Source organism: Aeromonas sp. OTU364 (assembly GCF_038440395.1).
Lineage (GTDB): Bacteria > Pseudomonadota > Gammaproteobacteria > Enterobacterales > Aeromonadaceae > Aeromonas.
Map to the genome: position 1 here is coordinate 1 of NZ_JASATR010000011.1, position 113,906 is coordinate 113,906.

Genomic DNA, 113,906 nt, shown 5'->3' on the forward strand with positions numbered 1-113,906 from the left:
CCCCCACACAATCTATGGCCGCGCCCCCCCCCCCCCCCCCCCCCCCCCCCACCAGGAGCTGGTGGGGCTGATCGAGCGGCTGCAACACAGGCTCCACGCTCCTGCCGACATAGGGCAGGAGCGGGTGAGGCTCTCCGCCAGCATAGGGGTCGCCCTCTACCCGGATCATGGCCTGACTCCAGACAGCCTCATCAGTGCGGCGGACAATGCCATGCATGAGGCCAAGCGCCGGGGCCGCAACGGCCATCTGTTCTACTCCCCCGAGATGATGACGCAGATGAGGGAGCGGATGGCCCTGGAGCAGGGGCTGATCAAGGCCATGGAGCAGCAGCAGTTCCGCCTGCTGTACCAACCCATGACGGATCTGGCCAGTGACAGCCTCAGCGGCCTCGAGGCCCTGGTACGCTGGCAGCACCCGAGCGAGGGCATTATCTCTCCCGCCCGCTTCATTCCGGTGGCCGAGGAGTGCGGCCTGATAGAGCAGTTGGGGGAATGGGTGATGCGCACCGCCTGCCAGCAGGGACAGCGGTGGCTGGCGGAGGGGTTCGCCGTGCCCAGGCTGTCCGTCAATGTGTCGGTAAGGGAGATGCGCTCCCCCAACTACGTGGACAGGGTCACCGCCATCCTGGCGCAGACCGGCTTCCCGGCAGAGCGGCTGGAGATCGAGGTCACCGAGAGCATCATCCAGAGCGTGGATCAGAGCCTGCGCCTCTTTACCCGCCTCAAGGCGCTGGGAGTGCAGATCGCCATCGACGACTTCGGCACCGGCTTCTCCTCTCTGAGCCTGCTCAAAAGCCTGCCCATAGACCGCATCAAGATAGACAGGGCCTTCGTGCAGGCGCTGCCCGACGACAGGCACAGCCGGGAGCTGTGCCGCACCATAGTCAGCCTGGCAGACAGCCTCGGCATGGCGGTCACGGCGGAAGGCATAGAGACCCAGCCCCAGCGCCAGTTCCTGCAATCCCTGCGATGCGAGGAGGGCCAGGGCTACCTGTTCAGCCACCCCCTGTCCGAACCCCACATGACCTCCATGCTCGCCACAGGGCATTGAAGATCCCGGACAGCCCAATGACAGAAGGGAGCCTCAGGCTCCCTTCTTCGCGATCCCTCGGCCATGTCGACCGGCCCCTCTCGTCGCTATCCAAAAGTCTAATTGCCCTCCCGTGCCAAAGGTATAAGTTGTTACTCAATCATTACAAAAATGTATTCACAGGAGTGAGAGATGAGCGAGAGCAAGGTCTATCCGGTCAAGGCCCACATAGGTAGCGACGCCCTGCTGGACAAGGAAGGTTATGAAGCCATGTACCTGGCGTCGGTGCAGAACCCGGACGCCTTCTGGGGGGAGCAGGGCAAGATTCTCGACTGGATGACGCCCTACACCCGTGTCAAGAACACCTCCTACGATCCGGGCCACGTCTCCATCAAGTGGTACGAGGATGGCCTGCTCAACGTGTCGGCCAACTGCCTGGATCGCCACCTGGCCCAACGCGGCGACAAGGTCGCCATCATCTGGGAAGGGGACAACCCGGCCGAGGATCGCAAGCTCACCTATCGCGAGCTCCACACCGAGGTGTGCAAGTTTGCCAACGTGCTCAAAGCCCAGGGGGTCAAGCGCGGTGACATGGTCTGCCTCTACATGCCCATGGTGCCTGAGGCGGCCATCGCCATGCTCGCCTGTACCCGCATCGGCGCCGTGCACAGCATCGTCTTCGGCGGCTTCTCGCCGGAGGCGCTCTCGGGCCGCATCATCGACTCGGGCTCCTCCATCGTCATCACAGCCGACGAGGGCCTGCGCGGTGGCCGCCCCATCCCCCTCAAGAAGAACGTGGACGAGGCGCTCACCCACCCGGATACCAAGGTCAGCAAGGTGATCGTCCTCAAGCGCACCGGCGGCAAGGTCGCCTGGCATGACCACAGGGATATCTGGTGGCACGACGCCGTCGCCGCTGCCAGCCCGGATTGCCCGCCCGAAGCCATGGGCGCCGAGGATCCCCTTTTCGTGCTCTACACCTCGGGCTCCACCGGCAAGCCCAAGGGAGTGCTGCACACCACGGGCGGCTACCTGGTCTATGCCGCCCTCACCTTCAAGTACGTGTTCGACTATCACGAGGAGGACATCTACTGGTGTACCGCCGACGTGGGCTGGGTCACCGGCCACTCCTATCTCGTCTACGGGCCGCTCGCCAACGGCGCCACTACGCTCATGTTCGAAGGGGTGCCGAACTACCCGGCCACCAACCGCATGAGCCAGGTGGTGGACAAGCACCAGGTCAGCATCCTCTATACCGCACCCACCGCCATCCGCGCCCTGATGGCCAAGGGCAAGGAGGCCATCGAAGGCACCTCCCGCCAGAGCCTGCGCATCATGGGATCTGTGGGGGAACCCATCAACCCGGAAGCCTGGGAGTGGTACTACCGCACCATAGGGGACGAGCGCTGCCCCATAGTCGACACCTGGTGGCAGACCGAGACCGGCGGCATCCTGATAAGCCCCCTGCCCGGCGTCACCGCCCTCAAGCCCGGTTCCGCCACCCGTCCCTTCTTCGGGGTGCAGCCGGCCCTGGTGGATAACCTGGGCGAGCCGCTGGAGGGCGCCACCGAGGGCAACCTGGTGATCACCGACTCCTGGCCTGGCCAGATGCGCACCGTGTTTGGCGATCACGAGCGCTTCGAGCAGACCTACTTCTCCACTTTCCCGGGCCGCTACTTCACCGGCGACGGTGCCCGTCGCGACGAGGATGGCTACTACTGGATCACCGGTCGGGTGGATGATGTACTCAACGTCTCCGGCCACCGCATGGGCACCGCCGAAATCGAGTCGGCCCTGGTGGCCCATCCGAAGATCGCCGAGGCGGCCGTGGTGGGGGTGCCCCACGAGATCAAGGGTCAGGGCATCTATGCCTATGTCACCCTGATCGCCGGGGAGGAGCCGAGCCGGGAGCTGCATAAAGAGGTGAAGGAGTGGGTGCGCAAGGAGATAGGCGCCATCGCCACCCCGGATGTGATCCACTGGGCCGAGGGGTTACCGAAGACCCGCTCCGGCAAGATCATGCGTCGTATCCTGCGCAAGATCGCCACCGGCGAGACCGACAGCCTGGGGGATATCTCCACCCTGGCGGATCCGGGTGTCGTGGACAAGCTGATCCGCGAGAAGTCGGAAGCGGCCTGATCCCCTTCGCTTGCTGCACGACAAAGCCGGCCTTGTGCCGGCTTTGTCGTGTCTGGAAAGCCTGAAGAGGTGGATGCTGCGGCAGAGCGGCTCCGGGCGCCACCATGCTCAATAAATGGCCAGATGTAGAGATTAGACCAGTAAAATGCTGCTAATTTTCACGAAATCAATATAATTGCGAAATCTGTGTGCCAGGGCACACCGAATTGTGCAGAAAGTGGCTAGATTTTTGGTGGTCCACAGATAGCTGATAGATAGCAGCATAATCATCGAGGATGTACTCAATATGTCGCAACATCACCGAATCCTCCTGCTCAACGGTCCCAACCTGAATCTGCTGGGCAAGCGGGAGCCGGGAATCTACGGCAGCAAGACGCTCGATGAGATCGTCGCCGATCTGCAGCAAAGCGCCAACGAACTCGGTGTCACCCTGGAACACCTGCAATCCAATGCCGAACATGAGTTGGTCGGCCGCATTCATCAGGCCATGGGCCAGGTGGATTTTATCATCATCAACCCGGCCGCCTTCACCCACACCAGCGTCGCCCTGCGCGATGCCCTGCTGGGCGTGGCCATCCCCTTTATCGAGGTTCACCTGTCAAACGTGCATGCCAGGGAACCCTTCCGCCATCACTCCTATCTGTCTGATGTCGCCAAGGGGGTCATTTGTGGGCTGGGTGCCGATGGCTACCAATTCGCTTTAACCGCGGCCGTGCATCAGTTGCGCGCGGCTTGATAATCACTGATCAGATAAAGAAGAAAGAGAATGCTAATGGATATCCGCAAAATCAAGAAGCTGATTGAACTGGTTGAAGAGTCCGGCATCGCCGAGCTGGAAATCTCCGAAGGGGAAGAGTCCGTTCGCATCAGCCGTAATTTCTCCGGCCAGGTTAGCGTTGCCCCGCAGATGATGATGCAGCCGGCACAGGTTCAACAAGCCGCCGCCCCGGTCGCCGCTGCCGCTCCGGCCGCCGCCCCTGCTGCCGATGCCGCCCCGAGTGGCCATCTGATGCGCTCCCCCATGGTGGGCTCCTTCTACCGCTCCTCCAGCCCGGAAGCCAAGCCGTTCGTGGAAGTCGGTCAGCACGTCAATGTCGGCGACACCCTGTGCATCGTCGAAGCCATGAAAATGATGAACCAAATCGAGTCTGACAAGGCCGGTGTGATCAAAGCGATCCTGGTTGAAAATGGTCAGGCCGTCGAATTTGACGAGCCGCTGTTCATCATCGAATAAGGGAAGACGCCACCCATGTTGGACAAAGTAGTCATCGCCAACCGCGGTGAAATTGCCCTGCGGATCCTGCGCGCCTGCAAAGAGCTCGGGATCAAGACAGTGGCCGTTCACTCCACTGCCGATCGGGAGCTCAAGCATGTGCTCCTGGCCGACGAAACCATCTGTATCGGCAAGCCCGCCAGCGGTGAGTCCTACCTCAACGTGCCGGCCATCATAGCCGCCGCCGAGGTGACCGGTGCCGTCGCCATCCACCCGGGCTACGGCTTCCTCTCCGAGAACGCCGACTTCGCCGAAGTGGTCGAGAAATCCGGCTTCATCTTCATCGGCCCGCGCGCCGAGACCATTCGCCTGATGGGTGACAAGGTTTCCGCCATCGAAGCCATGAAGAAGGCGGGCGTCCCCTGCGTACCCGGCTCCGACGGCCCGGTGGACAACGATGCCAAGCGCAACGCCACCATCGCCAAGCGGATCGGCTACCCCGTGATCATCAAGGCCGCCGGTGGCGGTGGTGGTCGTGGCATGCGCGTGGTGCGCAACGAGTCGGAGCTGGCCGCCGCCATCGCCCTGACCAAATCCGAAGCGGGCCAGTTCTTCAAGAACGACATGGTCTACATGGAGAAATACCTGGAGAACCCGCGCCACATCGAGATCCAGGTGCTGGCAGACGGCCAGGGCACCGCCCTCTACCTGGGTGAGCGGGACTGCTCCATGCAGCGTCGTCACCAGAAGGTGGTGGAAGAGGCGCCGGCACCCGGCATCACCGAAGAGATGCGCAAGTTCATCGGTGAGCGCTGCGTGCGCGCCTGCCTCGAGATCGGCTACCGCGGTGCGGGCACCTTCGAGTTCCTGTACGAGAACGGCGAGTTCTACTTCATCGAGATGAACACCCGGATCCAGGTCGAGCACCCGGTCACCGAGATGGTCACCGGCGTGGATCTCATCAAGGAGCAGCTGCGCATCGCCGCCGGCCAGCCCCTGTCGATCACCCAGCAGGACATCCGTCTCCGTGGCCATGCCATCGAGTGCCGGATCAATGCCGAGGATCCGGCCACCTTCATGCCGTCTCCTGGTCTCATCCAGCGCTTCCACGCGCCGGGTGGTCTGGGCGTGCGCTGGGAATCCCACATCTATGCGGGTTACAAGGTGCCGCCCTACTACGACTCCATGATCGGCAAGCTGATCTGTTACGGCGAGAACCGTGACATCGCCATCGCCCGCATGCGTCACTCTCTCGACGAGCTGGTGGTGGAAGGGATCAAGACCAACATCGCCCTGCAAAAAGAGATCATGAAGGACGAGAACTTCCAGCACGGTGGTACCAACATCCACTATCTGCACAAGAAGCTGGGTCTGTAAGAGGTCTCGGGACCCTGCAACCTGGCGCACGGTGGTAGCACAAACAACCACTACCTGCACAAGAAGCTGGGTCTGTAAGAGATCCACATTTAGCGAGCGATTGCCCGATCCATCGGGATCGACAATTGAAAAAGGGCCATGGCGACATGGCCCTTTTTTGTTATCCTTGCGCCCCTCAAAATTGTCGGAGGCCAAGGTGAATCGTTTCGCGCTCGCCCGTCGGGAAGCAGCCCTCTGCCTGCTGCTGACCCTGCTCTATTTCGTTGCCTGGTATGGCACCGCTTACTTCATCCCGGAAGAGCTGGAACTCTGGGATATGCCGCTCTGGTTCCTGCTCAGCTGCATGCTGATGCCACTGCTGTTCATCGGCCTGTGTGCGCTCATGGTGGATCGTCTGTTCGTCGACATTCCTCTGGACACCGAGGAGCCCCCTCATGACTCCTGAGCCGCGTACTGAACCCATGATGGATCCCCGGTTTACCGAGGTCCCGCTGGCCCCCCAGGAGTCACCCCATGAATCTTGAGTTAATGCTGCCGCTCTTCGTCTATCTGATGCTGGTGCTGGGGGTCGGCTTCTGGGCCGGTCGCCACCGCGCCGGGGGTGACTTCGTGCAGGAGTACTTCATCGGCAACCGCAGCATGGGCGGCCTGGTGCTGGCCATGACGCTGGTGGCCACTTACACCTCGGCCTCCTCCTTCATCGGCGGGCCGGGTGCCGCCTACAAGATAGGCCTGGGCTGGGTGCTGCTGGCGATGATCCAGCTGCCCACCGTCTGGCTCACCCTGGGGGTGCTTGGCAAGAAGTTCGCCATCATAGCCCGCCGGGTCAATGCGGTGACCATCAACGACATGCTGTGGGCCCGCTACCGCAGCAAGTGGGTGGTGGTGCTGGGCTCGGTGACCATCATCCTCGCCTTCATCGCGACCATGGTGGTGCAGTTCATCGGCGGCGCCCGCCTGCTGGAGACCGCCACCGGCCTCAGCTACCAGCAGGGGCTCTTCCTGTTTGCCAGCTGCGTGCTGCTCTACACGGTGATCGGCGGCTTTCGCGCGGTGGTGATGACGGATGCCCTGCAGGGCATCATCATGCTGATCGGCACAGGGGCCCTGCTGGCGGGGATCCTGATTGCCGGTGACGGCCTGCCGAACCTCATCCACCAGCTCAAGGTGATCGATCCCAAGCTGGTGAGCCCGACCGGTGCCGGCGACATGCTGACCCAGCCCTTCATGCTCAGCTTCTGGATCCTGGTCTGCGTCGGTGTGGTGGGGCTGCCCCACTCGGCCCTGCGCTGCTTCGGCTACCGCGACAGCAAGGCGCTGCACAGAGGCATCCTCATCGGTACCGTGGTCAGCGCCCTGCTGATGCTGGGCATGCACCTCGCCGGTGCCCTGGGCCGCGCCATCCTGCCCGGCATGGACAGCCCGGACAAGATCATGCCCTCCCTGATGATGGAGGTGCTGCCCCCCTGGCTGGCCGGGGTCTTCCTGGCGGCCCCCATGGCGGCCATCATGTCTACCATCGACTCCCAGCTGATCCAGGCCTCGGCGACCCTGGTCAAGGATCTCTACCTCAACTACCTCAATCCTCGCCAAGAGAAGCTGGAGGTGCGCATTCCACGGCTCTCCCTGCTCTGCACCCTGATCCTCGGCACGCTAGTGCTGCTGGCGGCGCTGCAGCCCCCCGAGATGATCATCTGGCTCAACCTGCTCGCCTTCGGCGGCCTGCAGGCGGTCTTCCTCTGGCCCCTGGTGCTCGGCCTCTACTGGTCGCGGGCCAATGGCCCCGGGGCCCTGGCCAGCATGGTGTCAGGCATTGTCTGCTACGGGGTCTTGAGTCAGTGGGGGATCAAGCTGGCCGGCCTGCACGCCATAGTGCCGAGCCTGGCGCTCGGCCTTGCGGCCTTCATCCTGGTCAGCCTGCTGACCCCGGCCCCGGATCAGTCGGTTCGCCGATTGTTTGATCAGAAATAAGAAAGGGGCCAATAAAGGGACTCGCACCTATTCCCAAATGGGTGCGAGTGGGTAAAATGTGCGCCACGTCACAAAATGCCGCGCCCTTATGCCAGTCCAGAACGCCAGAAAGATCCTGACCCAGTCCCTGCAACGGCTCGGTTATGCCCTGTTGCTGCCCGTCTCCATTCTGCCGCTGGCGGCCCTGCTCTATCGGCTCGGCCAGCCGGACGTGCTGGATCTGGCGGTGCTCTCCCTGGCCGGACGCGCCCTCTTCAGCCAGATGCCGCTCATCTATGCGGTGGCCATCGCTTTCGGGCTGAGCCGACAGGGGCAAGGGGCGCAGGCCCTGGCCGGCGCGGTCAACTTCCTGCTGCTGAGCTCGGCGCTCGCCACCCTGCAGCCCGGCCTGCATGCGGACATGATCTGCGGCCTGCTGGCGGGCCTGACCACCGCCATGGTCTGCTCCTGGACCCGCAGCCTCTCCCTCCCCGGCTGGCTGCGGCCGCTGCAGGAGGAGCTGCCCGGCCTGCTGCTATCGGCCCTGGCCAGCCTGCTGCTGGTCGTGCCCCTGGCCCTGCTCTGGCCCCTGCTGGAGCAAGGCATCACCCTGCTCGCCTCCGACCTGCTCACCACGCCGTTTGGCGCCTTCTGCTACGGCGTGCTGAACCGGCTGCTGATCCCCCTCGGCCTGCACCAGGTGCTGGGCAGCCTCATGGGGCTGGGGGAGAGCAACCTGCAGGCGCTCTCCGCCGCCCAGCCGCTGCACGAGGGCTATGTGGCGGGTCTCTATCCGGTCATCATGTTCGGCCTGCCCGGCGCCTGCTTTGCCATCTGGCTCCATCGCCAGCGGATGCGACGCCTGCCACAGGGGGGCTTGCTGCTCACCCTGGCGCTCACCTCGGCCCTGGTGGGGATCACCGAACCCATCGAATTCCTGTTCGCCTTCACCGCCCCCTGGCTGTTCCTGGCCCATGCCCTGCTGACCGGGCTGTCGCTGGCCATCTGCAGCGGACTCGGCATTCAGGTGGGCAGTTACTTCTCCGCCGGGCTGCTGGATCTGGTGCTCAGCTATGGCGCCGGCGAGCACAGTTTCTGGCTCATTCCCCTCGGCATCCTGTTCTTCGTCATCTATGCCCTGGTCTTCTCCCGGCTGCTTGAATACGCCCCCCTCAGCCTGCCGAGCAAGCCCATCGCCGAGGATCTGCCCCAGCTCGCGACAGTGGCCCCCACAGATCCCCAGATGCTGGCCATCCAGTACCTCAAGATGCTGGGGGGCATGGACAACCTGCAGGCCATGAGCGTCTGCCTGACGCGCCTCAGCCTGCGGGTGAGGGAGATGGCGCTGGTGGATCAGTCCCGCCTGGCCAGGCTCGGCTGCCTCTCCTGGATCCAGCTCAACGAGCATCAGCTAGTGCTGGTACTGGGCCCCAACGCCGGCCTCATCGAGGGGCAGATCCGCATGCTGGCAGAGCGCCAGTCGGTCCCCCTCGGCCTCGAGCCCGGCCAGGCCCCCCTCAGCCAGCACCGCTGATCAGGCGAAGGGCAGCCGCTCGGCGACGAAGTCCATCAGGCTGCGCAGGGCGGGGGCCAGGTGTTCGCGGCTCGGATAGATGAGATAGAAGGGATTGGGGGGGATGGGGTGATCCGGCAGCACCTTCAGCAGGCGCCCCGCCGCCAGATCGTCCCGGCAGACGTGATCCGGCAACAGGGCGATCCCCCCTTCGTGAAGCGCCAGCTCCCTCAGCGCCAGCAAGCTGTTGCTGAGGCAGGCCCCCTGCGGTCGCCAGCCCCCCTCCTGCAGTGGCCACACCAGCAGCGCCCCATGCACCAGGCAGGCATGCCCCCCCAGCTCCGCCAGCTGTTGCGGCGTGCCCTGGCTCGCCAGATAACCCGGGGCCGCCACCAGGTGACGCGCCACCTGGCCGATACGCCGGCAGATGAGGCTGGAATCTTTGAGCGGCGCCGCCCGCAGCGCCAGATCGTAGCCCTCCCCCACCAGATCCAGTTGCTCGTCACTCAAGGTCAACTCCAGCACCACCTCGGGGTAGAGGGCGCGAAACTCGGCCAGGATCCGGCCAAGCAGCAGGGTACCGGTCGCCTCGGGGGCGGTGATCCGCACCCGGCCCGCCGGGGCCGATCGCAACCTGGCCATGGCCAGATTGGCGCTTCTCGCCAGGGCCAGCAGGGCCTGGCAATGCTCCACATAGACCTCCCCCTGGGGGGTCAGGCTGAGCCTGCGGGTGGTGCGCTGCAACAGCCGCACCCCGAGCCGTGACTCGAGGCGCGAGATCTTCTGGCTCACCGAGGACTTGGGCATGCCGAGCACCTCGGCCGCCCCGGTAAAACTGCCCTGCTCCACCACGGTGGCGAACAGCCCCATCAACTCCAGTTCGACATTGTTCATATATACAAACAGTCTGTCCCGATTATCTATCTTAATCGGAATAATCAACCAGACTAGACTCTCTGGCAATCCCACTCATAGCGATTTGAAAGGAACTGCCATGAAAGCCATCGCCCTCACCCATTATCTGCCAAGCGATCACCCCCACTGCTTCATCGAGACCGAGCTGCCGGATCCGACCCCGGGCCCACGGGATCTGCTGGTGAAAGTAACGGCAACCTCGGTCAACCCGGTGGACACCAAGGTGCGCGCCCCCAAGGCCAAGGTAGAGAGCAATCCTCGGGTGCTGGGCTGGGATGCCGTGGGGGAAGTGGTGGCCGTGGGCCACGAGGTGACCCTGTTCAAGGCGGGGGACAGGGTCTGGTATGCCGGCGACATCAGCCGCCCCGGCAGCAACAGCGCCCTGCAACTGGTGGACGAGCGCATCGCCGCCCTCGCCCCCAAGACCCTGAGCGACCTGGAAGCCGCCGCCCTGCCCCTGACCGCCATCACCGCCTGGGAGACCCTGTTCGAGCGCATCGGCCTCAACCGCGAAAGTACCGGGCGACTGCTTGTCATCGGTGGCGCCGGCGGCGTCGGCTCCATCGCCATCCAGCTGGCCCGCCAGCTCACCGGGATGGAGGTGATCGCCACCGCCTCCCGGCCTGAAACCCGTGACTGGTGCCTGGCCATGGGCGCCCACCAGGTCGTGAGTCATCACAACCTGCAGGAAGAGCTGGCCGGCCTTGGCATCAGCCAGCTCGATGCCATCTTCTGCACCAATGCCACCGAGCAGCACTGGGCCGCCATGGCGAGCCTCATTCGCCCCTTCGGTCACATCTGCACCATTGCCGAATCCAGCGAGCCCTGGGATCTGGGCCTGCTCAAGACCAAGAGCGTCACCTTCTGCCAGGAGTTCATGTTTACCCGCTCCCTGTTCCAGACCCCGGACATGATCGAGCAGCACCAGCTGCTCGGCCGGGTCGCCGCCCTGCTGGACCAAGGGGTGCTCAAGAGCACGCTCACTCGCACCCTGCCCGAACTGACTCCGGCCAGCCTGGCACAGGCCCATCGCGAGCTGGAGGCGGGCCGCATGGTGGGCAAGCTGGTGATCGACATGAGCGGCTTCGCCAGCTGAGGCCCTTGCCGCTAGGGAGCCCCGCAGCCATGCGATCTATTCCCTTATAGGTAAAAAATGCACCATCATGGGGTGAGATCACCAGTGACAAGCCCCAAGAGTGCACAGCCCCGCAGCCGATCTGGGCTCCTGACGGACCCTTCCCCCGAAAAAACCATAAAAAAGAGGCCATCCCGCCGGGATGGCCCTCAAAACCTGAACGTTGGGGTAACAATCACACACATATCCTTATGCAGGACATGTGGAACTTTGCAGATTGCGTGCCAATGTCTGCTTTTACCCGCAAAATGACCGTTTTTCAGCGCGCCGGCATAAAAAAAGCCACCCGAAGGTGGCTGAAAAAGATGACGGAACTTCATAGAGCAAAGCATTCAGCGGGAACAAGTTGCTTCCCGTCACCCAGTAAGGAATACATTAACCGTGCCAACTTGGCAGAGTTGCCTTCCTTCCCCATCCCATCATGGGCAAACCACGACAGCACAGGCCCATGATGATAGAATCCCGCGGTTTCACATTTATGAAGAGTCGACCCCATGCCCTGGATACAAATTCGAATCAACGCCACCGCCAAGACCGCGGACAAGGTGAGCAACATGCTGCTGGGGCGTGGAGCCCAGGCGGTGACCTTTATGGATGCCCAGGATGTGCCCGTCTACGAGCCACTGCCTGGTGAAACGCCGCTCTGGGGCGAGACCGAGGTGATGGGGCTGTTCGATGCCGAAACCGACCCGGCTCCCACCATCGCCTTCTTCCAGCAGATCTTCGGGGAAGACGTCGGCTACAAGGTCGAGCAGCTGGAGGACAAGGACTGGGTGCGCGAGTGGATGGATCACTTCCACCCCATGCAGTTCGGCGAGCGCCTCTGGATCTGCCCGAGCTGGCGCGACGTGCCGAATCCCGATGCGGTCAACGTCATGCTGGATCCGGGCCTGGCCTTCGGTACCGGCACCCACCCCACCACGGCGCTCTGCCTGCAGTGGCTGGACGGGCTGGATCTGGCCGGCAAGACGGTGGTCGACTTCGGGTGCGGATCCGGCATCCTCGGCATCGCCGCCCTCAAACTCGGCGCCGCCCGTGTCATCGGCATCGACATAGACCCGCAGGCCATCCAGGCCAGCCATGACAACGCCGAGCGCAACGGCGTCGCCGGCCAGATCGAGCTCTACCTGCCGGCCGACCAGCCGCAAGACGTCGAGGCGGACGTCGTCGTCGCCAACATCCTCGCCGGCCCACTGCGGGAGCTGGCGCCGCTCATCGCCGGCCACGGCAAGCCCGGCAGCCTGATGGCGCTCTCCGGCGTGCTGGAGAGCCAGGCCCCGGAGCTGGAGACCATCTACGGCCAGTGGTTCGACATGGACCCGACCGCAGTGAAGGAAGAGTGGTGCCGTCTCTCAGGCCGCAAGCACGGCTGATAGAGAGCGTTATCCTGCTATGCAGACCAACAAGGGCACCCCAGGGTGCCCTTGTCGTTTCCCGGCGCCAGCTGCGCACCCTTCTGTCCACTCTGGGGAGAGCTTCACGCTTCTATCCCCCTCGATGGCTTATGCTCTCCTCCTCCACCCCATTGAGGCCCAGCCATGACCGAATACGAAAAGATGATCGCCAGTCAACCTTACAACTGCATGGCCCCCGAGCTGGATCTCCTGCGCCGGGAGACGGCGCGCCGCTATCGCCACTTCAATCGCAGCGACGAGGAGGAGCAAGGGGTCCTGCTCAGCGAGATCGTCGGCGAGCTGGCGGAGGGGGCCTTTATCTGCCCGCCCCTCTACTGCACCTATGGCCGCCACATCCACCTTGGCGAGCGCAGCTACATCAACATGGGGGCCACCCTGCTGGACAACGCCCCCATTCGCATCGGCGCCGACGTCATGATAGGGCCGAACGTACAGATCTATACCGCCGCCCACGCCCTGGACGCCGATGAGCGCATCCTGGGGGTAGAGACGGCGCTGCCGGTCACCATAGAAGACAGGGTCTGGATCGGCGGTGGCGCCATACTGCTGCCGGGGATCACCATAGGGCGGGAGGCCATCGTCGGCGCGGGGGCCGTAGTGACCAGAGACGTCCCGGCCGGAGCCCGGGTGGTGGGCAATCCTGCCCGCATCCTGCCCGCCAGGGGCTAGATGCCAGTGACCGGGAGGTAGGGGCCCATAAACGTACAGCCCTATGTCACCAAGGCCCGGAGAGACTGTAAAAAGATGCCGCCCACAGACGCCGTGGTGCTGGCGCAGAAAACCGCCCATAAAAATAAAGCCCAATGTCATGACGACGCTGGGCTGTAAAAAGGTGCTACGGAATTGCGACTCTCATCGCAGAAAATTAGAAGGGGTCACCTTCTAAACTGGCAGTGGGATAATAACGGGGCGCAAACGTTTTACATAGGGTAATCAACCAGGATTGAGAACAGCCTCTCACTATTCAAAAAATTCCCAGGCAAGCCCGAACTCCCCCTTGGCAAGTTTCCATTTATCAGTACAGCCTGACGCCATTTGGGGGGAAATAAAAAAGTCCTGAATAATCAGGGCTTTTCTGCACTATCTTCGACTCAGAAGCGACGGACGAAGTCAGCAACAGGTAACTCCCGCAGCTTGCGCGCCTCCAGCATGGGGGTGCCCAGGTAGAGGAAGCCCACCAGTTGATCGTCCGGTGCCAGCCCCAGTCCCTGATTGATCCCCTCGTCGAAGATGAACCAGCCGGAGCGCCAGATGCCGTTGAACCCCTGTGCCTGGGCCGCCATCTGCATCGCCATCAGGGCGCAGCCGGCGGAGAGCTCCTGCTCCAGCTTAGGTACCTTGGGGTGTGCCTGATAGCGGGTCGCGACGGCCACCACCAGGGGCGCTCGCAGGGGCGCCTCACTGCACTTCTTGATGCTCTCGTCGTCCTCGCCGCGGGCGCGAGCGGCGTCCGCCAGCAGGGCCCCCAGACGCTCGCGCCCCTCCCCTTCAAACAGGATGAACTGCCAGGGTGTCAGGGTGCCGTGATCTGGTGCCCGCAGGCCGGCCTTCAGAATATTGTCGAGCACCTCGCCACTCGGGGCCGGGGTGGTCAGACGGCCACAGGAGTGGCGATTGAGCAGCAGTGTCAGTGCATCCATTCGATGCTCCTTCTAGGTCATGAGGGCGATGAGCCGCCCTGTCGATAGGGGTCAGAACGGCTTGGACAGGTTGATGCGCCACTCCCAGATGTTGAGTCCATTCTGCCCAATGCTGGTGTATCCGGCACTGGTGGTCAGGGTGGCCTCGCCGCCAATCAGGGTGCGCATCCCCAGTCGCACAGTGCCGCTGAGCGGTTCGGTGCGGGCCGAGCTGAGATCACCCGTCAGGATATAGCCATCGTTCGGCCGCTCAAAGCCATAATCCAGCCCCAGCTCCCCATAAGGCATCAGAGGCAGGCCTTTGCTGGTGTAATAGACACGGCTGAATTCGACCGTTCCCGTCATGTTGCCCTGGTTGTAACTGTCGCTGTCCCGATTCAGCCTCAGTGCCAGCCCCTGGTAATCCCCCTCCATCCGATAGCCGTCGCTGCGGCTGTGGCTGTAGTTGATGGCCAGCCGCGGTCGCACCGAGGTCGCTTCCCAGAAGTACTGACCGGTGGCCCCCAGGCTGCCGCCAACGGAGGTAGAGCCATAATCACCGGAGAGGAACAGGAGGTCCTGATTGTTATCCATCCAGCCATACACCAGGCTGCCATCCAGCATCCAGCTGGCCGATACCGGGTACGCCAGATAAGGGCTTAGGTTGTAACCACCGGCGGACAGCCGCATGCTGCCATTGAAGGAGTCCACCTTGCTGTCGACCCGGGCGACGCTGATGCCGAGGATGAGATCGTTGTCGAGCCGGGTATCCGCCCCCAGGCTGAACACATTGGTCGAGCCCGACATGTCCAACCCCTCGCGGTGATCCGAGATGTCGTAATAGACCTCGTCCACCCACAGGTTCCAGCTCCGTCCCTCCGGCAAGGGGGCAGGCTGGGTCTGGCTGGCCACCTGGCCCCCCGCCAGCTCGACACGGGTGAAGGGGCAATCGGGATACCGATCTCGCAGCTCCTGGGGCAACTGATCCCGTTCCTCGGCCATCACGCACAGCGTCCTCTCGTTCAGGGCGCGTTCACTCGCCTGCTGACCCGCTGTCACCCTGCCTGGCAACGCAACTGGAGGCTCGACCGTCCCCGGCAGAGTGATGAAGGGCCTCTCCCCCAGCGGTGGGCGAGTCGGCATTACCCCTTGCGGTGGCAAAGTGCCCGCCGGTGATTGCACGCCACCGGGCAGAGTCGGCATCACCCCTTGCGGCGGCAGAGTGCCGACCGGTGGTCGCACGCCACCCGGCAGGGTCGGCATCACCCCTTGCGGCGGCAGAGTACCGACCGGTGGTCGCACGCCTCCCGGCAGAGTCGGCATCACCCCTTGCGGCGGCAGAGTACCGATTGGCGGCTGCACGCCACCGGGTCGGTTGATGCCGCCGAGGGGAGGACGGGTCGGCATCATCCCCTGGGGTGGCAGGGTGCCGACCGGTGGTCGCACACCACCCGGCAGAGTCGGCATCACCCCTTGCGGCGGCAGAGTACCGACCGGTGGTCGCACGCCTCCCGGCAGAGTCGGCATCACCCCTTGCGGCGGCAGAGTGCCGACCGGCGGCTGCACACCACCGGGTCGGTTGATGCCGCCGAGGGGAGGACGGGTCGGCATCATCCCCTGGGGTGGCAGGGTGCCGACCGGTGGTCGCACGCCTCCCGGCAGAGTCGGCATCACCCCCTGGGGTGGCAGAGTGCCGACCGGCGGCTGCACACCACCCGGCAGAGTCGGCATCAACCCCTGGGGTGGCGAAGTCGGCCGTGAGGGCCGATCAGGCGGAGTGAAATGGTCCGGGAAGGTGAAATGACCGGGTTGCTGGTTATCTGTGTCGAGCAGGACCCGCTTGCCGTTTGAATCGACATAGGCATACAGCTTGTGCGTGCCCCCGTTCTGCGCCTCCGGCGAGACGGTCAGGTGCAGCCCCTTGTGATCCTGCCGCCAGCTGTCATAGATCTGGCTCTGCTTGGCAGATTCGACCTCGAACTGGCCGGGGGAGATGGCGGAGAGCCAGACGGAATGTTGTTGATCGGCGGTCCAGCCGAGAAAAATGAGCCGTCCCGCAGGGTCGGCGCTGGCGGTGGTGCCGTGCAGGGGCATCGCCATGCCCAAGGCGATGGCACTCAAGCGATGAACAGCCCCCTGAGTGGGTATCCGTGATGTAGCTAGGCTCATTTGCTGGGTTTCCTTTACCGATCCCAGGTGCATCCGGCACCCGACAGAGAGTTCCTATTGATAGACGGCGCCCATTGCCCGCTTCCGGGGCTCGCCGGGATCTGGCCGATCTTCCCATCGGCTTCCCATCTGCGCCCAGCCCCAATGGCATTCGACCATGCAATGGATACAAACAGAGAACGTTTGAATACCACAAATACAACAATACCGTCCCCGGTGAAACTGCCCGGGCCGGGGTGAGCCATAAAAAAAGGGACCCATGGGTCCCTTTCCTACGCGATGAGCCGGCTCAGATGACGGACGCCAGCTCGGCCCCCTGGCGGATGGCGCGCTTGGCATCCAGCTCCGCCGCCACGTCGGCACCGCCTATGATGTGCACCGGCTTGCCCGCCGCCTGCAGGCCGGCCTGCAGCTCCCGTAGGGGCTCCTGTCCGGCGCAGATGATCACCTGATCCACCGGCAGGCACTGTCTGGCTTCCCCCACCTGGATGTGCAGCCCCTCGTCGTCAATGCGCAGGTACTGCACGCCGGAGAGCATCTGCACCTTGCGGTTCTTCAATACGGTGCGGTGGATCCAGCCTGTGGTCTTGCCGAGGCCATCCCCCACCTTGCTCTCCTTGCGCTGGAGCAGCCAGATCTGGCGCTCGGGCGCGTCGATCACAGGCGTCATCAGACCGCCGCGCTCGCCGAGGCTCTTGTCGATGCCCCACTCCCTGAGCCAGTGATCGCGATGATGATCCGCGCTCCCCTCCGACTTTTTCTCCACCAGAAATTCGGCCACGTCGAAGCCGATACCGCCGGCCCCGATCACCGCCACCTTGTCGCCCACCGGCTTGCCATCGCGCAGCACGTCGAGGTAACTCAGCACCTTGGGGTGATCGATGCCGGGAATGTTGGGGGTGCGAGGACGTATGCCGGTAGCGAGGATCACCTCGTCAAAACCGCCGCCAAGCAGGCTCTCGGCGCTCTGGCGCTGGCCGAGATAGAGCTCGACGCCACACTTCTCCAGCCGCCTGGCGAAGTAGCGCAGGGTCTCGTGAAACTCCTCCTTGCCCGGGATCTGCTTGGCGAAGTTGAACTGGCCGCCTATGGTCGGCGCCTGATCGAACAGGCTCACCTGATGGCCGCGCTCGGCGGCGTAGCAGGCGAACGCCAGCCCGGCCGGCCCGGCCCCCACCACCGCCAGCTTCTTGGGCTGCGGCACCCGGCCAAACGTCAGCTCGGTCTCGAAACAGGCCCTGGGATTGACCAGGCAGGAGGCACGCTTCTGCTTGAACACGTGATCCAGGCAGGCCTGGTTGCAGGCGATGCAAGTGTTGATCTCGTCCGCCCGGTTCTCGGCGGCCTTGATGACGAACTCGGGGTCGGCCAGGAAGGGGCGCGCCATGGAGACCATATCCGCCTCCCCCTGCGCCAGGATGCGCTCGGCCACCTCGGGGGTGTTGATGCGGTTGGTGGTGATAAGCGGCACTGTGAGGTGCTTTTTCAGCTCGGCGGTCACCCAGCTGAAGGCACCGCGTGGCACGCTGGTGGCTATGGTGGGGATGCGCGCCTCGTGCCAGCCGATGCCGGTGTTGATGAGGCTCACCCCGGCTTGCTCCAGCGCCTTCCCGAGCGCTATCACCTCCTCCAGGGAGGAGCCCTTCTCCACCAGATCCAGCATGGAGAGACGGAAGATGATGATGAAGTCGCTGCCGACCCGCTCGCGAATGGCCCGCACGATTTCCAGCGGGAAACGCATGCGGTTTTCGCTGCTGCCGCCCCAGCCGTCGCTGCGCTGGTTGGTGCGCTCGCAGATGAACTGGTTGATGAGATAGCCTTCCGACCCCATCACCTCGACACCGTCATAGCCCGCCGCCTTGGCCAGTGCCGCGGTCGAGGCAAAGTCCCTGATGGTGCCGCGGATCTGCCGCTCGCTCATGGCCCGCGGCTTGAACGGAGAGATGGGAGCCCGGATGGCACTCGGCGCCAGGCTGAACGGATGATAGGCATAGCGACCGGCATGGAGGATCTGCAGTGCTATCTTGCCCCCCTCCTGATGCACGGCGCCGGTCACCTTCTTGTGCTTGGCGACCTGCCAGGGGAAGCTGAGCTGCGAGCCATGGGGCACCAGGCGCCCCCGCAGGTTGGGGGCTATGCCGCCGGTGACGATGAGGGCGACACCGCCGCGGGCGCGCTCGGCGTAGAAGGCGGCCAGCTTGTCAAAGCCCCCCTTCTCCTCCTCGAGACCGGTGTGCATGGAACCCATCAATACCCGGTTCTTGAGCTGGGTAAAGCCGAGATCCAGGGGAGTCAGCAGCGTTGGATACAGGCTCATGATGAACTCCTTTTCGAGGCCAGCACGCAGGAATCCATATGCAAGACCCGGTTCTTGATCGGGGTAACACCAGGGTCGAGCGGGGTCAGCAGGGTGGGGTAGCGGCTCACAGGGCCTCCAGTTAATTTTTTGTTATCAAACTGAGGCTAGAGTAAAGAATCGAAAATCCTTTTTCAAACAAATGTTTGGACATTTTTTCAGCGAACAGCCGTGTCCCGAAGCCAGGGGGTGCGATCGCGGCCAAGGGAAAATGGCAATTGGCGGGTCAACTGGTTAATAATGCCCTTCTCTACCCATTAACAGGGCGTTAGCACGGCTATGTCTATTTTCAAAGGTCTGGGGTGGCTGTTTCGCAGCCTCTGGCGTCTGCTCAACTTTACCCGCTTGATGCTGGTCAATCTGCTGTTTCTCGTCGTCGTGCTGGTCATCGCCTTCAGCCTCAACCAGAGCGAGACACCCGGCACCCCCATAGAGGGCGCCCTCACCCTCAATCTCGCCGGCGTGCTGGTGGAACAACGCACCCAGACCGATCCGACGGTGCAACTGCTGCGGCAGATGGAGAAGAGCGACGATCAGCCGAGCGAAATCGTGCTCTCCGACCTGCTGTGGGCCATCAAGAGTGCCAAGGATGACGATCGCATCAAGGCGCTGGTGATCAAGCCCCAGGGACTGCAGGGGGCCAGCCTCTCCAAGCTGCAGGAGGTGACGAGCGCCATAGACGCATTCAAGGAGAGCGGCAAGCCGGTCATCGCCATGGCCGACTACTACAGCCAGGGCGCCTACCTGCTCGCCGCCCATGCCGATCACGTGCTGCTCAACCAGAGCGGCGCCGTGCTGATCGAAGGCCTTGGGGTCTACCAGACCTACTTCAAGTCGGCGCTGGAGAAGCTCAACGTCACCCCCCATGTGTTCAAGGTCGGCACCTACAAATCCTTCGTCGAGCCCTATACCCGTGACGAGATGTCCCCCGAGAGCAAGGAGGCGAACCAGCGCTGGCTGGATCAGCTGTGGCAATCCTATGTCTCCGACGTGGCCGAGCAGCGGGAGATAGAGCCCGATGCGGTCGCACCGAACAAGGATCACTTCCTCGAACTGCTGCGCAAGGCCGGTGGCAATGCCGCCAGCTACGCCCTCGACAACGGTCTGGTGGATCAGCTCGCCACCCGGGACGAGATGACCCAGGCGGTCATCAAGGAGGTGGGCGAGAGCGAGGATCACGGCTGGAAAGGGGTCGGCCTGAAAGAGTATCTGGCCGCCATCCCCGAGCAATATCCCCAGAGCGGCAAGGATGAGGTGGGCCTCATCACCGCCAGCGGCGCCATCATGGACGGGATCCAGCCGGCCGGCACCATAGGCGGCGACAGCCTCTCCGAGCTGCTGGCCGAGGCCCGCCGCGACGATCAGGTGAAAGCCGTGGTGCTGCGCGTCGACAGCCCGGGGGGCAGCGCCTTCGCCGCCGAGCAGATCCGCGCCGAGCTGCTGGCCCTGAAACAGGCGGGCAAGCCGGTGGTCATCTCCATGGGCAGCTACGCCGCCTCCGGGGGTTACTGGATCTCCGCCGATGCGGACAAGATCTTCGCCTCCCCCACCACACTCACCGGCTCCATCGGGGTGTTCGGCATGTTCGCCACCATCGACAAGGCGCTCTCCCAGTACGGAGTGCACACCGACGGCGTCGGCACCACGGACTTCGTGGGGATCGGGCTGACCCGGGCCCTGCCGGAACACGTCGGTCAGGCCATCCAGCTGAGCGTGGAAGACACCTATCAGCGCTTCGTCGGTCTGGTCGGCAAGGGCCGGGGCCTGAGCCCGGAAGAGGCGGAGAAAGCCGCCGAAGGCCGGGTCTGGACCGGTCAGGACGCCAAGGAGCTGGGGCTGGTGGACGAGTTCGGCAACCTGGACGACGCCCTCAAGGCCGCCGCCGAGCTTGCCAACCTCAAGAGCTGGCAGGTCACCCCCATAGCACCGGAAGAGTCGGCAAGGGACAAGTTCCTGCGCGAGCTGTTTGACAGCAGCGCCCAGGCGCTGGCCCCGCACCTGCAAAGCTGGCTGCCCGCAGGATTGGGCAAGGCGCTGGTGGAGATGAACCGCAGCCTGGACCCGCTGACCCGCTTCAATGACCCGCAAGGCACCTACGCCTTCTGCCCGGTCTGCGTGCCCTGACCGGCAGCGACAATAAAAAAACCGCCGAATGGCGGTTTTTTTATTGTCGGCACTCCATGGCGGTCAGCCCAGCAGGCCCGTATCCACCCAGTGCTGCAGCTCGGCCAGCACCCTCGTCTCCCGCACCGTCCACTGGGGGCAGGGGCCGGCCAGCTGGGTCTTGTTGGTCTGCAGGGCCTCTTCCAGTGCGAACCAGCCCGGGGTGAAGCCAAGCCGTATCTCGTAGGGCTGGGGGCGCGGCTCGCTCCAGGCTTCCCCCACCTGGCAGAGATAGTAGAAGGAGCGGATGCAGTAAGCGTCGTAGTCGGCCTCACGGGCGGCGCGAAACTCCCGGGTCTGCCCGAGCCGCAGGCCCACGGCCACCAGCTCGGCGCCGCACTCCTCCCGCAGCTCCCGGGCCAGGGCCGTATGGTGACACTCCCCCGCCTCTATGCCGCCGCCGGGGAACATGAGATCCCCGTTGACGCGAGAATGCACCAGCAGCAGTTCATCCCCGCGCATCACCACGGCCCTGACCGTGGTCCGCTCGAGCACCCGTCCCTCGCAGGGCACCTGACCATGGACGAGGCGGATGTCGAAGGCATGGGCCCACTCGGGGGCGCCGGATGGCAGCGGTATCATGGGGCCTGGTAGCTCCCGGCTCTGAGCGCGTCGACTATGGTGGCGGCCTGCTCGTCCAGCCCCTCCTGCTGAGCCTTGCCGATGGCGTGGTAGATCCCGAGACGGGTGGACGAGACCTCGGGACTCTCCTGGAATGACTCGCTCACCTTGCCCCACAGATAGGCCTGATCAAACGCCTTCTGCCCCATGTAGAGGGTGCTGAGGGCGGTGAGGATCCGGCTGTTCACCTTGTCCCCTTCCCCATAGAGGGAGAGGGCATGATGCATCAGGGCGATGGCCTTTTGGGGCTCGCTCTTGGCATAGATGCCCCCCAGGGCCAGTTGCAACTCAGGCTCCTCGAGGGCGGGGGTGCCTTCCAGCGCCAGGAAGCTGGCACGGGCCGCGGGATTGGTGTTGTTGGTCCAGTGCCACAGCAGCAGATAGGGATCCTGGGAGCCACGGGTCTGCGCATCCAGCAGCTCCAGCTGAGTGCCGGCGGCCAGCATGCCCTCCACCCTGGGGCTCTTCTGCTCCCGGGCCCGCTTGTATTCGATGTTGGTGGAGTGTTCGGCGCACTGCAGATAACGCTCCAGGCCGCGCATCAGCTCGTACCTCTGCCTGTCCGTCCCCTCCTCCTGGAGGTAGTAGCGGGCGCGGATGACATCGCTGCGCTCATGGCGACACCAGCCGTCGTCCACCAGGTCTGCGCACAGGGCGGGATATTGGGAGCAAATGTTGTGGATCCTGTCGTCATCGCAGGCTATCAGCGTCAGACAACAGGCGAGAGGGAGCAGTAACGGACGCTGTGAGAATAGGGTCATGGTTCACATCTGGTTGGTAACAATCGCAACCCGCCCTGGCCACCGCCAACTAGCAAACAGGCTACATATCCATTACAATGCGCGCGCCGTATAAGGCCGCGACTGCAGAATAATATAACGAAACCGTCAGCCCTACACTGATCTGCATTCGACGAATTTCAATTTGCCCAGGCAACTTGCTTCAACAACGTGAAATAAAGGATCTGGTTAATGACCCACGAGCACTACTTGCAGGCGTGGCAGGAGAGCCAGGAGCTCGCCGAAGCCATGCAGCCCTTGATTGGTCGCCTCTACCGCCAGCAAGGGATAGAAATCACCGTCTACGGGCGCCCCCTGCAGAACGCCTCCACCATCGACATCCTCAAGGCCCATCGGGTCGTTCGCCGCCACCAGGGCACTCCCCTCCCCATCCAGCAAAGCTTCCCCCTGCTCCAGGCCATGGTCGCCCTGAACCCGACCGCCGCCGAAGTGGACCTCGGCAAGCTGGCGGTGGGTTACTGGCAGGATCACCAGGATGAAGCCGGCATAGACGACTACTTGCGCGCCAGGCTGGCCCCGGCCCTGAACCGGGGCAGCGTGCCGGCACCGACCGACGTGGTGCTCTACGGCTTTGGCCGCATCGGCCGCCTGCTGGCCCGGCTGCTGATCGAGCGCACCGGCGCCGCCAACTCCCTGCGCCTGCGCGCCATAGTCGTGCGTGGCGGCCGCGAGGGGGATCTGGAGAAGCGTGCCAGCCTGCTGCGCCGCGACTCGGTGCACGGCCCCTTCAACGGCTCCATCGAGGTGGATAACGAGCGCAGCGCCATCATCGCCAACGGCACCTTCATCCAGGTGATCTACGCAAACAGCCCGGCCGACATCGACTACACCGCCTATGGTATCGACAATGCGCTGATCGTCGACAACACCGGGGTCTGGCGCGACGAGGCGGGTCTGTCCGAGCACCTCAAAGCGCGCGGCGCCGCCCGGGTGCTGCTGACCGCCCCCGGCAAGGGGGAGATGAAGAACGTGGTGTTCGGGGTCAACCACGAAGTAATAGGCCCGGATGACAAGATCATCTCCGCCGCCTCCTGCACCACCAACGCCATCACCCCTGTGCTCAAGGTGATGCAGGACAAGTACGGCATCCGCCACGGTCACGTGGAGACGGTGCACTCCTACACCAACGATCAGAACCTGATCGACAACTATCACAAGGGGGAGCGGCGCGGTCGCAGCGCGGCCCTCAACATGGTGATGACCAGCACGGGCGCCGCCAAGGCGGTGGCCAAGGCGCTGCCCGAGCTCAAGGGCAAGCTGACCGGCAACGCCATCCGGGTGCCCACCCCCAATGTGTCGCTCGCCATCATCAACCTGTCGCTGGAGCAAAGCACGGATCGGGAGAGCCTCAACGCCTATCTGCAGCAGATGGCACTGAGCTCGGCCCTGCACCGCCAGATCGACTTCAGCGCCAGCACAGAGCTGGTCTCCTCCGACATGGTGGGTTCCCGCTTCGCGGGCATAGTGGACTCCCAGGCCACCATAGCCGAGGGGGATCACTGCGTGCTGTATGTGTGGTATGACAACGAGTTCGGGTACAGTTGTCAGGTAGTGCGGGTGATGGAGCAGATGGCCGGCGTAGTCCGCCAAGATCTACCGGCATAGTCCGCCAGGATCTGCCCACCTGATCCCTTCATGGCTCAATTTGCAAGGAGAGGCCGATGTCGTTTCAACAAGTGATAGGGCAGATGCCCAAGGAAGTGTACGAGCGGCTCAAGACCGCGGTCGAGCTGGGCAAGTGGCCGGACGGCCAGCCCCTCACCGAGGAGCAGAAGGCCACCTCGCTGCAGGCCGTGATGGCCTGGCAGGCGATGCACCTTGCCGATCCCGAGCACATGAACATAGGCCGCGACGGCGAGATCGTGATGAAGAGCAAGAGCGAGCTCAAGCGCCAGTATCGCGATGAGGAAGAGATAGTCCGTATCGATCTCAGTCACTAAGCCTTGCCGCGAGCCCTGGTTCGCACGCCATAGCAAAGAGGGGAGCCATTATGGCTCCCCTCTCTTTTTCTGCGCTCTGCCGGGTGACATATCCCCCTCATCCCCAGCCCTTCTCCCGCCAGGGGAGAAGGGAGCAAGTCCGCAGCCTGAGGAAAGTGAGTGGACAACCTGCCGACCATCTCCATGGCAAGCCTCGCTGCCAACAACAGCGCCTTCTATCCCCTCTCCCCCTGGGAGAGGGCCAGGGTGAGGGCGGCAATGCTCAGGGGGTCAGCTCACCACGCAGGGACTGCTGCATCAGCTCGCGGATGCGCGGGGCGGGCAGATCCTGGCTCAGCAGGAAGTGCAGCTTGGTGAGCGCAGCTTCGGCTGTCATGTCGAAGCCCGAGATGACCCCGGCCCGGGAGAGGGCGTTGCCGGTGGCATAGCCCCCCATGTTGACCTTGCCGTGCAGGCACTGGCTCAGATTGACTATGATGACGCCCCGGGCCGACGCCTCGGAGAGCAGCGCCAGCATGGCCGGGTTCTGGGGCGCATTGCCCACCCCGAAGGAGAGCAGGATCAGCGCCCGCACCGGTTGCTGCAGTATGTTGGCTATTACCTCGGCCGAGATGCCCGGATAGAGGGTCACCACGCCGATGGGCTGGGGGGTGATGTCGTGCAGCACCAGCGGCCGCTCGGACGGCACGCCCAGCTCCCCCGCTTCCAGGGAGATGGCGATGCCGGCATTGAGCAGCGGCGGGTAGTTCGGTGAATCGAAGGCGTGGAAGCCGTCCGCGTGCACCTTCTTGCTGCGGTTGCCGCGATAGAGCTGGTTGTTGAAAAACAGCGTGACCTCGTGGATCGGGTAGTTGGCCGCGATATAGAGGGCATTGAGCAGGTTCTGCTGGCCGTCGGAGCGCAGCTCGGCAAGCGGGATCTGGGAGCCGGTGATGATGACCGGCTTGTGCAGATCTTCGAGCATGAAGGAGAGGGCCGAGGCGGTGAACGACATGGTGTCGGTGCCGTGCAGGATCACGAAGCCGTCGTACTGCTCGTAGTTGTCACGAATGTCCTCGGCGATGCGCTGCCAGTCCGCCGGGGTCATGTCGGAGGAGTCGATGAGGGGGGCATATTCGTGGATATGATAATCCGGCATCTCGGGCCGGTGGAACTCGGGCATCCGGGCCAGACAATCTTCCATGAAACCCGCCATCGGCACATAACCGTGGTCGGAACGCTGCATCCCTATGGTGCCGCCCGTGTAGGCGATATAGATAGACTTCTTCACACCCTCTCCTCTCTCTGGACTGACAACCGGCAGACAATTCAAGGTTCAACCGGTTCCTTCACTTCCTATTCCGGTGCCGCTCATGGGCGGGAAACTGGCGAATTATAGAGACTGCCGCTGCAAATGACAGCAGTCATTGTTGCGGGCCGGAGCACACCCAGGACATAGTGTTAAATGCTAGGTTAATGCACTGTTTTGAGCATTAATATGATGAACATGGATATAAACGGTGATTTTTGCTACTATCCGGCGGATTTTTCATGAATGTCATCTGGATGCCTGATGAAATCGGGCTCGCATCGATCCCATTTTTTCCTGGGACTGGGCCTGTGGCCCCCTCTTGAACTGGCGCCTGCGCCACACTGTTTTTATCCCGGCTGAATCTGTGAGTCTTTCTCGCCAAAGACACAGCCGATCAACATGGGAGTACCGCATGATACAACTTGATTCCTACGCCACCCTTGTCGCCGCCACCCTGGTGCTGCTGCTCGGCCGTCTGCTGGTCAACCGGATTGGCCCCCTGCGTACCTTCAACATCCCCAAACCGGTGGCAGGCGGCCTGGTGGTCGCCCTGGTGCTGCTGCTGCTGCGCTCCACCATGCAACTTGAACTGCAATTTGACACCACACTGCAAACCCCGCTGATGCTGGCCTTCTTCGCCTCCATCGGCCTCTCCGCGGATCTGGGCAGCCTCAAGCGCGGCGGCAAGGCGGTGATCACCTTCCTGGTGGTGGTCACCGGCCTACTGCTGGTGCAAAACAGCCTGGGGGTCGGTCTCGCCACCCTGCTCGGTCTGGACCCGCACATGGGGCTGCTGGCCGGCTCCATCACCCTCTCCGGCGGCCACGGTACCGGCGCGGCCTGGGGCTCCATCTTCACCGAGAAGTACGGCGTGCAATCCGCCGCCGAGCTCGCCATCGCCTGCGCCACCTTCGGTCTGGTGCTGGGGGGGCTGATCGGCGGGCCTGTCGCCCGCTACCTGGTGAAGAAGGTGCAGGTGCCCGGCGAGGAGCACAACCGTGACGGCGCCCCCCAAGGCTTCGAGATGCCTGACATGGAGCGCCCCCTCACCACCTTCAGCGTGATCGAGACCCTGGCCCTCATTGCCATCAGCCTGAAGGGGGGCGAGATGCTCTCCCTCTACCTCAAGGGCAGTGCCCTGGAGCTGCCGGTGTTCGTCTGCGTGCTCTTCGTCGGCGTGCTGCTGCGCAACCTGCTGACCCTGCTGAACTGGCACGAGGTGAGCGATCGGGAAGTCTCCCTGCTCGGCAACGTCAGCCTGTCGCTCTTCCTCGCCATGGCGCTGATGAGCCTGAAGCTGTGGGATCTCGCCAGCCTGGCCCTGCCCATCTTCATCCTGCTGGCCGCCCAGACGGTGGCGATGGCACTCTACGCCATCTTCGTCACCTTCAGGGTCATGGGCCGCAACTATGACGCGGCCGTGCTGGCGGCGGGCCACTGCGGCTTCGGTCTGGGGGCCACCCCCACCGCCATCGCCAACATGCAGGCCATCACCCAGCGCTTCGGCCCCTCCCACCTGGCGTTTCTGGTGGTGCCCATGGTGGGCGCCTTCTTCATCGACATCATCAACGCCGTGGTGATCAAGCTGTTCCTGGCCCTGCCCTTCCTGTAAGCCCTGCGCCAGACCCCGTATGAATGAGCCCACCTTTTGGTGGGCTCTTTGCTTGCTGGCTCCCGCACCTTGCACCTCCATGGCGTCTGGGGGCGTCCCATGACGCATCCCATCGAGGCACTGGCCGGATGGCGGACAACAAAAAGCCCCGCACTCTCGTGCGGGGCTTTGGCATGAGAGGGCGCCGGGATGGCGCCGCTTCCCGACCCTGCCTTACAGGATGAAGGTCGACACCTGCTGGTTCAGATTGGTGGCACGTCCCTTGAGGTGGTGCGCCTGATCCAGATCCCGCATGGCGGCGGCGGTGATCTCGTCGCTCACATCCTTGATGGCGGTGGTGTTCTGGGTGATCTCGCCGGTCACCTGGGTCTGCTCCTCGGCGGCGGTGGCGATCTGACCCGCCATGTCGGAGATGAGAGAGACGGCCTGGGTGATCTCTTCGAGCGCGGCGGCGGCGGCATCGGCGTCCTTGACGCTGTTGTCCGCCAGCCCCTGGCTGGTCTGCATCAGGCTGACCGCGCGGGCCGTGGTCTGCTGCAGGGTCTCTATGGTGGACTGGATCTCCTGGGTGGAGTCCTGGGTACGGCGCGACAGCACCCGCACCTCGTCCGCCACCACGGCGAAACCGCGACCCTGTTCACCGGCACGGGCCGCTTCGATGGCCGCGTTCAGCGCCAGCAGGTTGGTCTGCTCGGCGATGCCCTGAATGGTGGAGAGGATGCCGGAGATGGCCTGGGCGTGGCGGCTCAGCTCGCCGATGACGCCGGTGGCCTGACCCACCTCCTCGGCCAGGTTGTTGATGGACTGGCGAGTCTGGTTCACCAGCATCTTGCCCTGCTCGCTGCTCTGGGCGGATTGCTGGGCGGCGGCGGCGGTGTTCTCGGCGTTGCCGGCGATCTCCATGGTGGCGCTCGCCATCTCGGTGACCGCGGTGGCGACCATGGTCACCTCCTGCTGCTGACGCTGCAGCTCTTCCACCGCGGCCTGGTTGGTCACCAGGCTGCGCTCCGCATCGGCGTTCAGCTCGTTGGCGAGCTGGCGGATGTTGCCAATCAGCTGGTGCTGGCTGCCGACGAAGCGGTTGAAGCTGTTGGCCAGCTGACCCACCTCGTCGTTGGCGTCGATCTTGATGCGCTGGGTCAGATCGCCGTTACCGTCGGCGATGCGGGCCAGAGCCTGGGAAACCTTGCCGAGCGGGCCCAGCAGCAGGCTGACCAGCCAGGAGATGGCGATGATGCTGCCCACCAGTACCAGCAGGGCCAGGCCGAGCTGGGTCATCAGCAGGGAGGAGAGCGGCGCCTCCAGGGTGGCCTTGTCCAGCACCAGCACCAGCTCCCAGTCGGTGTTCGGGATGTCTGTCGCCCACAGCAGCTTGTCGCGCCCTTCGTTGTCAAAATAGACGGGGAGCAGGCTGTTGCTGCTCTTGCTCTGTTCGATCAGGGCATTGGAGAGATCGTTGTCGATCTCGCTGGCGGGCTTCATCGCCTTGGCCGCATCTTTATAGGCGATGACGGTGCCATCCTTGTGCATCAGGATGGCGACACCGTCCGCCGGCAGGGCCATCTTGGTGACATCCTCCACCAGAGAGGCGATGGAGAGGTCGCCGCCGACCACGCCGCCCTGGGCCGGCTGGGCCAGGGTCACCACCATGACGTTGTAGGCCACGTCCAGGTAGGGTTTGGTCACTATCATGCCGCCCTTGGCCATGGCTTCCTGATACCAGCCACGGGAGCGGGGATCATAGCCGTCACGGTTGATGGAGGGATCCGAATCGTTCATCTTGCCGCTGCCCTCACCGAAATAGGTGAGCTGGAAACGGCCGGACACCTGGGCCTGTTGCAGGGCGTTGAGGGGGTCGGGGCCGGCCTTGTTGCCAAGGGCCTGGATCACATCGCGACGGGCGGCAAGCCAGTCACTGACGCTGGCGGCCTGCTGGCTGCCGAGGCGCTGTACCTGTTCCTGACTGCCTTGCAGCAACAGGGACTTCTGGCTGCTGTAGCTCTGCCAGGAGAGCAGCAGGATCACCAGGGAGAGGGCGATCACCACAGACAACAGTATCTTCTGCTTGAGTGATAGGTTTTTCATCGTGCTTTCTTCTTGTGGGGTCAGGAACAGGATTACTCGAAAAGTGCGCGGCACTCCATGTTGTTGTTAGCGGCCAAAGCGCACAGAACTGAAGCGCAGAATGACGCGGCTGGCGATATTTTCCACAAGAAAGCACAAAATGGCCTCCGAAATCGGCGACAGAAGGCGGCCGGGGCCAGCCAACCCTGTTTATTCCTTCCGCAATTGGCTAGAATATCCCGTTTTTAAATCACATCGACCCCGAGAGTTTTCACGATGTTTGAAGTCAATCCTGTATTAAACAAGCTTAAGGAGCTGTCTGAGAGGACCGAGCTGCTTAGGGGGTACCTTTGACTATGACGCCAAGAAAGAGCGTCTAGAAGAGGTCAATGCCGAGCTGGAACAGCCGGATGTCTGGAACGAGCCGGAGCGCGCACAGGCGCTGGGCAAGGAGCGCGTGTCCCTGGACAACGTGGTCACCACCATAGATACCCTGACCCAGGGCGTCGATGACGTCGAGATGCTGGTCAGCCTGGCGGTCGAGGGCGAAGACGAGGAGACCTTCAACGAGGCCATCGTCGAAGCCGATCAGCTGGAAGCCAAGCTGGTGGATCTCGAGTTCCGTCGCATGTTCTCCGGTCAGCACGACGGCTCCGACTGCTACATCGACATCCAGTCCGGTTCCGGCGGCACCGAGGCCCAGGACTGGGCCAACATGGTGCTGCGCATGTACCTGCGCTGGGGCGATGCCCACGGCTACAAGCCCGAGCTCATCGAATGCTCGGAGGGTGACGTGGCCGGCATCAAGTCCGCCACCATCAAGTTCACCGGCGAGTATGCCTTCGGCTGGCTGCGCACCGAAACCGGCGTACACCGTCTGGTTCGCAAGTCGCCGTTCGATTCCGGTGGCCGTCGCCACACCTCGTTCTGCTCCGTCTTCGTCTATCCCGAGATCGATGACGACATCGAGATCGAGATCAACCCGGCGGATCTGCGCATCGACGTCTACCGCGCCTCCGGTGCCGGTGGTCAGCACGTCAACCGGACCGAGTCCGCGGTGCGTATCACCCACGTCCCCACCGGGGTGGTGGTGCAGTGCCAGAACGACCGTTCCCAGCACAAGAACAAAGATCAGTGTATGAAGCAGCTGAAGGCCAAGCTCTACGAGCTGGAAATTCAGAAGCAGAACGCTGAGAAGCAAGCCCTCGAAGAGACCAAGTCCGACATCGGCTGGGGCAGCCAGATCCGCTCCTACGTACTGGATGACTCCCGTATCAAGGATCTGCGCACCGGCGTCGAGACCCGCAATACCCAATCGGTACTCGACGGCGACTTGGACAAGTTTATCGAAGCCAGCCTGAAATCAGGCCTGTAAACAGAGCAGCAGGAATCACCATGTCTGAACAAACCACTACTCCGGAAGTCGACCAGACTCTCGAACTGAACAACGAGATGACTGAGCGTCGCTCCAAGCTGGCCGCCTTGCGCGCCCAGGGCAACCCTTTCCCCAACGACTTCCGTCGTGACAGCCTGTCCGGCGATCTGCACGCCGAGTTTGGCGACAAGAGCGCCGACGAGCTGGTGGCCTTGAATAAACGGGTGAAGATTGCCGGTCGTATCATGACCCGCCGGATCATGGGCAAGGCTTCCTTCGCTACCCTGCAGGACATGGCTGGCAAGATCCAGATCTACGTGACCCGTGACGACCTGCCGGAAGGCTTCTACAACGAGCAGTTCAAGAAGTGGGATCTGGGTGACATCGTCGGTGTCGAAGGGACCCTGTTCCGCACCAACACCGGCGAGCTCTCCGTCCATGTGGGCGAAATCCGCCTGCTGACCAAGGCACTGCGTCCGCTGCCCGAGAAGCACAAGGGCCTGACCGACCAGGAAGCCCGCTGCCGCCAGCGCTACCTGGATCTGATCGCCAACGAAGAGTCCCGCAAGACCTTCATGATCCGCACCCAGGTGGTGGCCGGTATCCGCAAGTTCTTCAACGAGAAGCGCTTCATGGAAGTGGAAACCCCCATGATGCAGGTCATCCCGGGTGGTGCCTCCGCGCGTCCGTTCGTCACCCACCACAATGCGCTGGACATCGACATGTACCTGCGTATCGCCCCCGAGCTCTATCTGAAGCGCCTGGTGGTCGGTGGTTTCGAGCGTGTCTACGAGATCAACCGCAACTTCCGTAACGAAGGGATCTCGGTGCGTCACAACCCCGAGTTCACCATGATCGAGTTCTACATGGCTTATGCCGATTACATCGATCTGATGGATCTCACCGAGGAGCTGCTGCGCACCCTGGCCCAGGATATCCTGGGTGACACCAAGATCCGTTACGCCAAAGAGGGCGAAGAGGGTCTGACCATCGATTTCGGTCAGCCGTTCCAGCGCCTCACCATGGTCGAATCCATCCTGAAGTACAACCCGGATGTGACCCTGGCCGACCTGGCCACCCTGGAGAGCGCCAAGGCCGTCGCCAAGCGGCTGCACATCGATCTGATGAAGGGCTGGGAGCTGGGCCACGTGATCACCGCCATCTTCGAAGAGACCGTTGAGCACATGCTGCTGCAACCGACCTTCATCACCGAGTACCCGGCTGCCGTCTCCCCGCTGGCCCGCCGCAACGACAAGAACCCGGACGTCACCGATCGCTTCGAGTTCTTCATCGGCGGTCGCGAGCTGGCCAACGGCTTCTCCGAGCTGAACGATGCGGAAGATCAGGCCAAGCGCTTCCAGGATCAGGTGAACCAGAAAGAAGCGGGCGACGACGAAGCCATGTTCTATGACGCCGACTTCGTCACCGCGCTGGAACACGGCCTGCCGCCGACTGCCGGTCAGGGCATAGGTATCGACCGTCTGGTGATGCTGTTCACCAACAGCCACACCATCCGCGACGTCATCCTGTTCCCGGCCCTGCGTCCGCAACAGAAATAAGCCTGCCGCTCGGCCAGCCCGAGCGCGCTAGCAATAAAACGCCCCGCAACTGCGGGGCGTTTTTTTATGGCGAAGACTAAAGCTGCGAGCAGGATACGCCCGGCTGGCGACTTATGGGCCGGGCGGCAGCAGCCACTCCCCCTGCCACAGGGTCAGCGCCTGACCCGACATCCACACCCTGTCCCCCTGCAACTCGAGCACAAGCTCCCCGCCCCGGGCGGAGATCTGGCGCGCCCTCAGTTGCGTCCTGCCGAGGCGCTCGGCCCAGAAGGGCACCAGGGCGCAGTGGTTGGAGCCGGTGACCGGATCCTCCTCCACCCCGACCCAGGGGGCAAAGTAGCGGGAGACGAAGTCATGGTCCGGATCCCTCGACGGCGCCGTCACCATCAGGCCGCGACCGGGCAGGGCCCGCAGGGCGTGGAAGTCCGGCTTGAGGGCCTGCACCTCCTGCTCGCTACCGAGCACCAGCAGGAACTTGGCGCCGGCGGCCAGGGTCTGCAACGGCGTGCAGCCGAGGGCCTCGGCATAAGCAGGATCCAATGTCAGCGGAGCAAGGGGGATGCGCGGAAAGTCGAGCCGGATCCACTCCCCCTCGGCGCTGGCCTCCAGCAGGCCGCTGCGGGTCTCGAAGCACAGCGTCTGGGAGCGGGCCACGGCCCCGGTCTGCCACAGCACATGGGCCGCCGCCAGGGTGCCGTGACCGCAGAGATCCACCTCGACCGTCGGGGTAAACCAGCGCAGCCGATAGTGCGCCTCCCCCAGGGGGCTGAGGAAGGCGGTCTCCGACAGGTTGAACTCCGCCGCCATGGCCTGCAGCTCGGCATCGCTGCGCTCCGGCCCCAATACGACGATGGCGGGATTGCCCCCGAAGGGGTGCTGGCTGAAGGCATTGACATGAAACAGTCTGGACATCGGCAGATCCTGAGAGGCGGAAGGGGACTCAATATTGCGATTTTTATACCACAGCCGGGGAGCTGCCGAGGCGGATTTCGGCTTTATAAATTCATAAATCGCATAAAGAAGATATTTTTATTCTTTGTTGTTATTCATTGCACCCCTTAACCTGACCAAAAATCAGACCATGGAAGACGTGTGTGATGCAATTGACAGCCCCAATACCCAACATAAGCCCGCTCTCTGACGAGCAGCAGCGCCAGCTGAATCAGGTCTTGTCGACCCTCAACACCCAGCAACTCGCCTGGGTGAGCGGTTATCTCTACGGTATTTCCCAATCAGGCGTCCAGAGCGTCGCCACCAGCGCCGCCGTGACCGCCCCCGGTGGCAGCCTGACCATTCTCTACGGCTCCCAGACCGGCAACGCCAAGGGGGTCGCCAGCGCCATCCAGGCTCAGGCGAAGGCCCACGGCCTGCCGGTGACCCTGACCTCCATGGCGGACTACAAACCCAAGCAGCTCAAGAAAGAGACACACCTGCTGGTGGTAGTGAGCACTTACGGGGAGGGTGAGCCGCCTGAGAGCGCGGTGGATCTGTTCGAGCAGCTCAAGAAGGGCAAGATCGGCAAACTCGAGGGCCTCAAGTTCGCCGTACTGGGGCTGGGTGACAGCTCCTACGAATTCTTCTGCCAGACCGGCAAGGACTTCGACGACTTCCTGTCAAAAGCCGGAGCCGAGCGCATTCATGAACTCGCAAGCCTGGACGTGGATTATCAGGAAGCCGCCAAGACCTGGGGCGAACAGGCGGTCAATGCCGTCGCCGCCACCCTCTCTGCCGGCGCCGCGACTGCCAGCGTGGCGGGCTCGGTGCAGCAAGCCGTCGGCCATAGCCAGTATCACAAGGAGAACCCCTTCCCGGCACGGCTCTCGGTCAATCAGAAGATCACCGGCCGCGACTCCACCAAGGACATCCGCCATATCGAGATCAGCCTGGAAGAGTCCGGCATCACTTATCAGCCGGGGGATGCCCTGGGCATCTGGTTCGACAACGACGCCGATCTCGTGGGGGAAGTGCTGGCCCTGACCGGTCTCACCGGTGACGAGGCCACCGCCCAGGGCCCGTTGCGCGCGGCCCTGACCCGCCACGTCGAGCTGACCCGGCTGCACGGCGGCTTTATCACTGGTCTTGCCGAGATCTCGGGCAATGCGGCGCTGAAAGATCTGGCCGGCGACAAGGCCCAGGTCAACGCCCTGGTGGCCAGCGCCCAGGTGGTGGATGTGCTCAAACGCTTCCCGACCGCCCTCAGTGCCGAGCAGCTGACCGGCCTGCTGCGCCCCCTCACTCCCCGCCTCTACTCCATCGCCTCCGCCCAGAGCGAGGTCGAGGAAGAGGTGCACCTGACCGTGGGCGTGGTGCGCTACCCCCAGGAAGATGGCACAGTGCGATCTGGCGGCGCCTCCTCCTACCTGGCGGACCGTCTGCCTGAAGACGCCGAGGTCAGAGTGTTCGTGGAGCACAACGACAACTTCCGACTGCCCGCCAACCCCGACACCCCCGTCATCATGGTGGGCCCGGGTACCGGCATAGCCCCGTTCCGCGCCTTTATGCAGGAGCGGGAAGCACAAGGGGCCGAAGGCAAGAACTGGCTCTTCTTCGGCAACCCCCACTTCACCCAGGACTTCCTCTATCAGGTGGAGTGGCAGCGTTATGTGAAATCGGGTCTGCTGTCGAAGATCTCCCTGGCCTTCAGCCGGGATCAGGCCAACAAGATTTATGTGCAGGACCGCCTGCGCGAGGCCGGGCTTGAGCTCTACCAGTGGCTGGAAGCAGGCGCTCACTTCTATGTGTGTGGCGACGCCAACCACATGGCGAAGGATGTGCAGGAAGCCCTGCTGGATGTGATTGCCGAACACGGCCACAAGAGCCGTGAGGAAGCAGAAGAGTATCTGAGCGAATTGCGTCGTGCCAAACGTTATCAAAGGGATGTCTATTGATGAGCAAACAACCTCTCTCTCACCAAAAAGCGGGACCGGTCGAAGGGCCGCTGGCTGACAACGAGCGCCTCAAGCGCGAGAGCAACTTCCTGCGCGGCACCATAGCCGAGGATCTGCAGGATCCCCTCACCGGCGGCTTCAACGGCGACAACTTCCAGCTGATCCGCTTCCACGGCATGTATCAGCAGGATGACAGAGACATCCGCCCGGAGCGCACCGCCCAGAAGCTGGAGCCCCTGCACAACGTCATGCTGCGTGCCCGTCTGCCGGGCGGCATCATCACCCCGGCCCAGTGGCAGGTGATCGACAAGTTCGCCGAAGAGCACAGCCTGTACGGCAGCATCCGCCTGACCACCCGCCAGACCTTCCAGTTCCACGGGGTGCTCAAGCGCGACATCAAGCTGATGCACCAGACCCTCAACAGCACCGGCATCGACAGCATAGCCACCGCGGGGGATGTGAACCGCAACGTGCTCTGCACCAGCAACCCGGTTGAGTCCGAGCTGCACCAGGAGGCCTACGAGTGGGCCAAGAAGATCTCCGAGCACCTGCTGCCCAAGACCCGCGCCTACGTGGAGATCTGGCTGGACGGCGAGAAGCTGGGAGGTGACGAGGAGCCGATCCTGGGTTCCAACTACCTGCCGCGCAAATTCAAGACCACTGTGGTGATCCCGCCCCACAACGACGTGGACATCCACGCCAACGATCTCAACTTCGTGGCCATTAGTGATCACGGCAAGCTGGTGGGCTTCAACGTGCTGGTGGGCGGGGGTCTGGCCATGACCCACGGCGACACCAGCACCTACCCGCGCAAGGCGAGCGATTTCGGCTTCATCCCGCTCTCCCACGTGCTGGAGGTGGCGGCCGCCGTGGTCAGCACCCAGCGCGACTGGGGCAACAGGGTCAACCGCAAGAACGCCAAGACCAAGTACACCCTCGAGCGAGTGGGGGTCGAGGCCTTCAAGGCCGAGGTGGAGAGCCGGGCCGGCATCCAGTTTGGCGAGGTTCGCCCCTATGAGTTCACCAGCCGTGGCGATCGCTTCGGCTGGGTGGAGGGGATAGACGGCAAGCACCACCTCACCCTGTTTATCGAGAATGGCCGCCTGCTGGACTTCCCGGGCAAGCCCCTCAAGACCGGTATGCTGGAGATCGCCAAGGTGCACCAGGGGGACTTCCGTCTCACCGCCAACCAGAATCTCATCATCGCCGGGGTGCCTGCCGGCGAGAAGGCGCGCATCGAAGCCCTGGCGCGCCAGTACGGCCTGCTGGACGACGGCGTCAGCGAGCAGCGCAAGCAGTCCATGGCCTGCGTGGCCCTGCCGACCTGCCCCCTGGCGATGGCGGAAGCCGAGCGCATGCTGCCGGCGTTTGTCACCGACATCGAAGGGCTGCTGGCCAAACACGGTCTGGCGAACGACGCCATCATCTTCCGGGTCACCGGCTGCCCCAACGGCTGCGGCCGCGCCATGCTGGCGGAGGTGGGTCTGGTGGGCAAGGCCCCGGGCCGCTACAACCTGCACCTGGGGGGCAACCTGGAGGGGACCCGCATCCCGCGCCTGCACCTGGAGAACATCACGGAGCCGCAGATCCTGGCGGAGCTGGATGCCCTGATCGGCCGCTGGGCCAGCGAGCGCGACGGGAACGAGTGCTTCGGCGACTTCGTCATCCGCGCCGGCATCATAGCCCCGGTCATCGACTCCGCGAGGGACTTCTATGCAGCCTGAACAGACTGATACCGAGCGGCTGGTGCGCACCGCCGACGGCCGGCTCGACCTCGACGCCCTGCTGGCCCTCGGCCGTGAGGAGCAGACCGAGGCGCTGGCTCCTATCAATCAGGCTCTCGAGGCCATAAGCGCCCCCGAGCGGGTGCGCTGGGCCCTGGCAAACCTGCCGGGGGAGCACGTGCTGTCGTCGAGCTTCGGCATCCAGGCGGCGCTGATGCTGCACCTGGTGAGCCGCGAGCGGGCCGATGTGCCCGTGGTGCTGACCGATACCGGTTATCTCTTCCCCGAGACCTACCGTTTCATCGATGAGTTGACCGAGCGGCTCAGCCTCAACCTCAAGATCTACCGGGCCGAGATCAGCCCGGCCTGGCAGGAGGCCCGTTTCGGCCTCTTGTGGGAACAGGGGGTGGAGGGGATCACCCGCTACAACCAGCTCAACAAGGTGGAGCCCATGGACCGCGCCCTGAGCGAGCTCGGCGCCCGCACCTGGTTCTCCGGCCTGCGCCGTGAGCAGGCGGGCAGCCGCGGCAAGCTGCCGGTGCTGGCCATACAGCGCGGCCGCTTCAAGTTCCTGCCGGTGATCGACTGGAGCAACAAGGACGTCTTCTACTACTTCAAGGAGCACGACCTGCCCTACCACCCCCTGTGGGAGCAGGGCTATCTCTCGGTGGGCGACGTCCACACCACCGCCAAGTGGGAGCCGGGCATGAGCGAGGAGCAGACCCGCTTCTTCGGCCTCAAGCGCGAATGCGGCCTGCACGAAGAGAGCGGCGAGCACGACGGCTCCGGCATCTGAGCCTGGAGCTCAGCCTGTTGCTGCGCCCCGCCCATAAAAAAACGCCCGGCAATGGCCGGGCGTTTTGCTTGCTGACATCCATGGACTGGGCCGCCCGAGGCGGGGTTTAGCCCGCAGATTTGTCTTGCGCTGCGGCACGCGCCTGGGTCAGCCAGTCATTGACCAGGGCCGCGTGTCCCTTGAGCCAGGCGTCGGCGTGGCGCTCCACATCCGCCGGCTTGTTCTGGCCCTTGTTCATCAGGCCGTTCTGGATGTTGATGTCGTTCAGCGGCAGCTTGACGATGGAGAAGAGCTTGGCGGCTGCCGGGTTGGCCTCGGCAAACTGCTTGTTGGCGACGATGTGCATGGTGTTCACCGCAAAGCCGTAGTTCTTGCCGTTCGGCAGCCGGGTCTTGTCCCCATCAGGGGCATCGGCGGGCACCTCCAGCCACACCACATCCTTGCCCGGCACCAGCTCGCTGCTGAGCCAGTAGGGGGTCCAGGTGTAGTAGAGCACCGGCTTGCCGGCCTGATAACGGGCCAGGGTATCGGCGATCAGGGCCGCGTAGTTGCCCTGCTTGTGGGTCACCGTGGGGGTCAGGCCGAACTCGCCCAGATGATGGTTGATGGCTCCCTCGCAGCCCCAGCCCGGGTTGCAGCCCACCAGGTCGGCCTTGCCGTCGCCATCGCCGTCGAACAGGGCCGCCAGCCTGGGATCCTTGAGCTGGCCCAGGTTGGTGATGCCGTATTGGGTCGCCGTCTTCTTGTCGATGAGGTACCCCTGGGCGGCACCGGCCACATAGGTGCCCTGACGGAAGAACACCTTGTCACCCCCCGCCTGCTGGTACTTGTTGTCCTGCAGCGGTATCCAGTTGAAGGCGAGGAAGGTGCCGTCCCCCTGCGCCACCGAGGCGTAGGCCACGTTGTAGTCCACTTCCTGGGCGGGCTGCACCTCGTAGCCGAGGCGCCCCATCAGCTTGCTGACCAGCAGGCTCTGGAACGCCTCCTCCGGCAAGGAGCTCTGCAGGGGCTGCACCTTGACCCCCTCCCCCGGCAACTCGGCGTTGGCCATGGCGAGGGAACTCAGCAGCAGGGTGCTCAGGGTCAATCCTTTGGTGATCTGTTTCATGCTTTAACTCCTTGGTAATCGAGGGATTTGCCGCGGCCACACAGACGCAGCAGCAGGGCGACGGGACCACGCCGATACCAGCGGCCGACCCGGCTGCGATCCGGCTGCCCCATCGCCTGGGTCAGTCGGTCGAGGACGATGGCCAGCAGCACTATGCCGAGGCCGCCGATGGAGGCGAGCCCCATGTCGAGGCGGCCTATGCCGCGCAGCACCATCTGCCCCAGACCGCCGACCGCGATCATGGAGGCGATCACCACCATGGAGAGCGCCAGCATCAGGGTCTGGTTGACCCCGGCCATGATGGTGGGCATGGCGAGCGGCAGCTGCACCTTGAACAGCAACTGGGAGGGGCTGGCGCCGAACGAGTGGGCCGCCTCCACCAGATCGGCGGGCACCTGGCGAATGCCCAACATGGTGAGCCGGATCATGGGTGGCAGGGCGAAGATGACGGTCACCACCACCCCGGGCACGTTGCCTATGCCAAACAGCATGACGATGGGGATGAGGTAGACGAAGGCCGGGGTGGTCTGCATGGCATCCAGCAGCGGCCGGGTCCAGGTGGAGAGCCGCTCGCTGCGGGCCAGCAATATGCCCACCGGCAAGCCTATCAACACGCAGAAGAAGAGCGAGGTCAGCACCAGGGAGAGGGTCACCATGGCATCGGACCAGGCCCCGATAAGGCCAATCATCACCAGAGAAACAAGGGTGCCGAGTGCCATGCGCCCACCCACCAGTTGCCAGGCGATCAGGGTCAGCAGTCCCATCATCAGGGTGGAGGGCACAGTCTGCAGCAGCTGGGTCATGGCCCCCAGGGCCAGCTCCACCGGCGCGCGGATCAGCTGGAACACAGGCCGCAGGTTCTCCACCAGCCAGCCGATGCCCCCCTCGACCCAGCTATCCAGCGGCACCAGGGCCTGCTGGAAGGGATCCAGCCAGTCGACGGCGGCACTGTTGTCGACCGCTGCGATCTGGCTCTGCCAGTCTGCCGCCTCTGTGGCCGTACTGCCCCAGGGATCCTCGGCTGGCGTGGTGGTGGCCGCAGCCCCCCAGGGATCGGCCTGTGCCTCGTCGGCCCAGGCGGGAGCGCTGGTCAATAGCAACAGCGCCAGCAAGCCGGTCAGCAGACGCTTAAAGGGGTTGAGATTCATAGCGGGGTACTCCTGTCCAGGGTGTTGAGCAGATTGGCCTTGGAGATGAGTCCCAGATAGGTGCCATCCTCCTCGACCACGGGCACCTGACAGGGTGCGGCGGCCACCTGGCTGATGAGTTCGTTGAGGGAGGTGTCCGCCAGTATGGGCTGGATGTCCGCCAGCAGCGCCTGCTCCAGGCTCCCCTTGTCACGGACCGCCCGGCCGAGCGACTCGACCGAGACGACCCCGAGGAAGCGGCGGCTGCGATCCACCACGTAGCCGTACTCCCGCTCCAGCTCCTTGAGTTGGCGCAGGGCGTTGCCCGGCCCGTCCGTGGTGTGCTTCTTGATGAGGGGGGTCTGCTTGCGGCTGGCCACATCCCGGGCGCTGAAGACGTTGGCGAGATCCACCCCGCGAAAGAAGGCGCGCACATAGTCGTTGGCGGGCTGGTTCAGGATCTCGTCCGGGGTGCCCACCTGCACCAGCTGGCCATCCTGCATGATGGCGATGCGATCGCCGATGCGCATCGCCTCGTCCAGATCGTGGGAGATGAAGACGATGGTTCGCTGCTGGCTGGCCTGCAGCTTGAGCAGCTCGTCCTGCATCTCGGTGCGGATCAGGGGATCCAGCGCCGAGAAGGCCTCGTCCATCAGCAGGATATCGGGGTCGTTGGCGAGCGCCCGGGCCAGCCCGACCCGCTGCTTCATGCCGCCGGAGAGGGCGTCGGGGAAGGCGTCGATCCACGGCCCCAGCCCCACCTGGTGCAGCGCCTGACGGGCGCTCTGCTGGCGCTCCGCCAGGGGCACCCCGGCCAGCTCCAGCCCGAAGGCGGTGTTTTCCAGCACGCTCAGGTGCGGCATCAGGGCGAAGGACTGGAACACCATGCTGATCTTCTTGCGCCGCACCTGGCGCAGTTCGCGCTCCGAGATGGCGGCTATGTCCTCGCCGTCGATCAGCACCTGGCCGCGGGTCGGCTCGATCAGCCGGTTGAAGAGACGCACCAGGGTGGATTTGCCCGAGCCGGAGAGGCCCATCACCACGAAGATCTCCCCCTCCTGGATGGCCAGATTGACATCCTGGACCCCCAGGGTATGCCCGGTCTTTTGCAGTATGCTGGCGCGATCGTGCCCTTTCGCCAGCAATTTGAACGCTTTTTCCGGATGTTCTCCGAAGATTTTATAGAGCGATTTCACTTCGAGTTTGACTGTCATACTGTCCTTTTTTTATGGCCGGCATCTTGCTGTTCCTGCTGCCGAACGCACACCAATTACTTTTAACACTAATTAATTTTGAGCTAAAACAAAAGAACCGTAAGAGTCCGCCATGACGAGCCAAGTCATAAGCATATGATTTTTATCACTTATTTAAAGCAACAAAAATTCAACAGATGACCGAAAAAAATCGGAAAAATATGAATAAACTGCATAAAGAGTCCATACCACATCCATTTAATGAGTAAAATCAAGCGAGTGAGAGGCATGAATGAGGGTAGCTCCCGGGCAGAGGAACCCTCCATCGGCACTCATGAAATGATTACAGAGCTAACCATATTTAATCCCTGTGCAGGGGAGTATTCAGGAGAGGGTTGAGCGGAGCAGGACCGATGCGGGGCGCGGCGGCAAGGTCGCAAAAAAAGCCCCTCGCAGTGGAGGGGCCTTGCCGACGGGAGGGATTAGCGTCGCCGCCAGGTTTCGAAGCAGTAAGGATAAGGGTTCTTCTCGTCGGGCTGATGGGGATCGCTCTCGGTGCGCACCCAGTCGCTCTCGTCGAAGGCGGGGAAGCGGGTGTCCCCTGCCACCGCCAGATCGATCCGGGTCAGATAGAGGCAATCCGCCTTGGGCAGCAGCTGGCCATAGAGATGCCCTCCCCCGATGACCATCAGCTCCTCGACACCCTCCCCCTGCAGACGGGTCAAGGCCACGTCCACCGAATCGACCACCTCCACCCCTTCTGCGCGATAGTCGGGGTTGCGGCTGATCACCAGATTGCGCCGCCCGGGCAGCGGGCGACCTATGGACTCGAAGGTCTTGCGCCCCATCAGCACCGGCTTGCCGAGGGTCACCCGCTTGAAGTGGGCCAGATCGGCGGGCAGATGCCAGGGCATTTGGTTGTCTAGGCCAATCACGCGATCGTGCGCCATGGCGGCAATCATGGAAATGTGCATGGGTTCAGCCTCTTGCAGCCTGTCTCAGACAATGGGCCGGTTACGGTACACGACCAGGGAGGGGATCGCCAAACCGAAACTGAGGGCCCCCACGATAAAGAGCACCTTCAGGCCATTGGTCACAGCGTGGTGGATAAGCTCTGTGGTCACCCCCGAGATGTTGAGCTCCACCACGGCGATCATGGTCTTAAACGCATAGGCACCCGGGATCATAGGGATGATGGAGGCGACGCTGAACACGGGACGCGGTGCCAGCAGGCGCTTCGACCAGTAGACGCAGACAAAGCCCACCGTGGTGGACGCCGCCAGGGTGGCCCACTCGATGGGCATGCCGTAATGAATGAGCAGGGTGCGCAGGCTGTGGGCCAGGGCGCCCCCCATGGCGCAATACTTCAGCATCCTCGGCGGCACGTTGAACAACATGGCGAAGCCGACCGCCGGCATGGCAGACCAGAACGCATCCCTGGCCAACAGCAAGAGCAGTTCCATCATGGCTGCATCCCTCCCGCCAAGGCGACCGGGCAAGACGCCGGCCCAGGGTTCAGGCTCGCGGCACAGAGGCAAAGCCCGATTGTCCCGCTCCGGGAGCGGGTAGTGTCATTGCATCTCATATGGAGTTCCACCACAGCTTCCAGCCCCAGATCCCGGTGACCGACATGGCCAGCACTATGCCGATGACGGCGCTGATGGTGAGCAGGGTCGCCATGCCCCAGCGGGCCAGCCCCAGGTTGAAGTAGCCCTTCACCATGTCGGAGACCGCGTTGATGAGCGGGAAACCCGGTACCAGCAGCAAGACGCTGGCCGCCATGGCGAGATAGGGCTGGTCTCCCCACTGGAAGTAGGTGGCGCAGGAGGCGATCAGGGTGGCGACGAAGCCGGTCGCGGCGAAGTTGATGAGCGGGCTGTGGTGATGGCGAGCCATCAGCTGGCGCACTCTCATCGCCACCGAAGAGGCGACGAAGGTCACCAGGAAGATGGGCCAGTCGCCGCCGAACAGCACGCTGAAGGCGCCACAGGAGAGCCCCACCATGGGCACAACCAGCCAGGGGTGATAATGGAACGGCACTATGCCGTCGAGCCGCTGGCGCACCTCCCGCACACCGATCAGCTCCTTCTCCGCCAGGATGCAGATGCGCTGGACCTCGCACACCACCTGCATGTTGATCCCCTGATCCCGCACCCGGCGGGTGGTGGTGACGCAACTCCCCTGATAGAGGCTGGTGAGCACTATGGCGCTGGCGGAGATGGCCATCTCGACGCTCTCCAGCCCCAGCGCCAACCCGAGCCGGACCGTGGTCTGCTCTATGATGCGCCCCTCGGCACCATGCTGGGCCAGCAACTGGCCCACCTTGACGATGATCCGGGTGATCTCTGTCTGTTGCTCCCGCGACAGCACCCTTCTTGGTGTGATACTTCTCATAATCCCTTAGAGTCGTAGCAAGATGAATTGTGCCGAGATATTACCCCAAGCGTTATATTCCTTCATCCATATCTGTGGATTTAGCGGGCCGCCATGTAATTAAATGAGTGCGCGATGAGGGTTTGCAGCAAATAAAAAACAAACCACCCTGTTTATTAACATCGGGTGGTTTGCGTCGAAGGAAATATTGAAAATAACGGTACAGGATGGCGGCCAATAAATTATTTCATCCTCGGATGATCCGCCAGCACTATCACATTGTCTGGCGGCTGACTCTCTTCGGCTTGCGCCAGTGACTCCTCCTGCAGGTGAAGCATGTGACGGCGCATGGCATAGACGGAGTCGTGCATCATGTTGGCAATCCGGATGCAGCTGTCGAGGTTGTTCTTGGCCAGTCGGCGCTGGCAATCGATGCGAAACTGCAGGCCCCGCAGCCGCCGCTGCTGATCCGGCCCCACCTGGGCGATCAGCGCCTCTATCTGCTGGTGCAGCAAGGCATCGAGCCGCTCCGGCTCGGCCAGGGCCCAGTGTTTGAGCGTATCAAAATCTGGCAGCTCCATATCCCCTCCTGGCCAGACTCCCCGCACATCTCGGTACGACCACGCCCGGCACATCATTTCGCCGTCCATAGGAAGGTTATATAAGATGGTGGGGATTTTGGGTCAGTCGACTTCGAGCCACAGGAGTCCGCTTTTTCACCCAGCAGGCAAATATTGGGCGAGAGGAAAGATTTATTCTTTAGGATTCATGAAATTATCGTGATGTCGCATGCGTCACTTTTTTTATAAATTTTAAAGGCTTTTATGGATCTTCTTATTACCTATTCATCGATAGCGAATAAATCTGCTTTTCGTTCGACTCTCAATTTAAGCCTTTCCATCTCGTACCCGAGCCGGTGGTTTAACATATCTCACTGATTATGTTATTTTATTTACCACTTTTTCCAATGACCAAGGGTTGAGCATGAGCAAGGCAAGAATCGGTATCGTCACCGTCAGCGATCGCGCCAGCGCGGGCATCTATGAAGATCTCTCCGGCAAGGCCATCATCGACACCCTGAACGCCTATCTGACCTCGGAATGGGAGCCCGTCTATCAGGTGATCCCGGACGAGCAGGATCAGATCGAGGCGACCCTGGTTCGACTGGCGGATGAGGAGTCATGCTGCCTCATCGTCACCACGGGCGGCACAGGGCCGGCCAGGCGGGATGTGACGCCGGAAGCCACCGAAGCCGTGTGCGATCGCATGATGCCGGGCTTTGGCGAGCTGATGCGGGCCGAATCCCTCAAGTTCGTGCCCACCGCCATTTTGTCACGCCAGACCGCCGGCCTGCGCGGCAGCGCCCTCATCGTCAACCTGCCGGGCAAGCCCAAGTCCATCCGCGAGTGCCTGGATGCGGTCTTCCCCGCCATCCCCTACTGCATCGACCTGATGGACGGCCCCTATCTCGAGTGCGACGAAGCCGTCATCAAGCCGTTCAGACCCAAGAAATAAGGCATTCCCCAGGACATGAACACGGTGGCCGGGTCTCCCCGGCCACCGTCATTTCCGCCCTATTTGCGGCCGTACACCTTGACCCCCGCCTTGCTCCCTTCCGAATTGCCATAGACCTCGATCCGCTTGATGCAGACCCGGCTGCTGAGGGACTTCCAGCCCGACTCCTGATCCTCTTTCAGGCCCTTGTCAAAGTGCAGCGTCTTGCTGCGGTCATTGCCGTAGATCACCTTGACCCTGTCCAGGGTCAGCTCCCGCCCCGCCTTGACCATGATGGACCTGGCCGGCCGGCAGATGATGATAGGGATAATGGCTGGGTGGTCGCCTACCCCCAGCAGTAGGGTGTTACCCAGCCGAAATTCATCGTCGGCCATGGCTGGCGAGGCCGGGATCCAGAGCAGCGTGGATAGCAGACATGCGGCCAAACCGCAGCGAAAAGAGGGTGAAACAGATAAAACGGGCATGATGCCTCCCTGAAAAGGGAGGCATCTTAATTAATCAAAGCCAAACCCAGGCTGTACTGGCACTGAACCCAAGCTGCACCCTGGCTGAACGGAGCGGCCCCGTCAGGACCAGCGCTTGAAGATGAGGGAAGTGTTGATGCCGCCGAACGCGAAGTTGTTGGACATCAGGTACTCCACGTCCAGCATGCGGCCACTGCCCATCACGTGATCCAGCGGGGCACAGGCGGGATCCGGTTCGGTCAGGTTGATGGTGGGGGCAAACCAGCCCTCCCGCATCATCTCAAGGGCCAGCCAGGCCTCGATGGCGCCGCAGGCCCCCAGGGTGTGACCGAAGTAGCTCTTGAGAGACGAGATGGGGGTATGGTCGCCGAAGATGGCGGCGGTGGCATGGCTCTCCGCGATGTCGCCGCGCTCGGTGGCGGTGCCATGGGCACTGATGTAACCGATGTCGGCGGGCTGGAGCCCCGCCTGGGCCAGCGCCATCTCCATGCAGAGCTTGATGGTCTCCTGCTGGGGCTGGGTCACGTGAGCAGCGTCGCAGTTGGTGGCAAAGCCCACCAGCTCGGCGAGGATGGTCGCACCGCGCGCCTGCGCATGCTCCAGCTCCTCCAGCACCAGGGTGCCCGCCCCCTCGCCTATCACCAGACCGTCCCGCTGCCGGTCGAACGGTCGTGGCGCCAGCTCCGGGTGGTCGTTCATCTGGCTGGTGGCAAACAGGGTATCGAACACCACGGCCTCCGACGGGCAGAGCTCCTCCGCCCCGCCGGCCACCATCAGGGTCTGGTAGCCATGCTTGATCGCCTCATAGGCATAGCCGATGCCCTGGCTGCCGGAGGTGCAGGCGCTGGAGGTGGGGATGACCCGTCCGCGCAGGCCGAAGAACAGCCCGGTATTGACCGCCGCCGTGTGGGGCATCATCTGCACATAGGTGGTGGCCGTGATACTGGCGGTGCTCTTGTCGTTGAGCATGGTCCCGAAGGCGCGGATGGGATCCGTGCTGCCGATGGAGGAGCCGTAGGCGATGCCGGTACGCCCGTCGGTGAGCACCGGGTTGTCCAGCAGCCCCGCCTGCGCCAGTGCCAGCTCGGTGGCGACGGTGGCAAGCGCCGAGACCCGCCCCATGGCGCGGGTCTTCTTGCGCGGGTAGTGCGCCGGCAGCGCGAAGTCCGGTATGGGGGCCGCCAGCCGGGTGTTGAGGCCGTCGTAGATGGCCCACTCCGGCATGCTGACCACCGCATTGCGCCCCGCCTGCAATCTGGCACGCACACTCGGCCAGTCCTGCCCGAAGGCCGTTACCCCGGCCATGCCGGTGACGACTACCCGTTTCATACCATGCCCCCGTTGATGGAGATGACCTGCCGCGTGACATACCCTGCGATGTCGGACATCAGGTAGGAGACCAGGCCGGCCACCTCGTCCGCCTGCCCCATCCGCTTGAGCGGGATGATCTTCATCGCCTCCGCCTTCACCTCCTCGTCCACCATGCCGGTGTCGATGAGACCGGGGGCCACACAGTTGACCGTGATCTTGCGCTTGGCAAGCTCCAGCGCCAGCGCCTTGGTGGCCCCCATGATGCCCGCCTTGGCGGCGCTGTAGTTGACCTGCCCACGGTTGCCCATCAGGCCTGATACCGAGGAGATGGTCACTATGCGTCCGCCACGACGCAGGCCGATCATCGGCATGATGCAGGGCTTGAGCAGGTTGTAGAAGCCGTCCAGATTGGTGTGCAGCACCCCGTCCCACTCCTCGTCGGTGAGGGCGGGGAAGGCGCCGTCGCGGATGATGCCGGCGTTGCAGACCACGCCGTAATAGGCGCCGTGTTCGGCCATGTCGGCTTCCAGCCGCTCGCGGCAGCCCTGGCGATCGGCGATGTCGAACTGGAGCAGGCGCCCCTGCCCCCCGGCCTCCTGCAGGCTCGCCAGGGTAGCCTCGCCACCGGCGCGATCGCCATGGTAGTGCACCACGACGAGAAAACCGTCGGCGGCCAGCTTGAGGGCGATGGCGCGGCCTATCCCCTTGCTGGCGCCCGTGACCAATACGGTAGAGATCATGAAACGTCCTTCGCTAACAAATCGGATAATTCGCCGGGTGCGGGCTGATAGGTCGAGAGGCGCGCGGTGGCGCACTCCTGCCCAGCTTGCAGGATCCGGCATTCGAAACTGGCCATGCCGCCGTCTTGCAACAGGCAGCTGGCCTCAATGGTGAGCAGGGCCCCCGCCGCGAAGCGGGTGGGCTGGCAGCGGTACTTGCGGGTGCCGAGCAGCATGCCGATGCGCACCGGCTCGCCGCGCAGCCGCCCCTGCATGCCGGCCCAGGCGGCGATGGTCTGGGCCATCAGCTCGATGCCGACCCAGGCCGGCAGGTTGCCCTCGCCATCCAGCAGCAGGGCATGGCGGGCACCGATGCGGGTCTCGCAGCGCACCTGCTGGGCGTCCACCGCGCAGAGCCGGTCCAGCAGCAGCATGGGGGCCCGATGGGGCAGCAAGGTCTCGATGGCGGGCAGTGACAAAGGGTCATTCATGGCATGTGCTCCCGAACAGCAGGCTGACATTGTTGCCACCGAAGGCAAAGGAGTTGGAGAGTACCCGGGGCGCCGCCAGGTGCGTGGTACCGCTCACCAGCCGGATGGGGGCCAGCGCCGGATCCGGTGTCGTCACTCGCTGGGGGGGCAACGGCAAGGAGCGCTCCAGCAGCAGACAGGCGAGCGCCGCCTCGATGGCCCCCGCCGCCCCCAGGGTGTGCCCGGTGAGCACCTTGGTGGAGCTGCAGGGCACGCTGTCGCCAAACAGGCGGTGGACCGCCTGGCTCTCCATGGCGTCGTTGAGCCGGGTGGCGGTGCCGTGCAGGTTGACGTACCCCACCTGCTCAGGCGTCAGGCCAGCCTGGGCCAGCGCCATCTGCATGGCTGCCTCGGCGCCGATACCGTCTGGATGGGGCGCCGAGATATGCCAGGCATCGGACGACTCCCCCGCTCCCAGCAGCGCCAGCGGCGCAGGCTCTCTACTCAGCAGAAACAGCGCCGCCCCCTCGCCGATGTTGATCCCCTGGCGCGCCTCATCAAACGGCTGGCAACGCGCACAGCTGAGGGACTCCAGGCTGTCAAAACCGTTGAGGGTCAGTCCGCACAGGCTGTCGGCACCACCGACCAGCACCGCATCCGCCAGCCCGGCCGCCAGCAGCCGCTGGCCGCTGATGAAGGCGCGCGCGCTGGAGGAGCAGGCGGTGGAGAGAGTGTAGGCAGGCCCAGAGATGTCGAGATAACGGGCCAGAAATTCCGACGGAGAGCCCAGCTCCTGCTGGCGATAGTCAAACTCGGGGGGCACGGCCTCCCCGCGCCGGGCAGCCGCCACCGCCAGCTCGGCCTCGCCGATCCCGGCGGTGCTGGTGCCGAGCACCAGCCCCACCCGCGCAGGACCAAACGCCGCCAGCGCCTGGTCCAGTGCGGGGCGGATCTGGGCCAGGGCCGCCAGCAGCAGGCGATTGTTGCGCGAGGCATAGGGGGCCAACGCCGCCGGTATCTCGGGCAGCGCGCCTTCGACCCGCCCCACCGGGGTCAGGCGACCATTCAGCAGCGTCTGGTGGTGGCGGGTGAGCGGCGTAATCCCCTCTGCCTGCCAGGCCTGCAGCGCCTCGGCGCTGACATCGCGCCCCGTCCCCAGTGCCGAGACGAGGCCATAGGCGGCGATATAACAGCTCATTGGCTCAGGGTCTCCAGTTGCAGGCGGTAGTGGAATGCGTGTTGCTGCAGGCCGACCGGCTCGCGCACGCCGTCGACGTCGCGGTAGCGGATCTCGGTGACCAGGGCGCCATCGGGGGCGCGCAGCCGGCGCATCAGCCCTTCGTCCCGCAGCGTCCAGCCCGGCGGCAGCTGCGGCTGCCAGCTGGCCAGCGGCCAGTAACAGAGCATCACGTCCGCCAGCACCTGGGTCACCGGCGGCATGCCGGTGGTGAGCAGCGGGCTGAGCTGTTCGGTCGCGATGCCCTGCTGGTCATAGCGCACCCGGAACAGCCGTACTCCGCTCGGGGTCAGCCCCACCAGGGTCAGCTGGCGGCCGTCCGCCTCCAGCACCGTCATCAACTGGTGGCTGCTCTCCCCCACGCTGGCGGTCAGCAGCTGCTGGCGATAGAAGGGGGTGGCCAGCACGGGGGCCGGCAGCGTCATGACGCTGCCCTTGTCGAGATAGGCGGTGGGGGTCGGCTGGCTGCTGCAACCGGTCAGCAGCAGGACGACGAATACGAACAAGGCTTTCATGATGAGGTTGGCTCCCGGCCATGCGGCCCCGACAACTGCGGTCGTACCCGGTCCAGCACCAGGGGCGAAAGCAGGAAGGCGGTAAAGATACCGCCGCTCAGCACCAGGCCAAAGCCTGCGATGGCGGGGGTGTGACTCAGCGCCAGCAGACCGAAGGCCAGCTGGGTGGTGAGGTTGGCCAGCAGGATGGCGAGCAGGGTGGAACTCTGGCGCGCCGCCTCGCTGCCACTGTGGGCAAAGAAGAGGCCATAGTCGATGCCTATCCCGAAGATGAGGCTGAGCGCCAGCACCCCGAACAGGGTGAGCGGCTGGCCGCAGGCGGCGAGCAGCGCCAGCCCCATGCCCAGGGCAATCAGGTTGACCAGCAGCACCCGGGCGGCCCGCGCCGCCCCCATCCGCCGCCACAGCAGCAGGGCCACCAGCGCGATGGCCAGCGACAGCAGCTCCGCCAGCTTGATCCGGTAGTGGGCGAACAGCTGGCTCCACTCGCTGCGCTGATCCTGCCAGTAGACGCCCTGCTCGGCCGCCGCCAGCGCCGTCAGTGCCCCTTCGTCTGCCACCCCCACCAACGGCACCCAGATGGCGACGCGGCCATCCGCCAGGGCGTGCCACAACAGGCGGCTCCCCTCGCTGACCGGGCTGGCCAGCCAGGCGGCCGGGGTCAGCCAGCTGGGCTCGCGAACGGGCACCTGCAGCGGCAGACCGACCGCCTTGAGCCGGCTCACCACTTCGGGTAGCAGGGCCCGGATGGCGGCGGCATCCTCCTGCTGGCGCGCCAGCGAGGGCAGCCAGCGGGCAAGGGAGACAAACTCCTGCAGCGCGCCACGATTCTTAAGCTCGGCCAGCCGGCCATCGAGCCGCTCCAGCCGCTGCAGCGCCTGCTCGCCGTCCGCTCCCGTCACCAGCAGGCCCTGCATGCCCCCCTGCTGGCCGGTGAGGGCCTGGATCCGCTGCTCCTGCCCCTGCAGCGCCACAGGTAAGGGTTGCAGCCGGCGGATGTCGTCATCCACCTGCAACCGGCTGATGCCGAGGGCCGCCAGCAGCAGACAGCAGAGCGGCAGCCCGACGCGCACCAACGAGCGCTGTTGCCAGGCCAGCAGCCAGCCCTGCAGCCAGCGCTGACCCCAAAGCGGACTGGTCGGCAGGGGACCGGCCCAGCGTGGGAACAGGCAGAGCACCGTGATGAAGGCGCTGAACAACCCCGCCAGGGCGCACACCGCCAACTGCTGCAACCCGGGGAAGGGGGCGAACCAGAGCAGGCCATAGCCGATCAGCGTGGTCAGCACCGCCAGCGACAGGCTGGGCAGCAACTTCAGCCGGGTCTGGTGCGGCGTCTCGTCGCCGCCGTGCAGCCGCCGTTCGCACAAAAAATGAATGGCGTAGTCGATGGCGATGCCGATGAGACTGCTGCTGATCACCAGGGTGAAGACATGGATCTCGCCAAACAGGATGAGCACGGTGCCGAGCCCCCACATCAGCCCCACACCGATGGGCAGCAGGGAGAGCAGCAGCGCCCGGGTGGAGCGGAACACGCCCCAGATCAGCAGGATGACCCCGACCATGGAACCCAGCCCTATGGTGGAGATGTCCTGCTGAGCCAGGTTGCTGGCATGCTGGCTGTAGAAGAGGGTGCCCCGGCGCAGCAGTTCGGCACCGGGATAGGCCTCGACAAGGCCTTGCTCGGCTCCGGCCAGGGCGCTCAGCAGCGCCTGGTTGCGCTGGATGTCGAAGGCGGAGCGATCCAGCTCGGCCCGCACCATATACCAGTCGCGCCCCGCCTTGTCCCGGCTCACCAGCCAGCCCTCTTTGAGTTGCATGGCGCCACCGGCCTCCGCCAGCACCCCGGCCCGGGTCAAGAGCAGGGGATCGCTTTGCCACTCGGCGCGGGAGACACCGCCAAAGGGCGAATAGATCTGGCCGAGCACCCATTGGCTCCACCCTTCCGCCCCCCCGGCCAGCCGCGCACGGCTCACCGGATCCAGCCGCTGCCAGGCCAGCCCATGCAGATAGGCCTGCCAGGCGGGGGCCAGCTTGGGCTGCTCCCCCTTGATGTGGGACAAGGCGGGTTGCTTGCCGAGCTGCTCCGCCCAGAATGCGGCGGCGGCCCGCCCATCCTGACCGGCAGGCAGGCTCAGCATCCAGACCAGCTGGCGGTCGAGCTGCTGCAACAGGCCCTGCTGCAGGGCAGGATCCAGATCGCTGCGGGATGCGTGGGGCAGCAGGTCCATCAGACTGGTGTTGATGCGGCTGTGGGGCAGCTGCCAGGCCAGTACCGCCGCCAGCAGCAGGCAGAGCCAGATCCAGAGGGTACCGAGCCGGCGCCAGGTGGCTTCAGCGTGCAGCAAGGTCGGCTCTCCTTGTTCCAACGGGGGCGACATCACGGCGCGAGGTGGCACTAGTGGGCAGCAAAGCGGGCCTGCTCCTCAGGGGTCAATGGCAGGCTGCGCTCGCGCCAGCCGCTGAAGCGGATGCGGGTGCTGTCACCCTGCCGATCGGCGATGAGCAGCTGATCCAGCTGCCCCAGCCCGCTCAGGGTCAGGCTGGCAAACACCTTGTCGAGCGGCGCCTGGCTGGGCACCAGCACCAGTTGCCAGCCCGCCTCCGAGCTGTGAAAGTCGATGCGGAAGTAGCGGCTCAGGGTCGCCTCGTCCGAGCCGAACAGTGCCAGCAGCATCTGGCTGAACTCGAGCAGCTGGGGGTTGTCGATGACGGTGGCGGGCTGGTCCGCCACCTGCTGTACCATGCGCGTCGGTGTCAGGGTGAGTGTCAGCGGAAAGGGCTTCTGCTGCTGCCACCAGAGGCCGAGATCCCGCACCAGCAAGAGCTCGCCGGAGGCCCTGAGGGGCTGGCTCAACCCCGCCACCTGCTTCTCCTGCTCGAAGCGGGCCTCCCTCGCCGGGCTCAGGGTCAGCAACTGCTGCACCTGGTCACGGGTCAGGGGGGCAGCCTGCAGCGGCCACGCCAGCAACAGGGTCAATCCGACCATCAACCGGTTCAGAAAAGGAGTCACTCGCTCACCCCCAGCTTGTCCAGCAGCACCCTGGGCGAGGCCAGGCACATCTCGCCACTCGCCTTGTTCACCGCCACCTGGATGCTGTAACCCTTGCTGGTACGCGCACCGCTCTGCGCATCGAACAGCTCGTACTCGATCTTCAGCCGGTTCTGGTATTCGCACAGCCGCGCCTCGACCCGCACCTTCTGGCCAAAGCGCAGGGGTGCCATGTACTTGAGCCGCAGATCGATGATGGGCCAGAGGTAGCCGGACTCATCCATCTGCGGATAGTTGTAATCGATCTGCTCGAGCAAGGCACAGCGGGCCAGCTCGATGTAACGCACGTAGTGGCCATGCCAGGCGACCGCCATCATGTCCACATCGTGGAACGGGATCTCCACCTCGATGCTGTGGCTGATCATCCAGGGTTCACTCTGCATGGGATTTCTCCATCGGGCCCTGCCAGACATCCACTGCCATCATGCCCGCGTCGTGGAACGGGATCTCCACCTCGATGCTGTGGCTGATCATCCAGGGTTCATGCTGCATGGGATTTCTCCATCGGGCCCTTCCAGACATCCACTGCCATCATGCCCGCGTCGTGGAACGGGATCTCCACCTCGATGCTGTGGCCGATCATCCAGAGTTCATGCTGCATGGGATTTCTCCATCGGGCCCTGCCAGATATCCACTGCCATCATGCCCGCGTCGTGGAACGGGATATCCCCCTCGATGCTGTGGCTGATCATCCAGGGTTCAGCTGACATGTTTCGGTTCTCCGTAAAGCTGATAGTGTCGCTCCTGCAACCGGGCGATCAAGGCCCTGAGCTCCTGCTCCAGGGGCCTGTCCTCCACCAGGGGCGGGTGATCCGCCCTCACCGCCAAGACCGTCTCGCGCAGGGGCTGGCTCAGGGTCTCCAGGCCCTGTTGCCGGGCGCCCAGGCGCAGCTCTACCCCCTGCACCGCCGCCAGCAGGCAGGCGGCCCCCACCTGCTCGCTCAGGGTCAGCACCCGCAGCGCATCCCGCGCCGCTATGGTGCCCATGCTCACCTTGTCCTGGTTGTGACACTCGGTGGAACGGGAGAAGACACTGGCGGGCATGGTCAGCTTGAGGGCCTCGGCGGTCCAGGCCGAGACGCCGATCTGCACCGCCTTGAAGCCGTGGTTGATCATGCAGCGCTCGCCGCTGGCACCGGAGAGGTTGCTCGGCAGGCCGCCGTTGAACTTGGTGTCCACCAGCTGGGCCAGCTGGCGATCCAGCAGGTCGGCCAGGTTGGCGACGGCCGCCTTCATGCTGTCCATGGCCATGGCGATGTGACCGCCGTAGAAGTGGCCGCCGTGCATCACGTGCTCCCCCTCCCCGTCGATCAGCGGGTTGTCGTTGGCGCTGTTGAGCTCGTTCTCGATGAGCTGGCGCCACCAGGGCAGGCTGTCGGCCACCACGCCGATGACGTGGGGGGCACAGCGCAACGAGTATCTGTCCTGCAGCCGGTCGCTGTGACGCGGCAACTCGCCCGCCACCAGATCCGCCCTCAGCCAGGCCGCGATCCCCTGCATGCCGGGGTGGGGTTTGGCCGCAAACAGCCGCTCGTCGAAGTGGAAGGCATTGCCCCCCATGGCGACGCTCACCAGGGCGGTGATCCGGGTCGCCAGCCGCATCAGGTAGTCGGTGCGGGCATAGGCGAGGCAGGCCAGCGCCGTCATCACCGAGGTGCCGTTCATCAGCGCCAGCCCCTCTTTCGGCCGCAGGGTCAGGGGGGTGACCCCCAGCTCCTGATAGACCTCGGCGGCGGGGCGCAGCCGACCCTGCTGATGGAGCTCGCGCTCCCCCACCAGCACGGCGGCGACGTAGGAGAGCGGGGTCAGATCGCCGCTGGCACCGACGGAGCCCTCTTCGGGAATGCGCGGCACCAGATCCTGCTCCAGCAGCCAGCAGAGGCGTTCGAGCAGGGCCGGGCTGACCCCGGAGACCCCCTGCGCCAGGGAGCAGAGCCGGGTGGCGAGCACGGCGCGGCCGGCATCGAGGGCGAGATCAGCCCCCAGCCCGCAGCCGTGAAAACGGGTCAGGTGCAGCGGCAGCTCGGCCACCAGCTCGGTCGGCACCGGCCGGGTCACCGAGTCGCCGTAGCCCGTGGTCACCCCGTAGATGACCCCCTCTTCGGCCAGCAGCCGGTCGAGAAAATCGGCGCCCCGCTGGATGCGGGCCATGAAGGCGGGATCCGGGTTCAATGCCGGGCGGGCACGACGCTCTGCCAGCGCCACCACGTCTTCGATGGTCAGCGGCGCGGCGCCGAAGGTGACCCTTCTCATCTCACTCTTGTTCATCGGTCAGCTGCCAGAAATCAAAAAAGTTGAACCAGTCCAGGGGGGCCCGCAGACAGTGATGCTGCAGGCGATCGGCATAGGCCTGTACCCGGGACGCGAGTATCTCTTGGCGCCCCTGCCGTGGCAGGGGGTGACCGTCGGCAAAGGGCTCGAAATGCACCCGAAAACGCCCCTGCTCCTTGAGGCCGAACAGCAGATAGACCGGGCAGCCCAGCACGCTGCTGAGCACGAAGGGGCCGAGCGGAAACGGCGCCGGGGCGCCGAGAAAGTCGGCCCAGATCACCCGCTTCTCCCGGGTTACCGAGGTGCGATCGCCGACGATCACCACCCATTCCCCCCGCTCCAGCTTCTCCTTGAGCAGGATGGCGGTGTCGGCCCCCAGCTCCTGCACCTGGATGAGGTTGAGCCGCGAATCCGGGTTGATCTGCTTGAGCAGGGCGTTGAAGCGGGCCGCGTGGCGGGTGAACACCAGCGCATTGATGCGCAGCCCCTGCTTGCGACTGCCCAGGGCCCGGCACAGCTCGAGATCGCCGAGGTGGGAGCCCAGCAGCAGGACGCCCTTGCCGCTGCCGAGCGCCGCCTCGTAGTGCTCCGTCCCCACCACCTCGATCTCTTGCTCCGTGATGTCGCCACGCCAGCCCGCCAGCTTGTCGAGCGCCGCCTCCCCGAAGCGCAGGAAGTGGCGGAAGCTCGACCTCGGCTCGTCGGGCAGCGCCAGTCCCCGATCGCGGGCAAAGCGCTCGAGCCGGGCCAGATAGGCCTGGGATGCCTCCCGCTGGGCGCGGCCGGTCAGCCAGAAATAGCCGATGACCGGGTAGAGCAGCAGGGAGAAGCCCCGCCGGCCCAGCAGGCGGTAACTGGCCAGCATGATCTGCATGCCGAGCAGCGATCCCCGCTCCGGGGTGCGCGACCAGTGGATGCGGCGCTCGCGCCACAGCCGGGTTAACCGGGTGCCCAGGTGACCCGGCCAGCGGCAGAGGCGCAGCAGCAGATCCCACAGCAGGCGACACACCAGCCGGGTGTGCATCCAGGAGATGTCGAGGTTGTCACGAAAAAGCCGGAAATGGGAGCGGCCATCGACGGGATAGATGACCCGGGTCGGCACGAAGCGCACCGCCACCCCGGCCCAATGGAGGCGCACCATCACCTCGGTATCAAAATCCATCCGCCTGCCGAGGGCCACCCGCTCCAGCAGCGCGCAGGTCGGCGCCAGCGGGTAGACCCGAAAGCCGCACATGCTGTCCTTGATGGCGAACGACAGCGTCTCGATCCAGACCCAGACATGGGTGATGTAGCGGCCATAGAGGCGCCCTTTGGGCACGGAGTCGTCGTAGAGCGGGCGGCCGGAGACAAGCGCCTCGGGGTGCTGGTGCGCCTCCGCCAGCAGCGTCGGCAGATCCGTCAGGTCGTGCTGGCCGTCGGCATCCACCTGCAGGGCGTGGCTGAAACCGAGCTCATGGGCGCGGCGCAACCCCGTCATCACGGCACCCCCCTTGCCCTGATTGTGCGGATGACGCAGCAAGGTGACCCAGGGGTGCTGGGCGGCCAGCGCATCCAGCGCGGCGGCGGCGACGGGCTCGCTGCCATCGTCGACCAGTAGGCAGGGCAGCCCGAATTCGGCCAGCCGCGCCAGCACGGCGGCCAGCGGCCCGGCATGGTTGTAACAGGGAATAAGAATGCAAGGGTTCATGGGATCAGGCGCACCCGTCCGCTGCTCGCGGGCTCGTCTCCCAGCATGTAGCTGAAGAGGAGCTGGCCCTTGTCCGCCTGCCACTGCAGGCTCAGGCTGCACTCGGCCCCGGGGCGCAGCGGGCGCTGGAACTTGAGCTGATCCACCCCGTGAAACGGCTGCGTCAGCTTGAGCCGGCTGACGGCGTAGTGCATCACCCAGTGGACCTGGGTCACCCCGGGCAGCAGGGGCGCGCCGGGAAAATGGCCCGCAAACCAGGGCAGTGCGGGATCGAGTCGCAGCCGCAGGCGCACGCCATCGGCCAGCACCTCGCAACCCAGTTCGGTCGGCAGCGTGTCAGCGGATGGGCTCATCGAACAGTTCCTTGAGTTGTGGCCAGGGGCGTTTGCCCTGGGCGTTGACGGGCATCTGCGCGACCCGACGCACACTGCGCGGCAGGGCAACCGGCTCGAGCCAGGGACGCAGTTGCTGGCGCAGGGCTAGCAGAAAGCGCCCTTGCCCGAGCGCGTCCCAGCGGGCGGCCCCCGCCTCGCTCAGCACCAGCACGGCGCCGAGGATCTGGCGCTGGCCCTGCTGCAGGGGCAGCACGGCGGCGGTTTCCACCTCCGCCAGGGCCTGCAGGCGCGCCTCCACCTCGTCGAGGGAGATGCGCTTCTCCTCCAGCTTGATCACCCTGTCCTGGCGACCCAGCAGCGCGAACCCATCCTCGTGCAGGGCGATGCGATCGGCGCAGGCCAGCCAGTCGTCCTCTGCCAGGAAGGGTGAGCGCAGCAGCAGGCTCTGATCCGGGCCGACCCGCACCTCGACCCCGGGCAACGCCGTCCAGGGGGTCTGCGCCCGGTGGCGCTGGCGCCAGCCGATGCCGCCGGTCTCGCTGCTGCCGAAGATCTCCACCGGCCGCTGGCCGAGCAGGGCCAGGCTCTGCTCGGCATCGTCGAATTGCAGGGGCCCGCCTGAGGAGATCACCAGCTGGCAGCCGGTGGCGGGCATGGCCGGATCGAGCCGACTCAGAAACGCCGGGGAGGCGATCAGGCACCAGGGGGTACCCTGTACCATCAGCTGCTCCGGGTAGTCGATGGTACGGCGATCGAACGGGCGGCCGAGGGCGAGTGGCAGCAGGATCCGAAACAGCAGGCCGTAGATGTGCTGGTGGCTGACGCTGGCGAGCACCCGGGCATCGGCCAGCCGCTCACCCCAGAGCGCCATCTGCACCCGCAACTCTGCCTCCAGCTGAGGCCAGGCCTTGGAGATCGCCTTGGGCTCGCCGGTGGAGCCGGAACTGAACAGGGTGAGACTGAGGCGCTCGGGCGCAAGATCACTGTGTGCGGTATCCGGCCCCTCGTGGGCATCGGCCAGCGGCAGCCTGAGCTGGGGTACGGCGAGCGCCGCACCGGGCAGCTCGCCGTCGGTGAGCAGACCGTCGAACTGCGCCTGCAGCGCCTGCAGGCCGGCCAGCCGCTGATGACCGGGCAGGATGGCCTGATAACCGCCGAGGGCGCAGGCGAGCAGCGCTTGCGTGAACAGCAGGCTGTCATCGAAGCAGAGGGCCCAGCGCGCACCCGGCTGGCCGGCACCGGCGTGGCGGGCCATGGCCCGGGCCAGTTGCAGGCTGCCACGGCGCAGCTCGGCCAGGGTCACCTCGCCGTCCGGGCCGAAGGCCACCACCAGTTCGCCATCACGGTGCCAGAGGGTCTGCAGCAGCGTCATGGGGTCAACCTCTTCATTACTCGCCTGCGCACCAGATATTCCCCGCCCATCAGGCAGCCCATCAGGACATAGCTGATGAGACCGTTGTAGAGACTCCAGAGCGCCAGATCCCCGTGCCAGATGGTGAAGGCCGCCAGGGTGCCGTTGATCACGAAGAAGCCGCACCAGACCTGGGTCACCCGCCGGGTGTAACCGATGGCCGCCGCTGGCAAATCGGGATCTTGCAGCCGGGCCAGTCGCTCCACCAGGCTCATGGGACGGGTCAGGCTCCAGCCAAACAAGCAGAGCAGGGAGAGGCTCACCGCCAATGGGTAGTAGAACAGCCAGTGCCGGTCGCTGAACAGGGCGGACAGCAGGGTCAGCCCCAGGCCGATGCAGGCCAGCAGGCGGCCCAGCCAGAGCCACTCCGGCAGCGGGCCTAGCCGGGACCGCCCCTTGAGCAGGCCAGGCAGCAGCCGCAGCGAGAAGATGAGCAGCAGAGCGAGCAGCAGCGGAGTCTGACTGGCACGGGTCAGCCCCCAGTAGACTGCCAGCGGGTAGAGCAACAGGGCCCCACCGGCCAGCCAGGAGATCCAGCGCGTCATGATTTGGCGCGAATCGGCATCAGGCGTCGGCCAGCAGACGCTCGACCGCATCCACCACGTCGTTGACGCTGCGCACCGACTTGAACTCCTCCGGCTTGATCTTCTTGCCGGTCAGCTTCTGCAGGTGCACCACCAGATCGATGGCGTCGATGCTGTCGAGCTCGAGATCCTGGTAGAGACGGGCCTCGGGGGTGACGGCCTCTTCGTCGACTTCGAACAGTTCGACGAGGGCGGCCTTGATCTGGGCAAAGATGTCATCACGGGTCATGGCTCAGGCCTCCCCTTTCGACTGGGCCTGCACCAGGGCGACCAGGGCCGCGACACTGGCGAAGTGGCGACGGGTATTTTCATCCTCGGCGGAGAGCACGATGCCGTAGCGGCCCTTGATGGCGAGGCCCAGCTCCAGCGCATCGATGGAGTCCAGCCCCAACCCGTCACCGAACAACGGTGCCTGGCTGTCGATGTCGTCAGGGGTGAGCCCCTCGAGGTTGAGACTGTCGATGATGAGTTGTTTTATCTCTAGGTGCAGGTCTTGCATAACTGTTCCATACGCTGTCATTGGGGCCCCGGTTGCAGGGCCCGGGTGAGAAACCGGGTCAACTGGCGGGCGGCCAGCGCACTGCTCTGGCCGGTGGCGACCACGTCTTGTGCCGCCACTTGCTGCAGAAATTCTATGGTGAACGTCGGCTTATTTTCCGGGATCTTGAACCATTTGTCCTGCTTGGTGAGAAAACGGGCGCTGCAGTGGATCCGCACCAGCTGCACCGGCACCTGGCCGCGCACCGCCAGCTGGGCCGCACCACGCTGCAACTTGATCGCCTCCCCCGGGGTAGTGCGGGTCCCTTCCGGGAAGATCAGCAGCAGGCCGCCGGCCCGGATCCGCGCCATGCACAGGGCCAGCAGATCCTCTCCCGCCACATTGGGCAGGTAGTCGGCCGCCCGCACCACACCACCGATGAAGGGGTTGCGCCAGAGGGACTGCTTGACGATGCAGTCGCACACCGGCATCTCGGCCGCCAGGATGACGTAGTCGAGCAGGCTGGGGTGATTGGCCACCACCAGGGCACCTTGCAAGTCCGCGGGCATGCCTTTCACCCGATAATCCAGCACCCCCCAGCCGCGCAGCATGCCCAAAAACAGCCGGAAGCTGTGGCGGATGCTGAGCTGAGCCAGGGTGCGGCGGCGCTCCCCGCGCAAGCAGAGCGCCAGCAGCGGAAACCAGCACAGGGAGAGCAGCAGGCCGCCCACCCCGAACAGGGTGAAGCCAAGGGCCGTGCCGATCAGCCGCCAGCCCCGGTTCAGCGCCGCAGCCATGTCCACTCCTGGCGGCCATCGCAAAGAGTCAGGGTCGGTTCATGCCGCAGCAGGGCCCGCCAGAAGGCCAGGCTCTGCGGCAGCGAACGGGCAGTGGGTTCCACTACGGGTCGCACGCCTTCGCAGTGCCACTGGTCGCCCGCCTCAAGCACCATCCCCAGGGCGTGGGGCGGCGCCTCATCCGGCAGCCAGGGGCGATGAAACTCGGGTACCGGCCCCTCGAAGGCCACCAGCATCACCCGCCGGGCACCGGCCTGCAGGGCCGCCACTGCCTCGGTCAGACCCGCCATCATGCTGCTTTCCCCTGCCGCCAGCGAGGTCATGGGGATGGCGGCCTTGCCCTGGATGGAGCAGAGCCCTGCGGCGGTATTGTGCACCGACATGGAGAAGTCGGTGGGCGACAGCGTCTGCCCGTCCGCCAGCGCCTGCAGCAGCGTCATGGAGCGGGCCAGCTCGCCGTGGCGGCTGGCGAAGATGGCGTAATCGACAGCATGGCGAGCCAGCAGGCTCAACCCCACCTGCACCGCCAGCCGGGAACCCTGGCTCAGGCGGCGCGCCATCATCATGGGCAGCAAGGGGGTAGCGGGAAAGGACGGATCGATGGGCCAACGGCCCTGCTGCGCCCACCCCTGCCAGGCGGCCTCATCGGCCAGACCCGGAGACAGTGCCTGGCTATCCAGCAGCGAGAAAGAGAGCATATTTCAGGCAACCTGTCCTTAAAACGGTGGGTGGGAGCGAAGACGATAAAAAGCACTCATCCGGCTGGCAGAGCCTGTTCCACGGCATGGAATGGCGTCATCAGGTTAATACCGGTCGGATAATACCATTATTCATCAAAAATAATAGCTGGCGCAGATTATCCACCGCCTTGATGATTGAAAATAAATGATTTGTGTTGTCTTATTGCCATCCGCAAGTGGTGAATATTCTCTCCAAGGAATATATTATGAAACTCGTTAATAAAATTTGCATGGTGTTGACCTGTGTCCTGTTGGCCGCCTGTTCCACCAGCCAGCCCATTCGCAATATGGCCGCCAATCCGGTTGCTTTTAATTTGACCGATGAGCAGGTTGCCAATGCTATTATTACGGCTGGAACCAGCAAGAGCTGGGTGATGAAAAAAGAGCGGCCCGGGCTTATTCGTGGCCAGGTCAATGTGCGTCAACATCAGGCGGTGATCGATATTCCCTATAGCGCTCGCGATTATTCCATCAATTATGTGAGCAGCGTCAACCTTGATGACAAGGGCAAGGGCAGCATCCATCGCAGTTATAACCGTTGGGTGCTGGGTCTGAATCAGGCCATCCAGACCGAACTCGCCCGCGCCCAAAACCATTAATCCGGCAGGAGCCACCCCGTGAAGCATTATCAGACAGACCCCTACAACGCGCTGGAGGCCATCAGCGAAGCCCAGAAAATCGCCTTCGCCCCCATGCTGTTTCAAGCCAGCTGGTGTCTGCGCGAGACCGGGGTGCTCGCCTTTCTCGAGAGCCGCGGCCAGCAGGGCGCGCCGCTGGCCGACATCGCCCAGGCATGTGCGCTGAGCGAATACGGCGCTGGCGTTCTGCTGGACATGGGGCTCGGTGGTGGACTCTGCTATCTGGCCGAGGAGCACTATCTGCTGGGGCGGGTCGGCAAGTATCTGCTGAACGACCCCATGACCCGGGTCAATCTCGACTTCACCCAGCACCTCTGCTATCAGCCCCTCGCCCACCTGCTCGACGCCATCCGTCAGGGCACCCCGGCCGGCCTGCAGGTATTCGGTCCCTGGCAGACCCTCTACCCGCACCTGAGCGAGCTGCCGGAAGAGGCCCGCCGCAGCTGGTTTGCGTTCGATCACTTCTACTCCGACTGGGCATTCCAGCAGGCGCTGGACAAGGTATTCGGCTATGAACCGCACCACCTCTACGATCTGGGCGGCAACACCGGCAAGTGGGCCCTGGCCTGCGCCCAGCGGGATCCCGCACTGCGGGTCACCATACTGGACTTGCCCGAGCAGCTGGCGCTCGCTCGCCGCAACATCGAGGCGGCGGGGCTGACGGAGCGGATCCAGGGCCATCCGGTGGATCTGCTGCAACCGGGCCCCCTGCCCGGTGAGGCCGACATCTGGTGGATGAGCCAGTTCCTCGACTGCTTCAGCCACGAGCAGATCGTCGCCATCCTGAACCGGATCCGGCTGGCCATGAAACCGGACGCCCGGGTCTGCATCCTGGAGCTGTTCTGGGACAGGCAGGCCTTCGAAGCCGCCAGTTTCAGTCTCAACGCCACCTCCCTCTACTTCACCAGCCTGGCCAACGGCAACAGCCGCTTCTACCACTCCAAAGAGCTGTACCAGTGCCTGCGCGAGGCGCATTTCCATGTGGAGGCCGAGCACGAGATCCCGGGACCGGGCCACACCCTGCTGGTTGCCCGCCCGCTGCACACGAGGCCATAATGCCGACATCGACATGAAGATGATGATGAAACGAAAAGGAGCACGGCATGGCGCGTAACTGCATGGCACTGATGGCGCTCGGCCTGGCCCTGGGCAGCCTGATCAGCGGCTGCGCCGACATCAAGGAGGCGGGCCGCACCGTGGGTCACACCACCCGGGACGTGACCCGGGAGATTGGCCACACCACCCGGGATGTGACCCGCGAGATAGGTCATGGCACCCGGGATGCGGTCAAGCAGGTGGGGGATGAGATCAGCAAATGACAACGGGGGCCGAGGCCCCTGTTGTCATGAGGGCGTCAACCGCTCCACAGGGCCATCAGCCGGGACCATGGTCTCCTCCTGCTCGTGCGACAGCCCGGCGAAGGCATCGGTCAACGCCTTGATGGCGAAATCCGCCTTGCTTTAAACGGCGCAGAAGTGAGCCCGGCACCAGACATTATTCATTCATCTTTTCTCTCCCTCGTGGGCATGCATCACAGCAGCCTCAGGCTGCCCGTGAACGGCTGTCTGCCATTCGCCCAAGTTCAAAAAGGAAAGACAAAAACCACATTAAAAACAATTAATTAATATATTCCTGACGGACTGACGGCAGAACTGGTGCGGTAAAAAAAAGTTCAATGTCGATGGATGAATCATGAACAAATTCATCCACGACAACAGCCCATTAATTAGACTGCTGTCATTGCGCCAAGCAATAATTCAATATGCAGTGATTGCCGACCATTACGTAGATCCATATTAAATGCATCATCAATATCGCCGGCAATTATCCAATCAATAATAAAAATACTGTCTGACATTCTGTATCCCGCATTTCAGGTGATGCCATCCGCTGTTTCCACCCTCTATTTATTGCGAAAACGGATGGCCACGCTTTTCAATCAAGATAAGGATATATGATGAAAAAGTCCCTGCTGGCCGGCGCCCTGCTGCTCTGCCCCGCCGCCTTCGCTGCCACAGTGCACTGGGAATACAGCGGCGAGGCCGGCCCGGCGAAATGGGCCAGCCTGACCCCGGAATATGGCCAGTGCGCCGGCAGCAACCAGTCGCCGGTCAACCTCTCGGGTCTGGTGGAGGCCGAGCTGGCGCCGTTGCAGTTCCACTACCTGGCGGGTGGCAAGACGCTAGTCAACAACGGCCACACGGTGCAGGTCAACTATGCCCCCGGCAGCAGCCTGGAGCTCGATGGCATGCGCTTTGAGCTCAAGCAGTTCCACTTCCACGCCCCCAGCGAAAACCTCATCGAGGGCAGATCCTATCCGCTTGAGGGGCACCTGGTGCATGCCAACGCCAAGGGGGAGCTGGCGGTAGTGGCGGTGATGTTCGAGCCGGGCAGCGCCAACCCGGCCCTGAGCCAGGCCTGGCAAACCCTGCCAGCCAAGGCGGGAGAGATCCACGCCTTCAAGGAAGCGGTCTCGGCGGAGCCACTGCTGCCCGCCCAGCGCGACTACTACCGCTTCAGCGGCTCCCTGACCACGCCGCCCTGCTCGGAAGGGGTGCGCTGGCTGGTGATGAAGCAGCCGGTGCAGGTGAGCCAGGCCCAGATCGACGCCTTCAAGGCGGTGATGCACCACCCCAACAACAGGCCAGTCCAACCTCTCAACGGGCGCCAGGTGCTGCAATAAGGTTTTATGTAACCGATTTGCACAATAAGAAAGAGGGCCAATAGGCCCTCTTTTGCATTCATCTACCTGCCGTTACAGGCTGGCGGCAATCTTTGCCCCCAGGGCCGCGTTATTCAGCACCAGCTGGATGTTCGCCGCCAGGGAGTCACCCCCGATCAGCTCGCACAGCCGGGCCAACCGTTACAGGCTGGCGGCAATCTTTGCCCCCAGAGCCGCGTTGTTGAGCACCAGCTGGATGTTCGCCGCCAGGGAGTTGCCGCCGGTCAGCTCACACACCCGGGCCAACAGGAAGGGGGTGGACTCCTTGCCCTTGACCCCCTGCTCGTCCGCCTCACGCAATGCCTGGGCAATGGCAGCGTCTATGTCCGCCTTCGGCATGGCAAACTCGGTCGGGATGGGGTTCGCCACCACGGCGCCACCGGCCAGCCCCAGCTCCCACTTGAGACGCAGCGCCTGCGCGATCGCCGCCGGGGTGTCGAGGCGGTAATCCACCTTGAAGCCGCTCTCCCGGGTGTAGAAGGCGGGCAGTTCCTCGGTCTGGTAGCCGATGACCGGCACCCCCTGGGTCTCCAGGTACTCCAGGGTCAGACCGATGTCGAGGATGGACTTGGCGCCGGCACAGACCACGGCCACCGGGGTCTGGGCAAACTCCTGCAGGTCGGCGGAGATGTCGAAGGTCTCCTGGGCGCCGCGGTGCACGCCGCCGATGCCGCCGGTGGCGAACACCCGGATCCCCGCCATGGCGGCGATGATCATGGTGGACGCGACCGTGGTCGCCCCCAGACCCTTGTTGGCCAGCACGAAGGGGATGTCGCGACGGCTGCACTTGGTGGCGGCATGACCGGCACGGCCCAGCGCCTCCAGGGCCCCCTCATCCAGACCCACCTTGAGGCGGCCATCGATGATGGCGATGGTGGCCGGCACGGCGCCGTTGTCCCGCACCACCTGCTCCACCTGGCGCGCCGTCTCCACGTTCTGCGGATAGGGCATGCCGTGGGAGATGATGGTGGACTCCAGGGCAACGACGGGTTTGCCGGCGGCCAGGGCTTCGGCGACGACCGGTTGGATATCAAGGTAAGCGTTCAACATGGGTACTCCTCCAGCATGCGTTCAACGGCGGCCTTGGATAGGCCGGAAAAGACGGTATCGGAACAATTGACGGTGAGGGCGGCGCAGCCGAGGGCGAACCGGGTCGCCTCCATGATGCCCTGCTCCAGCAACCAGGCGTGGGCCAGCCCTGCCATGAAGGCATCGCCGCCGCCGGTCACGTTGACGACAGGGCTGCCGAGCACGGGCAGATGGCCCTGGCACGCCCCGTCGCTGTAGAAGATCCCCTGATCGCCGAGGCTCAGGAACAACCGCTGCACCCCGGCGCGGTGGAACCAGGCCGCCGCCATGGGCCAGGTGTCGGGACCGGCGATGCGGAAGCCGCACAGCTGCTCCGCCTCGGTGCGGTTCGGCTTGAGGGTGTGGATGCGGTGCAGCCAGGGGCGGATCTTCTCCACCTTGGCCACAGAGACGGTGTCGACGAAGATGATGTGCTCACCCTGGCGCTCGAACAGCCAGTCGAGGGTGTGGGTGGCGAGGTTGGTGTCGAGCACCCAGAGCCGCGCCGCCTGCAGAAAACCGCTCAAGGGGGTGAGCCTGGCCGGAGTCAGCTCGTCTATGATGCCCATGTCGTTGACGGCGCAGCTCATCTCGCCGCTGCCATCGTGCAGGCTGAGGTAGCAGGAGGTGGCCTGCCCCTCCAGCACCAGCACCTGGCGCACGTCGACCCCGGCGCGCTGGCTCACCTCCAGCAGGTGATGGCCGTACTGATCGTTGCCCACTGCGGTCAGCAGCCGGGTGTCGGTGCCGAGCCGCGCCAGGTTCTCGGCGATGTTGCGCCCCACCCCGCCGGCGGAGGTGCGCACCCGACCCGGGTTGGAGTCGCCGATGCGCAGGTTGTCGTGGCTGCAGCCGCAGATATCCATGTTGGCGCCGCCGATCACCACGGCGTAGGGGCCTTCGCGCAGCACATAGCCTCGCCCCTGCACATAGCCCTGGCGCATCAGGCTGGAGATGTGGCTCGCCAGCGCCGAGCGGCTGATACCCAGCCTGTCTGCCAGCTCCTGCTGGGCAATCATGGGATCCTGGCGCAGCAGGGCGAGGATCTCCTGTTCACGTTCCGTCATAGACAAACATCCAGTTACAAACGTTTGTCCATTATTTCCGAAAAACGTTTTCCCGTCATCCTCTCGTGCAAGAAATGTCGGGTCAGCCACAAAAAATCACCGGGCAGTGCCCGGCGATCAAAACATGGTTTTCAGATGATGCCACTCAACCCAGCTGTACCCAGACCTCGCTCCCCTCCAGGCGCACCGGCCAGCAGGCGACGCTCAGGGCCGGATCGTCCAGGCAGCGACCGTCCATCAGGGCGTAGCGCTGCTTGTAGAGGGGCGAGGCGACCACGGGCTCGCCCCCTGCGTCCCCCACCAGGCCGCGCCCCAGCACCGCCACCCCGGCCAGGGGATCCACCCCGTCCAGGGCATAGACATGCTCCCCGAGGCGAAACAGTGCCAGCACCCGCCCATTCAGCCAGGCGCTGCGCCCGGCCTGCTCCGGCAGCGCCGCCAGCTCGCACACCCTATGCCAGGCCCCGGTCGCTGACTGCAAGGTCTCTTCTTTTGTGTCGCTCATACCACCTCCTTGATAGAGATATCCGGCACCCATTGCCCCCGCTCCTCACGGCGCGGCGGCGTCTCGCCCTCGGGCCGGTTGACGAAGGCCTCGAACAGCTTGAGCTTGTCCGGATCCGCCAATGTGCTCTTCCACTCGCACTGCCAGGTGCCGACTATCTCTCCCATCATGGCCTCCAGCTCGTCCCCGATGCCGAGCCTGTCCTCGATGATCACCGACCTGAGGTAGTCGAGCCCCCCTTCCATGTTCTCCATCCAGACCGAGGTGCGCTGCAGCCTGTCCCCGGTGCGCACATAGAACATCAGCAGCCGGTCGATGTAGCGGATCAGGGTCTGCTCGTCGAGGTCGGTGGCGAACAGGTCGGCGTGGCGCGGCCGCATGCCGCCGTTGCCGCACACATAGAGGTTCCAGCCCCGCTCGGTGGCGATGACGCCGATGTCCTTGCTCTGGGCCTCGGCGCACTCCCGGGTGCAGCCGGAGACCGCAAACTTCAGCTTGTGGGGCGCCCGCAGCCCCTTGTAGCGGTGCTCCAGGGTCTGGGTCAGGGTCATGGAGTCCTGCACCCCATAGCGACACCAGGTGGAGCCGACGCAGGACTTCACGGTGCGCACCGACTTGCCGTAGGCCTGACCGGTCTCGAACCCCGCCGCCACCAGCTCGCCCCAGATGGCGGGCAGCTGGTCGACCCGGGCACCGAACAGATCGATGCGCTGGCCGCCGGTGATCTTGGTGTAGAGGCCGTACTTGCGCGCCACCTCCCCGATGGTGATGAGGCCGTCCGGGGTGATCTCCCCCCCCGGAATGCGCGGCACCACCGAGTAGGTGCCGTCCTTTTGCAGGTTCGCGAGGAAGGCGTCGTTGGTGTCCTGCAACCCGCGATGGGGCTTTTCCAGCACGTGCTCGTTCCACAGCGACGCCAGGATGGAGGCGACCGTCGGCTTGCAGATGTCGCACCCCAGCCCCTGGCCGTGCTTGTCCCGCAGCGCCTCGAAGCTCTTCAGCTCGCCGACCCGGGCCAGGTGGTAGAGCTCCTGACGGCCGTAGGCGAAGTGCTCGCACAACCCCTTGTCCGCCTCCACACCGAGGTCCGCCAGGGTCTGATCCACCACCTGCTTGAGCAGGTTGCTGCAACCGCCGCAGCCGGTACCCGCCCTGGTGCAGCTCTTCACCGCCGACAGCTCGTGGTTGCCCGCCCGAACGGCGGCCACCACCTCCCCCTTGCTGACGTTGTGGCAGGAGCAGAGGATGGCGCTGTCCGGCAGCACCAGGGGCGCGGGGGCGGCGCCTGCCTCCCCCACCAGCAGGGAGAGCGGCGGCTGGGGCAGCGCCACCCCGTTCTGGTAGTACTGCAGCAGCCGCTCATAATCACTGCCGTCCCCCACCAGGATGGCGCCAAGCAGGCGGCTCCCCTCGACGTCGGTCACCAGCTTCTTGTAGATGCCCTTGACCCTGTCCAGCAGCAGCAGCTCCTGGGCACCGGCGGTGCTGGCGTGGGCATCGCCGATGGAGCCCACGTCCACCCCCATCAGCTTGAGCTTGGTGGACATGTCTGCCCCGACAAAGCGGGTGTCGCCGCCGCACAGGCTGGCCACGGCGGCCCGGGCCATCTGGTAGCCGGGGGCCACCAGGCCGAAGATGCGCCCCTGCCAGAGCGCGCACTCGCCGATGGCGAGGATGGCGGGATCCGAGCTGTGGCAGCCGTCGTCGATGCAGATGCCGCCGCGCTCCCCGACCGCCAGCCCGGAATGCCGCGCCAGGGTGTCGGCGGGGCGGATGCCCGCCGAGAAGAGCAGGACGTCGGTCTCAAGGTGGGTGCCGTCCTTGAAACACAGACGATGGCGGGCCTGCTCCCCCTGCTCTATGCACTCGGTGGCCTTCTCCACCAGCACCTCGACCCCGAGGGCCTGGATCTTGTCTCGCAGCACGGCGCCACCGCTCTCGTCGAGCTGCACCGGCATCAGCCTGGGGGCGAACTCCACCACCTGGGTCTTGAGCCCGAGCAGCCGCAGGGCGTTGGCCGCCTCCAGCCCCAGCAGGCCGCCACCTATGACCACGCCGCTGCGGGCCTGGGCGCAGGCATCGCGGATGGCGGCGAGATCCCCCAGAGTGCGGTAGACGAAGCACCCCTCCCGCTGATGGCCGGGGATGGGGGGCACGAAGGGGACCGAGCCGGTCGCCAGCACCAGACGGTCGTAAGGGAACTGCTCGCCGTTGGCCAGGGTCAGGGTGCGGGCGGCCCGGTCGAGCACCTCCACCTCGGCCCCCAGCCGCAGCGTTATACCGCTCTCTTCATACCAGGCGGGATCCGCCATGCGCAGCGCCTCCGGGGCCTTGCCGCCAAACACCTCGGAGAGGTGCACCCTGTCGTAGGCGGAGTCCGGCTCGGCCCCGAACACGGTCACCTCGAACCGGTCGAGGCCACCCGCCGCCACCAGTTGCTCGACGAAGTGATGGCCCACCATGCCGTTGCCCACCACCAGCAGCCGTTGCTTTGCGGTCTGTTTGGCGGATCCAGCGCTCTGGCGATCGTTCAGATCCACGCCGTCGCCGATCACCCACTGTTGCTCTTTGTCAGTCATGTCTCTCTTCCTTGAATCCGGTGGGCTCAGGCGCGCAGCTTGCTGCGCACTTTCTCGGCCGCCTTGAGGGGGGTCACCTTGCGCTGCTTCTCGTAGAGGAAGCGCAGCACCTGCTGGCGCAGCTTGTGGTAGTGGGGGTCATCCGCCAGGGCGACCCTGTCTCTGGGCCTCGGCAGGTCCACGGTTAGGATCTCCCCGACGGTGGCGCTGGGGCCGTTGGTCATCATGCAGATGCGATCGGAGAGCAGCACCGCCTCGTCCACGTCGTGGGTGATCATGATGACGGTGTTGCCAAGCTCCGCCTGGATCGCCATCAGGGCATCCTGCAGATGGGCCCGGGTCAGGGCATCGAGGGCGCCGAACGGCTCGTCCATCAGCAGCACCTTGGGGGAGAGCGAGAGCGCTCGGGCGATGCCGACCCGCTGCTTCATGCCCCCCGACAGCTCGTGGGGCATCTTCTGGCTGGCGTGATCCATCTGCACCAGGGAGAGGTAGTAGTCCACCCGCTCCGCCACCGCCCGCTTGTCAGACTCCACCTGGGCCACCGCCAGCGCCACGTTCTGCTGGACGCTGAGCCAGGGCAGCAGGGCGTGGTTCTGGAACACCATGGCCCGCTCCGGCCCCGGTCCCGCCACCTCGCGGCCATCGAGGATGATGCCGCCGAGGGTCGGCTCCAGCAGCCCGGCCACCAGGTTGAGGACGGTGCTCTTGCCGCAGCCCGAGTGGCCGATGAGGGAGACGAACTCCCCCTTCTCGATGCGCAGGTTGACCCGGCTGAGGGCCTCGAAGCTGCCCTGCTCCGTCTCGAACGAGATGCCGACGTCGCTTATCTCCAGATAACTCTTCATTGGCTCTTCTCCTGCCTGAATAGGAATGTGATTAACGCAGCACCTGGCGCTTGTCCCAACCACTGCTGCAGGGCCTGTACTGCCCGGGTTTTCTCGCAGCGTCGTTAGCGCAGTACCTGGCGCTTGTCCCACGACAACCACTGCTGCAGGGCCAGCATGCCCCTGTCCAGGGCGCAGCCGATGAGGCCTATGGTGATCACCGCCACCATGATGCGGGCCAGGGAGGCCGAGCCGCCGCTCTGGAACTCGTCCCACACGAACTTGCCGAGCCCCGGGTTCTGGGCCAGCATCTCCGCCGCGATCAGCACCATCCAGGCCACCCCCAGGGAGAGCCGCAGCCCGGTGAAGATCATGGGCAGGGCCCCGGGCAGCACGATGCGCCGCACATGGGTCACAAAGGAGAGGCGCAGCACCCGGCTGACGTTGTGCAGATCCCCATCCAGCCCCGCCACCCCCACCGCGGTGTTGATCAGGGTCGGCCAGAGGGAGCAGAGGGTCACCGTCAGGGCCGAGGTGAGGAAGGACTTGGCGAGCCAGGGGCTCGGGTTTGCGTAGAGGGCGCTCACCACTAGCGTGATGAGGGGCAGCCAGGCCAGCGGCGACACCGGCTTGAGCAGCTGGATCACCGGATTGGCGGCGCGATAGAGCCCCTGGTTCATGCCAAGCAGCACCCCGCACGGGATGGCGATCAGGGTCGCGAGCCCAAAGCCGCACAGCACGGTGAGCAGGCTGGTGGCTATCTGATCGAAGAAGGTGGGGCGCCCTGTGTAGGGACGCAGCTTCACCTCGGCCGCCGGATCCGCCGCCAGCCTTGCCGCGTTGCGAACCTGCTGGCGTTCGAGGAAGGCGCTCGCCTTCTCCCGCTCAGCCAGATGCTCCTGGCCGAGGGACCAGAGCTGGCTGGCGGTGGCGAGCGGCCCGGGCAGGGTGCCCAGACTGGTCTGCACCTGGCTCGCCCCCCACTGCCAGAGGCCGAGGAACAGCAGCACGCCGAGCAGGGGCTGCACCAGGGTTTTCCAATCAATGATTTTCCACTGAAGTTGTTTCATTGCGCTCTCCTCGCTCATTGCACCCGCTCATCGCCCTTGAGGCCGATGGCGAACTGCTGCAGATAGGCGTTGGGGTGGCGGCCGTCGTAGATGAGGCCGTCGATGAAGCCATCCTGGGGGCCGCGATAGCCCTGCTCGCTGGCAAAATCCGGGAAGTCCGTGGCCTTGAGCTTGCCCTCGGCGATCAGCGCCTCGGCGGCCTGGCGATAGACGTCCGGTTGATAGACCGCCTTGGCCACCTGCTCGAACCAGGCGTCCGGCCTGGCCTCGGGGATCTGGCCCCAGCGCCGCATCTGGGTCAGATACCAGATGGCGTCGGAGTAGTAGGGATAGGTGGCGTGGTGGCGGAAGAAGACGTTGAAGTCAGGCAGCTGGCGCTTGTCCCCCCTGGCGTACTCGAAGGTGCCGGTCATGGAGCTGGCGATCACCGCCTCGTCGGCCCCCACGTACTCGGGTTTTGCCAAGAGTTTGGCCGCCTCGCGCCGGTTGCCGTTCTCTTCTGCATCCAGCCACCAGGCCGCCCGCAGCAGCGCCTTCACCAGCCGCACATGGGTGTTGGGGTGGCGCTCCGCCCACTGCCGGGTGACACCGAACACCTTCTCCGGGTTGTTGCGCCAGATCTCCTGATCCGTGATGACGGGCACCCCTATGCCCCTGGCGACCGCCTGCTGGTTCCAGGGCTCACCCACGCTGTAGCCGGCGATGGTGCCCGCCTCCAGGGTGGCGGGCATCTGGGGCGGCGGCGTCACCGACAGCAGCACCTCCGCCTGACGCTGGCCCGAGTTGTCCCCGAGCTTGGGGGCATAGAAGCCGGGGTGCAGGCCGCCCGCCGCCAGCCAGTACCTCAGCTCGTAGTTGTGGGGGGAGACGGGGAACACCATCCCCATGTTGAATGGCTTGCCCCCCTGGCGGTAGTCCGCCACCACGGGCTTGAGGGCGGCGGCGCTCACCGGGGGCGGCACCTGGCCCGCCTTCGCCTTGGGCAGCTGGGGCGCCATGGCGGCCCAGACGCTGTTGGCCACCGTGATGGCGTTGCCGTTGAGATCCATGGCAAAGGCCGTCACCAGCTCGGCCTGGGTGCCGATGCCGATGTGGGCCGCCAGGGGCTGGCCCGCCAGCATCTGGGCGCCGTCCAGCTCGCCGTCTATCACCCGATCCAGCAGGATCTTCCAGTTCGCCTGGGCTTCCAGGGTCACGTAGAGCCCCTCGTCCTCGAAGTAGCCCCGCTCGTAGGCCACCGCCAGCGGCGCCATGTCGGTCAGCTTGATGAAGCCGAGCCTGAGCTCCTCCTGCTCGGGGGCACCCACAGCCGCCAGCACCGGCAGCGACAGCGCCGCCAGCAGCAGCCCCGCAAATCCTTGTCGTCCCTTCATTGCATCTCCTCACTCGGTTCAGGGTCTGGGCGTGCGCGCCAGGCCGTCGGGGGGATCGCTGTGCTGCCTCGTTGCAGCGCTGCGACCCGGACAGCGTGTTGCGACCAAAAAAAAGCCCCACCGATCCGGGATCGGTGGGGCCTCTTTGCCCTGTTGCAGCGAGGTGACCGATCTGGCCCCTCACTGCGTCTCTTCACTTCATTGCACTCGTCTTCTTGTTATTTTGTTATTCACTTTCCGTGCCAGCTCGTCCAAGTCGCATCGGGCGGCCCTTTCCGGCCTTTGTCTTCCTGCTTTTGTCCCCAACTTGCCTCAATTAGGCGCAATTGCACCAAAACGGTTTGCCAGCGGGGCGCTCAGGCGGGCAATGCCTGCAGCAGTTGCCGTGCCAGCTCCCCCAGGCTCAGGTGGCGGCTCATGGCGGTGCTGCGCATCAGGCGATAGGCCTGCTCCTCGTCCAGCCCCTGATGGCGCATCAGGCGCCCCTTGGCCTGCTCGATGAGCCGCCGCTCCTCCAGCTTCTGGCGCAGCTCGCTCTCGGTCTGCATCAGGGCCTGCACCATGGCGAGCTGGCTGCGGGCGAGGCGCAGCCACTGCTCCACCGGCTCCCGCTCGCCGCAAGGATGAGGCACCAGCAGCACCCCCTGCTGCAACAGGGCGAGCTGGGTGTCGCCCCCCAGCCGCTCGCAGAACAGCAGGCGCGGCACGTCAGGCCAGAGGGAGAGGCCGAGGCGCACCTCGGCGCCGAACTGGCGGCAACTGACCAGCAGGGCGTCCCCCTGCTCCATCGGGGTCAGCAGCTGGCGGGTGTCGAGTATCCTGGGCTGATGGCCGTAGTGGCTGACCAGCAGGGCCAGGCGATTGGCCTGGCCCGGATCATCGGCGTGGATCAGCAGGCGGGAGGGGGGGCCGTCCTGGCCCCGGGGAAGAGTAGTCATGGCGCTCCTTGCCAACGGCTATCGCAACGTGTCTGCCGAAAATGCCGCAACATGAAGGCCAACTATTTGAATCTACCTCCTTTTTATCCATCAGGAGGTAGTGGGGGTAGAGGGGAAAACCGGCTCAGGCCACCCGCTCCATGGTCTGGTTCAGCAGGGCCTGCAGCTCGGCGCCAAGGTTCACCACCTCCCCCATGATCATCAGCACGGGGCTCTGGCCGAGCAGGGTACGGGCGGCCTGCTCCAGTCCCTCCAGCCTGGCGTGATGGACCTGCTGGCGCGCACTGCACCCGGCCACCACCAGGGCCACCGGCAGATCCCCGGATGCCCCCGCCGCCAGCAGCCCCTGCCGGATCTGGGCCGCCCGCTCCAGCCCCATGTAGAACACCAGGGTGTGACCGGCCCGGGTCAGCCCCTGCCAGCCTCTATAGTCCCCCTCGTCCATCAGGTGGCCCGTCACCAGGGTCAGGGAGCGGGCCAATCCCCTGTGGGTCAGGGGGATCAGGGTGCTGGCGGCGCAGCCCAGGGCCGCCGTGATGCCGGGCACCAACTCGGCCTCTATGCCGTGGCGGGCCAGGTGCAGCGCCTCCTCCCCGCCCCGGCCGAACACCAGGGGATCCCCCCCCTTGAGGCGCACCACCCGCTTGCCGGTGCGGGCCAGGGCCAGCAGCAGGGCGTTGATCTCCTCCTGGGTCGGGCTCGGCTCGCCGCAGCGCTTGCCCACGTCGAAGCGGGCAGCCCCCTGGGGGATCCGGGCCAGGATCTCGCTCCCCACCAGGCGGTCATAGACCACCACCTCTGCCGCCTCTATGCGGTGCAGGGCGCGCAGGGTCAACAATTCGAGGGGCCCGGGGCCCGCTCCCACCAGACTGATTTGGCTCATCGCACACTCCTTGTGTTGCTGCCCAGGTCTCAGGCCTGGGCGATATAGACATGCTTGATCAACAGCTTGTCGATCTCGGGCAGGCAGGTACCGCAGTTGCTGCCGCAGCCGAGCAGGGCCTGCAGCCCCGCCAGCTCGCTCACCCCCTGCCGGGTGATGGCATCGACGATGCGCTGCTCCGACACCCGCAGGCAGGAGCAGACCAGCCGGCTCTCCCCGGCCAGCGCCAGGCTCAGGGTCTGGCTCAGGGCCCCCGCCTGCAGCGGCGTGCCGAGCAGGCTGGCCAGCAGATCGACCTTGATGTCAGGACGCCGCTCCCCCACCAGCAAGATGCCCTCGATGCGATCCCCGGCCAGGGCCAGGGCAAGCCAGCCCTCCTTCAGGGGCAGCCGCAGCCAGCGCCCCTGGGTTGCCAGCCGCTGCCACAGGAGTTCGGGGGCCTCTGACCAGGAGGCCAGCAGGGTGCAGTTGCCCTCGGGCAGGGGGCGCCTGGCCCACCAGTCCACCGGCTCGCGCCAGTCATGGCGGCCGCACCAGAGCCCCTGCCAGCGGGTGGCCTGCGCCCTCGCCTGCACCCGCCCCTGCTTGAACATGGGCTGGCCGGAGAGGGGATCCACCACGGCGGCGATGAGGCGGTTGACCGCCCCCTGGCTGCACTGGCTGTCGGTCCAGTGCATGGGCAGGAAGGCCTCCCCCTCCCTGAGCCCCTCGTCCAGCCCCACCAGCAGCAGGGCCTCGCCGAGCTCGTTGTGAAGGCGCACCAGATCCCCCTCCCTGGCACCGAGCGCCAGCAGGCTGGCGGCCCCCACCCGCACCCTGGGCCAGGGCTCGGCCTCCTGCAACCTGGGCACGTGGCCGGTGCGGGTCATGGTGTGCCACTGATCCCGCAGCCGGCCGCTGTTGAGGAGCAGGGGGAGATCCTCCCCTGGCCCGGCCTCGGGCTGAGGGGGGAAGTGCTGGGCCAGGGGCAGCAGGCGGGCCCGGCCATCCGGAGTGGCGAAGCGCCCGTCCTCGAACAAGCGGGCACGGCCCCGGGGCCAGTCGGCGTTGACGGGCCAGCTCAAGGGTTCCAGCGCCTCGAATTCGGCGCGGCTGAGGCGGGCCAGCCCCGAGATGTCGAACTGGCGGGCCCCGTCGTTTTCAAACCCGGAGAGGGCGGCATGCTCGCAGAAGATCTCGTGTTCGTGCTCATAGGCGAACCCCTCGCCAAAGCCGAGCCGGCGGGCGAGCCGGGTCAGCGCCCACCAGTCGGGCCTGGCCTCCCCCGGCAGGGGCAGGAAGGCGCGCTGGCGGCTGATGGTGCGCTCGGAGTTGGTGACTGTGCCGCTCTTCTCCCCCCAGGCGGCGGCGGGCAGCAGCAGGTGGGCGAGGCGTGCCGTGTCGGTGTTGGCCGTCACCTCGGAGACCACCAGCAGCTCGCAGCGGCTCAGGGCCTCGCGCACCCGGTTGCCGTCCGGCAGGGAGACCGCCGGGTTGGTGCCGAGCACCCAGAGGGCGCGGATCTCCCCCCTGTGCACCGCCTCGAACAACTCGACCGCCTTGTGCCCCGGTCCGCGCACCATGGTCGGGCTTCCCCAGAAGCGCTGCACCCGATCGCACTCGGCCTCGCCAAAGCCCATGTGGGCGGCGAGCTGGGTCGCGAGCCCCCCCACCTCGCGCCCCCCCATGGCGTTGGGTTGCCCCGTCATGGAGAAGGGGGCCGCCCCCGGCTTGCCGATGCGGCCGCACAGCAAGTGGGCGTTGATGATGGCGTTGGCCTTGTCCACCCCCTGGTTGGACTGGTTGATCCCCTGGCAGAACAGGGTGACCGTCCTGGGGGTGCGGGCAAACAGCTGGTAGAAGCCGAGCAGATCGCTGCGGGAGAGGCCGCAGCTGCGGGCCACCTCGTCCAGTTGCCAGGCGGGGTCGTCCAGCGCCGCCGCCAGCGCCTCGAAGCCGCTCACATGTTGCGCCACATAGGCCTGGTCCCAGCCGTCGCTGTCGAGCAGGTAACGGCACAGACCGTTCCAGAGCGCCACGTCGCTGCCGGGCTTGAGGGCCAGATGCAGATCCCCCTGCTCCGCCGTCATGGTGCGGCGGGGATCCAGCACCACCAGCCTGAGCTCGGGGCGGCGCGCCCGCGCCTGCTGCAGGCGGCGAAACAGCACGGGGTGGGTCCAGGCGGTGTTGGCACCGGTCAGCACCACCAGATCCGCGAGCTCCAGATCCTCGTAGCAGGCGGGCACCAGATCCTCCCCGAAGGCGCGCTGGTGGGCCACCACCGCCGACGACATGCAGAGCCGGGAGTTGGTGTCCACGTTGGCACTGCCGAGATACCCCTTCATCAGCTTGTTGGCGACGTAGTAATCCTCGGTGGTGAGCTGGCCAGACAGATAGATGCCGATGGCCTCGGGCCCTGACTCCACCATGATGGCGGCAAGGCGCTCCGCCAGAGTGTCCAGGGCCTCCTCCCAACCGATGCGCTGCCCCAGCCAGCGCGGATAGAGCAGGCGATCGGGGAAGGCCAGGCTCTCCAGCAGGCTGGCCCCCTTGACGCAGAGGGCGCCCGCGTTGGCCGGATGCTCTTCATCCCCCTGCAACTGCCAATCATCCCCCTCCCGGCTCAGCCGGATGCCACACCCCACTCCACAATAGGCACAGGTGGTCTTCATTCCCTCGCTCCTTGTCACCGGCAGCCCCCGAGGGCCGCCCCTTGTCCCGTTTGATGGCAGGCCCATAAAAAAAGCGTCCGCCCCCCTGCGGGGACGGACGCCTTTGTCCGGATGAGCCTGGATCATCTTGTATGGGGGAGGGACTGCAAACCCCGCGCCAGGATGCAAGGTGCGCCGCCATTGGGCCCCAGGGGGCAGGGCTGCGCCAGGGCGGTGCAACTGCTCCCTTGTTGGGCCCGCCGGACGGGAGTCGGCACCACAGGCTGGGCAAGGGGCGCACCGGGGGTATAATGCGCCGCCACAGAGGAGAACGAGATGAAAGAGTCAGGTTACGACGCCGCGCAGCAGGTCGATGCACGGCCGGATGCGGCCCCCGGGTATTGCGCCATCGGGCTGGTCAATCCCAAGTCACCGGAGAACGTGGGGGCCGTGATGCGGGCCGCCGGCTGCTACGGGGCAAAAGAGGTCTACTACACGGGTCAGCGCTTCGAGCTGGCACGGCGTTTTGCCACCGACACCAAGCAGATGGTGGAGAAGATCCCCCTGCTCGGGGTCGAGGATCTGCTGGACTTCGTCCCCGAGGGCTGCACCCCTGTGCTGGTGGATCTCATCGAGGGAGCCACCTCCCTGCCGGACTACGAGCACCCCGCGCGGGCCTTCTACATCTTCGGCCCTGAGGATGGCACCCTGGAGCCCGCCCGCTTCGCGGCGGTGAAGGAGGTGATCTATGTACCGACTCAGGGTTGCATGAACCTCGCCGCCTCGGTCAATGTGATCCTCTACGACCGGCTGGCCAAGCAGCTGCGTGCCAAGTAAGCAGCAGGTGTTCTACGTAACCACACCTCAGGGTTGCATGAACCTCGCGGCTTCGGTCAATGTCATCCTCTACGATCGGCTGGCCAAGATGCTGAAGGCTGAAGGCCAAGCAAGAAGATGATCCAGGTGGCCAGCAGGCCGCCTCAATCCTGTGATGGCGCCTCCCTGCGCACCTTGGCCTCCTGCTCCCTGATAAAGTCCAGGTAGTCGTCGTAGAGCCGGTTTTCCCGATAGATACGTGCCAGTGTCCCCTCCCTTATCAGGGTGCGCATGCCGGGATCCCAGAGCCCGTGCAGCTGCCTGCCCTTCTCGTTGTCGACGAAGATGGGGTAGGTCGGGATCCAGCGCAGGAACACCTGTGCCAGCTCGGGCGGGAGGGCGTCCCTGGGGTAGAGGGCACCGTCGGTCAGGTAGTAGCGATAGCGCCCCTTGAGCAGCAATTGCAGCGCCATCTCATGGCTGTCTATCTCGAACCAGCGCATGGGCACCGGGATGAACTTGTCAAAGGCCCAGCCCCGCAGCCAGAGTACCTCCTGCTCCTTGAGGCTCTGCTCGCCGTCCCAGTGCGGCAACCAGCGCTTCTGCATCACCACGCTCACGTAGTCCGCCGAGTCGGGGTAATCCGGCTGATGGGTGCCTTTCACCTCTCCCCGATAGACCCCCATCGCCATGTCCCCCGCCTTCTGGGACACCACCGCCAGCGCCCGCTTGTAAGGGACCAGGTGCGGGCGCACCACATAGCCCTCGGGCTCATAGATGGCGCGCACTATGTCCAGATAGACACCTTCGCCATCCTGCTGGCAGAAGCCGGGCCAGTCATCGCAATAGACATGCAGGGTATCCGCCCGCACGGGCCAGATGAGCAGCAGGCAGCAGAACAGAAAAAGACGAACCATGGGTTTCCTCAGTGGTATGACCGTCGGCAGGCGCTCATCGCCAAGCGGTCCGTTCAGGCATACTGATAGCATAGAAAGCCAGCGTGCCCGGTGACATTTTTCCCGATTTTGCGAGCGGGTCGAGGGTTATTGCCCCCTCGATCGGTATCATGAACCATAAGATTCATTAGTGACCTAACTGAGGGGAGCCTTCTCATGCCAACCATCAAATCCCTGCTCTGTCCCGTCGATTTTTCCGAGATGTCCAAGGCCGTGCTCGACTACGCCGTCTTCATGGCCCAGAGCCATCAGGCCGAGCTCAAGCTGGTCCACGTGGTGGATCAGCTGCACGGTTTCGACAGCTACAAGATCCTGCACATGACCGCCATCGAGATCACCCACGAGATGGAGCGTCAGGCCAAGAGCCAGCTCAAGGAGCTGGTCGCCAGCCTGCCCATCCCAGCCAAGTTCGAGGTGCGCTTCGGCCGCGCCGCCGACGAGATAGTGATCCAGGCGAAGGAAGACAAGGTGGATCTGCTGGTCATGGGCAGCCACGGTCGCTCCGGCATCAGCCACCTGCTGGTGGGCAGCGTGGCGGAATCCGTGGTGCGCCACGCCCCCTGCCCCGTGCTGGTGGTGCGCAAGTAACCCCAACCCCCGACCACAAGGCCAGCCCATGCTGGCCTTTTTGCTCTCTATGCCCCCTCAGCCGTGGGCATAGATGACGCTGCCCCCCTTGATGGTGTCTATGATGGCCCTGGACTGCTCTCGCGGCAGGGCCGGGCAACCCCAGCTGCGGCCCAGCTTGTCATATTTTTGCAGGTGTCTCGGGCTCGCGTAGTCAGCCCCGTGCACCACGATGGCGCGCTTGCGGGCATTGCTGTTCTTGCCGGGACTGAGTCCGTCCAGGCGCAGGGAGTAGCCGTGCTTGCCCTGGTAGGTTTCGGCGGTGCGATAGACCCCGAGGGAACTCTGCCGGGAATTCATTTGGTTGGAGAACTGGCGCGCCGCCAGCTCTCCCGAATTGCGACCGTGGCTGACCCAGGTGTGGTAGAGCAGCTTGTGGCGCTTCACGTCGATGACGAAGAGGCGGCGCATGGTCGAGGGTTTGCTGTAGTCGATGATGGTGAGTATGGGTTTGCGCTTGTGGCGCACATCTTGATAGCCCTGCAGGGCCTTGCGGAACACCCGCTTGTCCAGCTTGCCCGCCAGACCCAGCTGACGATAGAGATCCTGATCCCAGCTGGCGTGACTGTTGCTGCTGAAGCAGATCGCCCCCAGCAGCAGCGGCAGCCCCAGCCAGAGGCTGGCCAGCCGCGACATCCAATACTGTCGCTTCATCCTTGAAGTCGCTCCCCTTCCTGAACTGGCGCTCTGAATGACGCCATGTCTCGCTGGATAGTTATATGCAAGCCACTGATAGTGCGCAATAAAAAACCACAAAAATGCCGACCAGAGTCGGCATTGACGGCACTGTGCTGACGACCTGGCTCAGGCACGGATCAGATAGTCCGCCTGACCGACCCACTTGTAGCTGGTCAGCTCGGTCAGCCCCATGGGGCCACGGGCGTGCAGCATCTGGGTCGAGACCGCGACTTCGGCCCCCAGGCCAAACTGGCCGCCATCGGTGAAGCGGGTGGAGGCGTTGACGTAGACGGCCGCCGAACCGGCACCGTTGACGAAGCGCTCCGCATTGGCGAGATCGTTGGTCAGGATGGCGTCGGAGTGGCCGGCGTTGTGCTCGCGCATGTGGGCGAGCGCCTCGTTGACGTCCGCCACCAGCTTGATCCCCAGGGTCAGCCCCAGCCACTCGGTGTCGAAATCTTCCGCTCCCGCCTCGCACAGATTGTCGCCGCCTGCCAGCAGCGCCATGGCATTGGGCGCCCCCACCAGGGTCACCTTGCGCTCGTTCATCAGTGCCACCAGTTGTGGCAGGAAGGTGGCAGCCACCTTCTCGTGTACCAGCAGGGTATCGAGGGCGTTGCAGGCGGAGGGGCGCTGCACCTTGGCGTTGTCGATGACCGCCAGGGAGCGCACCAGATCGGCGCTCTCGTCCACGAAGATGTGGCTGATGCCAAAGCCGCCGATGATGACGGGGATGGAGCTGTTCTCCTTGCACATCTTGTGCAGCCCGGCGCCGCCGCGGGGGATGATCATGTCCACATAGCGATCGAGGCGCAGCAGTTCGCCCACCAGGGCCCGGTCAGGGTTGTCGATGTACTGCACCGCATCACCAGGCAAGCCCGAGGCCGCCAGCGCGCGCTGGATCACCCGTACCAGCTCCAGATTGGAGTGGAAGGTCTCGCGGCCACCGCGCAAGATGCTGGCGTTGCCGGTCTTGAGGCAGAGGCTGGCGATGTCGATGGTGACGTTGGGGCGCGCCTCGTAGATGACGCCGATGACCCCTATGGGCACCCGGCGGCGGGAGAGGCGCAGGCCGTTCTCCAGCACCCGGCTGTCGATTTCGGCGCCGACCGGATCGTCAAGGGAGATCACCTTGCGCACGTCCGCCACTATGCCGGCGAGGCGGGCGGGGTTGAGCAGCAGGCGATCCAGCTTGGCTTCCGACAGGCCGGCATCGCGGCCTGCCGCTATATCCTTCTCGTTGGCAGCCAGGATTTGCGCACTGTGCGCCTCCAGTTCATCGGCGATGGCGGCCAGCGCACGGTTTTTCTGCGCCGTGCTGATGGTCGCCAGCTGATAGGCGGCCTCGCGGGCCGCCTGCCCCATTTTCTCCAGACTCATAATGTGGTTCCTTTCTGAGTGCCACCTTGCGGCAGCACCATGTCATCTCTATGAATGGTCCATGGCCTCGTTGCTTCAGGCTCTGGGCCGATGCATCACAGCAGCACCATATCGTCTCTGTGGATGGCCCATGCTCCCATAGCCATGGCCGTAGCGGCAGGTCTATCGGGGCCGACTGCTCACAGCAGAACCATGTCGTCTCGGTGGATGGCAACGGCGCCATAGCCGTAACCCAGCACGGCCTCTATCTGATCCGAGTGTACGCCCCGCAGCTTCTCAAGCTCCAGATGATCGTAACGGCAGATGCCGCGGGCCAGCTCGCTCCCCTGGGGGCCCAGGATCCGCACCACGTCGCCTCGGACGAAGTCTCCCTTGACCGCGACTATGCCCTTGGGCAGCAGGCTGGAGCCCTTCTCCTGCATGGCGGCCACGGCCCCCTGATCCACCTGGACTTCCCCGTGGGGGGGAGGCCCTGCCAGGATCCAGCTCTTGCGCCCTTCCAGCGGCGAGGCCAGGGCCGGGAACAGGGTGCCCACCCGCTCGCCGGCGGCGAGGCGACCGATCACTTCCGGGATCTGGCCGGTGGCGATCACCACGTTGACCCCGGCGCGGCGCGCCACGTCGGCTGCCTGCAGCTTGGTGGCCATGCCGCCGGTCCCCAGACCGCTGACGCTGTCACCGGCGAGGGATCGCAGGGTGTCGTCTATGGTCTGCACCTCTTCGATGAGCTGGGCATCCGGGTTGGTGCGGGGATCCGCGGTGAAGAGCCCCTTCTGGTCGGTGAGCAGGATCAGCAGATCCGCATCCGCCAGGATGGCGGCGCGGGCGGAGAGGTTGTCGTTGTCCCCCACCTTGATCTCGGCGGTGGCCACGGCGTCGTTCTCGTTGATGACGGGGATGATGCGGTGATCGAGCAGGGTGCGCAGGGTGTCGCGGGCATTGAGGTAACGCTCCCTGTCCTCCAGATCGGCGCGGGTCAGCAACATCTGGCCGATGTGCAGGCCGTAGAGGTTGAACAGGTCCTGCCATACCCGGATGAGCTGGGTCTGGCCCACCGCCGCCAGCATCTGCTTGTTGGGCAGGGTCGGCGCCAGCGGAGGGTGCCCCAGGAGCTCACGTCCGGCGGCGATGGCGCCAGAGGTCACCAGAACGACACGGTGTCCGTGTCGATGCAGGGCGGCACACTGCCTGACCAGCTCCACCATGTGGGCACGGTTGAGACGGGCAGATCCCCCGGTGAGCACGCTGGTGCCCAATTTGACGACTATGGTTCTGTTTTCCATGGGAACAAAGGGTTAGAAAAGTAAGGAATCCCTTTATACCCACGGCCCTGTTGCCCTGCAAGGCAATTAAGCCTCACCGCTGTCATGGCAAAGAAGGAGGCCCCGCGGATCCATGACCGCAGGGCCCGGGCGGATCAGGCCGCCGTCACATTCAGCTCGGCGGTGACCTGCTTGGCGGGAGACAAGGTGCACTCCAGCAGGGTCAGCTTGGCGCTGATGAGCTTGTAGAAGTGGTTGAGGGTACGCTCGACTTCGGCCTGATGCTTCTTGGGCAGCGGCTTGTCGATCCACGCCCCGTCCGCATTGTAGAAGCCGACCTGATAGTGATAGCGGAAGCTGTGGTCCTCCTGCTCCAGCACCAGCCACCAGCCCCAGAACTCCCGCTTGTCCGGCGCCGGTTTGGCGCTGACGCAGACGGAAAGGCAGTCGAAGCGGTAGCGTCCCTCCTCGCACAGATCCTCGCGCAGATAGGGGCCAATGGCCGCGAATTGCCTCAGCAATCGCTTGTAGGTCACTCTTTCTGACATGCTAACCTCCCTGTTGAACAAGCCATACCATCACATGATGATGTTACATTTTTAGTTCTATATCATGTACATAAGTGTTTCTTTAGCCAATCTACCGTCTCTTTGAGCGCCTCGTCATACACCTCCAGCAGAGGCTGTTTGTCAAACACCACCGCCTTGCCATTGCGGCTGGCGGAGGCCAGGGCCCGGACATCCTGCTCGGGACAGATGAAGTCACGCTTGTGGCCGATGCTCAGGATGGGCACAGAGGTGCGACTCCCCAGCAATCCCTGGGTCTTGAGGGAGAAGACCTGGCACTTGGTACGCAACAGATCCCATTGGGCCGCATCGGCCCCCAGGCGGTTCGCCAGCCCGTCCCGCATCATGCGCGGACAGCGGGCAAACATCTCCTGATTGGTAAACACCTGATTGATGCCGGCCCCGATGCAGACCACAGTCCTGAGCTTGAAGGGTTCGATGAAGGCGAGGCGCGCCGCCACATTGCCGGCGAGGCGGAACCCCACCATGGCGATGCGCTGATGATCGACCCAGGCCACCTCGGAGAGGTGGTTGAGCACCGCCTGGTGCAGGCGACTGGTGTCCTGCACCAGCGGCCAGTGCTCCGCATAGCCGGTTCCCGGCATGTCCAGCGATAGCATGCCGATGCCGTGGGGCTCGAGGCACTTGAAGTAGAAGTTGAGGAAGTCGACCTGGAGGGCGTCGATGCCGCCGCTGACGATGACCAGAGGCACAGGCCTGTCGGTGGTGGGCAGGTGCAGATAGCCCTGAATGGTCTTGCCCCGGAACGGGACCTGCAGCTCCTTGAGGGGCACCTTGAATAGCCTGCCTGCCTCGCGGTAGGCCATGTTGCAGAGCAGCTGGGCCTGATCCGCCAGCTCGTCATTCTTGAGGTGGGGATAGCTCGCGATGGAGTAGTAGCGCACCGCCTTGAGCAGATTCTTCAGCGCTCCGGCGCTATCGCCCTGGCCGACCAGCTCGCGCCCGGCATTGAAATAGCGGCCAGCCAGCTGGCTCCACTCATAGACCCAGTTGCCGGGCACATAGCCCTTGATGGTATCCAGATAGCGCTCGTGGCTGCGTTCCCCCTGCCCCATGGCGATGCGGGCCAGGGTCTGCTCCACCTCCACCGGATCCGCCCCCTGCCAGGCCCAGGTCGGCCGGCGCAGCAGGCGATACCAATGGGGCGACAGGGCGCCGTCGATGAAACTCTCGGCCAGGGAGCTGTCCTGCTCTTCGACCGGGCTGGAGTTGGATATTTCGGAGGTTTCCAATACCTTTTTGACCCGGGTGAACAACTTTTCCGTCAGGTTGGTATCGTCGTTTGGTTCCAAGATGGTGACTCTTCTGTCTCAAACAATGGCCCATCTTAACCACTTTTCACCGCGGGCAGCCACATCATAAACACATAAGACCCCAAACAGGGGCCTTATGAAACCGTCTTGCCATAGGCGCGAGCAACCCGCCCTGCAGCAGTCAGGGGCGGTGCGCCAAGGCAGGTGGCGATTACTCTTCGTCGCAGATAGGGTTGGCAAACTCCAGCGCCATGTCCCAGGGCTGCTCAATCCAGGTGTCCTGCGGGATGGCCACTTCGAAGTCATCCACCAGCGGCTCGCCCATGGGCTTGGCGAAGATGGTGATGAACTTGGCCTTGGGGTAGAGGTCACGGATCGCCTTGGCGGTGCCACCGGTATCCACCAGATCGTCCACGACCAGCCAGCCTTCGCCGTCACCGGCGGTGGTGGCAGCCTTGACGACCACCAGCTCACGCTGGCTGTTGTGGTCATAGCTGGAGATGCAGAGGGTTTCGACGTTGCGAATGCCAAGTTCACGGGCCATCAGGGCAGCCGGTACCAGGCCACCACGGCTGACCGCGATGATCCCTTTCCACTGGCTGACGGGCAGTTGACGACGGGCCAGACGGCGCGCTTCACGTTGCAGGTTATCCCACGACACATAGAATTTCTTTGGCATGCTATCGATCTCAACGAGTTATAAAGGCAATCACTTAAGACGTAAGAGTCCCGGCAGACACCGGGGATCCGGTAAATTCTGGCCCCCGTTTCCTGAATTTTGCTTGCACTTTTGCGGCCTCAGGGGTGAACCCTCGGCAGCAAAAAGCAGATGCATTGAAAGCAGGACGGGCATGGCTGGCGGCCATATCGATCGAAACCCAGACCTCAGGCCAGCTATTGGGCCGGTATGATAGCACCCTTTGCAGATAAAATGACTGGCAAACGTATGCGAAAAACAGGAAAAGTCGGCCATCTCCTGTCTGCTTCGCCTCCCCTTCGGGTCCGGTCCTCATCAACAGGGTGCTCATTTGAAGAGCAAACCTCGAATTTCGGGTAAAAAAATAGCAGGGGGAGGATGGAACCCTCACACACCTGCTGCTTTTCTGCTTTCTCTGTCAGCCTGGCTGACTGCCCGTCTTAACGACGACCGGCGTAGGGGTTCGGATAGTTGAAACCCTGGGTATAGAGAGACTGGGCAAACCAATAGGTTGAATTGCTGCCTGACATATTAAAACTCCTGATTGCTTAACAAGTTACGTACCTATAATGCGGGTTCAGATCCTTGAACAGACACTCGGTTCCGTGGAGGCGCACTTGCTTTGCTTCGGTTCCCTGGAGGCATTGATTGTCATCCTGACAAGTGGTTGACCCACGGCGGCTAATTTACCACCCGGCGGCAAAAAGACAATATTTTTGTGATGCGCATCACGAATTCCATCTTCTGCTGGTACACATGGGCAAGGCAGTCATGTTCGCCATTCAGGCCCCCTTTATCAGCACAAGCAGACCGCAATTTGCGCAGATCGCTCACATTTTTGTGTGATTGACTGTATTATCGTTACCCTCTTCTGCGGCCCACTGGGCCCTGTCCATTTCCGTGCTGGTAAGGAGTCCCGACGTGGCACAGCTTAGTTCTCTGTCTCCCAAGTTGATTTGGCAATTCTTCGAGCAGATCTGCTCCATTCCCCACCCCTCCAAGCACGAGGCCAAGTTGAGCGCCTGGATAGTGCAGTGGGCCCAGGGGGAAGGCCTGGCGGTCAAGCAGGACGCCGTGGGCAACATCATCATCAAGAAGCCGGCCACCCCGGGCATGGAAAACCGCAAGGCCGTGGTGCTGCAGGCCCACATCGACATGGTGCCCCAGGCCAATGCCGATACCCAGCACGACTTCACCAAAGACCCTATCGATGCCTACATCGACGGTGAATGGGTCACCGCCCGTGGCACCACCCTGGGCGCCGACAACGGCATGGGCATGGCAGGCTGCCTGGCCGTGCTGGCGGACAAGACCATCAAGCACGGCCCGCTGGAAGTGCTGCTGACCACCGACGAAGAGACCGGCATGACAGGCGCTTTCGGCCTGGAGGCGGGCTGGCTGGAGGGCGAGATCCTGCTCAACACCGACTCCGAAGAGGATGGCGAGGTCTACATGGGCTGCGCCGGCGGCGTGGATGCCAATATCCGCTTCCCGCTGGAGCTGGTTGCCGCCACTGAAGGGGAAGGCTTCGAGCTGCAGGTCAAGGGGCTGCGTGGCGGTCACTCCGGGGTCGACATCCATCGCGGTCGTGGCAACGCCAACAAGCTGCTGGTACGCCTGCTCAAGGCCGCCGAGCCGCTGGGGGTGCGTCTGGCCGAGATAAGCGGCGGCACCCTGCGCAACGCCATCCCCCGCGAAGCCCGCGCCACCCTGCTGGTGCCCACCGCCAGCGTCAGCGAGTTCAAGGCCCTGGTTGACCGCTACGCCGGCATCTACCAGAGCGAGCTGGCCGCCACCGAGGCGAACCTGACCGTGCTGCTGAGCGGCCGGGACATGCCCGCCAAGCTGATGAGCGAATCCCTCCAGACCCGCCTGCTGGACGCCCTGGTGGCCTGCCCCAACGGGGTGATGCGCATGAGCGACGCCATCCCGGGCGTCACCGAGACCTCCACCAACCTGGGCGTCATCAAGACCCTCGACGGTGAGGTCTATGTGCAGTGCCTGATCCGCTCCCTCATCGACTCCGGTCGCGAGAGCGTAGAGCAGATGACCCGCTCCCTGTTCAGCCTGGCGGGCGCCAGCTGTGAATTCACCGGCGCCTACCCGGGCTGGGCACCGAACGTGGACTCCCCCGTCATGGCCCTGGTACGCAACAGCTACCAGACCCTGTTCGGCGAGATGCCGAACGTCATGGTGATCCACGCCGGCCTCGAGTGCGGTCTGTTCAAGAGCGCCTACCCGGATTGGGACATGGTCTCCTTCGGCCCGACCATACGCGGCGCCCACGCGCCGGGCGAGAAGGTACACATACCGGCGGTCGAGCGCTTCTGGCAACTGCTGGTCCACGTGCTGGAACAGATCCCGGCCAAGTAAGCACCGCCTCCCCTGCCGCTTCATGCCCCGCCCAGTGCGGGGCATGTCATTGGTGCTCCTCCTTGCTCTCCCTGCGTTGCCTCTTCACAGCCCCTTCCGCCCCCCTTGAAATCGTATCCATAAGCAACCCTGAATTTGAAAACCTTTTCCATGATTTATGTAAATTTACAACACAATAAGTTGATCGAGATCACAAAAGCCTCTAGCATCAAAGTGTGACCAAGGTCACAGGAAACAATAATCAACAGAGCGAAGAGGTAAGACTATGTTTGAGAACCTGGCAGTGCTGTTCCACCTGAAGGGTGCATCCAGCAAGAAAGGCACACAAGAGAAAGACACTTATGCGCCTTCGACTCGCAACTACTACTTCCGCTATGGCGCCTGATGTCGCCCGTCCGGAAGTTGACATTGACGACGTAATAAAACTACAAAACAACTCAACAATTCACACCACAGCCACCCCCTCGGGGCGCTGTCCTGCCCGGGCCAGATGTTCCACGGCCAAACCTGAACTCCAAGCATGAAGATGGGGCCCACAGGCCCCATTTTTTTATTGCTCGTCCCCGACGCCACCTTGCTGTGATACCGGCCCTGGCGCAGTGGACGCCGGCATCAGACCGCCTTTCCCAGCGGCACCGCCTCCACCGGGGGCAAGGGGAAGTGGCAGGCCACCTGATGGGCCGCCTCGCCGCACGGCTCGAGGCCGGGGGAGGTGGTGCGGCACAGATCCGTCGCATAGGGGCAGCGCTGGTGAAAGTGGCAACCGCTCGGAGGCGAGATGGGGGATGGCACATCGCCCGTCAGCAGGATCCGCTGGTTGCGCCTGCGGGGATCCGGCACAGGGATTGCCGAGATCAGCGCCTGGGTGTAGGGGTGGCGCGGGCTTAGGTAAAGTTGCTGGGCCTCTGCCAACTCGACGATGCGCCCGAGGTACATCACCGCAATCCTGTCCGAGATGTGTTTGACTACCGACAGATCGTGGGCGATGAAGATGATGGCCAGATTCATCTCCCGCTGCAGGGTGAGCAACAGGTTCACTATCTGGGACTGTACCGAGACATCCAGCGCCGACACCGCCTCGTCGCACACCAGCAGCCTGGGTTTGAGGGCGATGGCGCGGGCGATGCCGATGCGCTGGCGCTGACCTCCCGAGAACTCGTGGGGGTAGCGATCCACCGCACTCTTCGGCAGCCCCACCTTGTCCAGCAGCTCCAGCACCCAGCCACGCCGCTGCACTGTGTTGCCTTTGCCATGGATGATGAAGGGCTCTTCCAGGATCTGGCCCACGGTGTGGCGGCTGTTGAGGGATTCTGCAGGATCCTGAAACACTATCTGCATCTCCTGGCGCAAGGATCGCATCTCCCTGGGTGACAACCGGGTGATGTCGCGCCCCTCGAAGCTTATCTGCCCCGCCGTGGGCTCAAACAGCTTGAGCAGGGAGCGGCCGAGGGTGGACTTGCCACAGCCGGACTCCCCCACCAGCCCCAGGGTCTCCCCCTGCTTGAGATCGAAGCTGATGCCATCTACCGCGTAGACGGTGTAGGGCTTGCGCAAGAAACCGCCCCCCATCTTGAAGTGCTGCTTCAAGTCTCTTACCGACAACAAGACGCTCATCGCCGCCGCTCCCGTCCATCCTGGTGCAGAGCCGACATAGCCCCTTCCCTGTTGCTGAAGTGCTGCTTCAACTCCCGTACCGACAACAAGACGCTCATATGCTCAACTCCTTCCAGTGATGGCAGGCCACCGCGTGGCGATCGCTCAACTGCTCTGTCACCGGGTTGGTGCCCACACAGAGCTCGGTGGCGTGGGGGCAACGGTTGGAGAAGCGGCAGCCCGCCGGCATCTCGTGCAGGGCGGGCACCTGGCCCTTGATGGTCTTGAGCAGGCTCTTGGGCACGTCTTCGAGGCGCGGGATCGAGGCCATCAGACCATGAGTATAGGGATGGTGCGGGTGGTCAAACAGCTCGAAAATGTCGGCCCGCTCCACGGCGCGGCCCGCATACATCACCACCACCTCGTCGCACAGCTCCGCCACTACCCCGAGATCGTGGGTGATGAAGATGATGGCCATGCCGGTCTGGGCCTGCAGCGCCTTCATCAGATCCAGGATCTGGGCCTGGATGGTGACATCCAGCGCCGTGGTCGGCTCGTCGCAGATGAGCAAATCCGGCTCGCAGGCGAGCGCCATGGCGATCATCACCCGCTGGCGCATGCCGCCGGAGAGGTTGTGGGGATAGACGGCGAAGCGCTGGGCCGGCTCCGGGATCCCTACCTTCTGCAGCATGGCGATGGCGGCCTCCTTGCGCTGGGCCTTGCTGTAGTCCGGCCTGTGGAGGTGAAACACCTCCATCAGCTGATCGCCGACCGTCTGCACCGGGTTGAGGGCCGTCATGGGCTCCTGGAAGATCATGGAGATGCGGTTGCCACGTACCCTGTACATCTGATCCGGCGCCAGGGTGAGCAGCTCCTCCCCCTGAAAGCGGATGGAGCCGGCCACCACCTGACCGTGGGGCCTGGGCAGCAGCCCCATGATGGCGAGCGAGGTAACGCTCTTGCCGCAGCCGGACTCGCCGACTATGCCTAAGGTCTGGCCCGGGGCGACCTGGAAGCTGACCCCGTCAAGCACCTTGATCTTGCCGTCATCGACCGTGAACTCCACCTCGAGATCCCTGACCTCCAGGATGGGGGCCCTGCCCTTGTCGTTATCGGCGGTGAACTTTCCCCCATTCTCTCGAACGTTCAGGATGGGGGCCTCTGTCTCTGCCATCGTCTCCCCCTTCTCAATGATGCGCATAGGTCTTGTCGATCAGGGTGATGGGAGCGAGCGACTCACCCGCTTCCTTGGCCTTCAGGGTCTCTTCCTGCACCTTGGGATCGAGCCAGAGCAGGCCGCCACTGCTGTGGGGATAGCCATCCATGGGCCAGTAGAGCAGATCCGGGGTGTTACGGGTGGCGGGCACCTCGGGCAGCATCAGGTGACGCCAGCTGCTGGCCCGCACGTAGTTGAGCTGCACCCCGGGCACGAAGATGGCGAGATCATAGATGCGCTGCTGGATCTGGCGGGAGATCCCGGCCCGCTTGGTCATGTCGAACTCGACGTTGTAGGCGTCGATCAGGGCGTCCAGCTCCTTGTCGGCCACGTTGAACAGGTTGTTGGTCTGGGGCTTGTTGGCGTTGTCGGAGTGGAACGACTCCCAGTATTGCGGGTAGAGACCGCCGCCGCCCCAGCCGAGCCAGGCCGCCTCGTGCTTCTTCTCCAGCATCACCTTGAAGCCGGTGGCGCCATCCACCAGGTTGAGCTCCAGATCCAGGCCCGCCTTCTTGGCCTCCTCCTTGAGCACGGTCAGCCGCTTGGAGTGCTCCTGGCTGGTATAGGTCAGCGCCAGGGTCAGCCGCTCCCCCTTGTCGTTTTGCAGGATGCCGTCCGGCCCCGGCTTGTTGTAGCCACCCTTGGCGAAGTACTCCCGCGCCTTGGTGATGTCATAGGCCCGCTCCGGCAGCTTGATGTCGGTGAATTCGCCAAAGCCAGAGCCGAAGGTGGTGGCCCTGTCATAGTCGCCGTGCAGCACGGTCGCTATCATCTTGTCCAGGTTCATGGCGTGCTGGATGCCGAGGCGCACATTCACGTCCGCCAGCTTGGGGTTGCTGACGTTGAGGTGTACCCCCTGCCCCCCCTGTTTGGTATCAGTCATGGCCATCACCTTCTGCACATAGCCCTTCTTGTATTCCGGGGTCACGGCTTTTTCATGCCACCAGTTGGGCAGTATCATCTCGAAGGTGTCCAGCTCCCCCTTGAGGAAGTGGCGGAACGCTATGTTGTGATCCCGGATCACCTGCACCTTGATGCGGTCGAGGTTGAATCTGTGCTGGTTGTAGCGATCCTGCTGGGCCCACCAATCCTTCTGCTTGCTGAAGGTGATGGACTTGCCCTTCTTCACCTCGCTCATCACATAGGGGCCCGTGGTCGGCACCACAGCCCAGTTGTACTGCTTCACCCAGTTCGGCCCCATCTTGTAGTAGTGCTTCGGCTGGGGCCACAGCTCGGTGGTGTTGAGGAGATCCAGCCTGGCCTTGCGGCTGCCCGCCTTCACCAGGATGGTGTGATCGTCGACCTTCTCCACCGCCACCACCTCTGTGGTGTAGTAGTTGTTGAACCAGGGCCCCTTGATGTCCTTGGAGCGCATCATCTCGTAGCCGAAGGTGTAGTCGTCGGCGGTGACCGGCTTGCCGTCAGACCATTTGGCGCGGGGATCCAGCTTGAAGTAGACGGTCTGGCTGTCCGGTGCTATGGCCCAGGCGCTCGCCAGCGAGGGAATGGGGTTGCCCGTATTGGGGTGGAAGCTGATGAGCCTCAGCTGGTTGTCCAGGATGAAGGAGCGGAACGAGCCGTTGGAGTCTGGCCCCACGGTGCGAAACGTCAGCGGAAAGCTGTCTATGAAGAGGTTGAGGGTGCCACCGGGCAGCGCCTTGGGGGAGGCAAACACAGGGTCTGTGTCGTTGGTCTCCCACTTGAGATCCGCGGGCAGGCTGGCGGCCCACACCCAGGATCCGTTCACCAGCACGAAGAGAGCACCTATCCATTTGATTTTATTGTTCATGTTTGACTTCCAAGTCTGGCCCCTGCACCGGGGGCGTCTCAATTAAGGGTTGGATACCCAGGGCCCTGAGGCGGGCCCCGGGTCACTGATAACGGGTAAATTTGCGCGGATCGAACGCCTCACGGATCGCCTCCCCGATGAAGGAGACCATGATGAGCACCAGGCTCACCGCCGCTACCACAGAGCTCACGATCCAGATGGCATCCAGGTTGTTGATCCCCTGGGAGAGCAGCTCCCCCCAGCTCGGGGTCGGCGGGGCCAGGCCGAAGCCCAGGTAGTCCAGCGCCGTCAGGGTGGAGATGTTGCCCACCACGGCGAAGGGGGCCAGGGTGACTATCATCATCAGGGTGTTGGGCAGTATGTGGTGGAAGATGATCCGCCTCGTGGTCGCCCCCTGCGCCCGCGCCGCCATCACGTAGTCCCGTGCCCGCTCCTTGTAGGTGAGGGTGCGCATGTACCAGGTGATCCCCATCCAGCCGAACAGCACGTTGATGCCGACAAACAGGCCGAAGTTCGGCTTGGCCAGGGACACCAGGATCATGATGACGTAGAGGAAGGGCACCTGGGACCAGATCTCGATGAAGCGCTGCAGGATGAGGTCAAAACGGCCGCCGAGAAAGCCCATCATGCAGCCGATGCTGACCCCGATGACATAGCTCGCCACCAGGGTGATGAAGGCGAAGCCGATGGCGATGCGAAAGCCGTAGACCAGCCGCGCCAGCACGTCGCGACCGCTGGTGTCGGTGCCGAGGAAGTGGCGCTCCGCCAGGCTCGGGGCATAGGGCGGGTAGGCCTCCTCCTTGAAGTCCTGCTCATAGGGGTTCCAGGGCACCAGGGGCAGCAGCACCCAGTCCCCCTTCCCTTCCTGCGCAAATTTGCCCTTGAGCTGGCGGTAGTTGGTCTCGTACTCGTAGTCGAGCCCGAAGTGCTGGCCCGGGATCACGTCGCCATAGGTGGGAAAGTAGAGCTCTCCCTGATAGCTCACCGCCAGCGCCCGGCTGTTGACCAGCAGCTCCGCCAGCAGGGAGATGACCACCAGGGCCGAGAAGATGACAAAGGAGTAGTAACCGCGCTTGATGGACTTGAAGCGCTTGAGTTTTTTCAGCGTTACCGGGTTCAGGTTCATGGTCAGTCTCCAAACCGTACGCGGGGATCAACAGGAGGTGCAACGCAGATATCGGAGACGATATGGCGTGATATCAGCATCGGCATGGCAAGAAGGGTCCGGTTCATGGTCAGTCTCCAAACCGTACGCGGGGATCAACGAGGGCCACGCAGATGTCGGAGACGATATGGCGTGATATCAGCATCGGTATGGCAATAGAGGTCTGGTTCATGGTCAGTCTCCAAACCGTATGCGGGGATCAACAAGGGCCACGCAGATGTCGGAGACGATATTGCCGATGAGCATCAACATGGAGGTGATGGCCAGTATGCCCATGACGGTGGGGTAATCCCGCTCGACGATGGCCTCGTAGCCGAGCAGACCTATGCCGTCGATGTTGAAGATGGTCTCGATGAGGAAGGAGCCGCCGAAGAAGACGGTGAGCACAGACCCTAAGTGGCTGGCGATGGGGATCAGGCTGTTGCGCATGGCGTGGTCGGTGACCGCCTTGCGAAACGGCAGCCCCTTGGCCACGGCGGTGCGCACGTAATCCGCCGACAGGTTCTCCATCAGGCTGTTCTTCATGGTCATGGTGAGGATGGCGAAATCCCCGATGGCGTAGGCGATGAGCGGCAGCAGGGCGTGGGCGAAGACGGTGCGGATCTGATCCCAGCTGCTCTCCATGTATTCGAAGTCCTCCCCTGGGAAGCCCCCCATGGGCAGCCACTCCAGGTGGAAGGCGAAGACGGTGATGAGGAAGATCCCCACCACGTAGGCGGGTAGCGCATAGGCCATGTAGATGAGCATGGAGCTGAGCGAATCGAAGCGGGTGTTGTGCCTGAGGGCCTTGGCCACCCCGAGCGGGATGGAGACGGCGTAACTCAGCAGGAAGGTCGCCAGCCCGAAGAAGGCGGTCACCGGCAGCCTCTCCTTGATGAGATCCCACACCGGCTCGTAGTAGCGGGTCGACTCCCCGAGATCCAGCACCGCCAGCTTCTGCAGCCACTCCCAGTAGGCGATCAGCATGGGCTTGTCGAGGCCGTAAAACGCCTTGAGCTCCTCGATCTGCTCATCGGAGAGCGCCTGCGCCCCCTTGCTGCCGCTGGAGCGACCTGTCTCGTTCTGTGAGACCTGCGCCTGCAGCAACATGCGCTCGACTGGGCCGCCCGGCACGAAGCGGGTGATGGTGAAGACGAGCAGGGTGATACCGAGAAACGTCGGGATGATCAAAAGCATCCGACGTAAGAAATACGACAGCATGGTGGAACCTCGTCCTTGTTGTTCTTTTATGGTCAGTCACATCCGGTGACCGGCCTCTCCTTCCTGGCATTACTCACTGAATTGACTGGTATTGGCAGACAATCCCGCTCGGTCACTGTAAAAGCTCTGCAACAAAAATCAAGTAGAACTAAGCCCATCAATCGTCAGTGACGTTCGCAGCATCACTCACTGATGTTTTTTTCCAAAAAATCCAACTTCAATATAAAAAACTGCTACGCCTTCTCATTTAACTTGTTTTTAATAATTAAAAAATTAATTACACATCCGTTTAAATCCAACAAAAAACCAATAAAAACATACAGATAAAATCAAACACCCTCTGATCTCATTTTACCTATTAAAGAAGAGGGAAATATCCCAATACCGAAACCTGAACAGAAACTGCCTCGCGACCGAATACAGATTTAAATACTGAAAAAATGTCATTACGCGATATGAAGAACATCGCGACAGGCGATTTATCGATAAGTTCAAAAATAATCAATAAAATGGCAAAATACAAAATTAACAACATCTTTACATTAATGTTCGCGCTCATTGCGGAATAAAACGCCAAAAAGAATGCCATCGCCCTGCATAGTCTTCTAACGCTCCATCTCTTCCCCATCCTGGCCGCTCCATTTGACGTCAATCATCAAACCTTGATAAGCCTTACGCACCGCTCCAACGAGGGCGGTAAGGGAAGCAAACAAAAAAACAATCAGGAAGGATACTAACGATGCTTAGGAAAAGCAGACTCTCTGCTGCCGTAGCGTTTGCCTTGGCGAGCGCGGCAGTTGTGGCCACCCCTGTCCTGGCCGAAGAGGGCCAGAATGTCGAAAAACTGCAGAAGATCAAGGTCACCGGCTCGCGGATCTCCCGGGTCGATGTGGAAGGCTCCACCCCTGTCGTCTCAGTGACCAAGGCAAAGATCGAGCAATCCGGTCAGCAGACCGTCGCCGATTACCTCAAACAGGCCTCTTACAACTCCTTCGGTGGCGTCTCCCCGGCCTCCGGCAGCTCCTTCCAGTCCCAATCCACCGTCGGCCTGCGCGGCCTGGGCTCAGAGCGCACCCTGGTGTTGCTGAACGGCAAGCGGGTGGCGGGTTCCCCCACCATGGGCGGCACCTCCATCAACCTCAACACCATCCCCATGGCCGCCGTTGAGCGGGTCGAAGTCAACCTGGACGGCGGCTCCGCCATCTATGGTTCAGACGCCATCGGCGGTGTCATCAACGTGGTGCTCAAAGAGGGCTATGACGGCCTGACCTTCCAGGGACGCCTCGGCTCCCCGACCGAAGAGGGCGGTGACGAGAGCAGTGGCTCCGTCGTGGCTGGCGTCAATGGCGAGAAGGGCTCGCTGATGGCGGTCTACGAGCACGACAAGAAGGACGTCATCTACAGCCGTGATCGCGATTATCTGGCCAAGCAGGGCAACGATGCCCCCAGCCCCTACGGCCGCAACGTGGAGGGGATCACCGGCCTCGACGCCAACGGGGACCCCATCTGGAAATACGGCCCCCTGGCCGGTGCCACCAATGCCGACGGCAGTTGCAAGGAGCCCTTCGTCGGCTTCGAGGGCGGCTGCAACTTCAACTACGGTCAGGTCGCGGCCACCACGGCCTCCCGCAGCCGTGACACCCTCTATGTGAACGGTCGTTACCACATCAACGACACCGTGGACTTCGTGCCGCAGATCATCGGCTCCAGGGTCGAGAGCTTCGGTCGCTTCGCCCCCGCCGCTGGTGCCTTCACCATAGACCCGGCCAACCCGAAAAATGCTCAGTTCTTCGCCGACAACGGCCTGGACGCCGCCGCCACCCAGGGGCTGGGTGAGGCCGCCTACGCCTACTACCGCTTCACCAACGTCGGTCCCCGTGACAACTATGTCACCGACATGACCGGCAGCCTGAACCTCGGCTTCGAGGGCACCGTCACCACAGAATCCGTGGGCGACATGCAGTGGAATGCCGGTTACATGTACTCCAAGACCGACAACAAGGAGAACGGCACCGGCTATGTGCTGAAATCCGCCGCCCAGCAGGCCATCGCCGACGGCAAGTTTGTGGGGGGCGAGTTCGATCCCAAGAGCACTGCCGCCATGACCGCCGACACCAGCCGCCGCTCCACCATGGACTTCTACCAGTGGTACGCCGGTGTCCAGTGGGACATGGGTGAGCTGCCGGCCGGGCCGGTCAGCTGGTACGCGGGCGCCGAGTACAACGACTGGGTCTATGCCGACAAGTACGATGCCCAGTCCGAGGCTGGCAACATCATCGGCTCTGCCGGCAACTCCTCCGGCGGGGTGCGCGACGTCACCGCCGCCTACGTCGAGTCCCTGGTGCCCATCACCGAGCAGATCGAGCTGAACCTGGCCGGTCGCTTCGATGACTACAGCGACTTCGGCAGCGCCTTCTCCCCCAAGGCGAGCCTGCGTTACCAGCCGCTGGACAACCTGATGCTGCGCACCTCCTGGTCCCGCTCGTTCCGCGCCCCCAGCCTGAGCGATCTCTACGCGGCAGATTCGGAGTCCGCAGACTGGGCCAAGGATTATGTCTACTGCGAGGCCAACGGCATCTCGGCGGCGGACTGCCCGAACCGCCAGTACACCACCACCCGCACTGCCAACGAGGAGCTGAAGGAAGAGACGGCGGACACCTGGAACTTCGGGGTGGCCTACAGCCCGCTGGATGACCTGAACCTCTCCCTGGACTACTACACCATCAAGATCGAGGACGTGATCCAGCTGAACTCCCTGCAGTCCGTCATCTATGACGAGCTGAACAACGGCGGCTCCAGCAACATAGTCCGCAACAGCCAGGGCAAGATCAGCAGCGCCATCGCCCCCATGGTCAACCTGGGGACCCTGAACACCAGCGGTCTGGATCTCAAGCTGGATTACCGCTACGACCTGAACTCCGCCACCATCCGCTATGACCTCGGCGGCACCTACATCCTGGAGTACAAGGAAGGCCTGTACGCCGGTGGCCCCGTCATCGACAAGATCGGCCAGAACGGTCTGCCACAGATGCGCTTCAGCTCCGGCGTGGGTGTCAACGTGCCCCAGTGGTGGAACATGGATACCTACCTGAGTGCAAACTACATCGACTCCCAGAGCCAGGACTACATCGCCGACACCGGTGAGGAAGTGGGCCACATCGCGTCCCAGACCACCTGGAACCTGAACGTCGGGGTGGATGCGCCCTGGAACGGCAAGATCCAGGTCGGGGTGAAGAACATGTTCAACGCGGGCCCGTCCCTCGAGAGCGATGGCTTCACCTATGACGAAGAGCTCTACAGCATCGACGGTCGCATCTACTACCTCGACTACGCCCAGAAGTTCTGATCCACCAGGAAAGTGACGAGCCCGCCCCCACGGGCCGGCTCTGCCCAAGGTTCCAAGGAAGTCACGGAGATAGGGTAATCCTATGAAAACAAGGACTATTACAATGAAGAAAGCGCTCCTCGGCAGCCTGGTTTCGGCTGCCCTGCTGACCAGCTTCAATCTGAGTGCCGCCTCTGCCGGTCAGGCAGTGGACGCTCAAGCCGCCACCGACAATGCCTCCAAAGTATCCCAGCAGAAGATCGACAGCTACGCCGAGTCTGCCGAGTCTGCCTTGGCCCAGTACAAGGCCGCCCTGCGCCAGGTCGACAGCCTGCGCACCTACAACGAGCAGGTGGGCAAGATGGTCGACTCCCAGAGTGCCGAACTGGCCTCGATGCAGCGCCAGATAGCCCAGATCGATCAGACCAGCACCGAGGTGGTGCCCCTGATGCTCAAGATGATCGACTCCCTCGATCAGTTCGTCGCCCTGGACCTGCCGTTCCAGAAGGTCGAGCGGGAGGACCGCGTGGCGGCCCTGACCGACCTCATGAACCGGGCCGACGTCACCATCTCCGAGAAGTACCGCAAGATCCTCGAGGCCTACCAGATCGAGGAGGGCTTCAGCCGCACCATCGAATCCTACAAGGCCAGCCTGGACAAGGACGGCGGCGAGAAGACCTACGAGTTCCTGCGCGTCGGCCGCATCGCCCTGCTCTACCAATCCCCGGATGGCAACGAGACCGGCATGTGGAACAAGAAGACCCGCCAGTGGGAAGAGCTGCCCCAGGAGTATCGCAGTGCGGTTGAACAGGGCCTTCGCATCGCCAAGAAGCAGGCGCCCCCCGCCCTCATCAAGCTGCCGGTTCAAACTGCGGAGAAAGCATCATGAAAGGAATCAGACTCGCCATTGCCTCCCTGATCGCGGGAGCCACCCTGATCACCCTGCCGGTGACCGCCGCCGAGAAACCGGTGGATCTCAATGCCCTGCTGAGCCAGGTCAAGGCCGCCAGCACCAGCGAATCCCAGCTCAACAAGGAGCGGGAGGCCCGCTTCCTGGCTGACAAGAACGAGCAAGGGGCCCTGCTGGCCAAGGCCAAGGCGGAGCTGGCCGCCGAGACCGCCAAGGGCGAGCAGCTCAAGGCCACCTTCGATGCCAACGACAAGCAGCTCACCGAGCTGACCGAGACCCTGCGCCAGCGCTCCGGCAACATGGGCGAGATGTTCGGCGTGCTGCGCCAGTTCGCCGGCGAGTTCAAGGGGATCTTCAACGCCTCCGCCCGCCGGGTCGAACACCCTGAGCAGACGGCACTGCTGACCCGTCTGGCGGAGAGCAAGGAGCTCCCCTCCAGCGACGATCTGACCGCCTTCTGGACCACCACCCTAGGCCGCATGGTCGATGGCGGCAAGGTGAGCCAGATCCCGGCCACCGTGGTCTACGGCGAGGGCAACCAGGCCGAGAAGACGGTGACCCAGATAGGCGAGTTCAACACCGTCTCCGAGGGCAAGTACCTCACCTTCGTGCCGGAGACCGGCAAGTTCGAGCAGCTCTCCCGTCAACCGGAGAAGAGCGTGCTGGAGCCGATCGCCGAGTTTGAACAGGGCAACGGCGCCGTCGAGCCCATCTTCATCGACCCGTCTCGTGGGGTGATCCTCTCCCTGCTGGTGCAGTCACCGACTCTCAAGGAGCGGATCGATCAGGGGGGTGAAGTGGGTTACGTCATCATGGTGCTCGGCGTGCTCGGCACCCTGCTGGCCATCTTCTGCGGTATCCGCCTGTCGTTGATCGGCTCGTCCATGCGCAAGCAGCTGAAATCCGAGCAGATCGTCAAGGGCAACCCCATCGGCGAGATGCTGGGGGCCTATCAGTCCCACCGCGGTGACAACATAGAGGATCTGGAATCCAAGCTCGACGAGATCATCCTGCGCAACGTGCCCAAGTTCGAGAAGGGCATCAGCATCATCAAGCTGATCGCCTCGGTCGCGCCGCTGCTGGGTCTGCTGGGTACCGTAGTGGGCATGATCGCCACCTTCCAGGCCATTACCCTGTTCGGTACCGGGGATCCCAAGCTGATGGCGGGCGGCATCTCCGAGGCCCTGGTCACCACCATGCAGGGTCTGGTGGTCGCCGTGCCCATGCTGTTCCTCTACACCATAGTGCAGACCCAGAGCCGTCGTCTCATCCAGGTCCTGGAAGAGCAGAGCGCCGGCTTCGTCGCCCGTTATCAGGAACGTCTGCACGCCGCCAAAGCCGCAGCCTAAGGAGTCACCCATGTGGTTCTGGTTGATTGAAGAAGTCGAGTCGGTCCGCCGGTTTCTGGGATTGGGGGGCGACGTACTGGTCGCCCTGTTCTTCCTGACCCTGATGATGTGGGCCCTGCTGCTGGAGCGCTGGTTCTACTTCATGGCGGTCTATCCCAAACAGGTGAAGCAGACCAAGGCGACCTGGCTGGCCCGCAGCGATCACCTCTCCTGGTCTGCCAAGCAGATCCGGCGCGAGCTGGTCTCCCGGGTCGCCATGGCGGTAGACAAGGGGATGCCGGTCATCAAGGTGCTGATCGCCCTCTGTCCGCTGATGGGACTGCTCGGCACAGTGGTGGGCATGGTGCAGGTGTTCGACACCCTGGCCATCACGGGCACGGGTTCCCCCAGGGCCATGGCCTCGGGGATCTCCAAGGCGACGGTACCGACCATGGCGGGCATGATTGCCGCCCTTTCCGGCCTGTTTTTTGTCAACCAGCTCGATCACAAGGCCAAGTTGGCGGTGCAGAAGCTGGAAGACAACCTGAAACACGGCTGATGCAGGATGCACATCCCCGGCAGGCCCTGGCCCGCCGGGGCACAGAACAAGCAAGGAGTTTTTTGCCATGAGAAAACGTCACAGCGACAGCGGTGCCGATGAGGCGGCCATCGATCTGACCCCCATGCTGGACATAGTGTTCATCATGCTGATCTTCTTCATCGTCACCACCTCGTTCGTCAAGGAGTCCGGCGTGGAGATCAACCGCCCGAGCGCCAGCACGGCCGAGACGGTGAAGAAGGGGAACATCATGGTCGCGGTCCGCGAGAACGGCCAGGTCTGGGTCGACAAACGGGTCGTCGAGGTGGGCGCCGTGCGTGCCAACATCGAGCGGCTGCGGGCGGAGAACCCGGAGAGCGCCGTGGTGATCCAGGCCGATACCGAGTCCCGTTCCGGGCTGGTGGTCCAGGTCATGGATCAGATCCGCATGGCCGGTGTCCAGAACATCTCCATCGCGGCGAGCAAGAGCAGCTGATGCCGGAGCGAGCACCATGAGATACCTGATAGCGATAGCTGTCTCCTGTGTGGTGGTGTTCTTCCTGTTTCTGGGAATGAACAAGCTCATCACACCGGATCACCGGGAGCTGACGGAGAGAGAAGACGTCACCATGACCGACTTCATTCGCCTCAAGCCCCAGGAGACCCTGCAAGAGAAACAACGGGAACTGCCCAAACCGCCGCCCCCGAACCGCCCGCCGCCCCCACCCGAGATGGAGGTGGCGAGCACGGACAGGCCCAAGATGGACAGTGCCCCCATGGACATGCCCAAGCTCGACATCCCGGTCAACATCGGCGGCGGCAACGCCCTGGGTGCCTACAGCACCGGCGGCGGCGGTGGCGGCATGGGCGGCAACAACGGCGCCATGCCCATGGCGACCTTCGAGCCCATGATGCCCCGCAAGGCGGCGCTGGCCGGTCTCGCCTCCGGCAAGGTACTGGTGGAGTTCACCGTCACCGAGCGCGGCACCGTCAGCAACATCCGGATCGTCAAGGAAGAGCCCCGCAGCTACGACCTCGGCAAGGAGGCGCGCAAGACCATTGCCAAGTGGACCTTCAAGCCGGCCATGGTGGACGGCAAGCCCCAGGCAAGCCGCATGCAGCAAGAGATCGAGTTCGCGGTCAACTAAGGAAGGTGGCGATGAAAAAGTTACATACCCTGATCCTCGCCCCGGTGGCCATGGCGGTACTGCTCAGTACCGCCGGCTGGGCCGCCGAGCAACCCGCCCTGTCTGATCGCGCCTACCGCGCGGTCAACAAGGCCCAGGCGTTGATCACCGAGAAGAAATACGGCGAGGCCAATGCCAAGCTGCAGGAGGCGCTGTCCGGCGCAGGCGAACGGGTCTACGACAAGGGGGTCATTCTGCAGACCCTGGGCTTCGTGGCCGCCCAGCAGGAGAAATACAGTCAGGCGACCAGATACTTCGCCGATGCCATCGCCACCGGCGGCCTGCCGCAGCCGGTGGCCCAGCAGGTGCGCTACAACCTGGCCCAGCTCTATATGGCGGAGGGGAACTTCAAGGGCTCCATCAGCACCATGAAGGAGTGGTTTGCGAACCTCGGCAAGGACGAGAAGCCGACCCCGCACGCCTACATCACCCTGGCCAACGCCCATGTGCAGCTCAAGCAGTACCGGGAAGCCATACCGGCGGTGGATCAGGCGATCAAGCTCTCCGCGGGCAAGGCGCCGGAGTCCTGGTATCTGCTGAAGATGGCGGCCCACTACGAGCTGAAACAGTACAAGCCGGCCACCGAGGTGCTGACCGCCCTGGTGGACAAGTACCCGGAGAAGAAGAAGTACTGGACCCAGCTCTCGGCCATGCACATGCAGGCGGGCAACGATGCCAAGGCCCTGGCGGCGCTGGAAGGCGCCTACAACCTCGGCATGCTGACCGAGGCGGCCGAGTTGCAGCGGCTCGCCAACTACCTGGCCTTCGCCGGCATTCCCCACCGCGCCGCCCGCGTGATGGAGAAGGCGATGAAGGAGGGGACCATCGAGAGCAGCGCGGCCAACTACAAGACGCTGGCCAACTACTGGCATCAGGCCAAGGAGCTGGATCCGGCCATCGACACCCTGGCCAAGTCCTATCAGCTGGCCCCCAGTGCCGAGCTGCAGCTGAAGATGGCGCGCATGATGATCCAGAGCAAGCGATACAAGGATCTGGTCGCCCTGGCCGCCAAGCCCGCCGCCAATGCCAGCGGCGAGCAGCGGGCGGATCTGAAGTTCCTGACCGGGGTCGCCTACTTCGAGCAGCAGAAACCCAAGGAGGCGCTGAGCGCCTTCACCCAGGCCGCCCAGAATGGCAACGTCAGTGGCCGCGCCTCCCCCTGGATCAGCTTCCTGAAGGAGCAACAGGGCGGCGCCGTCACTCAATAAACCGGCACGCCATGGGCAAGCATCCGCCCATGGCGACTGCCCATCCACAAGGGGGTCAGCCCCGCAGCTTGCCTGGTGGCAATTGGCCGCTCTTCGGAGCGGTCTTTTTTATGGTCCCCTCCCCGGTTGTCACGAGATCCCTTCCTTGTATGAGGCGCAAAAAAATCCGGAGCCTGGGCTCCGGATTGGGTCATTGGGTTGACGAGGGGTTGGCCCCTCAACCGATTTTCAGTAGTTGCACACCAGCTTCCAGCTGCCGTCACCCGCTCTGAGTTCGCTGCTGGTACAGCATCCGGGACAACTCAATTGTTGGACACCAGCTTCCAGCCGCCATCGCCCGCTCTGAGCTCGCTGCTGGTACAGCAGCCGGGACAACTCAATAGTTGCACACCAGCTTCCAGCTGCCATCGCCCGCCTTGGGCTCGCTGCTGGTCCACCAGTTGGCCTGCCACACCGCCTTGCCGTTGGTCATGCGGTCGTTGCCATTGGCGTGATCCCCGCGCGGCCAGGTCGGATAGGCATTGTAGTCCGCCGGGTTGACGTTCTGGCTGGCGCAGCTGGTGCCACCGCTACCGCCGTCACCGCCACTGCTGCCCCCCAGTACCGCCTCGGCCAGGGCCGGGAAGTCGGACTTCAGGCCTATGGTCTGGCTGCCGGCAATCAGGCGCATGCCGCTCGGCACGCCGGCGGCCGGCAGGTAGTAGGTCATGGCCACTTCCACCTCGGTGCCCGGCGCCCAGGCCTTCCAGGCCGGCAGCGTCAGGGCCACCTTGTGGAAGTCCTTCTCATTGGCGATGCCGTCGGAGTTCTGGTTGCCGCCGCTCTCTACCACTTTCAGCCCCATGCCGCTCTGGTCGGTGATGGTGTCGGAGGTGGAGGCGGGCATCAGGAACTCGATGCGGGTGCCGCCCGGTATGGTCTGGGTCGACTTGTTGGTGAGCTTGAGGGTCGGGTTGATCGGGTAGTTGGAGTCCCCTTCCTTGAAGCCGGAGAGGCTCACGCCGATGTCGAGCTGGGCGGCCGGGGCCGGCAGATCGTTCTGCTTCAGGGCCGCCTTGTCGGCCTTGCTGAACTTCTCGTAGGCGAGGCTGGTGAGGGTGCTGCCCATCACGTACTCGTTCTTCGCGGCGTCGAAGTCATAGTCTCCCGCCATCTCCCAGAACATGACGCCCCCCAGGCCCCGCTTGACTATGTAGTCGAGCTTGTGACCCATGGACTCTTCATCTTCGGTGGAGAGGAACACCTTCTTCTGCTCGTTCCACAGCCAGGGCGCGTGGGCCTTGTCGTCGTAGTAACGCACATACTGGCCTTGCATCACATGGGCCGGGTTGTTGGGATCCAGACCCCAGGCCTGGCCGTAGCTCGGCAGTGTGGTGATGCCGAGGCTGGCCGCGTGTTCCAGGTTCTTGGCATGCCACATGGGCACGGCGCCGCCGCCTATCTCCTTGCCGTTCTTGTCCAGATCATGCCAGATGTTGTCGATGCCGACCGCCCCGTTGCCGCACGGGATGGTGCTGCCACCTGTGCCCGGCTGACAATCGCTCTGGCTCGGCAGCGCCGCCTTGCCCCCCAGGCCGTGGGTGCCACCGGTGACCCCCTGCCAGCCACGGGTGTAGTAAGGCACCCCTATGTTGATCTTGCCCGCTGCCAGGGCGCCGCGGAAGTAGTGGGCCGCCCAGGCGGAGTTGAGGTAGCCGATGCCGCCAAACTGGGCCTGGGTGTAGACACCCCACTGGGACAGCTCGGGATCCGCCTTGTTGTCGAACAGGGCGGCGTTGTGGCCGACGAAGTGGTTCCAGGCACCGTGGAAGTCATAGGTCATCAGGTTGACGTAGTCGAGGTACTGGGTGACCTGGAAGTTTTCCATGCCGCGCAGCAGGTAGGCCGAGGCCGGCGAGGCGATGGTCAGCATGTACTTGCGACCGTCCTCGGTCCCGGCGCTGTCGAGCTTGTTGCGCAGGGTCTTCATCAGCACTTCATAGTTCGCAAACAGCTTGCCGCGACACTGGTTGGAGAGCGGGAAGTCGTTGGGGTTGCCCGCATCCTTCATGGAGGTGGGGTACTCGTAGTCGATGTCCACCCCATCGAAGCCGTACTGGCGGATGAAGCCCACCGCCGAGTCGGCGAAGGCGTTGATGCCGGCGGTGTTGACCGAGCAGTCGCCCTTGGTGGTGGCGGCGTAGAAGCCGCGAGTATCGGCCCAGCCCCCCACGGAGATGAGGGTCTTCACGTCCGGGTACTGCTTCTTGTACTTCGACAGCAGGTTGAAGTGGCCCTGATAGGCGAACTCGGGATCCATCTCGGCGCCCGGCACCCCGTTCCAGGTCAGCTTGGTGGCGGCGTCATCCACCTTGATGGTGTGGCTCTGCTCGTCCACCGCCGCGAAGGCGTAGTTGATGTGGGTGATCTTGTCCCAGGGGATGTCGCCCACCAGGTAGGCGGGCAGGCCGTTCTTGCCGGTACGCCAGGAGGTGAAGTAACCGATGACGCGGCGGCCGTGGTCATCCCCCATGCACTCGCTGCCGTCGGCGCGGTAGATCTGGCGCACGTCGCAGGAGAGGTTGCCGCCGGTGGGGGGCAGGGCCGCCTCCTCCACCTGGACATCCACCTGGGCTGACTCGCCAGAGAGATTTGCCTTGTCGGTCGCCACCAGCTTGAGGCCGGTCAGCCCCTTGTTCTGTGGCGTCCAGCTCAGTTGCCAGGGGGCGCTGCTGTCCTCGCCCACCTTCTGGCCATTCACGAAGAGCTCGACCTTGGCGACGTCGTCATTGGCGTCGGTGACATTGCCGGTCACGGTGAGGGCGCGGCCCAGGGTCACCCTGGCCCCGGCGGCGGGGCTGGCGATGCTCACCCTGGGCGCCTCGGGCGCCACCACGGCGGCGACCTGGAAGCTCGAATCCGCCTCGCTCAGCACCTTGCCGTCTTTATCCAGCGCCCGTGCCTTGAGGGCGTGATTGCCCACACCGGCGGCAGACCAGCTGGCACTCCAGGGGGAGGCCGTGGCCGTGGCGACCAGGGTGCCGTCGATCAGGTATTCCACCCGGGCGAGCGCCGTGACCGGGCCGCTCAGGGTCACCGCCAGGGCCAGGCTGGCCCCTTCGCTGACGCTGCTGCCCACGGCGGGGGAGCCGATGGCGACCACCAGGGCCGGCGGCGGCACTTCGCCGCCATAGAGCTTCCAGGCATCGGCCCAGACGGCGCCGACACCGGGTTCGTAGTGGTAAGGCGACGCGCCGCACCAGCCGGAGTAAGGGAATTCCTTGCATTCATAGAGGGCGCCTGCGTTGCTGACGATGTCGCCAGCCTTGTAGGCGGTGCCGGCCTGATAGGCGGGATAGGCGGCCTGCGCCCAGGCAGGGACGGCCGCAAGGGCGACCAGCATGGCGAGCCTGCTGGGCCTCAAGATCTGTTGCATATTGTTATCATCCTTGTTTTGTCTTGGCTTTTAAGACCGGGAAAAGCGCAATCGCAACAGGGAACAAGGGAGCGACAACAGGCCATGGACGGGCCACAAACCCTCAAGTCACCCTGGGTAACCCCGCTGTCTGGCCCGCTTGGGGCAGATCGGAGGCTTTGCGTCCCGGCATCACTGCCGGTTTGCCCTTTGCCTGGGTTCCGTGAGGAACGGCTCGAGTATAGGAAGCAAGTGGCAACCGCTCAATCTTTATTCTCTAAGGAAAATATGTGAATGCCGGCCGGCTCACACTTCCCCTCAATCGGCCAACTAACCATTAAGTCATTAATATCAATCTATTAGCCACGTCAAAAAAACAGACTCAGCCTCTTTTGTCTCCCCATAATGTGCGTTGCCTCACTGGTCAGAGCTGCCAGAAATGTGACAATGCGCGCCCTTGGCCAAAGCGCCAAGGCTATGGAAACACTGGCAAAAATAAAAAAAGGAATACCCATGAAAGGAAGACCTACCCTGCTGTCCCTGGCCGTGGGGCTCGCCCTCGCATCCCCGTCTCTCCATGCCGCCGGCTTCAGCTGCCCGGCCGACAGCGCCCTCACCCCCATCCCCGCCATCCAGGGCAGCGGCGACAAGAGCCCCCTCGTCCCGGGCGATCTGTTTGAAAGCCCCGGGACTGTCAAGGTCAAGGCCCTGGTCTCAGCCCTTGGCGAGAGCCTGAACAGAGGCTTCTACCTGCAGGATCTGCAGGGGGACGGCAACCCCGAAACGTCGGACGGCATCTTCGTCTACCTCAACGACAAGCAGTTCGCCAGCAAGTACCCGGACATCCAGCCGGGCGCCCTGGTCTGCCTGGAGGCCAGGGTCGAGGAGTTCTACGGCCACACCCAGCTCAAGCCACTGGTTGACGGCAGCGCCCCGCGCCTGGCGGTGCTGGCCCAGGGCGCGGCCCCGGCCGCCACGGCGCTGCGGGTGCAGGAAGGGGAGACCCTGGCCCGGGCCCTGGAGCGCCACGAGGGGATGCGGGTACGCCTCGATGAGGGCAGCGAGCTCAAGATAAGCCGCAACTTCAGCTACGACTACGCCGCCAAGCGCAACAACCTGGTGCTCGCCCACGGCGCCCCGCTGATGAAGCCGACCCAGCTCCATGTGGCGGGCAGCCCAGAGGCCGTGGCGCTGGCCGAGACCAACGCCGGCAACCGCGTCTTCCTCGAGTCGGACTTCAAGGCCGCCAACGGCAAGCTCCCCTGGCTGCCGGCCTGGGAGCCGGAGCAGGGCTATCTGCGCATCGGCGATGCCCCGCTCAACCTGGAGGCCCTGGTGGGCTACAGCTATGACGAGTACCGCCTGATCGTGCCCAAGGATCAGCGCATCACCGCGGGGGATCTGCTGCGCACTGACGAGAACGACCGCCAGGGTGCTCCGGCCCGCGCTCATGACAGCGACCTGCGGATCGGCAGCTTCAACGTGCTCAACTACTTCACCAGCCACTCCAGCGTGGGGGGCGCCCTCAACGTGCTCTGCGCGGATCAGGCGGATGCGGACAACGCCAAGGGCTGCAACCGCGGCGCCAAGAGCCTGGAGGAGTTCCAGTTGCAGCGCGCCAAGATAGTCAACGCCATCGCCGAGATGGACGCCGATCTGCTCGGCCTGATGGAGATGGAGAACAACGGCTTCGACGAGCACGCCGCCCTCCACGATCTGGTGCAGAGCCTCAACGCCCACCAGAAAGAGGCGAGCAAGCATTACGCCTTCGTCACCCTGCCCAAGGCCCTGCTCACCGAGGAGCACTTCTTCGGCGGCGACGCCATCATGGTGGCCATGATCTATCGCCCCGCCCTGCTCACCCCGAGCGGGGATGCCGAGGTCATCCCCCTGCCTGAGCAGCGCTACACCACGGGCGGCGTCGCCAAGAGCGCAGGTCAGCGGGACTCTCTGGTGCAGCGCTTCACCGTGGCGGGCAGCGACGCCCCTCTGACCCTGGTGGTCAACCACCTGAAATCCAAGGGTTCGGGCTGCTACGAGAACGGGGATGGCAAGACGGAGCCTGCGGATCTGCAGGGCAAGTGCACCGAGTTTCGGGTGAGCGCCGCCAGGGTACTGGGGGAGGCGGTGAGCAAGATGCCGGGTCAGGTGCTGCTGGTGGGGGACTTCAACTCCTACGCCAAGGAGGATCCCATCCGGGTGCTGACCGACTATGCGCCGGTCGCGGGGGAGCGCCAGATCCGCTCCGCCTCCCACACCTTTATCGGCGAGCTGCCCTACGAGCAGATGGGCCAGGCGGTGGGCAAGGGTTACGGCCTGGTGGATCTGAACGTCAAGTTCAACCAGGCGAAAGCCATCTCCTACAGCTACGAGGCCGAGCTCGGCACCCTGGACTACGCCCTCGCCAACCCGGCGCTGGCTGACAAGGTGGTGGCGGTGGCCGACTGGCACATCAACTCGTTCGAGAGCAACCTGTTCGAATATGGCGGCGCCTTCACCGGCGATCTCATCAAGTCGGACAACCCCTTCAGCGCCTCGGACCACGACCCCGTCATCGTCGACCTCAAGCTCAAGGAAGAGAGCAAGGGGGGTGGCGGGGCCATGGGGGCACTGCTGCTGGCCCTGTTGCCGCTGGTCTGGCGGCGTCGGCACTCGTCATGATCCCCATTGAATAACGCTAAAAGCCCGCGACAGCCGCGGGCTTTTTCATTTTGGCCATTTGATTTGTAAATGAAGAGCCCGTCATCATGAAAAAAACAAATACCCAAACAAACAAAAAGGCCACCGCGATGCGGTGGCCTTAAGTGTTTGGTGGAGCTACGCGGGATCGAACCGCGGACCTCTTGCATGCCATGCAAGCGCTCTCCCAGCTGAGCTATAACCCCAAGTTGTGGCGAATCAAGGTCAAGACCTTCACTCTGAATTTGGTGGAGCTACGCGGGATCGAACCGCGGACCTCTTGCATGCCATGCAAGCGCTCTCCCAGCTGAGCTATAGCCCCAAATTCTTTCTTCATTAGACAACGGGTTCTGGCGGCCAGTTGCCTTACTGCTAAATAGTGGTGGAGCTACGCGGGATCGAACCGCGGACCTCTTGCATGCCATGCAAGCGCTCTCCCAGCTGAGCTATAACCCCACAAAGGTCGGCCTGGGTGATACACACCGCACTGCCCTGGGTACTTCATGTCAATCAGGAACCTGGTGGAGCTACGCGGGATCGAACCGCGGACCTCTTGCATGCCATGCAAGCGCTCTCCCAGCTGAGCTATAACCCCTTGGATTCCAGATTGTTCGAGGAGAATTTGGTGGAGCTACGCGGGATCGAACCGCGGACCTCTTGCATGCCATGCAAGCGCTCTCCCAGCTGAGCTATAACCCCAACTCACCTCGGCGCTACCAAAGTTATCTCTGGCAACGGAGGCGCATGATAGGCATCACCCGCTTTGCTGTCAACCCAAAAATAACGCCCGCTGGAGCGTTTAGTCAAAATTCAGGCAGTTAGCTGTTTTTACCGCCAACTGCGTCGCTATGTCGCTGTTTTATGTCATGAATCTGAGCGCCGCACAAAAGCAAAGGGCCCCCTTGCGGGAGCCCTTTTTCAAGCAATGGCAGAGGCTTATTCGGCTGCCATCCGCGCTTCGATATAGGCCAGGGCCCGATCGATGCGGGCCAGCACCCGCTCCTTGCCCACCAGCGCCATCACGGCGTCGATAGCAGGAGATTGGCCCAGACCGGTCACCGCCACGCGCAGCGGCATGCCGACCTTGCCCATGCCCTGACCCAGTTCGGCGGCAGTGGCTTCAATCAGCTCGTGCAGCGCCTCGGTGGTCCAGGTCTCCAGGGCCGCCAGCTTGGCCCTGGCCAGGGTCAGCGGCTCGGCAGCGACGCCGCGCAGGTGCTTCTTGGCGGCCGCTTCGTCGATGGCCTCGTACTCTTCGAACAGATAGCGGCTCTGAGCGGCCACCTCCACCAGGGTGTTGCAGCGCTCGGCCAGCAGGGTCACCACGGCAGGCAACGCCGGGCCCTTGCTGGTGTCGATGTTCTGGGCGGCCATGTGCCATTCCAGGTGCTTGGCCACATAGGCCGGATCCAGGCTGCGCATGTAGTGGTTGTTGAGCCACAGCAGCTTGTCGGTGTTGAAGGCGGAGGCAGACTTGGAGATGGCATCCAGGCTGAACAGCTTGATCATCTCCTCCAGGCTGAAGATCTCCTGATCGCCGTGGGACCAGCCCAGACGCACCAGATAGTTCAGCAGGGCTTCCGGCAGGTAGCCGTCGTCCCGGTACTGCATCACGGAGACAGCACCGTGGCGCTTGGAGAGCTTGGCGCCGTCGTCACCCAGGATCATGGAGACGTGGGCAAACTCTGGCACGGGCGCGTTCAGGGCCTTGTAGATGTTGATCTGGCGCGGGGTGTTGTTGATGTGGTCTTCGCCACGCACCACGTGGGTGATCTCCATGTCCCAGTCATCGACCACCACGCAGAAGTTGTAGGTGGGGGCGCCGTCGGTGCGGCGGATGATGAGATCGTCGAGCTCGGTGTTGGCGAACTCGATGCGGCCACGGACGTGGTCATCGAACACCACTGAGCCTTCGGTGGGGTTGCGGAAGCGAATGACGTGGGGCGCATCGGCCGGGTGATCGTGGGCGGCATCCCGGCACTTGCCGTCATAGCGGGGCTTCTCGCCGCTCGCCATCTGGCCTTCGCGCAGCGCCTCCAGACGCTCCTTGGAGCAGAAACACTTGTAGGCACGGCCATCGGCCAGCATCTCGTCGATGATGCCGTTGTAGCGATCGAAGCGCTTGGTCTGGTAGTAGGGGCCCTCATCCCAGTTCAGCTCCAGCCATTCCATGCCCTCAATGATGGCGTCGATCGCCTCCTGAGTGGAACGTTCCAGGTCGGTATCCTCGATACGCAGCACGAACTCGCCGCCCTGGCTCTTTGCGAACAACCAGGAATAGAGTGCGGTACGGGCACCGCCGACATGCAGAAAGCCGGTCGGGCTGGGAGCAAAACGGGTTTTGACTTTCATCTTTAAGCCTTGTGTAGAGGGCCTTGGGCCAATGCGTTAGAAAAAACCGTCGCATTTTAGCACTCAGAATCACGGATGGGAAAACCATGCAATAGTCGGGGCCTAAACAGGTCTTGATTCCGCCGGGGTACCGTTCTTTGAGAGGGATCGCAGAACCTCCCCTGATTTTCAGCTTTGCTGATCAACATTGCTGGAGGAATCTCCCGCCATGCCGATAATTCATACAACTTTCTACTCACAAGGAACACGAGATGCAGTTTCGCTCCATCCAGAATCGCATCCTGGTACTGGCGGGGGTCGCCATGACCACGGCCCTGGTCATCCTGATCCTGCTCAACCAATACTCGAGCAAGCAGTCCCAGCAGCTGACCATCAGTTCCAGCCGCGCCGCCCTGCAGCAGGAGGCCTGGCAGAAGGTGAGTGCCAACGCCCGCGCCGAGGCCGCCACCATCACCCAGTTGCTGCAAAAGGGACTCTCCTATACCCAGCAGATGGCCAGCGTCTTCGCCCAACAGCAAGGGGGCAAGCTGCCGCTGGATCGCCAGCAGGCCACGGATCTGCTCAAGGCGCAGCTCGGCCTGGAACCCCAGCTCTACGGCGCCTTCGCCGGCTTCGAGCCCAACGGCTTCGACGGCCAGGACAGCGCCTTCGCAGGCCAGAGTGCCCTTGGCAGCGATGACAAGGGGCGCTTCGTCCCCTACTTCTATCGCGACAAGGAGAACATTGGCTCGGATCTGCTGCTCTCCATCGAGAAGAGCGACCCGGACGAATTCGGCAATCCGGCCAACGACTACTACGCCTGCCCGAAACGGGAGGGGCGCTCCTGCCTCATCGATCCCTTCAAGGTGGACATCAACGGCCAGCAGGTGCTGGTGAGCACCATCACCACCCCCATACTGGTGGGCGGTCAGTTCAAGGGCATTGCCGCGCTGGATCTGGCGGTGGACTCCATCAGCCGCCAGGCCCAGTCCCTCAACAGCAACATCTATGACGGCAAGGGAGAGACCCTGATCGTCAGCGCCGCCGGCGTCATCACGGGCACCAGCGGGGACCCCGGCCTGCTCGGTAGCCGCGCCGACAAGCTGCTGGGCGACGGCTGGCAGCAATACCTCAAGCCCGAGCTGCAACGCCAGGAGCTCGACGAGGCGTTTCGCATCTCTGTGCCCATCGCGGTGCCGGGCATGGCCCGCAACTGGGCCATCATAGTCACCCTGCCCTATCAGGTGGTGCTGGCGGGGGCCGATCAGCTGGAGAGCCAGCTCACCGAGATGAACCGGGCCGCCATGACCCAGCAGCTCATCGGTGCCCTCATCGTTCTGGTGCTGGCCCTGGCCACCATGCTGGTGATCGCCCGCAGCATCACGGGCCCCATCCGCCAGATGGTCAGCCTGGTGGATGACATCGCCGATGGCGAGGGGGATCTCACCAAGCGCCTGAACACCCGCTCCCAGGACGAACTGGGGTCACTGGCCCGCGGCATCAACCGCTTCATCGACAAGTTGCAGGCGCTGCTCGGGGACGTGCAGAAGACAGCAAGCGAGGTCCATCGCCACGCGGGGGATACCGACCGCATCGCCGGCCAGACCGACAGCAACCTGCAGCATCACCAGGCGGAAATGGAGCAGATGCTGACCGCGGTGCAGGAGATGTCCTATGTCAGCCAGGAGGTGGCCACCCACGCCAACAACACCGCCGACTCCGCCAAGCAGGCACAGGGGGCGGCGGATCAGGGCAAGGTGCGCTTCCAGCAGGTGATCCAGTCCATGCACAAGGTGGCGGCCGAGGCGGGCAAGGGGGCCGAGGTGGTCGAGGGGCTGGCCCACGACAGCGAGCAGATCACCAGCATACTCACCGTCATCCAGGGCATCGCCGATCAGACCAACCTGCTGGCGCTCAACGCCGCCATCGAAGCGGCCCGGGCCGGCGAGCAGGGGCGCGGCTTTGCGGTGGTGGCGGACGAGGTGCGCAAGCTGGCGGGCAACACCCAGCAGGCGGTGCAGAACACCCAGGAGCTGATCGAGAAGATCCGCCACAGCTCGGCCAAT

Annotated in this window: 96 protein-coding genes, 5 tRNA genes, 1 pseudogene and 1 riboswitch (1 of these 103 running past the window's edge); of the genes and pseudogenes, 37 read left to right on the plus strand and 65 right to left on the minus strand. The window is 63.9% G+C overall.

Annotation, left to right across the window (positions count from 1 at the left end; translation table 11 throughout):
• The 8 genes from AAHB08_RS12085 to AAHB08_RS12120 all read left to right on the plus strand — a co-directional run.
• On the plus strand, window positions 1–1,051 hold a 1,051-nt coding region (locus AAHB08_RS12085), incomplete at its 5' end, for a putative bifunctional diguanylate cyclase/phosphodiesterase (RefSeq protein WP_342059052.1).
• 171 nt (window positions 1,052–1,222) lie between these two features.
• Window positions 1,223–3,169, plus strand: coding sequence for an acetate--CoA ligase (gene acs, locus AAHB08_RS12090; RefSeq protein WP_319912690.1), 1,947 nt, complete (start codon window positions 1,223–1,225; stop codon window positions 3,167–3,169).
• 286 nt (window positions 3,170–3,455) lie between these two features.
• The gene (gene aroQ / locus AAHB08_RS12095; RefSeq protein WP_342059053.1) at window positions 3,456–3,905 is read left to right on the plus strand and encodes a type II 3-dehydroquinate dehydratase; all 450 of its coding nucleotides are present in this window, start codon (window positions 3,456–3,458) and stop codon (window positions 3,903–3,905) included.
• Between the two features lie 36 nt (window positions 3,906–3,941).
• Window positions 3,942–4,403 carry an acetyl-CoA carboxylase biotin carboxyl carrier protein gene (gene accB, locus AAHB08_RS12100; protein WP_139437295.1) on the plus strand — a complete coding sequence of 154 codons (462 nt, stop codon included), beginning with the start codon at window positions 3,942–3,944 and terminating at the stop codon, window positions 4,401–4,403.
• 15 nt (window positions 4,404–4,418) lie between these two features.
• On the plus strand, window positions 4,419–5,759 hold the full coding sequence (gene accC / locus AAHB08_RS12105; RefSeq protein WP_025326014.1) for an acetyl-CoA carboxylase biotin carboxylase subunit: 1,341 nt from the start codon (window positions 4,419–4,421) through the stop codon (window positions 5,757–5,759).
• A gap of 196 nt (window positions 5,760–5,955) precedes the next feature.
• Window positions 5,956–6,204: a YhdT family protein gene (locus tag AAHB08_RS12110; protein WP_330847497.1), complete on the plus strand. Its 249-nt coding sequence runs from the start codon at window positions 5,956–5,958 to the stop codon at window positions 6,202–6,204.
• 68 nt (window positions 6,205–6,272) lie between these two features.
• Window positions 6,273–7,730 carry a sodium/pantothenate symporter gene (panF, locus tag AAHB08_RS12115; RefSeq protein ID WP_139437290.1) on the plus strand — a complete coding sequence of 486 codons (1,458 nt, stop codon included), beginning with the start codon at window positions 6,273–6,275 and terminating at the stop codon, window positions 7,728–7,730.
• Between the two features lie 88 nt (window positions 7,731–7,818).
• On the plus strand, window positions 7,819–9,243 hold the full coding sequence (locus AAHB08_RS12120) for a PTS transporter subunit EIIC (protein ID WP_139437288.1): 1,425 nt from the start codon (window positions 7,819–7,821) through the stop codon (window positions 9,241–9,243).
• Here the strand turns inward: AAHB08_RS12120 and AAHB08_RS12125 are convergent, their stop codons facing one another.
• Window positions 9,244–10,116, minus strand: a complete 873-nt coding sequence (locus tag AAHB08_RS12125) for a LysR family transcriptional regulator (RefSeq protein WP_342059054.1) — start codon at window positions 10,114–10,116, stop codon at window positions 9,244–9,246.
• A 100-nt stretch (window positions 10,117–10,216) separates the two neighbouring features.
• Here AAHB08_RS12125 and AAHB08_RS12130 point away from each other — a divergent pair, with 100 nt between their 5' ends.
• The 3 genes from AAHB08_RS12130 (at window position 10,217) to AAHB08_RS12140 (ending at window position 13,356) form a co-directional block, all read left to right on the plus strand.
• Window positions 10,217–11,233 (plus strand): zinc-binding alcohol dehydrogenase family protein, encoded by a 1,017-nt coding sequence (locus AAHB08_RS12130; RefSeq protein WP_342059055.1) that lies wholly within the window; start codon window positions 10,217–10,219, stop codon window positions 11,231–11,233.
• A gap of 533 nt (window positions 11,234–11,766) precedes the next feature.
• Window positions 11,767–12,645, plus strand: coding sequence for a 50S ribosomal protein L11 methyltransferase (gene prmA, locus AAHB08_RS12135; protein WP_005317670.1), 879 nt, complete (start codon window positions 11,767–11,769; stop codon window positions 12,643–12,645).
• Between the two features lie 165 nt (window positions 12,646–12,810).
• The gene (locus AAHB08_RS12140) at window positions 12,811–13,356 is read left to right on the plus strand and encodes a sugar O-acetyltransferase (protein WP_342059056.1); all 546 of its coding nucleotides are present in this window, start codon (window positions 12,811–12,813) and stop codon (window positions 13,354–13,356) included.
• Window positions 13,357–13,778: 422 nt separating this feature from the next.
• Here the strand turns inward: AAHB08_RS12140 and AAHB08_RS12145 are convergent, their stop codons facing one another.
• The 3 genes from AAHB08_RS12145 to AAHB08_RS12155 all read right to left on the minus strand — a co-directional run bounded on the left by AAHB08_RS12145 (window position 13,779) and on the right by AAHB08_RS12155 (window position 18,792).
• Window positions 13,779–14,327, minus strand: a complete 549-nt coding sequence (locus AAHB08_RS12145) for an NAD(P)H nitroreductase (RefSeq protein ID WP_342059057.1) — start codon at window positions 14,325–14,327, stop codon at window positions 13,779–13,781.
• Window positions 14,328–14,378: 51 nt separating this feature from the next.
• Window positions 14,379–16,475 (minus strand): autotransporter outer membrane beta-barrel domain-containing protein, encoded by a 2,097-nt coding sequence (locus AAHB08_RS12150; protein ID WP_342059058.1) that lies wholly within the window; start codon window positions 16,473–16,475, stop codon window positions 14,379–14,381.
• A gap of 289 nt (window positions 16,476–16,764) precedes the next feature.
• Window positions 16,765–18,792, minus strand: coding sequence for an NADPH-dependent 2,4-dienoyl-CoA reductase (locus AAHB08_RS12155; protein WP_342059059.1), 2,028 nt, complete (start codon window positions 18,790–18,792; stop codon window positions 16,765–16,767).
• A gap of 318 nt (window positions 18,793–19,110) precedes the next feature.
• Between AAHB08_RS12155 and sppA the strand changes: the two genes are divergently transcribed.
• On the plus strand, window positions 19,111–20,955 hold the full coding sequence (gene sppA / locus AAHB08_RS12160) for a signal peptide peptidase SppA (protein ID WP_342059060.1): 1,845 nt from the start codon (window positions 19,111–19,113) through the stop codon (window positions 20,953–20,955).
• Between the two features lie 63 nt (window positions 20,956–21,018).
• Here the strand turns inward: sppA and AAHB08_RS12165 are convergent, their stop codons facing one another.
• Window positions 21,019–21,576, minus strand: coding sequence for an NUDIX domain-containing protein (locus AAHB08_RS12165; RefSeq protein WP_342059061.1), 558 nt, complete (start codon window positions 21,574–21,576; stop codon window positions 21,019–21,021).
• Window positions 21,573–22,376 (minus strand): DUF2989 domain-containing protein, encoded by an 804-nt coding sequence (locus AAHB08_RS12170; RefSeq protein WP_342059062.1) that lies wholly within the window; start codon window positions 22,374–22,376, stop codon window positions 21,573–21,575. The genes AAHB08_RS12165 and AAHB08_RS12170 overlap by 4 nt, the downstream gene beginning before the upstream one ends.
• Window positions 22,377–22,586: 210 nt before the next feature.
• Here AAHB08_RS12170 and AAHB08_RS12175 point away from each other — a divergent pair, with 210 nt between their 5' ends.
• Together AAHB08_RS12175 and AAHB08_RS12180 are read left to right on the plus strand one after the other, a co-directional pair.
• Window positions 22,587–24,020 carry a glyceraldehyde-3-phosphate dehydrogenase gene (locus AAHB08_RS12175; protein ID WP_342059063.1) on the plus strand — a complete coding sequence of 478 codons (1,434 nt, stop codon included), beginning with the start codon at window positions 22,587–22,589 and terminating at the stop codon, window positions 24,018–24,020.
• Between the two features lie 56 nt (window positions 24,021–24,076).
• Complete coding sequence (locus tag AAHB08_RS12180; protein ID WP_025326001.1) at window positions 24,077–24,355, plus strand: YeaC family protein; 279 nt, start codon at window positions 24,077–24,079, stop codon at window positions 24,353–24,355.
• A gap of 262 nt (window positions 24,356–24,617) precedes the next feature.
• On the opposite strand, the gene ansA is transcribed toward AAHB08_RS12180, so the two are convergent.
• On the minus strand, window positions 24,618–25,625 hold the full coding sequence (gene ansA / locus AAHB08_RS12185) for an asparaginase (RefSeq protein WP_042648756.1): 1,008 nt from the start codon (window positions 25,623–25,625) through the stop codon (window positions 24,618–24,620).
• A 433-nt stretch (window positions 25,626–26,058) separates the two neighbouring features.
• Here ansA and gltS point away from each other — a divergent pair, with 433 nt between their 5' ends.
• Entirely contained in the window at window positions 26,059–27,258 is a 1,200-nt protein-coding gene (gltS, locus tag AAHB08_RS12190) for a sodium/glutamate symporter (protein WP_265435535.1), read from the plus strand.
• A gap of 213 nt (window positions 27,259–27,471) precedes the next feature.
• On the opposite strand, the gene AAHB08_RS12195 is transcribed toward gltS, so the two are convergent.
• The gene (locus AAHB08_RS12195; protein ID WP_139437272.1) at window positions 27,472–29,343 is read right to left on the minus strand and encodes a methyl-accepting chemotaxis protein; all 1,872 of its coding nucleotides are present in this window, start codon (window positions 29,341–29,343) and stop codon (window positions 27,472–27,474) included.
• Window positions 29,344–29,598: 255 nt separating this feature from the next.
• Here AAHB08_RS12195 and prfB point away from each other — a divergent pair.
• A protein-coding gene (prfB, locus tag AAHB08_RS12200) for a peptide chain release factor 2 (protein ID WP_139437270.1) occupies window positions 29,599–30,697 on the plus strand; the annotation gives its coding sequence in 2 pieces (ribosomal slippage) (window positions 29,599–29,673 and window positions 29,675–30,697; 1,098 coding nt in all).
• 20 nt (window positions 30,698–30,717) lie between these two features.
• Window positions 30,718–32,256 (plus strand): lysine--tRNA ligase, encoded by a 1,539-nt coding sequence (gene lysS, locus AAHB08_RS12205; protein WP_342059064.1) that lies wholly within the window; start codon window positions 30,718–30,720, stop codon window positions 32,254–32,256.
• 111 nt (window positions 32,257–32,367) lie between these two features.
• Here lysS and AAHB08_RS12210 read toward each other — a convergent pair whose 3' ends face one another.
• A complete protein-coding gene (locus AAHB08_RS12210; protein ID WP_446699526.1) occupies window positions 32,368–33,168 on the minus strand; it encodes a PhzF family phenazine biosynthesis protein in 801 nt (266 codons plus the stop codon).
• A gap of 185 nt (window positions 33,169–33,353) precedes the next feature.
• Between AAHB08_RS12210 and AAHB08_RS12215 the strand changes: the two genes are divergently transcribed.
• The 3 genes from AAHB08_RS12215 to AAHB08_RS12225 are packed head-to-tail and all read left to right on the plus strand — an operon-like array spanning window position 33,354 to window position 37,664.
• The gene (locus AAHB08_RS12215; RefSeq protein WP_342059117.1) at window positions 33,354–35,144 is read left to right on the plus strand and encodes an assimilatory sulfite reductase (NADPH) flavoprotein subunit; all 1,791 of its coding nucleotides are present in this window, start codon (window positions 33,354–33,356) and stop codon (window positions 35,142–35,144) included.
• Window positions 35,144–36,868: an assimilatory sulfite reductase (NADPH) hemoprotein subunit gene (gene cysI, locus AAHB08_RS12220; RefSeq protein WP_342059065.1), complete on the plus strand. Its 1,725-nt coding sequence runs from the start codon at window positions 35,144–35,146 to the stop codon at window positions 36,866–36,868. Before AAHB08_RS12215 ends, cysI begins: the two co-directional genes overlap by 1 nt.
• Complete coding sequence (locus AAHB08_RS12225) at window positions 36,858–37,664, plus strand: phosphoadenylyl-sulfate reductase (protein WP_342059066.1); 807 nt, start codon at window positions 36,858–36,860, stop codon at window positions 37,662–37,664. Before cysI ends, AAHB08_RS12225 begins: the two co-directional genes overlap by 11 nt.
• A 106-nt stretch (window positions 37,665–37,770) precedes the next feature.
• On the opposite strand, the gene proX is transcribed toward AAHB08_RS12225, so the two are convergent.
• The 7 genes from proX to AAHB08_RS12260 form a co-directional block, all read right to left on the minus strand.
• Window positions 37,771–38,772 carry a glycine betaine/L-proline ABC transporter substrate-binding protein ProX gene (proX, locus tag AAHB08_RS12230; protein WP_342059067.1) on the minus strand — a complete coding sequence of 334 codons (1,002 nt, stop codon included), beginning with the start codon at window positions 38,770–38,772 and terminating at the stop codon, window positions 37,771–37,773.
• Window positions 38,769–39,920, minus strand: a complete 1,152-nt coding sequence (gene proW, locus AAHB08_RS12235; protein ID WP_342059068.1) for a glycine betaine/L-proline ABC transporter permease ProW — start codon at window positions 39,918–39,920, stop codon at window positions 38,769–38,771. Before proW ends, proX begins: the two co-directional genes overlap by 4 nt.
• Entirely contained in the window at window positions 39,917–41,113 is a 1,197-nt protein-coding gene (gene proV, locus AAHB08_RS12240) for a glycine betaine/L-proline ABC transporter ATP-binding protein ProV (RefSeq protein ID WP_342059069.1), read from the minus strand. Before proV ends, proW begins: the two co-directional genes overlap by 4 nt.
• A 461-nt stretch (window positions 41,114–41,574) precedes the next feature.
• Window positions 41,575–42,066: a type 3 dihydrofolate reductase gene (folA, locus tag AAHB08_RS12245; protein ID WP_342059070.1), complete on the minus strand. Its 492-nt coding sequence runs from the start codon at window positions 42,064–42,066 to the stop codon at window positions 41,575–41,577.
• 24 nt (window positions 42,067–42,090) lie between these two features.
• Window positions 42,091–42,558: a threonine/serine exporter family protein gene (locus AAHB08_RS12250; RefSeq protein WP_139437249.1), complete on the minus strand. Its 468-nt coding sequence runs from the start codon at window positions 42,556–42,558 to the stop codon at window positions 42,091–42,093.
• 115 nt (window positions 42,559–42,673) lie between these two features.
• A complete protein-coding gene (locus AAHB08_RS12255; protein WP_139437247.1) occupies window positions 42,674–43,486 on the minus strand; it encodes a threonine/serine exporter family protein in 813 nt (270 codons plus the stop codon).
• A gap of 221 nt (window positions 43,487–43,707) precedes the next feature.
• Window positions 43,708–44,046: a DUF3135 domain-containing protein gene (locus AAHB08_RS12260; RefSeq protein ID WP_202046568.1), complete on the minus strand. Its 339-nt coding sequence runs from the start codon at window positions 44,044–44,046 to the stop codon at window positions 43,708–43,710.
• A 403-nt stretch (window positions 44,047–44,449) separates the two neighbouring features.
• On the opposite strand from AAHB08_RS12260, the gene mog reads away from it, so the two are divergent.
• On the plus strand, window positions 44,450–44,980 hold the full coding sequence (gene mog / locus AAHB08_RS12265; protein WP_247625678.1) for a molybdopterin adenylyltransferase: 531 nt from the start codon (window positions 44,450–44,452) through the stop codon (window positions 44,978–44,980).
• A gap of 59 nt (window positions 44,981–45,039) precedes the next feature.
• Here mog and AAHB08_RS12270 read toward each other — a convergent pair whose 3' ends face one another.
• From AAHB08_RS12270 to AAHB08_RS12355, 18 genes are all read right to left on the minus strand, one after another.
• Window positions 45,040–45,444 (minus strand): DUF2541 family protein, encoded by a 405-nt coding sequence (locus AAHB08_RS12270; protein ID WP_446699527.1) that lies wholly within the window; start codon window positions 45,442–45,444, stop codon window positions 45,040–45,042.
• A 102-nt stretch (window positions 45,445–45,546) separates the two neighbouring features.
• Complete coding sequence (locus AAHB08_RS12275; RefSeq protein WP_139746094.1) at window positions 45,547–46,773, minus strand: beta-ketoacyl-ACP synthase; 1,227 nt, start codon at window positions 46,771–46,773, stop codon at window positions 45,547–45,549.
• The gene (locus AAHB08_RS12280; RefSeq protein ID WP_342059072.1) at window positions 46,770–47,495 is read right to left on the minus strand and encodes a 3-ketoacyl-ACP reductase FabG2; all 726 of its coding nucleotides are present in this window, start codon (window positions 47,493–47,495) and stop codon (window positions 46,770–46,772) included. Before AAHB08_RS12280 ends, AAHB08_RS12275 begins: the two co-directional genes overlap by 4 nt.
• Window positions 47,492–47,965, minus strand: a complete 474-nt coding sequence (locus AAHB08_RS12285; protein WP_342059073.1) for a hotdog family protein — start codon at window positions 47,963–47,965, stop codon at window positions 47,492–47,494. Before AAHB08_RS12285 ends, AAHB08_RS12280 begins: the two co-directional genes overlap by 4 nt.
• On the minus strand, window positions 47,958–49,142 hold the full coding sequence (locus AAHB08_RS12290; protein ID WP_342059074.1) for a beta-ketoacyl-[acyl-carrier-protein] synthase family protein: 1,185 nt from the start codon (window positions 49,140–49,142) through the stop codon (window positions 47,958–47,960). The genes AAHB08_RS12285 and AAHB08_RS12290 overlap by 8 nt, the downstream gene beginning before the upstream one ends.
• The gene (locus AAHB08_RS12295; protein ID WP_342059075.1) at window positions 49,139–49,696 is read right to left on the minus strand and encodes a DUF3261 domain-containing protein; all 558 of its coding nucleotides are present in this window, start codon (window positions 49,694–49,696) and stop codon (window positions 49,139–49,141) included. The genes AAHB08_RS12290 and AAHB08_RS12295 overlap by 4 nt, the downstream gene beginning before the upstream one ends.
• The gene (locus tag AAHB08_RS12300) at window positions 49,693–52,041 is read right to left on the minus strand and encodes an MMPL family transporter (protein ID WP_342059076.1); all 2,349 of its coding nucleotides are present in this window, start codon (window positions 52,039–52,041) and stop codon (window positions 49,693–49,695) included. The genes AAHB08_RS12295 and AAHB08_RS12300 overlap by 4 nt, the downstream gene beginning before the upstream one ends.
• Before the next feature lie 50 nt (window positions 52,042–52,091).
• Window positions 52,092–52,682 carry an outer membrane lipoprotein carrier protein LolA gene (locus AAHB08_RS12305; RefSeq protein ID WP_342059118.1) on the minus strand — a complete coding sequence of 197 codons (591 nt, stop codon included), beginning with the start codon at window positions 52,680–52,682 and terminating at the stop codon, window positions 52,092–52,094.
• A 20-nt stretch (window positions 52,683–52,702) separates the two neighbouring features.
• Window positions 52,703–53,128 carry an acyl-CoA thioesterase gene (locus AAHB08_RS12310; protein ID WP_202046575.1) on the minus strand — a complete coding sequence of 142 codons (426 nt, stop codon included), beginning with the start codon at window positions 53,126–53,128 and terminating at the stop codon, window positions 52,703–52,705.
• 316 nt (window positions 53,129–53,444) lie between these two features.
• The gene (locus AAHB08_RS12315) at window positions 53,445–55,013 is read right to left on the minus strand and encodes an HAL/PAL/TAL family ammonia-lyase (RefSeq protein ID WP_342059077.1); all 1,569 of its coding nucleotides are present in this window, start codon (window positions 55,011–55,013) and stop codon (window positions 53,445–53,447) included.
• Window positions 55,000–56,703: a glycosyltransferase family 2 protein gene (locus AAHB08_RS12320; RefSeq protein WP_342059078.1), complete on the minus strand. Its 1,704-nt coding sequence runs from the start codon at window positions 56,701–56,703 to the stop codon at window positions 55,000–55,002. Before AAHB08_RS12320 ends, AAHB08_RS12315 begins: the two co-directional genes overlap by 14 nt.
• Window positions 56,700–57,056, minus strand: coding sequence for an ApeI family dehydratase (locus AAHB08_RS12325; protein WP_342059079.1), 357 nt, complete (start codon window positions 57,054–57,056; stop codon window positions 56,700–56,702). Before AAHB08_RS12325 ends, AAHB08_RS12320 begins: the two co-directional genes overlap by 4 nt.
• Complete coding sequence (locus AAHB08_RS12330) at window positions 57,040–58,410, minus strand: AMP-binding protein (protein ID WP_342059080.1); 1,371 nt, start codon at window positions 58,408–58,410, stop codon at window positions 57,040–57,042. Before AAHB08_RS12330 ends, AAHB08_RS12325 begins: the two co-directional genes overlap by 17 nt.
• Window positions 58,407–58,994 carry a COG4648 family protein gene (locus AAHB08_RS12335; RefSeq protein ID WP_342059081.1) on the minus strand — a complete coding sequence of 196 codons (588 nt, stop codon included), beginning with the start codon at window positions 58,992–58,994 and terminating at the stop codon, window positions 58,407–58,409. Before AAHB08_RS12335 ends, AAHB08_RS12330 begins: the two co-directional genes overlap by 4 nt.
• Window positions 58,995–59,013: 19 nt before the next feature.
• Complete coding sequence (locus tag AAHB08_RS12340; RefSeq protein WP_005297934.1) at window positions 59,014–59,262, minus strand: acyl carrier protein; 249 nt, start codon at window positions 59,260–59,262, stop codon at window positions 59,014–59,016.
• Between the two features lie 3 nt (window positions 59,263–59,265).
• On the minus strand, window positions 59,266–59,532 hold the full coding sequence (locus AAHB08_RS12345; protein ID WP_005297932.1) for a phosphopantetheine-binding protein: 267 nt from the start codon (window positions 59,530–59,532) through the stop codon (window positions 59,266–59,268).
• A 17-nt stretch (window positions 59,533–59,549) separates the two neighbouring features.
• Window positions 59,550–60,308, minus strand: a complete 759-nt coding sequence (locus tag AAHB08_RS12350) for a lysophospholipid acyltransferase family protein (RefSeq protein ID WP_342059082.1) — start codon at window positions 60,306–60,308, stop codon at window positions 59,550–59,552.
• Window positions 60,293–61,006, minus strand: coding sequence for a beta-ketoacyl synthase chain length factor (locus tag AAHB08_RS12355; protein ID WP_342059083.1), 714 nt, complete (start codon window positions 61,004–61,006; stop codon window positions 60,293–60,295). Before AAHB08_RS12355 ends, AAHB08_RS12350 begins: the two co-directional genes overlap by 16 nt.
• A 248-nt stretch (window positions 61,007–61,254) precedes the next feature.
• On the opposite strand from AAHB08_RS12355, the gene AAHB08_RS12360 reads away from it, so the two are divergent.
• From AAHB08_RS12360 to AAHB08_RS12370, 3 genes are read left to right on the plus strand one after another with little or no spacing between them, the layout of a single operon-like run.
• A complete protein-coding gene (locus AAHB08_RS12360; protein WP_202046583.1) occupies window positions 61,255–61,647 on the plus strand; it encodes a hypothetical protein in 393 nt (130 codons plus the stop codon).
• Between the two features lie 18 nt (window positions 61,648–61,665).
• Complete coding sequence (locus AAHB08_RS12365; protein ID WP_342059084.1) at window positions 61,666–62,742, plus strand: class I SAM-dependent methyltransferase; 1,077 nt, start codon at window positions 61,666–61,668, stop codon at window positions 62,740–62,742.
• Window positions 62,743–62,789: 47 nt separating this feature from the next.
• The gene (locus tag AAHB08_RS12370; protein ID WP_139746110.1) at window positions 62,790–63,005 is read left to right on the plus strand and encodes a hypothetical protein; all 216 of its coding nucleotides are present in this window, start codon (window positions 62,790–62,792) and stop codon (window positions 63,003–63,005) included.
• 407 nt (window positions 63,006–63,412) lie between these two features.
• Here the strand turns inward: AAHB08_RS12370 and AAHB08_RS12375 are convergent, their stop codons facing one another.
• The gene (locus AAHB08_RS12375) at window positions 63,413–63,544 is read right to left on the minus strand and encodes a hypothetical protein (protein WP_342059085.1); all 132 of its coding nucleotides are present in this window, start codon (window positions 63,542–63,544) and stop codon (window positions 63,413–63,415) included.
• Window positions 63,545–63,643: 99 nt separating this feature from the next.
• On the opposite strand from AAHB08_RS12375, the gene AAHB08_RS12380 reads away from it, so the two are divergent.
• Window positions 63,644–64,369: a carbonic anhydrase gene (locus tag AAHB08_RS12380; RefSeq protein ID WP_342059086.1), complete on the plus strand. Its 726-nt coding sequence runs from the start codon at window positions 63,644–63,646 to the stop codon at window positions 64,367–64,369.
• A gap of 72 nt (window positions 64,370–64,441) precedes the next feature.
• On the opposite strand, the pseudogene AAHB08_RS21155 reads toward AAHB08_RS12380, so the two are convergent.
• The 11 genes and pseudogenes from AAHB08_RS21155 to AAHB08_RS12430 form a co-directional block, all read right to left on the minus strand.
• Window positions 64,442–64,546 (minus strand): annotated as a pseudogene (locus AAHB08_RS21155) (pseudouridine-5'-phosphate glycosidase); the annotation flags it as partial.
• Between the two features lie 3 nt (window positions 64,547–64,549).
• The gene (locus AAHB08_RS12385; protein ID WP_342059087.1) at window positions 64,550–65,458 is read right to left on the minus strand and encodes a pseudouridine-5'-phosphate glycosidase; all 909 of its coding nucleotides are present in this window, start codon (window positions 65,456–65,458) and stop codon (window positions 64,550–64,552) included.
• Window positions 65,452–66,543, minus strand: a complete 1,092-nt coding sequence (locus AAHB08_RS12390) for a PfkB family carbohydrate kinase (protein ID WP_202046587.1) — start codon at window positions 66,541–66,543, stop codon at window positions 65,452–65,454. The genes AAHB08_RS12385 and AAHB08_RS12390 overlap by 7 nt, the downstream gene beginning before the upstream one ends.
• Window positions 66,544–66,688: 145 nt before the next feature.
• Window positions 66,689–67,048, minus strand: coding sequence for a nitrite reductase small subunit NirD (nirD, locus tag AAHB08_RS12395; protein ID WP_342059088.1), 360 nt, complete (start codon window positions 67,046–67,048; stop codon window positions 66,689–66,691).
• Window positions 67,045–69,627: a nitrite reductase large subunit NirB gene (nirB, locus tag AAHB08_RS12400; protein ID WP_342059089.1), complete on the minus strand. Its 2,583-nt coding sequence runs from the start codon at window positions 69,625–69,627 to the stop codon at window positions 67,045–67,047. The genes nirD and nirB overlap by 4 nt, the downstream gene beginning before the upstream one ends.
• A gap of 26 nt (window positions 69,628–69,653) precedes the next feature.
• Window positions 69,654–70,475, minus strand: a complete 822-nt coding sequence (locus tag AAHB08_RS12405) for an ABC transporter ATP-binding protein (protein ID WP_139437223.1) — start codon at window positions 70,473–70,475, stop codon at window positions 69,654–69,656.
• Between the two features lie 104 nt (window positions 70,476–70,579).
• Entirely contained in the window at window positions 70,580–71,524 is a 945-nt protein-coding gene (locus AAHB08_RS12410) for an ABC transporter permease (RefSeq protein ID WP_342059090.1), read from the minus strand.
• Window positions 71,525–71,538: 14 nt separating this feature from the next.
• On the minus strand, window positions 71,539–72,897 hold the full coding sequence (locus AAHB08_RS12415) for a CmpA/NrtA family ABC transporter substrate-binding protein (RefSeq protein ID WP_342059091.1): 1,359 nt from the start codon (window positions 72,895–72,897) through the stop codon (window positions 71,539–71,541).
• A 356-nt stretch (window positions 72,898–73,253) separates the two neighbouring features.
• Window positions 73,254–73,835, minus strand: a complete 582-nt coding sequence (locus AAHB08_RS12420; protein ID WP_342059092.1) for an ANTAR domain-containing response regulator — start codon at window positions 73,833–73,835, stop codon at window positions 73,254–73,256.
• A gap of 124 nt (window positions 73,836–73,959) precedes the next feature.
• Window positions 73,960–74,718, minus strand: coding sequence for a uroporphyrinogen-III C-methyltransferase (cobA, locus tag AAHB08_RS12425; protein WP_171273334.1), 759 nt, complete (start codon window positions 74,716–74,718; stop codon window positions 73,960–73,962).
• A 29-nt stretch (window positions 74,719–74,747) separates the two neighbouring features.
• The gene (locus AAHB08_RS12430; protein ID WP_342059093.1) at window positions 74,748–77,369 is read right to left on the minus strand and encodes a nitrate reductase; all 2,622 of its coding nucleotides are present in this window, start codon (window positions 77,367–77,369) and stop codon (window positions 74,748–74,750) included.
• Window positions 77,370–77,684: 315 nt separating this feature from the next.
• On the opposite strand from AAHB08_RS12430, the gene AAHB08_RS12435 reads away from it, so the two are divergent.
• Window positions 77,685–78,185: an RNA methyltransferase gene (locus AAHB08_RS12435; RefSeq protein WP_342059094.1), complete on the plus strand. Its 501-nt coding sequence runs from the start codon at window positions 77,685–77,687 to the stop codon at window positions 78,183–78,185.
• A gap of 143 nt (window positions 78,186–78,328) precedes the next feature.
• Here AAHB08_RS12435 and AAHB08_RS12440 read toward each other — a convergent pair whose 3' ends face one another.
• Entirely contained in the window at window positions 78,329–79,081 is a 753-nt protein-coding gene (locus AAHB08_RS12440; protein WP_342059095.1) for a hypothetical protein, read from the minus strand.
• 195 nt (window positions 79,082–79,276) lie between these two features.
• Between AAHB08_RS12440 and AAHB08_RS12445 the strand changes: the two genes are divergently transcribed.
• Window positions 79,277–79,708 (plus strand): universal stress protein, encoded by a 432-nt coding sequence (locus AAHB08_RS12445; RefSeq protein WP_025325966.1) that lies wholly within the window; start codon window positions 79,277–79,279, stop codon window positions 79,706–79,708.
• Window positions 79,709–79,765: 57 nt separating this feature from the next.
• On the opposite strand, the gene AAHB08_RS12450 is transcribed toward AAHB08_RS12445, so the two are convergent.
• The 6 genes from AAHB08_RS12450 to gpt all read right to left on the minus strand — a co-directional run bounded on the left by AAHB08_RS12450 (window position 79,766) and on the right by gpt (window position 85,586).
• A complete protein-coding gene (locus AAHB08_RS12450; protein ID WP_342059096.1) occupies window positions 79,766–80,401 on the minus strand; it encodes a murein L,D-transpeptidase catalytic domain family protein in 636 nt (211 codons plus the stop codon).
• A gap of 150 nt (window positions 80,402–80,551) precedes the next feature.
• Window positions 80,552–81,805 (minus strand): glutamate-5-semialdehyde dehydrogenase, encoded by a 1,254-nt coding sequence (locus AAHB08_RS12455; protein ID WP_342059097.1) that lies wholly within the window; start codon window positions 81,803–81,805, stop codon window positions 80,552–80,554.
• A 179-nt stretch (window positions 81,806–81,984) separates the two neighbouring features.
• Window positions 81,985–83,088, minus strand: a complete 1,104-nt coding sequence (gene proB, locus AAHB08_RS12460) for a glutamate 5-kinase (RefSeq protein WP_202046599.1) — start codon at window positions 83,086–83,088, stop codon at window positions 81,985–81,987.
• Window positions 83,089–83,222: 134 nt separating this feature from the next.
• Window positions 83,223–83,615 (minus strand): sigma factor-binding protein Crl, encoded by a 393-nt coding sequence (gene crl, locus AAHB08_RS12465; protein ID WP_202046600.1) that lies wholly within the window; start codon window positions 83,613–83,615, stop codon window positions 83,223–83,225.
• A 62-nt stretch (window positions 83,616–83,677) separates the two neighbouring features.
• The gene (gene frsA / locus AAHB08_RS12470) at window positions 83,678–84,946 is read right to left on the minus strand and encodes an esterase FrsA (RefSeq protein ID WP_139437199.1); all 1,269 of its coding nucleotides are present in this window, start codon (window positions 84,944–84,946) and stop codon (window positions 83,678–83,680) included.
• Window positions 84,947–85,118: 172 nt separating this feature from the next.
• Window positions 85,119–85,586, minus strand: coding sequence for a xanthine phosphoribosyltransferase (gpt, locus tag AAHB08_RS12475; RefSeq protein ID WP_005325980.1), 468 nt, complete (start codon window positions 85,584–85,586; stop codon window positions 85,119–85,121).
• 939 nt (window positions 85,587–86,525) lie between these two features.
• Between gpt and AAHB08_RS12480 the strand changes: the two genes are divergently transcribed.
• On the plus strand, window positions 86,526–87,977 hold the full coding sequence (locus AAHB08_RS12480) for an aminoacyl-histidine dipeptidase (RefSeq protein WP_342059098.1): 1,452 nt from the start codon (window positions 86,526–86,528) through the stop codon (window positions 87,975–87,977).
• Window positions 87,978–88,589: 612 nt separating this feature from the next.
• Here AAHB08_RS12480 and AAHB08_RS12485 read toward each other — a convergent pair.
• The 5 genes from AAHB08_RS12485 to AAHB08_RS12505 all read right to left on the minus strand — a co-directional run bounded on the left by AAHB08_RS12485 (window position 88,590) and on the right by AAHB08_RS12505 (window position 94,940).
• Window positions 88,590–89,591: an ABC transporter ATP-binding protein gene (locus AAHB08_RS12485; protein WP_342059099.1), complete on the minus strand. Its 1,002-nt coding sequence runs from the start codon at window positions 89,589–89,591 to the stop codon at window positions 88,590–88,592.
• Window positions 89,592–89,685: 94 nt separating this feature from the next.
• Window positions 89,686–90,744 (minus strand): ABC transporter ATP-binding protein, encoded by a 1,059-nt coding sequence (locus tag AAHB08_RS12490; protein ID WP_342059100.1) that lies wholly within the window; start codon window positions 90,742–90,744, stop codon window positions 89,686–89,688.
• 13 nt (window positions 90,745–90,757) lie between these two features.
• Entirely contained in the window at window positions 90,758–92,575 is a 1,818-nt protein-coding gene (locus tag AAHB08_RS12495; RefSeq protein WP_342059101.1) for an extracellular solute-binding protein, read from the minus strand.
• Window positions 92,576–92,657: 82 nt separating this feature from the next.
• Window positions 92,658–93,701, minus strand: a complete 1,044-nt coding sequence (locus tag AAHB08_RS12500) for an ABC transporter permease (protein ID WP_202046606.1) — start codon at window positions 93,699–93,701, stop codon at window positions 92,658–92,660.
• 213 nt (window positions 93,702–93,914) lie between these two features.
• Complete coding sequence (locus tag AAHB08_RS12505) at window positions 93,915–94,940, minus strand: ABC transporter permease subunit (RefSeq protein WP_342059102.1); 1,026 nt, start codon at window positions 94,938–94,940, stop codon at window positions 93,915–93,917.
• A 739-nt stretch (window positions 94,941–95,679) separates the two neighbouring features.
• Here AAHB08_RS12505 and AAHB08_RS12510 point away from each other — a divergent pair.
• From AAHB08_RS12510 to AAHB08_RS12540, 7 genes are all read left to right on the plus strand, one after another.
• Entirely contained in the window at window positions 95,680–98,286 is a 2,607-nt protein-coding gene (locus tag AAHB08_RS12510) for a TonB-dependent receptor plug domain-containing protein (protein ID WP_342059103.1), read from the plus strand.
• Window positions 98,287–98,389: 103 nt separating this feature from the next.
• Window positions 98,390–99,154: a DUF3450 domain-containing protein gene (locus AAHB08_RS12515; protein ID WP_202046608.1), complete on the plus strand. Its 765-nt coding sequence runs from the start codon at window positions 98,390–98,392 to the stop codon at window positions 99,152–99,154.
• Window positions 99,151–100,524: a MotA/TolQ/ExbB proton channel family protein gene (locus AAHB08_RS12520; protein ID WP_202046609.1), complete on the plus strand. Its 1,374-nt coding sequence runs from the start codon at window positions 99,151–99,153 to the stop codon at window positions 100,522–100,524. Before AAHB08_RS12515 ends, AAHB08_RS12520 begins: the two co-directional genes overlap by 4 nt.
• Before the next feature lie 10 nt (window positions 100,525–100,534).
• Window positions 100,535–101,062 (plus strand): MotA/TolQ/ExbB proton channel family protein, encoded by a 528-nt coding sequence (locus AAHB08_RS12525; RefSeq protein ID WP_068979220.1) that lies wholly within the window; start codon window positions 100,535–100,537, stop codon window positions 101,060–101,062.
• Between the two features lie 67 nt (window positions 101,063–101,129).
• A complete protein-coding gene (locus AAHB08_RS12530) occupies window positions 101,130–101,537 on the plus strand; it encodes an ExbD/TolR family protein (RefSeq protein ID WP_005327075.1) in 408 nt (135 codons plus the stop codon).
• Window positions 101,538–101,553: 16 nt separating this feature from the next.
• The gene (locus tag AAHB08_RS12535) at window positions 101,554–102,189 is read left to right on the plus strand and encodes an energy transducer TonB (protein ID WP_106887700.1); all 636 of its coding nucleotides are present in this window, start codon (window positions 101,554–101,556) and stop codon (window positions 102,187–102,189) included.
• Window positions 102,190–102,200: 11 nt separating this feature from the next.
• Window positions 102,201–103,436: a tetratricopeptide repeat protein gene (locus AAHB08_RS12540; RefSeq protein ID WP_205642351.1), complete on the plus strand. Its 1,236-nt coding sequence runs from the start codon at window positions 102,201–102,203 to the stop codon at window positions 103,434–103,436.
• A gap of 376 nt (window positions 103,437–103,812) precedes the next feature.
• Here AAHB08_RS12540 and AAHB08_RS12545 read toward each other — a convergent pair whose 3' ends face one another.
• Window positions 103,813–106,851, minus strand: coding sequence for a glycosyl hydrolase family 18 protein (locus AAHB08_RS12545; RefSeq protein WP_446699529.1), 3,039 nt, complete (start codon window positions 106,849–106,851; stop codon window positions 103,813–103,815).
• 113 nt (window positions 106,852–106,964) lie between these two features.
• Window positions 106,965–107,048: riboswitch (cyclic di-GMP riboswitch) on the minus strand.
• Between the two features lie 295 nt (window positions 107,049–107,343).
• Here AAHB08_RS12545 and AAHB08_RS12550 point away from each other — a divergent pair.
• Entirely contained in the window at window positions 107,344–109,491 is a 2,148-nt protein-coding gene (locus AAHB08_RS12550) for an ExeM/NucH family extracellular endonuclease (RefSeq protein ID WP_342059104.1), read from the plus strand.
• Window positions 109,492–109,639: 148 nt separating this feature from the next.
• Here the strand turns inward: AAHB08_RS12550 and AAHB08_RS12555 are convergent.
• The 6 genes from AAHB08_RS12555 to gltX form a co-directional block, all read right to left on the minus strand.
• Window positions 109,640–109,715 (minus strand) — tRNA-Ala (locus tag AAHB08_RS12555).
• 40 nt (window positions 109,716–109,755) lie between these two features.
• Window positions 109,756–109,831: transfer RNA gene (locus AAHB08_RS12560), tRNA-Ala, on the minus strand.
• A gap of 58 nt (window positions 109,832–109,889) precedes the next feature.
• Window positions 109,890–109,965 (minus strand) — tRNA-Ala (locus tag AAHB08_RS12565).
• Between the two features lie 63 nt (window positions 109,966–110,028).
• A tRNA-Ala gene (locus AAHB08_RS12570) sits at window positions 110,029–110,104 on the minus strand.
• Between the two features lie 28 nt (window positions 110,105–110,132).
• Window positions 110,133–110,208: transfer RNA gene (locus AAHB08_RS12575), tRNA-Ala, on the minus strand.
• Window positions 110,209–110,445: 237 nt separating this feature from the next.
• Window positions 110,446–111,861 (minus strand): glutamate--tRNA ligase, encoded by a 1,416-nt coding sequence (gene gltX / locus AAHB08_RS12580; RefSeq protein ID WP_139436726.1) that lies wholly within the window; start codon window positions 111,859–111,861, stop codon window positions 110,446–110,448.
• 251 nt (window positions 111,862–112,112) lie between these two features.
• Between gltX and AAHB08_RS12585 the strand changes: the two genes are divergently transcribed.
• On the plus strand, window positions 112,113–113,906 hold the 5' portion of the coding sequence (locus tag AAHB08_RS12585; RefSeq protein WP_342059105.1) for a methyl-accepting chemotaxis protein. It continues 309 nt past the right edge of the window; only the first 1,794 of its 2,103 coding nucleotides appear in the window; the start codon lies at window positions 112,113–112,115; its stop codon lies beyond the right edge, outside the window.

What these genes read in the sequence shown, in the direction of transcription:
- AAHB08_RS12500 (WP_202046606.1), bottom strand. Translation starts at nt 93,701, where the DNA reads ATGAACCTGAACCCGGTAACGCTGAAAAAACTCAAGCGCTTCAAGTCC.
- AAHB08_RS12130 (WP_342059055.1), top strand. Translation starts at nt 10,217, where the DNA reads ATGAAAGCCATCGCCCTCACCCATTATCTGCCAAGCGATCACCCCCAC.
- AAHB08_RS12545 (WP_446699529.1), bottom strand. Translation starts at nt 106,851, where the DNA reads ATGCAACAGATCTTGAGGCCCAGCAGGCTCGCCATGCTGGTCGCCCTT.
- AAHB08_RS12550 (WP_342059104.1), top strand. Translation starts at nt 107,344, where the DNA reads ATGAAAGGAAGACCTACCCTGCTGTCCCTGGCCGTGGGGCTCGCCCTC.
- AAHB08_RS12225 (WP_342059066.1), top strand. Translation starts at nt 36,858, where the DNA reads ATGCAGCCTGAACAGACTGATACCGAGCGGCTGGTGCGCACCGCCGAC.
- AAHB08_RS12495 (WP_342059101.1), bottom strand. Translation starts at nt 92,575, where the DNA reads ATGAACAATAAAATCAAATGGATAGGTGCTCTCTTCGTGCTGGTGAAC.
- crl (WP_202046600.1), bottom strand. Translation starts at nt 83,615, where the DNA reads ATGTCAGAAAGAGTGACCTACAAGCGATTGCTGAGGCAATTCGCGGCC.
- AAHB08_RS12165 (WP_342059061.1), bottom strand. Translation starts at nt 21,576, where the DNA reads ATGATACCGCTGCCATCCGGCGCCCCCGAGTGGGCCCATGCCTTCGAC.
- aroQ (WP_342059053.1), top strand. Translation starts at nt 3,456, where the DNA reads ATGTCGCAACATCACCGAATCCTCCTGCTCAACGGTCCCAACCTGAAT.
- gltS (WP_265435535.1), top strand. Translation starts at nt 26,059, where the DNA reads ATGATACAACTTGATTCCTACGCCACCCTTGTCGCCGCCACCCTGGTG.
- AAHB08_RS12145 (WP_342059057.1), bottom strand. Translation starts at nt 14,327, where the DNA reads ATGGATGCACTGACACTGCTGCTCAATCGCCACTCCTGTGGCCGTCTG.
- AAHB08_RS12180 (WP_025326001.1), top strand. Translation starts at nt 24,077, where the DNA reads ATGTCGTTTCAACAAGTGATAGGGCAGATGCCCAAGGAAGTGTACGAG.
- AAHB08_RS12125 (WP_342059054.1), bottom strand. Translation starts at nt 10,116, where the DNA reads ATGAACAATGTCGAACTGGAGTTGATGGGGCTGTTCGCCACCGTGGTG.
- AAHB08_RS12140 (WP_342059056.1), top strand. Translation starts at nt 12,811, where the DNA reads ATGACCGAATACGAAAAGATGATCGCCAGTCAACCTTACAACTGCATG.
- AAHB08_RS12275 (WP_139746094.1), bottom strand. Translation starts at nt 46,773, where the DNA reads ATGAAACGGGTAGTCGTCACCGGCATGGCCGGGGTAACGGCCTTCGGG.
- AAHB08_RS12435 (WP_342059094.1), top strand. Translation starts at nt 77,685, where the DNA reads ATGAAAGAGTCAGGTTACGACGCCGCGCAGCAGGTCGATGCACGGCCG.
- AAHB08_RS12370 (WP_139746110.1), top strand. Translation starts at nt 62,790, where the DNA reads ATGGCGCGTAACTGCATGGCACTGATGGCGCTCGGCCTGGCCCTGGGC.
- AAHB08_RS12330 (WP_342059080.1), bottom strand. Translation starts at nt 58,410, where the DNA reads ATGACGCTGCTGCAGACCCTCTGGCACCGTGATGGCGAACTGGTGGTG.
- AAHB08_RS12420 (WP_342059092.1), bottom strand. Translation starts at nt 73,835, where the DNA reads ATGACTACTCTTCCCCGGGGCCAGGACGGCCCCCCCTCCCGCCTGCTG.
- proX (WP_342059067.1), bottom strand. Translation starts at nt 38,772, where the DNA reads ATGAAACAGATCACCAAAGGATTGACCCTGAGCACCCTGCTGCTGAGT.
- gltX (WP_139436726.1), bottom strand. Translation starts at nt 111,861, where the DNA reads ATGAAAGTCAAAACCCGTTTTGCTCCCAGCCCGACCGGCTTTCTGCAT.
- AAHB08_RS12315 (WP_342059077.1), bottom strand. Translation starts at nt 55,013, where the DNA reads ATGAACAAGAGTGAGATGAGAAGGGTCACCTTCGGCGCCGCGCCGCTG.
- cysI (WP_342059065.1), top strand. Translation starts at nt 35,144, where the DNA reads ATGAGCAAACAACCTCTCTCTCACCAAAAAGCGGGACCGGTCGAAGGG.
- AAHB08_RS12210 (WP_446699526.1), bottom strand. Translation starts at nt 33,168, where the DNA reads ATGTCCAGACTGTTTCATGTCAATGCCTTCAGCCAGCACCCCTTCGGG.
- AAHB08_RS12310 (WP_202046575.1), bottom strand. Translation starts at nt 53,128, where the DNA reads ATGCAGAGTGAACCCTGGATGATCAGCCACAGCATCGAGGTGGAGATC.
- AAHB08_RS12175 (WP_342059063.1), top strand. Translation starts at nt 22,587, where the DNA reads ATGACCCACGAGCACTACTTGCAGGCGTGGCAGGAGAGCCAGGAGCTC.
- AAHB08_RS12455 (WP_342059097.1), bottom strand. Translation starts at nt 81,805, where the DNA reads ATGAGTCTGGAGAAAATGGGGCAGGCGGCCCGCGAGGCCGCCTATCAG.
- AAHB08_RS12255 (WP_139437247.1), bottom strand. Translation starts at nt 43,486, where the DNA reads ATGAGAAGTATCACACCAAGAAGGGTGCTGTCGCGGGAGCAACAGACA.
- prmA (WP_005317670.1), top strand. Translation starts at nt 11,767, where the DNA reads ATGCCCTGGATACAAATTCGAATCAACGCCACCGCCAAGACCGCGGAC.
- AAHB08_RS12305 (WP_342059118.1), bottom strand. Translation starts at nt 52,682, where the DNA reads ATGGTCGGATTGACCCTGTTGCTGGCGTGGCCGCTGCAGGCTGCCCCC.
- AAHB08_RS12415 (WP_342059091.1), bottom strand. Translation starts at nt 72,897, where the DNA reads ATGAAGGGACGACAAGGATTTGCGGGGCTGCTGCTGGCGGCGCTGTCG.
- AAHB08_RS12215 (WP_342059117.1), top strand. Translation starts at nt 33,354, where the DNA reads ATGCAATTGACAGCCCCAATACCCAACATAAGCCCGCTCTCTGACGAG.
- AAHB08_RS12350 (WP_342059082.1), bottom strand. Translation starts at nt 60,308, where the DNA reads ATGGCTGCGGCGCTGAACCGGGGCTGGCGGCTGATCGGCACGGCCCTT.
- AAHB08_RS12295 (WP_342059075.1), bottom strand. Translation starts at nt 49,696, where the DNA reads ATGAAAGCCTTGTTCGTATTCGTCGTCCTGCTGCTGACCGGTTGCAGC.
- proB (WP_202046599.1), bottom strand. Translation starts at nt 83,088, where the DNA reads ATGGAAAACAGAACCATAGTCGTCAAATTGGGCACCAGCGTGCTCACC.
- AAHB08_RS12120 (WP_139437288.1), top strand. Translation starts at nt 7,819, where the DNA reads ATGCCAGTCCAGAACGCCAGAAAGATCCTGACCCAGTCCCTGCAACGG.
- nirB (WP_342059089.1), bottom strand. Translation starts at nt 69,627, where the DNA reads ATGACTGACAAAGAGCAACAGTGGGTGATCGGCGACGGCGTGGATCTG.
- cobA (WP_171273334.1), bottom strand. Translation starts at nt 74,718, where the DNA reads ATGAGCCAAATCAGTCTGGTGGGAGCGGGCCCCGGGCCCCTCGAATTG.
- AAHB08_RS12155 (WP_342059059.1), bottom strand. Translation starts at nt 18,792, where the DNA reads ATGAGCCTGTATCCAACGCTGCTGACTCCCCTGGATCTCGGCTTTACC.
- AAHB08_RS12530 (WP_005327075.1), top strand. Translation starts at nt 101,130, where the DNA reads ATGAGAAAACGTCACAGCGACAGCGGTGCCGATGAGGCGGCCATCGAT.
- accB (WP_139437295.1), top strand. Translation starts at nt 3,942, where the DNA reads ATGGATATCCGCAAAATCAAGAAGCTGATTGAACTGGTTGAAGAGTCC.
- gpt (WP_005325980.1), bottom strand. Translation starts at nt 85,586, where the DNA reads ATGCCAAAGAAATTCTATGTGTCGTGGGATAACCTGCAACGTGAAGCG.
- AAHB08_RS12290 (WP_342059074.1), bottom strand. Translation starts at nt 49,142, where the DNA reads ATGAGCTGTTATATCGCCGCCTATGGCCTCGTCTCGGCACTGGGGACG.
- AAHB08_RS12260 (WP_202046568.1), bottom strand. Translation starts at nt 44,046, where the DNA reads ATGGAGCTGCCAGATTTTGATACGCTCAAACACTGGGCCCTGGCCGAG.
- AAHB08_RS12280 (WP_342059072.1), bottom strand. Translation starts at nt 47,495, where the DNA reads ATGATCTCTACCGTATTGGTCACGGGCGCCAGCAAGGGGATAGGCCGC.
- proW (WP_342059068.1), bottom strand. Translation starts at nt 39,920, where the DNA reads ATGAATCTCAACCCCTTTAAGCGTCTGCTGACCGGCTTGCTGGCGCTG.
- proV (WP_342059069.1), bottom strand. Translation starts at nt 41,113, where the DNA reads ATGACAGTCAAACTCGAAGTGAAATCGCTCTATAAAATCTTCGGAGAA.
- AAHB08_RS12375 (WP_342059085.1), bottom strand. Translation starts at nt 63,544, where the DNA reads ATGTCAGACAGTATTTTTATTATTGATTGGATAATTGCCGGCGATATT.
- AAHB08_RS12325 (WP_342059079.1), bottom strand. Translation starts at nt 57,056, where the DNA reads ATGAGCCCATCCGCTGACACGCTGCCGACCGAACTGGGTTGCGAGGTG.
- panF (WP_139437290.1), top strand. Translation starts at nt 6,273, where the DNA reads ATGAATCTTGAGTTAATGCTGCCGCTCTTCGTCTATCTGATGCTGGTG.
- AAHB08_RS12405 (WP_139437223.1), bottom strand. Translation starts at nt 70,475, where the DNA reads ATGAAGAGTTATCTGGAGATAAGCGACGTCGGCATCTCGTTCGAGACG.
- AAHB08_RS12345 (WP_005297932.1), bottom strand. Translation starts at nt 59,532, where the DNA reads ATGCAAGACCTGCACCTAGAGATAAAACAACTCATCATCGACAGTCTC.
- AAHB08_RS12505 (WP_342059102.1), bottom strand. Translation starts at nt 94,940, where the DNA reads ATGCTGTCGTATTTCTTACGTCGGATGCTTTTGATCATCCCGACGTTT.
- AAHB08_RS12535 (WP_106887700.1), top strand. Translation starts at nt 101,554, where the DNA reads ATGAGATACCTGATAGCGATAGCTGTCTCCTGTGTGGTGGTGTTCTTC.
- AAHB08_RS12520 (WP_202046609.1), top strand. Translation starts at nt 99,151, where the DNA reads ATGAAAGGAATCAGACTCGCCATTGCCTCCCTGATCGCGGGAGCCACC.
- AAHB08_RS12360 (WP_202046583.1), top strand. Translation starts at nt 61,255, where the DNA reads ATGAAACTCGTTAATAAAATTTGCATGGTGTTGACCTGTGTCCTGTTG.
- AAHB08_RS12320 (WP_342059078.1), bottom strand. Translation starts at nt 56,703, where the DNA reads ATGAACCCTTGCATTCTTATTCCCTGTTACAACCATGCCGGGCCGCTG.
- AAHB08_RS12150 (WP_342059058.1), bottom strand. Translation starts at nt 16,475, where the DNA reads ATGAGCCTAGCTACATCACGGATACCCACTCAGGGGGCTGTTCATCGC.
- AAHB08_RS12485 (WP_342059099.1), bottom strand. Translation starts at nt 89,591, where the DNA reads ATGAGCGTCTTGTTGTCGGTAAGAGACTTGAAGCAGCACTTCAAGATG.
- mog (WP_247625678.1), top strand. Translation starts at nt 44,450, where the DNA reads ATGAGCAAGGCAAGAATCGGTATCGTCACCGTCAGCGATCGCGCCAGC.
- AAHB08_RS12390 (WP_202046587.1), bottom strand. Translation starts at nt 66,543, where the DNA reads ATGACGGAACGTGAACAGGAGATCCTCGCCCTGCTGCGCCAGGATCCC.
- nirD (WP_342059088.1), bottom strand. Translation starts at nt 67,048, where the DNA reads ATGAGCGACACAAAAGAAGAGACCTTGCAGTCAGCGACCGGGGCCTGG.
- lysS (WP_342059064.1), top strand. Translation starts at nt 30,718, where the DNA reads ATGTCTGAACAAACCACTACTCCGGAAGTCGACCAGACTCTCGAACTG.
- acs (WP_319912690.1), top strand. Translation starts at nt 1,223, where the DNA reads ATGAGCGAGAGCAAGGTCTATCCGGTCAAGGCCCACATAGGTAGCGAC.
- AAHB08_RS12285 (WP_342059073.1), bottom strand. Translation starts at nt 47,965, where the DNA reads ATGAATGACCCTTTGTCACTGCCCGCCATCGAGACCTTGCTGCCCCAT.
- AAHB08_RS12410 (WP_342059090.1), bottom strand. Translation starts at nt 71,524, where the DNA reads ATGAAACAACTTCAGTGGAAAATCATTGATTGGAAAACCCTGGTGCAG.
- AAHB08_RS12340 (WP_005297934.1), bottom strand. Translation starts at nt 59,262, where the DNA reads ATGACCCGTGATGACATCTTTGCCCAGATCAAGGCCGCCCTCGTCGAA.
- AAHB08_RS12380 (WP_342059086.1), top strand. Translation starts at nt 63,644, where the DNA reads ATGAAAAAGTCCCTGCTGGCCGGCGCCCTGCTGCTCTGCCCCGCCGCC.
- AAHB08_RS12445 (WP_025325966.1), top strand. Translation starts at nt 79,277, where the DNA reads ATGCCAACCATCAAATCCCTGCTCTGTCCCGTCGATTTTTCCGAGATG.
- accC (WP_025326014.1), top strand. Translation starts at nt 4,419, where the DNA reads ATGTTGGACAAAGTAGTCATCGCCAACCGCGGTGAAATTGCCCTGCGG.
- AAHB08_RS12440 (WP_342059095.1), bottom strand. Translation starts at nt 79,081, where the DNA reads ATGGTTCGTCTTTTTCTGTTCTGCTGCCTGCTGCTCATCTGGCCCGTG.
- AAHB08_RS12195 (WP_139437272.1), bottom strand. Translation starts at nt 29,343, where the DNA reads ATGAAAAACCTATCACTCAAGCAGAAGATACTGTTGTCTGTGGTGATC.
- AAHB08_RS12525 (WP_068979220.1), top strand. Translation starts at nt 100,535, where the DNA reads ATGTGGTTCTGGTTGATTGAAGAAGTCGAGTCGGTCCGCCGGTTTCTG.
- AAHB08_RS12270 (WP_446699527.1), bottom strand. Translation starts at nt 45,444, where the DNA reads ATGCCCGTTTTATCTGTTTCACCCTCTTTTCGCTGCGGTTTGGCCGCA.
- AAHB08_RS12355 (WP_342059083.1), bottom strand. Translation starts at nt 61,006, where the DNA reads ATGCTCTCTTTCTCGCTGCTGGATAGCCAGGCACTGTCTCCGGGTCTG.
- sppA (WP_342059060.1), top strand. Translation starts at nt 19,111, where the DNA reads ATGTCTATTTTCAAAGGTCTGGGGTGGCTGTTTCGCAGCCTCTGGCGT.
- AAHB08_RS12515 (WP_202046608.1), top strand. Translation starts at nt 98,390, where the DNA reads ATGAAGAAAGCGCTCCTCGGCAGCCTGGTTTCGGCTGCCCTGCTGACC.
- AAHB08_RS12335 (WP_342059081.1), bottom strand. Translation starts at nt 58,994, where the DNA reads ATGACGCGCTGGATCTCCTGGCTGGCCGGTGGGGCCCTGTTGCTCTAC.
- AAHB08_RS12490 (WP_342059100.1), bottom strand. Translation starts at nt 90,744, where the DNA reads ATGGCAGAGACAGAGGCCCCCATCCTGAACGTTCGAGAGAATGGGGGA.
- folA (WP_342059070.1), bottom strand. Translation starts at nt 42,066, where the DNA reads ATGCACATTTCCATGATTGCCGCCATGGCGCACGATCGCGTGATTGGC.
- AAHB08_RS12510 (WP_342059103.1), top strand. Translation starts at nt 95,680, where the DNA reads ATGCTTAGGAAAAGCAGACTCTCTGCTGCCGTAGCGTTTGCCTTGGCG.
- AAHB08_RS12170 (WP_342059062.1), bottom strand. Translation starts at nt 22,376, where the DNA reads ATGACCCTATTCTCACAGCGTCCGTTACTGCTCCCTCTCGCCTGTTGT.
- AAHB08_RS12450 (WP_342059096.1), bottom strand. Translation starts at nt 80,401, where the DNA reads ATGAAGCGACAGTATTGGATGTCGCGGCTGGCCAGCCTCTGGCTGGGG.
- AAHB08_RS12385 (WP_342059087.1), bottom strand. Translation starts at nt 65,458, where the DNA reads ATGTTGAACGCTTACCTTGATATCCAACCGGTCGTCGCCGAAGCCCTG.
- AAHB08_RS12540 (WP_205642351.1), top strand. Translation starts at nt 102,201, where the DNA reads ATGAAAAAGTTACATACCCTGATCCTCGCCCCGGTGGCCATGGCGGTA.
- AAHB08_RS12430 (WP_342059093.1), bottom strand. Translation starts at nt 77,369, where the DNA reads ATGAAGACCACCTGTGCCTATTGTGGAGTGGGGTGTGGCATCCGGCTG.
- AAHB08_RS12250 (WP_139437249.1), bottom strand. Translation starts at nt 42,558, where the DNA reads ATGATGGAACTGCTCTTGCTGTTGGCCAGGGATGCGTTCTGGTCTGCC.